Origin of the sequence: Phenylobacterium sp. (assembly GCF_030679875.1) — a bacterium.
Lineage (GTDB): Bacteria > Pseudomonadota > Alphaproteobacteria > Caulobacterales > Caulobacteraceae > Phenylobacterium.
Window position 1 is genome coordinate 1 of record NZ_JAUXSP010000015.1, and the last position, 111818, is coordinate 111818.

At 67.4% G+C, this 111818-nt stretch carries 106 protein-coding genes and 1 tRNA gene (1 of these 107 running past the window's edge); 50 read left to right on the top strand and 57 right to left on the bottom strand.

Annotated elements, in window-relative coordinates; all coding sequences use genetic code 11:
- A partial coding sequence (locus Q8K84_RS08080; protein ID WP_305282093.1) for a UDP binding domain-containing protein occupies positions 1-351 on the top strand: 351 nt, incomplete at its 5' end.
- A gap of 22 nt (positions 352-373) precedes the next feature.
- Here the strand turns inward: Q8K84_RS08080 and Q8K84_RS08085 are convergent.
- Both Q8K84_RS08085 and glmM read right to left on the bottom strand, forming a co-directional pair.
- On the bottom strand, positions 374-535 hold the full coding sequence (locus tag Q8K84_RS08085) for a hypothetical protein (protein ID WP_305282094.1): 162 nt from the start codon (positions 533-535) through the stop codon (positions 374-376).
- A 125-nt stretch (positions 536-660) separates the two neighbouring features.
- Complete coding sequence (gene glmM / locus Q8K84_RS08090) at positions 661-2013, bottom strand: phosphoglucosamine mutase (RefSeq protein ID WP_305282095.1); 1353 nt, start codon at positions 2011-2013, stop codon at positions 661-663.
- A gap of 125 nt (positions 2014-2138) precedes the next feature.
- Here glmM and glmS point away from each other — a divergent pair, with 125 nt between their 5' ends.
- Entirely contained in the window at positions 2139-3962 is a 1824-nt protein-coding gene (gene glmS, locus Q8K84_RS08095; protein ID WP_305282096.1) for a glutamine--fructose-6-phosphate transaminase (isomerizing), read from the top strand.
- A 3-nt stretch (positions 3963-3965) separates the two neighbouring features.
- Here glmS and Q8K84_RS08100 read toward each other — a convergent pair whose 3' ends face one another.
- On the bottom strand, positions 3966-4244 hold the full coding sequence (locus Q8K84_RS08100) for a hypothetical protein (RefSeq protein WP_305282097.1): 279 nt from the start codon (positions 4242-4244) through the stop codon (positions 3966-3968).
- A 182-nt stretch (positions 4245-4426) separates the two neighbouring features.
- On the opposite strand from Q8K84_RS08100, the gene Q8K84_RS08105 reads away from it, so the two are divergent.
- From Q8K84_RS08105 to Q8K84_RS08115, 3 genes are all read left to right on the top strand, one after another.
- Positions 4427-5296: a UTP--glucose-1-phosphate uridylyltransferase gene (locus Q8K84_RS08105; protein WP_305282098.1), complete on the top strand. Its 870-nt coding sequence runs from the start codon at positions 4427-4429 to the stop codon at positions 5294-5296.
- Positions 5297-5406: 110 nt separating this feature from the next.
- The gene (locus Q8K84_RS08110; RefSeq protein WP_305282099.1) at positions 5407-6615 is read left to right on the top strand and encodes an NAD-dependent epimerase/dehydratase family protein; all 1209 of its coding nucleotides are present in this window, start codon (positions 5407-5409) and stop codon (positions 6613-6615) included.
- Positions 6616-6625: 10 nt separating this feature from the next.
- Entirely contained in the window at positions 6626-7486 is an 861-nt protein-coding gene (locus tag Q8K84_RS08115) for an SDR family oxidoreductase (protein WP_305282100.1), read from the top strand.
- Here Q8K84_RS08115 and Q8K84_RS08120 read toward each other — a convergent pair.
- Positions 7471-8226, bottom strand: a complete 756-nt coding sequence (locus Q8K84_RS08120; RefSeq protein WP_305282101.1) for a carboxylesterase — start codon at positions 8224-8226, stop codon at positions 7471-7473. The genes Q8K84_RS08115 and Q8K84_RS08120 overlap by 16 nt on opposite strands.
- Before the next feature lie 81 nt (positions 8227-8307).
- On the opposite strand from Q8K84_RS08120, the gene Q8K84_RS08125 reads away from it, so the two are divergent.
- The 9 genes from Q8K84_RS08125 (at position 8308) to pheT (ending at position 18209) form a co-directional block, all read left to right on the top strand.
- Positions 8308-9471, top strand: coding sequence for a glycosyltransferase family 4 protein (locus Q8K84_RS08125; protein WP_305282102.1), 1164 nt, complete (start codon positions 8308-8310; stop codon positions 9469-9471).
- On the top strand, positions 9471-10466 hold the full coding sequence (locus Q8K84_RS08130; protein WP_305282103.1) for a glycosyltransferase family 9 protein: 996 nt from the start codon (positions 9471-9473) through the stop codon (positions 10464-10466). Before Q8K84_RS08125 ends, Q8K84_RS08130 begins: the two co-directional genes overlap by 1 nt.
- A 104-nt stretch (positions 10467-10570) precedes the next feature.
- The gene (infC, locus tag Q8K84_RS08135) at positions 10571-11092 is read left to right on the top strand and encodes a translation initiation factor IF-3 (protein ID WP_304752840.1); all 522 of its coding nucleotides are present in this window, start codon (positions 10571-10573) and stop codon (positions 11090-11092) included.
- 194 nt (positions 11093-11286) lie between these two features.
- Entirely contained in the window at positions 11287-12501 is a 1215-nt protein-coding gene (locus tag Q8K84_RS08140; protein ID WP_305282104.1) for an MFS transporter, read from the top strand.
- Positions 12498-13712 carry an MFS transporter gene (locus Q8K84_RS08145; RefSeq protein WP_305282105.1) on the top strand — a complete coding sequence of 405 codons (1215 nt, stop codon included), beginning with the start codon at positions 12498-12500 and terminating at the stop codon, positions 13710-13712. Before Q8K84_RS08140 ends, Q8K84_RS08145 begins: the two co-directional genes overlap by 4 nt.
- A gap of 146 nt (positions 13713-13858) precedes the next feature.
- Positions 13859-14059, top strand: a complete 201-nt coding sequence (rpmI, locus tag Q8K84_RS08150) for a 50S ribosomal protein L35 (protein ID WP_293321436.1) — start codon at positions 13859-13861, stop codon at positions 14057-14059.
- Positions 14060-14076: 17 nt separating this feature from the next.
- Entirely contained in the window at positions 14077-14433 is a 357-nt protein-coding gene (gene rplT, locus Q8K84_RS08155; protein WP_305282106.1) for a 50S ribosomal protein L20, read from the top strand.
- Positions 14434-14555: 122 nt separating this feature from the next.
- On the top strand, positions 14556-15665 hold the full coding sequence (gene pheS, locus Q8K84_RS08160; RefSeq protein WP_305282107.1) for a phenylalanine--tRNA ligase subunit alpha: 1110 nt from the start codon (positions 14556-14558) through the stop codon (positions 15663-15665).
- A 111-nt stretch (positions 15666-15776) separates the two neighbouring features.
- Positions 15777-18209 (top strand): phenylalanine--tRNA ligase subunit beta, encoded by a 2433-nt coding sequence (pheT, locus tag Q8K84_RS08165; RefSeq protein ID WP_305282108.1) that lies wholly within the window; start codon positions 15777-15779, stop codon positions 18207-18209.
- Positions 18210-18244: 35 nt separating this feature from the next.
- Here pheT and Q8K84_RS08170 read toward each other — a convergent pair whose 3' ends face one another.
- The 3 genes from Q8K84_RS08170 to Q8K84_RS08180 all read right to left on the bottom strand — a co-directional run bounded on the left by Q8K84_RS08170 (position 18245) and on the right by Q8K84_RS08180 (position 22016).
- Positions 18245-18883, bottom strand: a complete 639-nt coding sequence (locus Q8K84_RS08170; protein WP_305282109.1) for a DUF1134 domain-containing protein — start codon at positions 18881-18883, stop codon at positions 18245-18247.
- 100 nt (positions 18884-18983) lie between these two features.
- Positions 18984-20504 carry a CehA/McbA family metallohydrolase gene (locus Q8K84_RS08175; protein WP_305282110.1) on the bottom strand — a complete coding sequence of 507 codons (1521 nt, stop codon included), beginning with the start codon at positions 20502-20504 and terminating at the stop codon, positions 18984-18986.
- Between the two features lie 63 nt (positions 20505-20567).
- Positions 20568-22016, bottom strand: coding sequence for a methyl-accepting chemotaxis protein (locus tag Q8K84_RS08180; protein ID WP_370867855.1), 1449 nt, complete (start codon positions 22014-22016; stop codon positions 20568-20570).
- Positions 22017-22402: 386 nt separating this feature from the next.
- Between Q8K84_RS08180 and Q8K84_RS08185 the strand changes: the two genes are divergently transcribed.
- Entirely contained in the window at positions 22403-23644 is a 1242-nt protein-coding gene (locus Q8K84_RS08185; protein ID WP_305282112.1) for a hypothetical protein, read from the top strand.
- A gap of 5 nt (positions 23645-23649) precedes the next feature.
- Here the strand turns inward: Q8K84_RS08185 and Q8K84_RS08190 are convergent, their stop codons facing one another.
- Entirely contained in the window at positions 23650-24099 is a 450-nt protein-coding gene (locus Q8K84_RS08190) for a host attachment protein (RefSeq protein ID WP_305282113.1), read from the bottom strand.
- A 186-nt stretch (positions 24100-24285) separates the two neighbouring features.
- Between Q8K84_RS08190 and Q8K84_RS08195 the strand changes: the two genes are divergently transcribed.
- Positions 24286-25128 (top strand): universal stress protein, encoded by an 843-nt coding sequence (locus tag Q8K84_RS08195; protein ID WP_305282114.1) that lies wholly within the window; start codon positions 24286-24288, stop codon positions 25126-25128.
- A 124-nt stretch (positions 25129-25252) separates the two neighbouring features.
- Here Q8K84_RS08195 and Q8K84_RS08200 read toward each other — a convergent pair whose 3' ends face one another.
- Positions 25253-25729, bottom strand: a complete 477-nt coding sequence (locus Q8K84_RS08200; RefSeq protein ID WP_305282115.1) for a response regulator transcription factor — start codon at positions 25727-25729, stop codon at positions 25253-25255.
- Between the two features lie 380 nt (positions 25730-26109).
- On the opposite strand from Q8K84_RS08200, the gene Q8K84_RS08205 reads away from it, so the two are divergent.
- Entirely contained in the window at positions 26110-28182 is a 2073-nt protein-coding gene (locus Q8K84_RS08205; protein WP_305282116.1) for a PAS domain-containing hybrid sensor histidine kinase/response regulator, read from the top strand.
- Here the strand turns inward: Q8K84_RS08205 and Q8K84_RS08210 are convergent.
- The 3 genes from Q8K84_RS08210 to Q8K84_RS08220 all read right to left on the bottom strand — a co-directional run bounded on the left by Q8K84_RS08210 (position 28179) and on the right by Q8K84_RS08220 (position 31983).
- Complete coding sequence (locus Q8K84_RS08210) at positions 28179-29111, bottom strand: phytanoyl-CoA dioxygenase family protein (protein ID WP_305282117.1); 933 nt, start codon at positions 29109-29111, stop codon at positions 28179-28181. The genes Q8K84_RS08205 and Q8K84_RS08210 overlap by 4 nt on opposite strands.
- Positions 29112-29192: 81 nt before the next feature.
- Complete coding sequence (locus tag Q8K84_RS08215; RefSeq protein ID WP_305282118.1) at positions 29193-29600, bottom strand: DUF305 domain-containing protein; 408 nt, start codon at positions 29598-29600, stop codon at positions 29193-29195.
- A gap of 166 nt (positions 29601-29766) precedes the next feature.
- Positions 29767-31983, bottom strand: coding sequence for an arylsulfatase (locus Q8K84_RS08220; RefSeq protein ID WP_305282119.1), 2217 nt, complete (start codon positions 31981-31983; stop codon positions 29767-29769).
- Between the two features lie 169 nt (positions 31984-32152).
- On the opposite strand from Q8K84_RS08220, the gene Q8K84_RS08225 reads away from it, so the two are divergent.
- On the top strand, positions 32153-33805 hold the full coding sequence (locus Q8K84_RS08225) for a sulfatase-like hydrolase/transferase (protein ID WP_305282120.1): 1653 nt from the start codon (positions 32153-32155) through the stop codon (positions 33803-33805).
- A 52-nt stretch (positions 33806-33857) separates the two neighbouring features.
- Here the strand turns inward: Q8K84_RS08225 and Q8K84_RS08230 are convergent, their stop codons facing one another.
- From Q8K84_RS08230 to Q8K84_RS08250, 5 genes are all read right to left on the bottom strand, one after another.
- Positions 33858-34940, bottom strand: coding sequence for a DUF2855 family protein (locus Q8K84_RS08230; protein WP_305282121.1), 1083 nt, complete (start codon positions 34938-34940; stop codon positions 33858-33860).
- Positions 34941-35051: 111 nt separating this feature from the next.
- Positions 35052-35951, bottom strand: a complete 900-nt coding sequence (locus tag Q8K84_RS08235) for a haloalkane dehalogenase (protein ID WP_305282122.1) — start codon at positions 35949-35951, stop codon at positions 35052-35054.
- Positions 35952-35975: 24 nt separating this feature from the next.
- Positions 35976-36641, bottom strand: coding sequence for a hypothetical protein (locus tag Q8K84_RS08240; RefSeq protein ID WP_305282123.1), 666 nt, complete (start codon positions 36639-36641; stop codon positions 35976-35978).
- A 94-nt stretch (positions 36642-36735) separates the two neighbouring features.
- Positions 36736-37830: an MBL fold metallo-hydrolase gene (locus Q8K84_RS08245; RefSeq protein ID WP_305282124.1), complete on the bottom strand. Its 1095-nt coding sequence runs from the start codon at positions 37828-37830 to the stop codon at positions 36736-36738.
- 20 nt (positions 37831-37850) lie between these two features.
- On the bottom strand, positions 37851-38876 hold the full coding sequence (locus Q8K84_RS08250; protein WP_305282125.1) for a formylglycine-generating enzyme family protein: 1026 nt from the start codon (positions 38874-38876) through the stop codon (positions 37851-37853).
- Between the two features lie 119 nt (positions 38877-38995).
- Between Q8K84_RS08250 and Q8K84_RS08255 the strand changes: the two genes are divergently transcribed.
- Both Q8K84_RS08255 and Q8K84_RS08260 read left to right on the top strand, forming a co-directional pair.
- Entirely contained in the window at positions 38996-40024 is a 1029-nt protein-coding gene (locus tag Q8K84_RS08255; RefSeq protein ID WP_305282126.1) for a glutathione S-transferase N-terminal domain-containing protein, read from the top strand.
- A gap of 62 nt (positions 40025-40086) precedes the next feature.
- Positions 40087-40710: a TetR/AcrR family transcriptional regulator gene (locus Q8K84_RS08260; RefSeq protein ID WP_305282127.1), complete on the top strand. Its 624-nt coding sequence runs from the start codon at positions 40087-40089 to the stop codon at positions 40708-40710.
- A gap of 21 nt (positions 40711-40731) precedes the next feature.
- Here the strand turns inward: Q8K84_RS08260 and Q8K84_RS08265 are convergent, their stop codons facing one another.
- Positions 40732-42984, bottom strand: a complete 2253-nt coding sequence (locus Q8K84_RS08265) for a TonB-dependent receptor domain-containing protein (RefSeq protein WP_305282128.1) — start codon at positions 42982-42984, stop codon at positions 40732-40734.
- A gap of 133 nt (positions 42985-43117) precedes the next feature.
- Positions 43118-44284 (bottom strand): serine hydrolase, encoded by a 1167-nt coding sequence (locus Q8K84_RS08270; protein ID WP_305282129.1) that lies wholly within the window; start codon positions 44282-44284, stop codon positions 43118-43120.
- 186 nt (positions 44285-44470) lie between these two features.
- Between Q8K84_RS08270 and Q8K84_RS08275 the strand changes: the two genes are divergently transcribed.
- Positions 44471-45487, top strand: a complete 1017-nt coding sequence (locus Q8K84_RS08275) for an aldo/keto reductase (protein ID WP_305282130.1) — start codon at positions 44471-44473, stop codon at positions 45485-45487.
- A gap of 16 nt (positions 45488-45503) precedes the next feature.
- On the opposite strand, the gene Q8K84_RS08280 is transcribed toward Q8K84_RS08275, so the two are convergent.
- Positions 45504-45971, bottom strand: coding sequence for a hypothetical protein (locus Q8K84_RS08280; protein WP_305282131.1), 468 nt, complete (start codon positions 45969-45971; stop codon positions 45504-45506).
- 188 nt (positions 45972-46159) lie between these two features.
- Positions 46160-46558, bottom strand: a complete 399-nt coding sequence (locus Q8K84_RS08285) for a hypothetical protein (RefSeq protein ID WP_305282132.1) — start codon at positions 46556-46558, stop codon at positions 46160-46162.
- A gap of 184 nt (positions 46559-46742) precedes the next feature.
- On the opposite strand from Q8K84_RS08285, the gene Q8K84_RS08290 reads away from it, so the two are divergent.
- The gene (locus Q8K84_RS08290) at positions 46743-47132 is read left to right on the top strand and encodes a VOC family protein (RefSeq protein WP_305282133.1); all 390 of its coding nucleotides are present in this window, start codon (positions 46743-46745) and stop codon (positions 47130-47132) included.
- A gap of 28 nt (positions 47133-47160) precedes the next feature.
- Here Q8K84_RS08290 and Q8K84_RS08295 read toward each other — a convergent pair whose 3' ends face one another.
- Genes Q8K84_RS08295 through Q8K84_RS08305 form a run of 3 tightly spaced genes read right to left on the bottom strand, consistent with a single transcriptional unit; the run spans position 47161 to position 51331 of the window.
- Entirely contained in the window at positions 47161-48096 is a 936-nt protein-coding gene (locus Q8K84_RS08295) for an NAD(P)/FAD-dependent oxidoreductase (protein WP_305282134.1), read from the bottom strand.
- Positions 48097-48110: 14 nt separating this feature from the next.
- Entirely contained in the window at positions 48111-50627 is a 2517-nt protein-coding gene (locus Q8K84_RS08300) for an ABC transporter permease (RefSeq protein WP_305282135.1), read from the bottom strand.
- A complete protein-coding gene (locus tag Q8K84_RS08305; RefSeq protein ID WP_305282136.1) occupies positions 50624-51331 on the bottom strand; it encodes an ABC transporter ATP-binding protein in 708 nt (235 codons plus the stop codon). Before Q8K84_RS08305 ends, Q8K84_RS08300 begins: the two co-directional genes overlap by 4 nt.
- 67 nt (positions 51332-51398) lie before the next feature.
- On the opposite strand from Q8K84_RS08305, the gene Q8K84_RS08310 reads away from it, so the two are divergent.
- The 4 genes from Q8K84_RS08310 to Q8K84_RS08325 all read left to right on the top strand — a co-directional run bounded on the left by Q8K84_RS08310 (position 51399) and on the right by Q8K84_RS08325 (position 54727).
- Positions 51399-52103, top strand: coding sequence for an arylesterase (locus tag Q8K84_RS08310; protein WP_305282137.1), 705 nt, complete (start codon positions 51399-51401; stop codon positions 52101-52103).
- Between the two features lie 741 nt (positions 52104-52844).
- Positions 52845-53414 carry a hypothetical protein gene (locus Q8K84_RS08315; protein WP_305282138.1) on the top strand — a complete coding sequence of 190 codons (570 nt, stop codon included), beginning with the start codon at positions 52845-52847 and terminating at the stop codon, positions 53412-53414.
- Entirely contained in the window at positions 53411-53827 is a 417-nt protein-coding gene (locus tag Q8K84_RS08320; RefSeq protein WP_305282139.1) for a hypothetical protein, read from the top strand. Before Q8K84_RS08315 ends, Q8K84_RS08320 begins: the two co-directional genes overlap by 4 nt.
- Positions 53828-53884: 57 nt before the next feature.
- Positions 53885-54727, top strand: a complete 843-nt coding sequence (locus Q8K84_RS08325) for a hypothetical protein (RefSeq protein WP_305282140.1) — start codon at positions 53885-53887, stop codon at positions 54725-54727.
- A 41-nt stretch (positions 54728-54768) separates the two neighbouring features.
- On the opposite strand, the gene Q8K84_RS08330 is transcribed toward Q8K84_RS08325, so the two are convergent.
- Complete coding sequence (locus Q8K84_RS08330) at positions 54769-54996, bottom strand: hypothetical protein (RefSeq protein ID WP_305282141.1); 228 nt, start codon at positions 54994-54996, stop codon at positions 54769-54771.
- A gap of 218 nt (positions 54997-55214) precedes the next feature.
- Positions 55215-55304, bottom strand: a tRNA-Ser gene (locus tag Q8K84_RS08335).
- 138 nt (positions 55305-55442) lie between these two features.
- Between Q8K84_RS08335 and msrA the strand changes: the two genes are divergently transcribed.
- The 3 genes from msrA (at position 55443) to Q8K84_RS08350 (ending at position 56982) form a co-directional block, all read left to right on the top strand.
- On the top strand, positions 55443-56093 hold the full coding sequence (gene msrA, locus Q8K84_RS08340) for a peptide-methionine (S)-S-oxide reductase MsrA (protein ID WP_305282142.1): 651 nt from the start codon (positions 55443-55445) through the stop codon (positions 56091-56093).
- Entirely contained in the window at positions 56090-56437 is a 348-nt protein-coding gene (locus Q8K84_RS08345) for an MmcQ/YjbR family DNA-binding protein (RefSeq protein ID WP_305282143.1), read from the top strand. Before msrA ends, Q8K84_RS08345 begins: the two co-directional genes overlap by 4 nt.
- An 86-nt stretch (positions 56438-56523) precedes the next feature.
- A complete protein-coding gene (locus Q8K84_RS08350) occupies positions 56524-56982 on the top strand; it encodes a DoxX family protein (RefSeq protein WP_305282144.1) in 459 nt (152 codons plus the stop codon).
- Between the two features lie 6 nt (positions 56983-56988).
- Here Q8K84_RS08350 and Q8K84_RS08355 read toward each other — a convergent pair whose 3' ends face one another.
- The 6 genes from Q8K84_RS08355 to Q8K84_RS08380 all read right to left on the bottom strand — a co-directional run bounded on the left by Q8K84_RS08355 (position 56989) and on the right by Q8K84_RS08380 (position 60386).
- Positions 56989-57747, bottom strand: coding sequence for a DUF599 domain-containing protein (locus Q8K84_RS08355; protein ID WP_305282145.1), 759 nt, complete (start codon positions 57745-57747; stop codon positions 56989-56991).
- 10 nt (positions 57748-57757) lie between these two features.
- Positions 57758-59092, bottom strand: a complete 1335-nt coding sequence (locus tag Q8K84_RS08360; protein WP_305282146.1) for an MFS transporter — start codon at positions 59090-59092, stop codon at positions 57758-57760.
- A gap of 105 nt (positions 59093-59197) precedes the next feature.
- A complete protein-coding gene (locus Q8K84_RS08365) occupies positions 59198-59356 on the bottom strand; it encodes a DUF3309 family protein (RefSeq protein WP_305282147.1) in 159 nt (52 codons plus the stop codon).
- 132 nt (positions 59357-59488) lie between these two features.
- Positions 59489-59896, bottom strand: coding sequence for a DUF983 domain-containing protein (locus Q8K84_RS08370; protein ID WP_305282148.1), 408 nt, complete (start codon positions 59894-59896; stop codon positions 59489-59491).
- Between the two features lie 72 nt (positions 59897-59968).
- On the bottom strand, positions 59969-60106 hold the full coding sequence (locus Q8K84_RS08375) for an entericidin A/B family lipoprotein (protein ID WP_305282149.1): 138 nt from the start codon (positions 60104-60106) through the stop codon (positions 59969-59971).
- Positions 60107-60200: 94 nt separating this feature from the next.
- Positions 60201-60386, bottom strand: coding sequence for a YegP family protein (locus Q8K84_RS08380; protein ID WP_305282150.1), 186 nt, complete (start codon positions 60384-60386; stop codon positions 60201-60203).
- 169 nt (positions 60387-60555) lie between these two features.
- On the opposite strand from Q8K84_RS08380, the gene Q8K84_RS08385 reads away from it, so the two are divergent.
- Positions 60556-61449 carry a phytanoyl-CoA dioxygenase family protein gene (locus Q8K84_RS08385; protein WP_305282151.1) on the top strand — a complete coding sequence of 298 codons (894 nt, stop codon included), beginning with the start codon at positions 60556-60558 and terminating at the stop codon, positions 61447-61449.
- An 82-nt stretch (positions 61450-61531) separates the two neighbouring features.
- The gene (locus Q8K84_RS08390; RefSeq protein ID WP_305282152.1) at positions 61532-62020 is read left to right on the top strand and encodes a pyridoxamine 5'-phosphate oxidase family protein; all 489 of its coding nucleotides are present in this window, start codon (positions 61532-61534) and stop codon (positions 62018-62020) included.
- A gap of 33 nt (positions 62021-62053) precedes the next feature.
- Here Q8K84_RS08390 and Q8K84_RS08395 read toward each other — a convergent pair whose 3' ends face one another.
- A complete protein-coding gene (locus tag Q8K84_RS08395) occupies positions 62054-62593 on the bottom strand; it encodes a hypothetical protein (RefSeq protein ID WP_305282153.1) in 540 nt (179 codons plus the stop codon).
- Between the two features lie 138 nt (positions 62594-62731).
- On the opposite strand from Q8K84_RS08395, the gene Q8K84_RS08400 reads away from it, so the two are divergent.
- Positions 62732-64009: a sulfatase gene (locus Q8K84_RS08400; RefSeq protein WP_305282154.1), complete on the top strand. Its 1278-nt coding sequence runs from the start codon at positions 62732-62734 to the stop codon at positions 64007-64009.
- A 30-nt stretch (positions 64010-64039) separates the two neighbouring features.
- On the opposite strand, the gene lepA is transcribed toward Q8K84_RS08400, so the two are convergent.
- Both lepA and Q8K84_RS08410 read right to left on the bottom strand, forming a co-directional pair.
- Complete coding sequence (gene lepA / locus Q8K84_RS08405; RefSeq protein ID WP_305282155.1) at positions 64040-65845, bottom strand: translation elongation factor 4; 1806 nt, start codon at positions 65843-65845, stop codon at positions 64040-64042.
- Positions 65846-65893: 48 nt separating this feature from the next.
- Positions 65894-66541 carry a glutathione S-transferase family protein gene (locus tag Q8K84_RS08410; protein ID WP_305282156.1) on the bottom strand — a complete coding sequence of 216 codons (648 nt, stop codon included), beginning with the start codon at positions 66539-66541 and terminating at the stop codon, positions 65894-65896.
- Between the two features lie 174 nt (positions 66542-66715).
- On the opposite strand from Q8K84_RS08410, the gene Q8K84_RS08415 reads away from it, so the two are divergent.
- The 5 genes from Q8K84_RS08415 (at position 66716) to Q8K84_RS08435 (ending at position 74885) form a co-directional block, all read left to right on the top strand.
- The gene (locus Q8K84_RS08415) at positions 66716-67810 is read left to right on the top strand and encodes a sensor histidine kinase (RefSeq protein ID WP_305282158.1); all 1095 of its coding nucleotides are present in this window, start codon (positions 66716-66718) and stop codon (positions 67808-67810) included.
- A gap of 183 nt (positions 67811-67993) precedes the next feature.
- On the top strand, positions 67994-70240 hold the full coding sequence (locus Q8K84_RS08420) for an MHYT domain-containing protein (protein WP_305282159.1): 2247 nt from the start codon (positions 67994-67996) through the stop codon (positions 70238-70240).
- Between the two features lie 90 nt (positions 70241-70330).
- A complete protein-coding gene (locus Q8K84_RS08425; protein ID WP_305282161.1) occupies positions 70331-71614 on the top strand; it encodes a dicarboxylate/amino acid:cation symporter in 1284 nt (427 codons plus the stop codon).
- A 40-nt stretch (positions 71615-71654) separates the two neighbouring features.
- The gene (locus tag Q8K84_RS08430) at positions 71655-72446 is read left to right on the top strand and encodes a DUF1295 domain-containing protein (protein ID WP_305282163.1); all 792 of its coding nucleotides are present in this window, start codon (positions 71655-71657) and stop codon (positions 72444-72446) included.
- 72 nt (positions 72447-72518) lie between these two features.
- Positions 72519-74885, top strand: coding sequence for a penicillin acylase family protein (locus Q8K84_RS08435; protein WP_305282165.1), 2367 nt, complete (start codon positions 72519-72521; stop codon positions 74883-74885).
- Here the strand turns inward: Q8K84_RS08435 and Q8K84_RS08440 are convergent.
- Both Q8K84_RS08440 and Q8K84_RS08445 read right to left on the bottom strand, forming a co-directional pair.
- Positions 74882-76336, bottom strand: coding sequence for an NAD-dependent succinate-semialdehyde dehydrogenase (locus Q8K84_RS08440; protein WP_305282166.1), 1455 nt, complete (start codon positions 76334-76336; stop codon positions 74882-74884). The two genes, Q8K84_RS08435 and Q8K84_RS08440, sit on opposite strands and share 4 nt — an antisense overlap.
- Entirely contained in the window at positions 76333-77520 is a 1188-nt protein-coding gene (locus Q8K84_RS08445) for an isopenicillin N synthase family oxygenase (RefSeq protein ID WP_305282167.1), read from the bottom strand. Before Q8K84_RS08445 ends, Q8K84_RS08440 begins: the two co-directional genes overlap by 4 nt.
- Before the next feature lie 282 nt (positions 77521-77802).
- On the opposite strand from Q8K84_RS08445, the gene Q8K84_RS08450 reads away from it, so the two are divergent.
- Genes Q8K84_RS08450 through Q8K84_RS08475 form a run of 6 tightly spaced genes read left to right on the top strand, consistent with a single transcriptional unit; the run spans position 77803 to position 83035 of the window.
- Positions 77803-78921: an extracellular solute-binding protein gene (locus tag Q8K84_RS08450; RefSeq protein WP_305282169.1), complete on the top strand. Its 1119-nt coding sequence runs from the start codon at positions 77803-77805 to the stop codon at positions 78919-78921.
- Positions 78922-78930: 9 nt separating this feature from the next.
- On the top strand, positions 78931-79980 hold the full coding sequence (locus Q8K84_RS08455) for an ABC transporter ATP-binding protein (protein WP_305282170.1): 1050 nt from the start codon (positions 78931-78933) through the stop codon (positions 79978-79980).
- Entirely contained in the window at positions 79977-80873 is an 897-nt protein-coding gene (locus tag Q8K84_RS08460) for an ABC transporter permease (protein WP_305282171.1), read from the top strand. Before Q8K84_RS08455 ends, Q8K84_RS08460 begins: the two co-directional genes overlap by 4 nt.
- A complete protein-coding gene (locus Q8K84_RS08465; protein WP_305282172.1) occupies positions 80870-81682 on the top strand; it encodes an ABC transporter permease in 813 nt (270 codons plus the stop codon). The genes Q8K84_RS08460 and Q8K84_RS08465 overlap by 4 nt, the downstream gene beginning before the upstream one ends.
- Before the next feature lie 4 nt (positions 81683-81686).
- Positions 81687-82490 carry a hypothetical protein gene (locus Q8K84_RS08470; RefSeq protein ID WP_305282173.1) on the top strand — a complete coding sequence of 268 codons (804 nt, stop codon included), beginning with the start codon at positions 81687-81689 and terminating at the stop codon, positions 82488-82490.
- Positions 82487-83035, top strand: a complete 549-nt coding sequence (locus Q8K84_RS08475) for a CopG family ribbon-helix-helix protein (RefSeq protein ID WP_305282174.1) — start codon at positions 82487-82489, stop codon at positions 83033-83035. The genes Q8K84_RS08470 and Q8K84_RS08475 overlap by 4 nt, the downstream gene beginning before the upstream one ends.
- Here the strand turns inward: Q8K84_RS08475 and Q8K84_RS08480 are convergent.
- The gene (locus Q8K84_RS08480) at positions 83032-84009 is read right to left on the bottom strand and encodes an isopenicillin N synthase family oxygenase (protein WP_305282175.1); all 978 of its coding nucleotides are present in this window, start codon (positions 84007-84009) and stop codon (positions 83032-83034) included. The two genes, Q8K84_RS08475 and Q8K84_RS08480, sit on opposite strands and share 4 nt — an antisense overlap.
- 256 nt (positions 84010-84265) lie before the next feature.
- Between Q8K84_RS08480 and Q8K84_RS08485 the strand changes: the two genes are divergently transcribed.
- From Q8K84_RS08485 to Q8K84_RS08495, 3 genes are read left to right on the top strand one after another with little or no spacing between them, the layout of a single operon-like run.
- Positions 84266-85360 (top strand): putative urea ABC transporter substrate-binding protein, encoded by a 1095-nt coding sequence (locus tag Q8K84_RS08485; protein WP_305282176.1) that lies wholly within the window; start codon positions 84266-84268, stop codon positions 85358-85360.
- A gap of 42 nt (positions 85361-85402) precedes the next feature.
- Positions 85403-86227, top strand: a complete 825-nt coding sequence (locus Q8K84_RS08490) for an ABC transporter permease (RefSeq protein ID WP_305282177.1) — start codon at positions 85403-85405, stop codon at positions 86225-86227.
- Positions 86224-87003 carry an ABC transporter ATP-binding protein gene (locus Q8K84_RS08495; RefSeq protein ID WP_305282178.1) on the top strand — a complete coding sequence of 260 codons (780 nt, stop codon included), beginning with the start codon at positions 86224-86226 and terminating at the stop codon, positions 87001-87003. Before Q8K84_RS08490 ends, Q8K84_RS08495 begins: the two co-directional genes overlap by 4 nt.
- Before the next feature lies 1 nt (position 87004).
- Here the strand turns inward: Q8K84_RS08495 and atzF are convergent, their stop codons facing one another.
- The 5 genes from atzF to Q8K84_RS08520 are packed head-to-tail and all read right to left on the bottom strand — an operon-like array spanning position 87005 to position 94379.
- The gene (atzF, locus tag Q8K84_RS08500; RefSeq protein ID WP_305282179.1) at positions 87005-88783 is read right to left on the bottom strand and encodes an allophanate hydrolase; all 1779 of its coding nucleotides are present in this window, start codon (positions 88781-88783) and stop codon (positions 87005-87007) included.
- A gap of 13 nt (positions 88784-88796) precedes the next feature.
- Positions 88797-92411 carry an urea carboxylase gene (gene uca / locus Q8K84_RS08505; protein ID WP_305282180.1) on the bottom strand — a complete coding sequence of 1205 codons (3615 nt, stop codon included), beginning with the start codon at positions 92409-92411 and terminating at the stop codon, positions 88797-88799.
- 14 nt (positions 92412-92425) lie between these two features.
- Positions 92426-93058: an urea amidolyase associated protein UAAP2 gene (locus Q8K84_RS08510; protein ID WP_305282181.1), complete on the bottom strand. Its 633-nt coding sequence runs from the start codon at positions 93056-93058 to the stop codon at positions 92426-92428.
- 11 nt (positions 93059-93069) lie between these two features.
- Positions 93070-93900, bottom strand: coding sequence for an urea amidolyase associated protein UAAP1 (locus tag Q8K84_RS08515; protein ID WP_305282182.1), 831 nt, complete (start codon positions 93898-93900; stop codon positions 93070-93072).
- Entirely contained in the window at positions 93897-94379 is a 483-nt protein-coding gene (locus Q8K84_RS08520; RefSeq protein WP_305282183.1) for a CopG family ribbon-helix-helix protein, read from the bottom strand. Before Q8K84_RS08520 ends, Q8K84_RS08515 begins: the two co-directional genes overlap by 4 nt.
- 281 nt (positions 94380-94660) lie before the next feature.
- Here Q8K84_RS08520 and Q8K84_RS08525 point away from each other — a divergent pair, with 281 nt between their 5' ends.
- The 3 genes from Q8K84_RS08525 to Q8K84_RS08535 are packed head-to-tail and all read left to right on the top strand — an operon-like array spanning position 94661 to position 98033.
- Entirely contained in the window at positions 94661-95965 is a 1305-nt protein-coding gene (locus Q8K84_RS08525) for a dicarboxylate/amino acid:cation symporter (RefSeq protein ID WP_305282184.1), read from the top strand.
- A gap of 56 nt (positions 95966-96021) precedes the next feature.
- The gene (locus tag Q8K84_RS08530; RefSeq protein ID WP_305282185.1) at positions 96022-97287 is read left to right on the top strand and encodes a potassium/proton antiporter; all 1266 of its coding nucleotides are present in this window, start codon (positions 96022-96024) and stop codon (positions 97285-97287) included.
- The gene (locus tag Q8K84_RS08535; RefSeq protein WP_305282187.1) at positions 97284-98033 is read left to right on the top strand and encodes a Sir2 family NAD-dependent protein deacetylase; all 750 of its coding nucleotides are present in this window, start codon (positions 97284-97286) and stop codon (positions 98031-98033) included. The genes Q8K84_RS08530 and Q8K84_RS08535 overlap by 4 nt, the downstream gene beginning before the upstream one ends.
- A 6-nt stretch (positions 98034-98039) precedes the next feature.
- Here Q8K84_RS08535 and Q8K84_RS08540 read toward each other — a convergent pair whose 3' ends face one another.
- The 3 genes from Q8K84_RS08540 to Q8K84_RS08550 all read right to left on the bottom strand — a co-directional run bounded on the left by Q8K84_RS08540 (position 98040) and on the right by Q8K84_RS08550 (position 100599).
- Entirely contained in the window at positions 98040-98657 is a 618-nt protein-coding gene (locus tag Q8K84_RS08540; protein WP_305282188.1) for a glutathione S-transferase family protein, read from the bottom strand.
- Between the two features lie 60 nt (positions 98658-98717).
- On the bottom strand, positions 98718-99995 hold the full coding sequence (locus Q8K84_RS08545; RefSeq protein ID WP_305282190.1) for a bifunctional alpha/beta hydrolase/OsmC family protein: 1278 nt from the start codon (positions 99993-99995) through the stop codon (positions 98718-98720).
- 115 nt (positions 99996-100110) lie between these two features.
- Positions 100111-100599, bottom strand: coding sequence for a peroxiredoxin (locus Q8K84_RS08550; protein ID WP_305282191.1), 489 nt, complete (start codon positions 100597-100599; stop codon positions 100111-100113).
- 126 nt (positions 100600-100725) lie between these two features.
- Here Q8K84_RS08550 and Q8K84_RS08555 point away from each other — a divergent pair, with 126 nt between their 5' ends.
- On the top strand, positions 100726-101319 hold the full coding sequence (locus Q8K84_RS08555) for a YqgE/AlgH family protein (protein WP_305282192.1): 594 nt from the start codon (positions 100726-100728) through the stop codon (positions 101317-101319).
- A 16-nt stretch (positions 101320-101335) separates the two neighbouring features.
- On the opposite strand, the gene Q8K84_RS08560 is transcribed toward Q8K84_RS08555, so the two are convergent.
- The 11 genes from Q8K84_RS08560 to ctaD all read right to left on the bottom strand — a co-directional run.
- Positions 101336-102994, bottom strand: a complete 1659-nt coding sequence (locus Q8K84_RS08560) for a bifunctional diguanylate cyclase/phosphodiesterase (protein WP_305282193.1) — start codon at positions 102992-102994, stop codon at positions 101336-101338.
- 30 nt (positions 102995-103024) lie between these two features.
- Positions 103025-103636, bottom strand: a complete 612-nt coding sequence (locus Q8K84_RS08565) for a GNAT family N-acetyltransferase (protein ID WP_305282194.1) — start codon at positions 103634-103636, stop codon at positions 103025-103027.
- Between the two features lie 129 nt (positions 103637-103765).
- Positions 103766-105028: a pitrilysin family protein gene (locus tag Q8K84_RS08570; RefSeq protein ID WP_305282195.1), complete on the bottom strand. Its 1263-nt coding sequence runs from the start codon at positions 105026-105028 to the stop codon at positions 103766-103768.
- 3 nt (positions 105029-105031) lie between these two features.
- On the bottom strand, positions 105032-106423 hold the full coding sequence (gene thrC, locus Q8K84_RS08575) for a threonine synthase (RefSeq protein WP_305282196.1): 1392 nt from the start codon (positions 106421-106423) through the stop codon (positions 105032-105034).
- Entirely contained in the window at positions 106423-107154 is a 732-nt protein-coding gene (locus tag Q8K84_RS08580; protein WP_305282197.1) for an SURF1 family protein, read from the bottom strand. The genes thrC and Q8K84_RS08580 overlap by 1 nt, the downstream gene beginning before the upstream one ends.
- Complete coding sequence (locus Q8K84_RS08585; protein ID WP_305282198.1) at positions 107147-107506, bottom strand: DUF983 domain-containing protein; 360 nt, start codon at positions 107504-107506, stop codon at positions 107147-107149. The genes Q8K84_RS08580 and Q8K84_RS08585 overlap by 8 nt, the downstream gene beginning before the upstream one ends.
- A gap of 115 nt (positions 107507-107621) precedes the next feature.
- On the bottom strand, positions 107622-108494 hold the full coding sequence (locus Q8K84_RS08590) for a cytochrome c oxidase subunit 3 (RefSeq protein WP_305282199.1): 873 nt from the start codon (positions 108492-108494) through the stop codon (positions 107622-107624).
- 75 nt (positions 108495-108569) lie between these two features.
- Positions 108570-109217 carry a cytochrome c oxidase assembly protein gene (locus Q8K84_RS08595; RefSeq protein WP_305282200.1) on the bottom strand — a complete coding sequence of 216 codons (648 nt, stop codon included), beginning with the start codon at positions 109215-109217 and terminating at the stop codon, positions 108570-108572.
- Positions 109195-109389, bottom strand: coding sequence for a hypothetical protein (locus tag Q8K84_RS08600; protein WP_370867856.1), 195 nt, complete (start codon positions 109387-109389; stop codon positions 109195-109197). The genes Q8K84_RS08595 and Q8K84_RS08600 overlap by 23 nt, the downstream gene beginning before the upstream one ends.
- Positions 109389-110384, bottom strand: a complete 996-nt coding sequence (gene cyoE, locus Q8K84_RS08605) for a heme o synthase (RefSeq protein ID WP_305282202.1) — start codon at positions 110382-110384, stop codon at positions 109389-109391. The genes Q8K84_RS08600 and cyoE overlap by 1 nt, the downstream gene beginning before the upstream one ends.
- A gap of 87 nt (positions 110385-110471) precedes the next feature.
- Positions 110472-111818: the 3' portion of a cytochrome c oxidase subunit I gene (gene ctaD, locus Q8K84_RS08610; RefSeq protein WP_305282203.1), read on the bottom strand. 309 nt of this gene lie beyond the right edge of the window; 1347 of the gene's 1656 nt are visible here — the last part of the coding sequence; its start codon lies off the right edge, out of view — the gene reads right to left on this strand; it ends in the stop codon at positions 110472-110474.

A 111818-nucleotide genomic window follows, 5' to 3' on the forward strand; every position in this document is an offset into this window, starting at 1 on the left:
CTGGGCCTGACCTTCAAGCCCAACACTGACGACATGCGCGACGCGCCGAGCCTGGACATCATTCCGGCCCTGCAGGCCGCCGGCGCGACGATCAGCGCCTTCGATCCCGAGGGCGAGGCCGAGGCGCGGCATCTGCTGAAGAATGTGGATTTCGCCGCCGACCCCTATGCCGCGGCCAGGTCCGCCGACGCGGTGGTGATCATCACAGAGTGGGATCAGTTCCGGGCGCTCGATCTCGACCGGCTCAAGGCCGACATGAAGACCCCCGTCCTCGTCGACCTGCGCAATATCTACCGGCCTGACGATGTGCGTCGCCAGGGGTTTGACTATGTGAGCATCGGGCGGGCTTGACGGCCACCGCCCCGCGTTAGCCCTAGCTCAGGGCCATCAGGCTCAGCAAATGCTGCACGATCCAGGCCGCGCCTGCCCAGAAGGCCAGGCTCAGTAGGGCGACAAAGGCAAGGCAGGCGATCGAGGCGGGGCCCCGGTTCACATTTCCCTGCCCGCGACCCGCCAGGGCGGAGTTGCGAGACATGCGTTTCTCCCAGTCGATCTTGTGTCTTCACACCGGTCGAGCGGTGTGAACGTTACGAGACTGACATAATCCGGGGAGGCTGGATAGGGTTTCCAAAAACCCAAGGCCCGTGGGGAAAATCCCCGTCAGGCGGCGGCCTGCCGGACCACGCCGGCGAGCTCATGGACGATCTCGAAGATCAGCTTTTCGTCGTCGCCCTCGGCCATGATTCGAATCAACGGCTCAGTGCCCGAGGCCCTGACCAGCAGGCGGCCCGATCCGTTCAGACGCAGCTCCGCCTGGGCGATGGCCCCCTTGACGCTGTCGCTCTCGAGGGGGCGGCCGCCACCGAAGCGGACATTCTCCAGCAGCTGGGGCACAGGTTCGAACTGACGGGCGAGCGCGCTCATGGGCTTGTCCGCCTCCTTGAGCACGGCCAGCACCTGCAGTGCGGCCAGCAGCCCGTCGCCGGTGGTGGAGAAGTCCGACAGGATCACATGACCCGACTGCTCGCCGCCGAGGTTGAAACCCCCCTCGCGCATCCGCTTCATCACCGCACGGTCGCCCACGGCGGTGCGTTCCAGGATCAGGCCGCGCGCGCTGAGGAAGCGCTCAAGGCCGAGATTCGACATGACAGTGGCGACAACGCCGCCACCGGTCAGCTGGTCGCGCACGGCCCAGTGGCCAGCGATCAGGGCCATGATCTGGTCGCCATCAACCACGTGGCCCGTCTCGTCGCAGATCACCAGCCGGTCGGCGTCCCCGTCCAGGGCGATGCCGATGTCTGCGCGGTACTCCCGCACCATCTTGGCCATGGCCTCGGGATGGGTGGAACCGCAATCATTGTTGATGTTGAAGCCGTTGGGCTCGACGCCCAGGCGGATGACCTCGGCCCCCAGTTCGTAAAGCGCGGTCGGGGCGACCTTGTAGGCCGCACCATTGGCGCAATCGATGACGATCCGCAGGCCATTCAGGCTGAGGCGGCGGGGGAAGGCGGCCTTGGCGATTTCCACATAGCGGGCCTGGGAATCGTCGATTCGCGCCACCCGGCCCAGGGTGTCTGGCGCGGCCAGACGTTCCTGCAGCCCCTCATCCATCAGGGCCTCGATCTCCAGCTCCCGGGCGTCGGACAGCTTGTAGCCGTCAGGCCCGAACAGCTTGATGCCGTTGTCGGAATAGGCGTTGTGCGAGGCGCTGATCATCACCCCGAGATCGGCCCGCATCGAGCGGGTCATCATGGCCACCCCAGGCGTCGGCATGGGCCCCAGCAGACGGACGTCCATACCCACGCTGGTGAAGCCCGCCACCAGGGCCGGTTCGATCATGTAGCCCGACAGTCGGGTATCCTTGCCGATCACCACCAGATGACGCCGGGCGTCCTGGGACATGAAGACCTTACCCGCCGCCATGCCGACCCGCAGGGCGACCTCGGCGGTCATGGGATGGCGATTGGCCTCCCCCCGGATGCCATCGGTTCCAAAATAAGCGCGGTTGGTCATGGTCGGACTCACGAAACGATCGGAAACCCAGATTTAGTCGACGCCGCGTTTGCGAATGCTAAAGGCGGCGCGGGGCGAGACATTAGGCGCGCCGGAGCCATCCGGCAAAACGGTGAGGTAAGGCCATGTGCGGCATCATAGGCATTGTCGGCAAGAGCGACGTCCAGAACCGGCTCGTCGAGAGTCTGCTCCGCCTGGAATACCGCGGCTATGACTCGGCAGGCATTGCGGGCGTGACCGCCCCCGGCCAGGTGGACCGGCGCAGGGCCCAGGGCAAGATCCGCGCCCTGCAAGACGTCCTGATGGCCGAGCCCCTCATCGCCAGCGTCGGGATCGGCCACACCCGCTGGGCCACCCACGGGGCGCCGTCGGAGCGCAACGCCCACCCCCACACCGCGGGCCGGGTCACCCTGGTCCACAACGGCATTATCGAGAACTTCGCAGAGCTGCGGCGCGAACTTGAGACGCAGGGCAGGGTCTTTTCGAGCGATACCGACACGGAGATCATCGCCCAGCTGATGGACTCGCAGCTGGCGACGGGCCTGGCGCCCCTTGACGCCCTCAAGGCCACCCTGGACCGGCTGACCGGGGCCTTCGCCCTGGCCGTTCTGATCGCGGGGGAGGATGAGGCCATCCTGGGCGCCCGCCGGGGCAGCCCGCTGGTGGTGGGCTATGGCGAGGGCGAGATGTTCCTGGGGTCCGACGCCCTGGCCGTAGGCCCGTTCACCAGCCGCGTGGCCTATCTGGACGAGGGAGACTATGTCCGCATCGACCATGACGGAGCGCAGATCTTTGACGCCGATGGCGCGGCGGTCACCCGCGAGGTGAAGCAGCTCGCCCGGGCCGCGGCCCTGGTGGAGCGGGGCAACTACCGGCACTTCATGGAAAAGGAAATCCATGACCAGCCCGAGGGCTGCCAGCACACCATCGCGGCCTATGTGGACACCCTGACCAGCCGGGCGACGATTCCAGGCGATCTGGATTTTGCGAGCCTGGAGCGCATTCAGATCGTCGCCTGCGGCACCTCCTATATCGCCGGGATGATCGGTCGCTATCTGATCGAGCAGTTGGCGGACCTGCCGGTGGATGTGGAGATCGCCTCGGAGTTCCGCTATCGCCAGCCGGCCCTGCGGCCAGGCGCCCTGGTGATCGCCATGTCCCAGTCGGGGGAGACCGCCGACACCCTGGCGGCCCTGCGCTATTGCACGGCCCGCGGGATGCGCAGCGCGGCCATCGTCAATGCGACCGAGTCCACCATCGCCCGGGAAGTGGACGTGGTCTGGCCGATCCACTGCGGCCCGGAAATCGGCGTGGCCTCGACCAAGGCCTTCACGGCTCAGGTGAGCGTGCTGATCGCCCTGGCCATCGCCGCGGCCAAGGCGCGGGGCAAGATCGACCGCGCGGAAGAAGCCCGTCTGGTCAAGGTGCTGCTCGGCGCGCCGCGGCTGATGGCCGAGGCCATCGGTCTGGAGGACGCCATCAGCGCCATCGCCACAGAGATCGCCAAGGCCAAGGACGTGCTCTATCTCGGCCGCGGTCCGATGTCGGCGCTCGCCCTGGAAGGCGCGCTGAAACTGAAGGAAATCAGCTATATTCACGCCGAGGGCTACGCCGCCGGCGAGTTGAAACATGGGCCCATCGCCCTGGTGGACGACCTAACCCCGATCATCATCCTGGCGCCCTATGACGCCTGGTTCGAGAAGTCGGCTTCGAACATGAGTGAGGTCATGGCGAGGGGCGGCCAGGTGGTGTTCATCACCGATACCGAAGGGGCCAAGCACGCGCCGGCCGGCGCCAAGGTGGTGGTCACCGCGCCGTCGTCGGATCCGCTGGTGTCGACCCTGGTGATGTCGGCGCCCATCCAACTGCTGGCCTATCATGTGGCCGTGCAGAAGGGCGCCGACGTGGATCAGCCGCGGAACCTGGCCAAGTCCGTCACCGTGGAGTGAGGTTTAGGGCGCCGGCGGGTTCGCGGTGGCCGGCGACGTCGCCGCTGGATCCATCGCGGCCGGGTCGTTGACCGGAGGCGGCGTCATGCCATCAGCCGGCATGGCCGGGCTGGTCATGGCCGGGTCGGTCGGGGTCATCGGATCAGCCGGGGTCATGGCCCCCATGCTGCCGGTCTCCGCGGGCATGGGTTGGGTGGTCTCCACCTCGTTGTCCGAACAGGCGGCGAGGGTGAAGGCGGCGACTGCGCCGATCGTCAGGGTGGTCAGGTTACGCAGTTTCACGAGCTTGGCTCCCCTTGGGACGAATTCCCGGAACCTCCAACGTGGAGTCGGGCGCCGGCGTTCCCGATATTGTGATCAGTTCCCAAGCCGGGCGCGTAGAAGCTTGCGAATTCATCGGATGGCGGTGGATTTCCCGAGGGGCCTCGTCTAGCCCATTGGCGCGGCCACGAATGGAGGACGAAATGGACAGGCGCGTTCGCAAGGCTGTGCTGCCGGTGGCGGGACTGGGGACCCGGGTGCTGCCCGGCGCCAAGACCACGCCTAAGAACATGCTGAATGTGTTCGACCGTCCGATCCTGTCCTACATCATCGAAGAAGGTCGCGCGGCGGGCATCGAGCACTTCGTGTTCATTGTTGGCCGTGGCCAGGGCGCCATTGAAGACTATTTCGACGCCTCCCCCGAGATCGAAGGCGCCCTGGAGGCCAAGGGCAAGGCCGACATCCTGGCCGAGGTGCGCCGGGACCTGCCCGAGCCTGGCCAGATGAGCTTCGTCCGCCAGATGGCCCCGCTGGGCCTTGGTCATGCGGTCTGGTGCGCCCGCGACATTATTGGCGACGAGCCCTTCGCCGTCATGTTGCCCGACATGTTGATGGCCGCTGCGCCGGCCGCCCTGGCCCAGGTGGTCAGCGCCCATGGGCAGGTGGGCGGCAATATTATCGCGGTGGAGCCGGCGCCCGAGGGTCAGGCGCACAAGTATGGCATCGTCGATCTTGAGGGCCAGATCGGCCGGCTCAACCGGATGCGCGGCATGGTCGAGAAGCCTGCGCCTGGGACCGAGCCTTCGAACCTGTTCATCAGCGGGCGCTATGTGCTGCAGCCCGAGATATTTCCCTTGCTGGAAAAGCAGGGCAAGGGCGCCGGCGGCGAGATCCAGCTGACCGACGCCATGGCGGAGCTGATGAAGATCCAGCCGTTCCATGCCTTGGAATATGACGGCGTCACCTATGACTGCGGCGACAAGATCGGCCTGCTGCGGGCCAATGTCGCCTTCGCCCTGCGTCACCCCAGCCTTGGCCAGATGGCCAGGGAAGCCATCGACAGCCTGCTCTGATCCGACGGAAACCAGCAGATCCCCGACGCATTCCCCCGCTGAGCGCTTTCACAATGGGCTAGCGTTTGTTAGCCCTGGCGAAGGTGGAACCTGTACGGATCGGAGCGGCGATGCGCGTACTCATTCTTGGTGGAGATGGCTTTTGCGGGTGGCCTACGGCCCTCCACCTCTCGGCGCGTGGCCATGAGGTGACTATTGTCGACAACCTGTCCCGGCGCCGGATCGACGGGGAGCTCGGGGTGCAGTCCCTGACGCCCGTGCAGGACATCCAGGGGCGGATCGCCGCCTGGAAAGAGGTCTCCGGCCACGAAATCGGATTCCATGACCTCACCGTGGGCAAGGATTACGACGCCCTGCTCGACCTGCTGAAGAGCTGGCGGCCCGATTCGGTGGTCCACTTCGCCGAGCAGCGCGCTGCGCCCTATTCGATGAAGTCGGCCAAGCATAAGCGCTACACGGTCGACAATAATCTGAACGCCACCAACGACGTGCTGGCGGCCATCGTCGATTCGGGCCTCGACATCCATCTGGCCCACCTGGGCACCATGGGGGTCTATGGCTATGGCACGGCTGGCGCGGCGATCCCCGAGGGCTATCTGACGGTCAAGATCGAGACGCCGGAAGGCTGGGTCGAGCGGGAGATCCTCTATCCGGCCAATCCGGGGTCGATCTACCACATGACCAAGACCCAGGACGCCCTGCTGTTCCAGTTCTACGCCAAGAACGACCACCTGCGGATCACCGACCTGCACCAGGGCATCGTCTGGGGGACCCAGACCGAGGAGACACGCAAGGACGAGCGGCTGATCAATCGCTTCGACTATGACGGTGACTACGGCACGGTGCTGAACCGCTTCCTGATGCAGTCAGCCGTGGGCTACCCGCTGACGGTTCACGGGGCCGGCGGCCAGACCCGGGCCTTCATCCACATCCAGGACACCGTCCGCTGCGTCGAGCTCGCCCTGGCCCACCCGCCGGAGCGAGGGGACCGGGTCAAGGTGATGAACCAGATGACCGAGACCTGGCGGGTCCGGGACCTGGCCCAGATGATCGCCAAACTCACCGACGCCGAGGTCACGCACCTGCCCAATCCCCGGGCCGAAGCCGACGAGAACGATCTGGTGGTCGAGAACAAATGCCTGCTGGACTATGGCCTCAACCCCATCCGGCTGGAGGATGGCCTGTTGATGGAAGTGGCCGAGATCGCCCGGGCCTATGCCGACCGCGCCGATCTGAGCAAGATTCCCTGTCATTCGCACTGGAACGCCGAGCGGGCGGCCGCGGCCAGCGCGCCAGGCAAGGCGGTGGCGGCCGAATAGGGACAAGGCCGTGCGGCTCTTCACCTTCGGCTACGGGTTTTCGGCCGCCGCCCTGGGGGCGCGGCTGAAGGTCGAGGGCTGGAGCCTGGCGGCCTCCTATCGGCGTCCTGAGGACCGTTCGCGCCTGGCGGACCTTGGGGTCGAGCCGGTGTCGGTCCATGACCGGGAGGCTCTCGCCGCCCAGCTGAAGGCGGCCGATGCGGTGCTCGTCACCGCCGCCCCGGACGCCGAGGGGTGTCCTGGCCTCCGCGCCCTGGTCCCGGCCATGGCCCGCGCAGGCGCCTTTCCCGACTGGCTGGGCTATCTTTCCACCACCGGTGTCTATGGAGACCGGCAGGGGGGCTGGGCCTTCGAATCCAGCCGACTGGCCGCCCAGTCCATGGAGGGCGCCCGCCGCGTGGCGGCCGAACGGGACTGGCTGGACGTGGGCAAGGGCATGGGCCTGACCACCACCCTCTTCCGCCTGCCCGGCATCTATGGTCCTGGCCGCTCGACCCTCGATCGCCTCCGCACCGGTCGCGCCAAGCGCATCACCGCGCCGGGCCAGGTGTTTTCCCGCATCCATGTGGATGATCTGGCGGCAGGCCTGGCGGCCTCCATCGCCCGACCGCGGGCCGGCGGGATCTATAATCTGTGCGATGACGCCCCAGCGCCCAATAGCGAGGTGGTGGCCTATGCCGCAGGACTCCTGAGGCTTCCCGTCCCGCCGGAAATCCCGGTGGACAAGGCCGAGCTGACCGGGCCGGCGCAGCGCTTCTATGCCGAGAGCAAGCGGGTCTCCAACGCCCGGGCCAAGGCCGAGCTGGGCTGGCGGCCGGCCTATCCCACCTATCGCGAAGGCCTCGCAGCCATCCTTCAGGCCGGCGGCTGAACCAGCTCCTGCACCGCCGCGATCAGGCGGGCGAGGTCCTGGGGCCGCGACAGGCGGTGGTCGCCGTCCTTGATCAGCTCGAAGACGACATCTGGACTGTTGATCGCCTGGGCCAGCTCCAGGGCGTGGCGCCACGGGACGTCGGAATCCTCGCCGCCCTGCAGGATGCGCACCGGCCCGGTGATCGGCACGGGACCGGGCAGGATGGACCAGCGGTCGCCGTCCTCGAGCAGGGCTCGGGTGATCGGATAGGGCGCGCCATAGTCCGACGGACGCATCCAGACGCCCGTCTCCTCCAGTGATCGCCGGGCCGCCGCATCAATCTCAGGGCCCATCAACTTCTCGGTGAAGTCGGGCGCCGGCGCGACCAGGACCAGCCCCTTGATCTGGTCTGGCCGCACCATGGCCGCCAGGCAGGCGATCCAGCCCCCCATGGACGACCCGACGGGGACAACAGGCCCAGGCGCCAGCTCGTCGAGAACCGCCAGGGCGTCCTCCCGCCAGCGGGTGATCGTCCCCTGGGCGAAGTCGCCCTCGGACTCTCCATGGCCGAAATAGTCGAACCTGACATAGCCCTGGCCGCTCGACTGGGCCCATGCGGCCAGGGCTTGCGCCTTGGTTCCGGCCATATCGGAGCGGAAACCGCCCATCCAGACGACACTGGGCGAGCGGCCGACCACCCGACGCCAAGCCAGGGCGGTCCCGTCAGGTCGGCGCAGATGTCCTGTTTCTTCGCGCATGGGCCTCTATAGCCGGCTCGCAGGCCCCGTCCCAGGTGGTGCGGGGTTTACCGAGGCGTGTTCTGCGGTATGCAGGGCGCCGTGACATTGCCCCCTGACTTTACGCTTCTGCAGGTCGTGCCCGAGCTGGACACCGGCGGCGCCGAGCAGACGACGATTGATATCGCCCATGCGGTGGTGCGCCGCGGCGGCAAGGCGCTGGTGGCCACCCGCGGCGGCCGCATGGCTGCGCGGCTGGAGTCCGACGGCGGCCGCCTGGCCCAGATGCCGGTCCAGACCAAGAATCCCCTGGTCATGCTGGGTAACGCCGCCCGCCTGGTGGATCTGATCCACCGCGAGGGGGTGAGCCTGGTCCATGCCCGTTCCCGGGCGCCTGCCTTCTCGGCCCTGTGGGCGGCCCAGGTCACCAATACGCCCTTCGTGGCCACCTATCACGGGGTCTACAACGCCCGCAGCCGAGTTAAGCGCTGGTACAATGCGGTGATGACCCGGGGCGACCTGGTGATCGCCAATTCCGACTTCACCCGCGACCATGTGCTCGGCGAACATCACCTGGACCCCAGCCGCATCGTCAGCATCCCCCGAGGAATCGACCTGGAGAGGTTCAATCCCAACTGGGTAGGCCCAGAGCGGGTCGAGGCGCTGAGACAGACCTGGAACGCGCCCGTCGACCCCAGCTTGACCACCTTCCTGCTCGCCGCGCGGCTCACCCGGATCAAGGGGCACGGCACGGTCATCGCCGCCGCGGCCCGCCTGAAGGCGGAGGGACGCGGCGCATTCCGAATTCTGCTGGTGGGGGATGACCAGGGCCGTAGCGCCTACCGCGCCGAGCTCGCCGCCCAGATTGCGGAGGCCGGGCTGGGGGACCAGGTCTCCATGGTCGGGCATTGCGATGACATGCCGGCGGCCTATCTGCTGGCGGACGTCGCCATCCTGCCCTCGATCGTGCCTGAATCCTTTGGCCGAACCGCCGTGGAGCCCCAGGTGATGGGCCGGCCCGTGGTGGCCTCGGATCTGGGCGGCATGACCGAGACGGTGATCCAGGGCGAGACCGGCTGGCTGGCCGCGCCGGGTGACATTGAGGCCTGGACCAACGCCCTGGGACGGGCCATGGAGGCGGGCCCCGCTCGTCTCCAGGCCATGGGCCAAAGCGCGGCAAATCGCGCGCGGCGGCTGTATTCCGTCGACGCCATGTGCGAGGCCACATTGCAAGCCTATGAACGCGTCCTGGAGGCCAAGAGCTGATGGCGGCGTCCCGCGACATCAAGAAAATCCTGGTCATCAAGCTGTCGGCCATGGGGGACTTCATCCTCGCCCTGGCCGCCGCCAAGCAGATTCGCCAGGCCCATCCGAAGGCCAGGATCACCCTCCTGACCACACCGCCCTTTGAGGGCCTCGCCAAACTATGTCCCTATTTCAATACGGTCGAGACCGACGGCCGCCCAGCGGGAGTCAGCGAGTGGCTGGCCCTGGTGGGGCGTCTGCGCAAGGCGAAGTACGACCGGGTCTATGACCTGCAGACCTCATCGCGCTCGAACCTGATCTTCCATGGGCTGCGCCCCTTCCCGCCGGAATGGTCGGGCGTCGCCGCCGGCTGCGCCCTGCGCCACCGCAATCCCCTGCGGGAGCGTATGCACACCCTTGAGCGCCACGCCGACCAGCTCAAGGCCGCCGGCATCTGGCCAGACGCCCCCACCGAACCTGGCTCAGCCCCGGGTCCCGACGTGGCCTGGATTCTGCGCAAGGCCGAAGCGCCCCGCCCCGTCGCTGGCGGCATCGAGCCCAGACCCTATGTGCTGATGGCGCCTGGCGGCTCGGCTCACCGGCCCGAGAAACGATGGCCGGTGGAGCAGTATGGCGAACTCGCCCGCATTCTCTACGGCGTCGGCTTCGACATCGTGATCATCGGTGGGCCACAGGAAAGCGCCATGGCCAGGACGATTCAGCGCAGCGTCGGCAAGGCCCGCGACCTGACGGGACGTACAGATCTGGCGCGAATCGCCATGCTGGGCGCTCGGGCCGCCCTGGTGGTCGGCAACGACACAGGACCGGTCCATCTGGCCGCCGCCGCCGGCCCGCCGACGATCGTCCTGTTCTCCAAGGCCTCGGATCCCATTCTCTCGGCGCCGCGGGGCCATGTGGCGGTGCTGCAGGCCGACAATCTGGCCAATATGCCCGTCTCCCAGGTGCTGCAGGCGGCCCGGGCGCTGACACGCTTTCCCGACGGGTCGAATGCTTGATCGCCTCCGGACGCTTCGTCATATAGTCTAGGACGACGTCGCGCGTTTGCGCGCCTGCGATATTCACTGAAACAGACTCAGGAGCTTTGCCTATTCGCCGCCCCATGCAGGCGCCGCCCACGAAGGAAGGGCCGCGCATCAACGAGGACATCCGCGTTCCGCGCGTCCTGCTGATCGATCAGCAGGGCGAGAAGCAGGGCGTCATGCCCACGTCGTCGGCTCTCGAAGCCGCCGCGGAAGCCGGCCTCGATCTGGTTGAGATCGTCCCGAACGCGGATCCGCCCGTTTGCAAGATTCTGGACTATGGAAAGTTCAAGTTCCAGGAACAGAAAAAGAAGAACGAGGCGCGCAAGCGGCAGAAGGTGGTGGAGATCAAGGAGATCAAGCTCCGCCCCAACATCGACACCCACGACTACGAGGTGAAGTCTCGCTCGATGCACCGCTTCTTCGAAGAGGGCGACAAGGTGAAGGTCACCCTGCGCTTCCGAGGTCGCGAACTGGCTCACCCGGAACTCGGTATGAAACTTCTTCAGAAGGTGAAGGCTGACTTCGAGGAAGTGGCCAAGGTTGAGTATGAGCCCCGCATGGAGGGCCGCCAGATGATCATGATCCTGGCGCCCCGCTAACGACGGCCACATACGCAAGACAGAAGGGGCCGGCGGCGACGTCGGCCCTTTTTTGACGCCGCCGCCACGCCTGCTGAGGGGGACTGGCCGGGCCGTCAGAAAATCTCGTTATGAGAGCCCTTGCCGGACTCCTGGGCTGCGCCTAACACCGGGCTATGTCGAAGACTGCGCCTGGCGCGGCGACTCCGTCCGCTATGGCTGCGCCGTCGCTGATCGCCGTCGTCTTCATCAATATGCTGGGCTTCGGGATCATCGTCCCGTTGCTGCCCTTCTACGCCAAGTCTTTTGACGCCCCAGCCTGGCAGATCGCCCTGATCTTCTCGGCCTATTCGGCCGGCGCCTTTTTTGGCGAGCCCTTCTGGGGGAGGCTTTCCGACCGCTATGGCCGCAAGCCGATCCTGATCAGCACCATCGCCGGCAACTGCCTCTGCTACCTGGCCCTGGCCTTCGCCCCCAATGTCTGGATCGCGCTCGCCGTCCGGTTCCTGGGCGGCCTGGCCAGCGGCAACGGCTCGGTGATCCAGGGCTACATCGCCGACGTCACCCCCCCGGAGAAGCGCGCCCGACGGATGTCGCACATGGGGGCGGCCTGGAACGTCGGCCTGATCGTCGGCCCTTCGGTGGGCGGGATCTTCGCCCACCCGGAGGCCGGACCGCTAGGCTTCCGACTGCCGCTGCTGATCGCCTCGGGCCTGGCGGCGGCCTCGGCCCTGTCCATCCTGGTTTTCATCCGTGAGAGCCGCGCCCGCGAGGAGGTCTTCGAGCATCAGCCGAGCCGCTGGTCGGCCATTGGTGAGGCGGTGCGCCACCCCGTTGTGGGGCGCCTGATGCTGCTGACCTTCATGGTCGGCTTCGCCTTCACCGGCGTTGAATCCATATTCGGTCTCTGGACCCAGGCCCGGTTCGACTGGGGTCCGCGGGAGATCGGCGTCTGCTTCGCCTTTGTCGGCGTCTGTGCGGCGACCACCCAGATGTTTGTCACCGGCCGCCTGTCGGAGCGCTATGGCGAGGGACCTATGCTGGCGGTCGGCATGGCCCTGACCCTGGTCAGCGCGCTGGCCCAGCCCTTCGCGCCCAATGGGACTGTGGTCATCGCCCTGATGTGCGCCATGGCGGTGGGCCAGTCGGTGGCCTTCCCCAATGTCACCGCGCTGATCTCCCGCACCGCCGACCCCAGCCGAACCGGCCAGATCCTGGGGTTGAACAACGCCATGGGCGCTTTGGCCCGGGTGATTGGCCCCCTCTGTGCGGGCCTGGCCTTTGCGGGCGTCTCCATTCACGGGCCGTTTTTCATCGCCGCCCTGATGCTGGCCCCAGCCATATGGCTGGCCCTGGCGGCCAGCCGGCGGGCGCCGGCCCTCAAATCTCAGACTGATGATGACGCCGCCGTCGAGAGCAGTCGGCCGTGACGCCCGGGGCGCCCAAGGATGATCCCAGGGCGCTGATCGTCCTTCTGTCGGTCATCTTCCTGAACATGGCGGGCTTTGGCCTCGTCATCCCGCTGCTGCCCTTCTTTGGCCAGGCCTTCGACGCCCCGGCCTGGCAGATCACCCTGATGTTCTCGGCCTTTTCGGTGGGGCAGTTCCTGGGCGAACCCTTCTGGGGCAAGTTGTCGGACCGCATCGGTCGGCGGCCGGTGCTGATCCTCACCACCGTCGGCGGCGCGCTGGCCTATGTGGCCCTGGCGCTGGCGCCCGGCATCTGGGCGGCGCTCGCCGTGCGTCTGGTGAGCGGCTTCCTGTCTGGCAACATCTCGACCCTGCAGGGCTACCTGGCCGACATCACCCCGCCTCATCAGCGCGCCGGGCGCATGGGGATCATGGGCTCGGCCTTCTCCATGGGCTTCATGGTGGGGCCGGCCCTGGGCGGCCTGCTGGCCCGGCCTGAGCTTGGACCAGCGGGCTTCCAGATCCCGCTCTATGTCGCCGCAGCCTTCGGCCTCACCTCGGCCCTGGGCGTCGTCCTGTTCATGCGCGAGACCATCGTCCCCCGGGCCAAGGACACGCCGAGGCCGGCGGCCCAGCCGAGGGGCGCCGCCTTGCGGACCGCCCTGGCCGATCCGGTCATCCTGCGGGTCTTCCTGATCAGCTTCGTCACCATTTCGGGCTTCGCCGGCATCGAGGCCACCTATGGCCTGTGGACCGAGGCCCGGTTCGGCTGGGGGCCGCGGGAGATCGGCCTGGCCTTTGTTCTGGCCGGCGTGATCGGGGTCGTCGCGCAAGGGTCGCTGACCGGCATGCTGGTCCGCCGCTATGGAGAGGGTCGGGTCCTCCTGGCCGGGCTGTGCTTCATGTTCGTGGGCATGCTGACCCAATTCGCCGCCGTCGGCTGGCCCATGGCCGTCGTGGGCCTGGCCATCGTGGTGTTTGGCCAGTCCATCACCTTCCCCAACCTGGTGGCGCTGATCTCCATGGCCACGCCATCGGAGCGACAGGGCGAGGTGCTGGGCCTGAACATGTCCAACAGCGCGCTGGCCCGAATCGGGGGGCCCATACTGGCGGGTCAGCTATTCTCGCTGGTGGCGCCCGGCGCGCCCTTCGCCCTGACAGCCCTGCTGATCCTGCCGGCCATCTGGCTTTGCCTGCAGATCATGGCCAGGGTTCCTGATCGCCGGGCCTGATCGGCGCCCCCAAGGGGGTGGCGGACTTGCCTTTTCCTCGGGGTTGGCGTAAGCACCCGCCCCTTCGGAGCCGTCTGGCCAACAGGCATGCCAGGACGGTTCATCAATACGCCAGAGGACGGGGCGCCTGGCGCCCCGCAAGTGAAATGCCGAAACTGAAGACGAAGTCAGGCGCCAAAAAGCGCTTCAAACTGACGGCGACGGGCAAGATCAAGGCCGGCGTCGCGGGCAAGCGCCACCGGCTCATCAGCCATAACAGCAAGTACATCCGCCAGAACCGCGGCACCAAGGTCATGAGCGCGGCCGATACCCGCATCATCAAGACCTTCCTGCCCTACGGCCTGTGATCGGGAGCACATAAGATATGGCACGCGTCAAACGCGGTGTGGTCGCCCACGCCCGACACAAAAAAGTTCTCGAGCAGGCCAAGGGCTTCTATGGCCGCCGCAAGAACACCATCCGGACCGCCAAGGCCGCCGTCGACAAGGCCGGCCAGTACGCCTATCGCGACCGCAGGGTGCGCAAGCGTAACTTCCGCTCGCTGTGGATCCAGCGGATCAATGCGGCGGCGCGCCTGGAAGGCATGACCTATTCGACCTTCATCTTTGGCCTCGACAAGGCCGGGATCGAGATGGATCGCAAGGTGCTCGCCGATATCGCGGGCAACGATCCGATCGGTTTCAAGGCCATCGCCGACAAGGTTCGCGCCGCGCTGGCTTAAGGATTGCGGAGGGCTTCCGAGCCCTCCTCCGATCTCACTGAAAGCCCTCCGGCGTCACCGCCGGAGGGCTTTTTGCTGCGCGCCCTTCCCGCTGATACGACCACGCGATAGAGCACCCAGGCATGACCGATCTGAACACATTGAAGACCGACCTGATCGCCCAGGTGGACGCCGCCCCTGACGCCGCCGCCCTGGAAGCGATCCGCATTTCAGCCCTCGGCAAGAGCGGCCAGATTTCCGAGCTGTTGAAGTCGCTCGGCAAGATGAGCCCCGACGAGCGCCGGGAGCAGGGCCCGCTGATCAACGGCCTACGCGACGCCGTGGCTGCGCGCCTGGCCGAGCGCAAGGCTGCGATGGACGCCGCCGAGCTAGATCGTCGCCTGGCCGCCGAAAGCGTCGACCTCTCCCTGCCCGCACCGCCGCGCCGCCGCGGCAGCGTCCATCCGACCATGCAGGTGATGGACGAGATGGTCTCGATCTTCGCTGAGATGGGATTCTCGGTGGCCGAAGGGCCCGACATCGAGACCGACTTCAATAATTTCACCGCGCTGAACTTCCCGCCCAAACATCCGGCGCGGGAGATGCACGACACCTTCTTCATGGCCCCCGACGAGGCCGGCGAGCGCAAGGTGCTGCGCACCCATACCAGCCCCGTCCAGGTGCGGGTGATGCGCCAGATCAATGAGAAGGTCCCGGCCTGGGTCGCCACGGGCCAGGAGCCGCCGATCCGCGTGGTGGTGCCCGGCCGCACCTATCGCTGCGACTCCGACGCCACCCACACGCCGATGTTCCATCAGATGGAAGGTCTCGTGATCGACAAGGCGGTCCATATGGGCCACCTGAAATGGACGCTTGAGACCTTCATCTCGCGGTTCTTCGAGACCGAGGGCGTGGTCAGCCGCTTCCGGCCGCACCACTTCCCCTTCACCGAGCCCTCGGCCGAGATGGACGTCCAGTGCGACCGTTCGGGCGGCGACATCAAGATCGGCCAGGGGACCGACTGGCTGGAGGTGGTGGGCTGCGGGATGGTGCATCCCAATGTGCTGCGCAACTGCGGCCTGGACCCCGAGATCTGGCAGGGCTTCGCCTTCGGCTTCGGCGTCGACCGGCTGGGCATGCTGAAGTACGGCATGCCGGACCTGCGCGACATGTTCGCCGGCGACACCCGCTGGCTCGGCCACTACGGCTTCTCTCCCTTCGCCGCCCCCAACCCGGCCACGGGACTGAGCTGACCACTGTTCGAAGCGCCCCCTCTTTCGGGGCGCCCCCGGCGCAGGCGCGAGACCCCCTCGCCGCCTGCCCAGCCCCCTCGCAGGAGGGGATGGACCTGACGAGCTGACACGATGAAGTTCACCCTTTCCTGGCTCAAGGAACACCTGGAAACCCAGGCCACCGTCGATCAGGTGGTCGAGGCCATGACCATGGCCGGCCTGGAGGTCGAGCATGTGGAGAACCCGGCGGCCAAGCTGGCGGCCTTCTCCGTGGCCAAGATCGTCGAGGCCGTGCAGCACCCCAATGCGGACCGCCTGCGGGTCTGCCAGGTGGACACCAGGGACGGCCGCAAGGAGATCGTCTGCGGCGCCCCCAATGCGCGGGTCGGCCTGACCACCATCTATGCGCCGCTAGGCGCCTTTGTGCCGGGCTCGGGCATCACCCTGGAGGCGCGGCCCGTCCGCGGCGTGGTCTCCAACGGCATGCTGTGTTCGGCGTCCGAGCTTGAGACCGCCGAAGAATCCGACGGCATCCTGGAACTGCCAAGCGATCTCGCGGTGGGAACCTCGGCCGCCGAGGCGCTGGGCCTGGAAGCGGTCATTGACTTCGAAGTGACGCCGAACCGCCCCGACTGGCTGGGCGTCGTGGGCATCGCCCGTGACCTCGCCGCCGCCGGGCTCGGCACACTGAAGGACACCGCGGTCGATCCGGTGAAGGGCGCCTTTCCCTGTCCGGTCTCCGTCCGGCTGGACAGCCCTGAGGCCTGCCCGATCTTCGCCGGACGCCTGATCCGGGGCGTGAAGAACGGCCCCTCGCCGGCCTGGCTGCAGCAGAAGCTGATCTCCATCGGCCTGCGCCCGATCAATACGCTGGTCGATATCACCAACCTGATCTCCTACGACCGGGCCCGGCCCCTGCACGTCTATGACCGGGCCAAGATGGTCGGTGACGTGATCGTGGCCCGCCTGGGGGTAGGCCGGGATGCGAGCGCGCCGACCCATACCGATGAGCCGACGCCGGCCCAGCATCGCGACGAACAGCTGATCGCCCTTGACGGCAAGACCTACGACATCACCTCGGAGATGTGCGTCATCGCCGATGCGGGCGGGGAGCGGCCGGTGGGCCTGGGCGGCGTCATGGGCGGCGAGAGCACCGGTTGTTCGGAGGACACCACAGAGGTGTTCGTCGAGAGCGCCTGGTTTGATCCGATCCGCACGGCGCAGACCGGCCGCACCACCGGCATCACCTCGGACGCCCAGTACCGCTTCGCCCGGGGCGTCGATCCGGGCTTCGTGGTCGATGGGCTGGAGCTGGCCACCCGTCTGATCCTGGAGCTCTGCGGCGGCGAGGCCTCCGAGGTCGTGGTCGCTGGGGCAGCGCCCGCGGCGCCTGGACCCATCAGCTTTGACCGGAGCTATGTGCGCCAGCTCACCGGCCTCGCCCTGAGCGATGACCGCATCGACCAGATCCTGCGGGACCTGGGCTTCGCCGTGGACGGCTCAAGCGTCACCCCCCCCACCTGGCGGCGCGACGTCGAGGGCCGGGCCGACCTGGTGGAGGAGGTCGCCCGGATCGAGGGCTATGACGCCCTGCCCATCGAGCCCCTGCCCGACATGCCACGGCCAGCCGGCGGCGTGCTGAGCGTCCGCCAGGGCCGGATGCGCACCGCCCGTCGGGCCATGGCCGCCCTGGGCTATGCCGAGACGGTCAGCTGGAGCTTCCTGCCGCGCAGCGCCGCGCGCCTGTTCGGCGGCGGCGGTGACGCCCTGATGGTCGCCAATCCGATCTCAGCGGACCTGGACTGCATGCGGCCCTCGGTCCTGCCCAACCTGATCGAGGCGGCTGGACGGAACGCCCGCAAGGGTTTCGCCGATGTGGCCCTGTTCGAGATCGGGCCGATCTACCGCGGCGATGAGCCGGCCGACCAGTCTGTGGTGGTGGCGGGCCTGATCGCCCCCCATGCCCCGCGCCGCTGGGATGGCGGCGGCGATGATCCGCTGTTCGCGCTCAAGGCTGATTTGATGGCCCTGCTCGATGAACTGGGCGCGCCGGCCCTGCAGACGGCCCAAGGCTCGTCGTCGTCCTGGTGGCACCCGGGCCGCTCGGCCCGCCTGCAGCTTGGCCCCAAGACCATCGTCGCCGAGTTTGGCGAGCTGCATCCCCAGGTCTTGAAGGCCCTGGACGTGGCGGGCCCGGTGCTGGCCTTCGAGCTGAATTTCGACGCCCTGCCGGAAGGCAAGCGCAAGGCGGTGAAGACCAAGGCGGCGCTTTCGCTGTCGCCCCACATGCCGCTCAGCCGCGACTTCGCCTTTGTGGTCGATGAAGCCGTCGCCGCAGGCGATCTGATCCGGGCGGTGGCCGGCGCCGACAAGGCGCTGATCGCCCAGGCGCGAGTCTTCGACGTCTATCGTGGTCCCGGATTGGGCGAGGGCGTGAAGTCCCTGGCGGTCGAGGTCCTGGTCCAGCCGCAGGACCACACCCTGGCTGAGGCCGAGATCGAGCAGCTTTCGGCCAAGGTGGTGGCGGCCGCCGCCAAGGCCGTGGGCGCCAAGCTGCGCAGCTAAGGCCTACGGGCGCGGCATGGCCGCGCCCGTCTGACCTAGAACGGGAAGAGGTTCCGCTGGCGGCTATAGGCCAGGTAGCCGACGTTCGCCCCCAGCCGCAGGCCGGCGCCGGCGCGGATCGGCGCCAGGATGATGTCGTTGGCCCGCTGATAGTTCACGCCCATGCCGCCGACCAGATAGGCGGTGCCTTCGACGCCAGGGAAGCGCTGAAAGATCGCGTCCGGATAGTGCAGATTGTAGCAGAGGGTGAAGACGCGGCTGGCGTTGCCACCAAAATCCCAGCCGACCGAGGGGCCCTGCCAGAAGACCTCCTGGGTGGCCCGGTTCTTCATATAGAGCAGGCCGCGGCCATAGCGGGCGCCGACGGCGATGGCTGCTGAACCTTCTTCGCCAGCGATATAGCCGGTGGGGCTGCCGTTCTCCGCGAAGATTCGCTCGATCAACCCGCCCGCGGCCTCGGCTGTGACGCCCATGAAGTCGGAGACATCCCGGACGATCTCATCGCGGGAATAGGTGGCGGCCTGCTGGCCCTCGACCGGAAAGTTGGGGTCCTGCTCGGGCGGCAGCGACGCCTGGGGCCCGCCCTGGGGGGCAGGCTGGGCCGTGGCGCAGGCGGCAAGGCCAGCCGTGCCGGCCGCCGCCAGTCCGCTTACGATCAGCTTGCGACGGTCCATGTGGTTTCTCCTCGTGACGGTGGGATCGTCCCGTCTCTCGAAGGCATGAATGGGGCAGCTTGGCTTAATGCCTGATTAAGCATGTTCCACTGTCGCGACCTCAGGGGCCCGGCGCGTCCGGCCAGTTCAGATAGATGGGGTTGCTCATGGCCAGAAGCGCGCCCTCAGGATCCCGCAGATCGATCCGCACCCAGCTCCGCTCGCCGTCGCTGCGGCGGGTGAAGGTCTGAACGGCCTGCCCCCCGGGCGGTAGGGGCAGGACCTCGGCGGCCCCGTCAGGCCCGACGACGTGGATGCGGGCCTCTGACGCCCCCTCGACCATGACGCGGAAAGTGATCCTGTCGCCCGGCGCGGCGTCCAGCCGACCGCCCATCACCGCCGAACGGCCGCCCGAGCTGGCTTCCAGGTCAAAGGCTTCAAGGCCCGGGTGGGTCAGATCGACAAAGACCCTGCCGGCCCGAAGGCCCGACATCAGGTCAGGTTGCGAGAGGCTGACGGCGTGAATGACGGTGGCGGGCCGGCCGAGGGCGCCGGGCGTCTCCACCGGGCGGTCGGGATCGTGGCTGTCGCTACCCGCGATAGCCGTGAGTCTGTATCCCTGGTTCAGCAGGTCTTGCCAGAACTCGACGCCACTGAGCGGCGACTCCGCCCGTCCGCCAAACGCCGCCATGGCGCCGCCGTTCAGCACCTCGACGGCATGGATCTTTGACCAGTCGGTCGTCGCCTGCCAGCCACATCCCATGCAGACCTCACCAGACGGCATGCGAGGGTGATTGATCGAGACGGTCGCCCCCAGGCCAGCGGCCTGGCCCAGCACCCCATCCATGTCCTCCGCCCCAGCCGCGCCCAGCCGGAACTCCAGCGGCGCCGTCAGGCCGAAGAGATTGGCGTGGCCTTGGAAGGTGGTCAGCTCCCGCCCCGGGATCAGCAGGATGTCGTCGAAATAGGGCTGCAACTCCCGCAGGCCCTGGCTGTGGGAGGCGGCGTTGTGTTCGGTCAGGGCGATGAAGTCGAGCCCTCGCCCGGCGGCGGTCTCCACGACCCGGAAGAGGGGACAGGCAGCCTGCACGCCCTTGCGGCTGCGACAGGTCCCATCGCTGTGTCCGGAATGGACATGCAGGTCGCCGCGCCACCAGGCAGGTCCTGACGCCAGGGGGGCGTCCAAGAGACCGGCGAAGGGCGCGCCTTTCGGCTCCACCCAGATCTCGGCCACATAGGTCGTGGTCACCCCAGGCCGGAGGTTCGGCACGCCCAGAACGAGGGTCCAGGTCCCGGCGGGGAGGGGTCCGGCGAGGTAGGCCGGCGTGGCGTCCGTTTCAGCGAGGGTGAATCGGTCCCGCGCCCCGCCGCTCCAGCCGCGGAGGCGCTCGGGATCGCGCAGGCCAAGATCGATGGTGGTGCGGTCGGCCGCCCCGTCGTGCCGGAAGACGACACTCAGCCGGTCGGCGCCCGCGGGCACGGTGAAGGGCAGCTCCACATAGGTCTCATGATCGTCCCGGGTGAGTTGGCCCTCAAGACGGATGTCGGCCGGCCGCCCGGGGCCAGGCGCCGCGGATGCGGCCCCGACAAACGCCAGGACCAGCAACCACGCCCACATTCCAGCCGCTCGAATCATGCCCATGCCCGCCTGTTCCCGGCGCTCCGCAGGGAACGCGCCGTCTATCCTGGCAGGATCGATGCGCCCTTAGAACTCTTCCCAGGCGTCATCACGGGGTTGAGGCGCCAGCTTCAGGGCCGCGGATCCTCGGGTCTGGGGGCGGGGCATCCGCGCGAGCGGCGCCGGCGCAGGACGGCGGACAGGCTCACTTCGCGCCTGCGGCCCATCCACGGAGAACCTGCTGATCAGCCGGGTCAGTTCGCCGGCGTCCTGGGCCAAGGCTTGGCTGGCGGCGGTGGACTGCTCCACCATGGCGGCGTTCTGTTGGGTCATCTGGTCCATCTGGTTGACCGCGGTGTTGACCTCCTGCAGTCCGGTCGCCTGTTCCTGGGCGCTGGCGGCGATCTCACTCACGAGACCGGTGATGCGGCCCACCTGGGTGACAATCCGCTGGAGCGCCTCACCCGTCTTACCGACCAGGCCGACCCCTTGGGCCACCTGTTCGGTCGAGGCGCTGATCAGGGCCTTGATCTCCTTGGCGGCCTCGGCCGAGCGCTGGGCCAGGGCCCGGACCTCGGAGGCGACCACGGCGAAGCCGCGGCCGGCGTCGCCGGCCCGGGCGGCCTCGACCCCGGCGTTCAGGGCCAGCAGGTTGGTCTGGAAGGCGATCTCGTCGATCACCCCGATGATCTGGCTGATCTGCGTCGAGGACTGTTCGATCTGGCCCATGGCTGCGACGGCCTCCCCGACGACCTGACCAGAGGCTTCGGCGTCAGTGCGGGCGGCCCCGACCACGTCGCGAGCCTCCTTGGCCCCCTCGGCGGTGCGCTTGACCGTGGCGGTGAGCTCATCAAGGGCGGCGGCGGTTTCTTCGAGACTGGCGGCCTGCTGCTCGGTTCGACGTGAAAGGTCGTCGGCGGCCTGGGCGATCTCAGCGGTGGCGCCGTCAATGCTGCGTGTGGCGCCGACGATGGCGCCCATGGCGTCGGCCAGACTGGTGACGGCGGCGTTGAAGTCTGTCTGGAGGCGCACATACTCGGACGGGAAGTCCCCGTCGATGCGCACCATCAGATCGCCGGAGGCCACGGCGGCGAGGCCCGAGCCGATAGCGCCCATGGCCTGTTCCTGCCGCGCCTGAGCCGCCTGCTGCTCCTGAAGTCGGCGCTTACGGTCGACCTCGAACTCGGTGACATCGGTGGCGAACTTGACGACCTTTATCGGCTTTCCGTCCGAACCAAGAACCGGGTTATAGGTCGCCTGGATCCAGACCTCTCGCCCGCCCTTGCCCAGCCGCAGGTACTTGCTGGAGAGGAATTCACCCCGGTTCAGGGTGGCCCAGAACTCACGGTACTCAGGGCTGGCAGCCTCGTCGGCGGGAACAAACAGGCGATGGTGCCGTCCGACCACTTCGTCCGCGCCATAGCCCACAGCGTTCAGGAAATTGTCATTCGCCCGCAGAACCGTGCCGTCGAGACTGAATTCGATCACCGCCTGTGAGCGATGAAAGGCAGCGACGAGGCCCTCCAGCTCAATCACGTGCTGTTCCTTAGCCGCTTTTTTCTTCGCTGAATTTTTGAACATCTCGCCCTCGCCGACATTCCCCAGCGAGCCCCTGGCTGCACTGACCCTCGAAACGCAGAACCATGATATCGGCGACCCCGCCTTAACGAAGTATTTCGACGGCTTTGGATCGGAGTTTGAAATGTCTCTCAATGCTCCACCTAACGTGGGCGCCGACAGATAAACGTCGCACAACTCTCTGCCAGACTAGCCACTTGGCCAATTTGAAAGAATTTATACTCTACCCGTTCTGAGTAATTGATCCTTCGCCGCGTCCGGATGGGGAGCGCGGCCGTGTCGTTCCGCTAACGCGCCCTTCACCCCGCTCTGCAAGGATGTCCACCTCAGAAGGAGTAGCGTAAGTGTCGGCCCTGGCTTGTTTGCGCGTGATGGTGCGGTCTGATCAGAGCGCGCATTCGGAAGCGGCGCTCGGCCTTCTGGTGGCCAAGTTCACCACAGCCTTCCTTGAGGTCCGCTGGTCGTGGCCGCGGAAATTTTCGGCGATCAACCCCTACGCCTTTCTGCTCAACGACCCGCGGGCGAGCGAGTTGGACACCGCCGAGCTGGGGCGATTGTCGGCGGAGCTTCACGCCCACCTGTTTGGCGATGGAGAGGACGAAGGCTCGGACGTCACCGTCCTGCTGTTTGAAGGGCCCGACGCGGCCATGGCGGCCTTCGCCGATCTGAGCGAGGCCCAACTCGCCCGGGCGATGGTCGATCCGGCCGCTGCGCCCGCAGGGGGGCGGCTCAGCCGGATCACCCTTGATGGCCGTCGCCTGCCCCTGCCCCCATCGGACGATGAAGACCCGGCGGCGGCCAACAGGCCCGTCCCCAGCGCGTCATCGGCTCCTCTGCGCAATCCCAATGTGGAGGCCGTCCAGGGGGTCTATTACAGCGCCCGCCAGATTTTCGTGGCCGATGTGATCGCCAGCACCCCTGCCGACGCCCGGACGCACTTCAGCCTGGTGGACGGCAACGATCACCTTCCGGCCGATCCATCCGCCTTTGACGCTGATTGCGTCATCGCCGCCTTCAGATTCCTCGCCGAAAGTCCGTCCGACGCCCCACTCTACCTGCCCGTATCGTTCTCCACCGTCCTGCGGCCCAGCCGGCGGGCGGCCTATGCTGAACTGCTGGCCATCCTGCCGGCCTCGGAGCGACGGCGGCTGGCCGCGGCGGTGTATGACGTGCCGCGGGCGCCATCCTTCCAGGCCCTCAAGCAGTTGCATGACGCGCTCGACGATCGGTTCAGCGCCATTGACCTCCGCACCCACGACCCCGGATTCGAAATCGAGCAACTCGGCTCAGCGGCGGTGACCAGCGTCACCCTGGTCCTCCCGCAGGCTGAGCCCGAGTGGCGCTTGATCGTGCTCAGGCGGTTCATCAGCCGCATGGAGGCCTATAAGCGCCGGCGAATCTGGCCCGGCGTCACAAATATCCGCTCCCGACGGGAGTTGGACGTGGCGTTGGAGGCCCGCGTACCCTTCCTGACTGGCCCAGGGATCTGTCGACGTCAGGGCCAGCCGCTGGGGGGGCGTCCGTGGGGCCTGGACCAACTGCCCGTCATGCCAAACCTTGCCGGACAGCCGCTTCAGTTTGCCTGAGGGCCTCAAGCCTTGGCGCGAACCTTGCGGAGGCGACCGCGAATATCCTCCGCGGTTTCGCGCACGCACTCATGGTGATCGGAGCCTTCAAGCTTGGCCTGGACGGCCTTGGGCAGAGCCTGACGCAACACCCCCAGCGCCCGGGGGGGCGCCATGATCACCAGCCCCTGAAACGCCTCGCGGCGGGCGGGGTCAGCCAAGCTCTCGGCGACGCGCTCCAGAAAACGGTCCTCGGCCTCTTCGTGCGGCGCGCGCTCTCCAGCGCCATGCTGACCGTGTCCGGCCCGGTCATGCACGGTCGCCCCATGGGCTGCGGCCCTTGGATAGTCCCCACCGACCCGCCCCATGTGCAGGGTCTCAAGCTCGCGGACCTCGCCGGCCCTCTGCCGTTCCTCGAAGATCCGCGCCTGGTCGCCGTCGGCCGCCAGAATCCAGGTGGTTCCCGTCACATCCATGATCATGTTCTCCAATGCAGGCGGCATAGACGGGTCAGTCCCGTCACGGCGCCGTGACACAGATCAAACCCCTGTCGAAGTGAGCCCGGGACAACCTAAGGGATAACCCCGAGTGGCCGCGGCGACGGCCTGGACCTATCCTGGTGCCAGATGGGCCGTTGAGCCCCAATCGCTGAGGAAGTCGCCATGTCTGAGATCTCCGCCGACACCGCCGCCCTGGGCGGCATTCTTGTACATGTCGAGCCGGGGGAGGCTTCCCGCGAGCGAGTCGAGGTCGCCGCCGCTCTGGCCCGCAGCATGGGATGCCGGCTGATTGGCTTGGGCGCAGAGATGGCCCAGCCCCTGGTGGCCAGTCCCTATGGCGGCGTGAACACCGCTGAGTGGGTCGTGGCCATGAACAAGCAGATCGAGGACGACCTGACCGCTGCAGGCGAGGCCTTCGCCCGGGACGCCGGAGGGGTCGAGCACGAGTGGCGCGCCATGCGGGAAATGCCGGCCCGGGCCCTGGCTTCGGTCGCCCGCACCTGTGACATCGTGGTGGTGAGCGCCCATCCCCAGACCAACTACTACCGCGCCGCCGATCCCGCCGAAGTCGTCATGCGCAGCGGGCGCCCTGTTCTGGTCGTTCCGGACAAGGCTGTCCCCTTGAAGGGCCGCGCCGTAGTCCTGGCGTGGAAGGACACCCGAGAAGCCCGCCGCGCCCTCCAGGACGGCGTGCCCTTCCTGCAGCGCGCCGAGCAGGTGGTGGTGGTGGCGGTCTGCAGCCAGGATGAGGCCGCAGCCGTCCAGCGACAGGTCGACGATGTTCTGGCCTATCTGGCCCGGAGAGGGGTCAAGGCCAAGGCTCAGCTCAGCGTCGCGCCGGATTCCGGCGTTGTCGGAGAGCTCAACAACGCCGCCCAGGCGATCGACGCCGACCTCATCATCGCCGGCGCCTATGGCCAGAGCCGGCTGCGTGAATGGGTGTTCGGCGGCGTGACGCGCACCCTGATGGATGAGCCGACCCGCCATCTGCTGCTCAGCCACTAAGCGCGGCCTTGATGGAGCAAGCCCCAGAGCGCGCTCCGCATTCCCTTGAATCTAGAGCATGGTTCAACGATCAGACGGTGCCGTCTGATCGCATCATGCTCTAGGGACGCGCCGTCCCTGAGGCTCAGTCTTCGACCCTGACCAGCACCCCTTGGGACAGGCGCGTGACCGCCTCGGTGCGATTGCGGGCGCCCGCCGCCCCCAGCACCGCCTGAACATGCAGCTTCACCGTGGCGATGGAGATGCCAAGGGTTTTAGCAATCTCCTTGTTGGTGCGCCCCAACCGCATTTCTTCAAGCACCTCGCGCTGACGCTTCGACAGACGCTCCACCGGACCCGAAGCCGCGGCCCCCAGGGGGGGCTCGACCTCCTCGAAACACGGGAAATACTCACCGCCCGCCAGGACAAGGCGGATGGCCGCCATCATCAGCGGCGCCTCGTCGGTCCTTGGCAGAATTCCCGCGAAGCCGTGGGCGCGGGCGCGGCGCGCCACGGCCAGATCACGCTCCGGCACCATCAGGAGACGACGATCAGCAGCGACACCAGCAGACTCAATCAGAATGTCCGCCAGATCTGGCGATGAAATCGGATCTACAATCATGAGATGAATTGGCGCAGACACGTCCAGCTCTGAGAGCACCAAGGCCTCGATAACCGAGACGTCCTTGAGCTCCGCCCTTAGCAACGTGGCCAGCGCACCGCGACACACCGGCTGACGGCTGACGATGGCAACTCTAAGGTCGTTCAAAATAGTCTACCCGTTCTGCGCGAGCGCGGGGGCGCTCAACTGATCAGTGCTCACTTTGAGTACGGATATCCTTGATCTACGTCACCTGGCCGGCCGGCCAGGACCATCTGGCGCAGGCTCCGCCATCCGGAAGGGCCTTTTCAGGTCGCGAGCCGTAGGACTGGCCATAGGGCGGGATTTATCGTCGGCTCAAACTGGGAAAGGCTCAATTCCCGAGGGAATTGAGAGCCATCATGAGCCAAGCGTTGGACCCAGGCGATCGTACGCCTCAACCGGCGGACGTGCAGGACTTGCTGGTCAGCGACTTTCTGCGGTCAGACTTCACCTTCATGGTGCTGGACTTTGATGCGGGGCTGCGGTTCGTCGGCGGCGCCTGCGCCGTGCCAGGCGGCGCGGCCGGCTCGGCCCCCTGCCCCGCCGGAGCCAGCCTGCGCAATCTGTTCAGCCCCAGCGACCTGGAGCGACTTGAGCCGCTGATCGCTGAGGCCCTGAACGGACGGCCCGGGACTCTCACTTTCGCCTTCGCATCCGACGCTCATGCCCGATCCCTGAAACTCGCCATATTGCCCCGATGCCAGGGGGACGGCTCCGGGCCCGCCGGGGTGGTGCTCACCATCGAGGACGTCACCCAGCGCCTCCACAGCCGCGCCCGTCTGGTCGCCCTTGAGGATCGGCTGCGGGCCATTCTGAGCCACGCGGCGGACGCGGTTCTCGTCATCGACACCGAGGGACAGATCGAGCTGGCCAACGCCGCTGCTGAACAGCTGACCGGCTGGCCGGCCGAAGACCTTGTCGGCGGGCCGATCACCGTGTTGATGGATGAGCCCTATCGCAGCAGCCATCAGGGGCAGATCGAGCGATACCTTGAATACGGCACAAGCGGCATCCTGAATGTCGGGCCGCGCCCCTTTCCGCTGCTGCGGCGAGACGGCGAGAGACTGCCCATCGAACTGTCTGTCGGTGAGGCCTTTATCGCTGGCGAGCGCAAATTCATCGGGGTCTGCCGGGACATCAGCCAGAGGCTGGAGAAGGACGAAGCCCTGCGCGCGGCCAATGCCGCCCTGCGCCACAAGATTCACGAACTGCAGGGCCTGAGCCAGGGCCTGGAGTCCCAGAAGCTGGCTTTGGAACGCTTGGCCGCAGACAACGCCGCAGCCCGGGCCGAGGCTGAGCGGGCCAACCAGGCCAAGTCCCGTTTCCTGGCCACCATGAGCCATGAACTTCGGACACCGCTGAACGGAATCCTCGCCGTCTCAGAGGCCCTGGGGCGGCGGGACCTGGCGGCGGCGGACCAGGAGCTTGTGGAGATCATCTCCTCTTCCGGCCAAGGTCTTCTTTCAATTTTGAACGAGGTCCTTGATCTGTCGCGGGTCGAGTCCGGCCAGTTGAAGATTGAGCCAAAGGTCTTTAGGCCGCGGGCCGCCATTGGGGCGGTGGCCGAAGTCTGGCGGTTCGCTGCCGAGGCGAAGGGTCTGCAGCTGCAGCTGAACACCCGCGCCATGACCGCCCTGCGGATCGGGGATCCCGAACGCCTGCGGCAGATCCTGTCCAATCTGATCAACAACGCCATCAAGTTCAGCGACAGCGGCGCGATCACCTTGAAGGCGAGACCTGTGGGCCGCACCGACAGACTGCGGTTCGAGGTCATCGACAGCGGGCCAGGCGTCGCGCCGGAAGACCGCGAGCGGCTGTTCCAGCCCTTCGTCCAGGCCGATTCCGAACGCACACGGCGCCACGGCGGCGCAGGCCTGGGCCTGGCCATATGCCGGGAGCTGGCCATGCTCATGGGTGGAAGGATCTGGGTGGAGCCCGCAAGGTCGGGGGGCGCCTGTTTTGTGGTGGAGCTGCCCATGCCCCTGGCGCCGGCGGCGGCGGGGGCTCCTCCGCCAGCAGTCGCGCCGCTGGACGCAGAGGCCCGCGAGCGGGTTTTCGACCCGAAGATCCTCGTCGCCGAGGATCACCCTCTCAATCGCCTGGTGGCCTCGATCATCCTTGAGGAGGCGGGCCTGCGGTTCGACTGCGTAGAGGACGGGGTCGCCGCTCTGGAGGCGGTAGGGCGGGGCGGCTACGACCTGGTGCTGATGGACGTCAACATGCCGCGGATGGACGGTCTGGAAGCGACCCGCCTCATTCGCCAGCTGCCGGCGCCCCTGGGGACGGTGCCGATCGTGGCGGTGACGGCCAATGCGGCGCCTGACGAGGTCGAAGCCTGCCTGCAGGCCGGCATGACCGGCTTCGTCGCCAAGCCGATCCGGGCCGCCGAACTGCTGGAGGTCATGGCCGCCGCTCTAAATCTGGTCGCCTAAACCTGGTTGACGGTATTGCCCTTGACCACCGCCTTGCCATCAGACGCGAGGTCGAGGCGGGTCTGCGGCAGGGCGAGAGGGCCCTTAAGGGCCGCATTCACCTGATTCAGGCCCGCAGGCCCAGGGCCCCGGGCGAGCAGGTAGCGCAGGGATATCCGCTCGTGATCAGCGGCGTCAGGCTGGGTCCCGTGCAGGGTGCAGGCATGCCAGATGGCGGCAAATCCGGCCGGCCCGGTCAGCAGCCGCTGGGTGACCGCCGCCTCCCCCCCGCGCCCGTCGCGGTAAGTCCAGGATTCGGGTCCGTTGTGGGTTAGGTCATGGGGGAAGACGGTGCCGCCCAGTTGGTGCGACCCGGTGAGCAGGAAGAGCGGCGCATCCAGGCGGCTGACCGGGTGCAGATAGACGTAGAGCGTCAGGAAATCGGCCTGGCGGTCACGATAGTCGATCAGGTCCTGGTGGAAATCGATGCCGTAGAAATAGGTCACGTCCCGATATTCCGGGCGGATATAGGCGCCGAGATTGTTCACCGGGTTGCCGAGAATCCGCGCCCGCAGCCAGGCCGGAACAGAGGTCTGGGGCACGCCGCAGACCACCTTGCGATTGAGCAGCTCATAGCCCTGGCCCAGCAGAGCCTCTAGCGCCCCGGCGATGTGGGGAGCCTGTTCGACAAATCCGAGGCGATCTTCGAACCGTTCAAGAAGATTGCGGCCGGGGCGCGGATTGACCCCCACATGCTGGGGGTCGGCGTCAAACTCGACCTCGCTCAGGAACAGGCGGTGGTCGAATGGACGGGTCGCGCGGATATCCGCCAGCAGGGCGGCGGCCGCAGCGGGATCGACCAAGTCGTCGAAGACGTGGGCGCCGTCCTGGATGAAATCGGCGATGGCGGGGTGTGGAGCGACGGGCGCAGGGGCGCGGACGGCGGTCATGGGGCCTCCCCAAATAGCACAGGTGAGTCTCGCCGCCGCGCCCTGAAGATCGGGTTAACCCTATGTCTGCGCTACGCCGGTTCAGCCGCCAGCCGGTGGTCGACGCGGCGCCAGAATGGGCGCTTGGCCGGGAGGCGGGTTCTCTTCCAGGTCGTCGATCAGGGCTTTCATTTCCTCAATCTCACGCACCTGGGCGGCCAGGATTTCGTCCGCCAGGGCCCGAACCCTCGGATCGCGGATGTGGGCCCGTTCGCTGGTCATGATCGCAATGGAGTGGTGCGGCGTCATCGCCTTCATATAGGCCACATCCCCGACGCCGGTCTGGCTGCGGACCATCCATAGGGCGGCGGCGAACACGACCAGGGACCCCGCGGTTATGGCCAGGTTCATCCCCTTGTTGGGATACATGCCGAACATGAAGAGCAGCATGACGATCGCCATCGCCGCCCCCATGACCAGGGCCATGTAAGCGCGGGTCTGGCTGAACAACACGTGGTCAAAAGCGTAGGTGTTCAGTACATGAGGACGAACATGATCAGGGTCGAGGCGGCGATCATGGCGCCAAATCGCAGATAGCTCACGGCGGACCTCCTTCTGTTGCTGAAGGGCGGAACGCGCAACCTGGAAGTCCGGCGCCAATTTTTGGAAAGGCGCTCTAGCTGAGGGTTCGAGGCCGCAGGAGCCGCCAGCCGAGGAACAGGATCGCGATCAGCACCGCCTCGACCACCATGGGCGGGATCTGCTGAACCCCACCCCCAGAGGCGATCAGGCTGATGACCCGCCCGGTGAGCGCCAAGCCCAGGAGGATCAACGCCGGCGCCAGCCACCGGCGGTCAGACCTTAGCGCCGCCAGCAGGGCGAAAAGGCCGCCGGCCCCAAAGAAGCCCCCCAGATCCGCCCGCAGGCTGGCCAGCCCCAATGGCCCGTCAGCCCCGAGCCCCAGGGTGGCCGCAAAGATCAGAGGCTGGGTCCAGACTCGCAAAGCGATTGCGAGCATCAGCAGGGCCACCAGGCCGAGCAGCCCCCGGGCGATCGCGCGGCCGAGGCGCGCGGCCCGTTCAGGCTCGCCCCGGGCGTAGCGTCGCCAACCCAGCGCCGCCGCGACGACGAGCAGCACCAGGAGGCCAAGTCCGATCAGAAGCGGCGCGCGGAAGTCCGCCAGGATATGTGCGGCGAGGTTGAGCGCAATCTGCCGATCAGCGGAAAAGCCCTCGGGAATTTCAGCGGCGCCCACGGCCTTTGCATAGGCCTGATAGTCGGCCAGCATGGCCGCCACCCGCTCAGGCTGAGCCACCGCGAGATCGGTGGTCTCGCCGGGATCACGGACGATGTCATAGAGCCGCCAGGCCGGATCGCCCCAGGCGCCAGCGTTGCGCGTGAGCTTGTAGTCGCCCTTGAACAGGGCGCTGTCTCCGGCCGCTTCAAGGCCTACGGCCTCGTCGGGGCCATAGACCCGGTCGGCCGCACCGCGCAGGAGCCCCATCAGGCTGCGGCCGTGCAGGGCCGGCTGCTCGCCGCCCGCCAGGTCCAGCAGGGTCGGGGCAATATCGGAGATGATGCTGAAGGCCCGCACGGTCTGGCCTTCGGGCAGGCCAGGGCCCGCCATGATCAGGGGCACGCGTAGCCCGCCCTCCCCGGCGTAGAACTTGTAGAGCGCCCCGGGGGCGGCGCCGGCGCTCGCCCATCCCGGACCAATGGCGGCATAGGTTCCAGGTCCGCCGTTGATCTCGGCCCCATAGACATAGCCCTGTCGGCGAAGCCACAGACGGAACAGGGGTTCGGCCAGGGGGTCGCCCGCCTCCGGCCCATTGTCGGAGAGCACGACGAACAGCGTATTGTCGTACTGGCCCGTCGCCCGCAGATGATCCACCAGCCGACCCAGGTGGTGATCCATGGCCTCCAGCATGCCGGCGTTGATCGCCATGGACCGCGCGGCCAGAGCCTGATCTTGCGGAGACAGGGCGTTCCAGTCAGCGACATTGCGCGGCGGCGGACCCATGGGCGTGTCAGCCGCGATAAGACCGGTGCGCACCGCGCCTTGGCGCCGCCGCTCCCGCTGGACGGTCCAACCCTCGAGGTAGGCGGCCTCATATTTTCGGACAAAGGCCTCAGGCGCCTGAACCGGAATGTGGATCGCCAGGAAGGGCAGATAGGCGAAGAAGGGCGCGGCCTCCCGGCTCCCGTCGCCGATATAGGCGATCATCTGGTCGACCAGGAATTCCGAGGAATAGAAGTCCTTGGGCAGGGTCGCGGGCTTGCCATCCTCGAACCAGGGGGATTTGGCGTAGAGCGGGAAGTAGGACCTCTGATCCCAGTTGTCGCCGCCGGTGGCGTCCAGGGCGAAGGAGCGGTCGAACCCGTGGGCGTCGGGCAGGTCGCCCGGTCCGTGGCCCAGGTGCCACTTGCCGGCCATGTAGGTGCGATAGCCGACCTGCTTAAGGCGGGTGGCCACAGTCTCGACCCCGGGGGCCAGACGGCCCTGATAGGCCGGCAGGTCACGATGGGCGCGCGGGGTGGTCTCCGGAAGGTTGGCGACGCCGGCGGTGTGGCTGTCCAGACCAGTCATCAGCATGGCCCGCGATGGCGCACACATGGGCGTGGCGTGGAAGTTCGAGAAGCGCGCGCCCCGGGCGGCCAGGGCGTCGATGGTCGGGGTGGCGATCTCGCTTCCGTAGGCGCCGAAGTCGGTATAGCCGGCGTCGTCAACCAGGATGAGGACGATGTTGGGTTGGCCGCCGGCCCCCTGGGGGCCGGCCACCTGGGCGTTTGCGGGATGGTTGAGCAGGCCTGCGCCGAGGACCAGAAGGCCGGCCAACAGCCCAGCCATTGAGCGCCGCGGCCCCCGCCGCTCCGCATTCCTGTCGCTCGACATGGTCGGCCCCCTGAATCTGGCCAGATGTATATGCACGACAACTGCCAATTTATGCAAGGCGTGGGCGCTCGCGCGCTGGTCCCTCTGACGGTCCTGGCTCTAGGGGCTTGAGTCACAGAGACAATGGCGCGTATCGTGCCAAAACTTTAAGGCTCGGGGAGGGCCGTCCATGTCGCGCAAAATTTGGATTGGGGTGGGACTCGCCGTTCTGGTGGCCATCGGCGTCGGCCTCGCCAACTACAAGTCCATCGTCCTGTTCCTGGTGGGCAATCTGGGCAAGCAGGAGATCGCCGAGAACCAGGAGATCATCTGGGCCAGGGGACCAGACACGGCGCCAGCAGGCGCGCGGCCCCCCAATGTGATCGTCATCCTGGCTGATGATCTGGGCATCAACGACATCAGTACGTTCGGGGGCGGCATAGCTGGCGGCCTGGTGAAGACGCCACACATCGACGCCCTGGCGGCCCGGGGCGCCAATCTCAGCCAGGCCTATGCGGGCCAGGCGACCTGCGCGCCCTCCCGGGCCATGATCATGACCGGACGGTATGCGACCCGGCACGGCTTTGAGTTCACCCCAACTCCGGACGGCATGGCCCGCATCGTGGAGATGTTTTATAATGACGGCTCCCGCCCCCACCCCATGCTGCGGGACGCCAAGGCCGCGCGGGAGACCCCGCCGATGGTCGAGCAAGGCCTGCCGGGCAGCGAGATCACCCTGGCTGAGGTGCTCAAGACCCGCGGCTATCACACCGTCCACATCGGCAAGTGGCATCTGGGCGACACCGAGGAGTTCAACGCCAATGCGCAGGGTTTCGACGAAAGCCTGCTGATGGCCAGCGGCCTCTATCTGCCGGAGAACCACCCCGATGTGGTCAACGCCAAGGTCGACTTCGACCCGATCGATAAATTCCTGTGGGCCAGGATGCAGGCCGCCGCCAAGTTCAATGGCGGGCCGATGTTCGCGCCGCGCGGCTACCTCACCGACTACTACACCGAGGAATCGATCAAGGTGATCGAGGCCAATCGCAATCGGCCGTTCCTGCTCTATCTGGCCCACTGGGGCATTCATACGCCCCTGCAGGCCACCCGCGCCGACTATGACGCCCTGCCCGAGATCAAGGACCATCGGCTGCGGGTCTATGGGGCCATGATGCTGGCCCTGGATCGCAGCGTCGGCCAGATCATGGCGGCCCTGGAGGCCCAGGGCCTGGCCGACAACACCATCGTGGTCTTCACCAGCGACAATGGCGGCGCAGGCTATATCGGCCTGCCTGAGGTCAACGCCCCCTACCGCGGTTGGAAGCTGACCTTCTTCGAGGGCGGCCTTCGCGTGCCCATGTTCATGAGCTGGCCTGACCGCATCGCCCCCGGCACGGTCCTGGGCGACCCAGTGGCCCACATCGACCTGATGCCCACCCTGGCCGCGGCCGCCGGCGCCGCCGCCCCCACCGACCGGATCATCGACGGGGTCGACCTGCTGCCGTGGATCACCGGCCCACGACCCGCGCAGGCGCCTCACGAGACCCTATTCTGGCAAAGCGGCTACTACCGCGCCGTCCTGCACAAGGGCTGGAAGCTGCAGACCTCTGAGAAACCCCAGAAGGACTGGCTGTATAACCTCGGGGCTGATCCCACGGAGCAGACCAATCTGGCGCAGGCCAATCCCCAGAAGGTCGCCGAGCTGAAGGCCCTGCTGGCGGCGCACCAGGCGGCTGGCCGAGGCCCTCTATTCCCCAATGTCGGCTCAGTCCCGGTGATGGTCGACAAGACTCTCGCCGATCCCGCCACCGAGGCCGATGAGTTCGTCTACTGGCCGAATTGATCGACCGGCCGAACGCTGCGCGCCAATAGGTCTAGCCTCAGGAGGGCCAGCCTCAGCCCAGGCTGGCGATCAGGCCGACGGTGGGCGGGGTGCGGCCCGCGATCAGGTCGCCCAGGGCCGCGCGCACCGCCTCGGGGCCGGAGACATGGTGCAGGGCGAGGCGCCCCTTCAGCTCCTCAACCATTCGCAAGGTCTCCACCTGGGTGCGGCGCTGGATCACGCCCGGGCCGAGATCGCCGTCACGCTTGGCGATATGGGCGGGAATGAAGATGAAGTCGTGCGAGGGCGCGCCGTCCACCTTGCCGGTTGAGCGGGGCTGGTCCCAGTGGGTGGCCCCTACTGCGCAGCTCAGTTTCAGCTGCGGACCAAACCGCTTGTGAATGGCGCTGATCACCGCGCCGTCGCCGGCCATATCCACAAAGGCCGAGGGGATCGCGCCGTCCAGGCTGTCGATGTCCTGATAGGCGACGACCTGGTCACAGAGGCCAAGGCCCTCCACGAACGCCCTGTTGCCCGGCGAGGTCAGGCCGATCACCCGCGGCCGCGGCGCCGGATGGCGGGCCAGCATGTTGAGCAGGCCGATGGCGGTCTTTGACGAGGCGCTGCCCACCAGCACCTGCTCGGCGCCGAAGAATGCGTTGTCGAGGAGATAGTCATAGAGCAGGTAGCCGGTGCCCAGCAGGGGGAGCAGCAGGCACCGCTGGTCCTCCAGCGCCTGCATCGCCGCGGGCTCGCCGGTGGTTCGCTGGTAGTGGTTATAGAAGGCTGGCAGGTCGGCCCGATGCGGGGCCGCGTCAACGAAACCCCTGGCGCCCACGGTGTCTGGCGCCAGGACCACATGCGAGGCGGTCGGGAAGAAGCCGTAGATCCGCTCCCCCACCGGCAGGTCCGGATGGCGCGAGGCGACCACATCGGCAAAGCCCCAGACCGGCGTCAGGCCCCAGGGCTCAGGCGCCGGGAAATAGCCCCAGTAGCCGATGGTGTCGCCCGATAGGGCGTAGCTGACATTGTTGGCGGTCAGCGCGAACCGGTCGATGGCCGCCAGCACCTCCCCAACCGCCAGTTCGGGGTCGGGGAGCTGCACGAGGCGGCTTTCGGTCAGCGCGTCACGGCGCAGCTGGAGTTGGGTGATCATCGGCGCGACCTTTCCAGCAGGATGTGGACGCCGCAGGAAGACCACGGCAGAGGTGGCCAGGGCAACCATCGTCTAGGCGCGTCATCGGCGCCGCCTCGGCCCCGTCGTGGGTTAGCCGACCGCCAGAAAGGCTGTAACGGCGGCGACCAACTCATCTGCGGAGTCCTCCTGGATGAAGTGGCCAGCCTTGGGGATGATCTGGTGCTGCTGGCCCTTAGCCCCGGGAATGCTGGCCTGGGCGCGCACCTCCCAGCCCTTGGCCACCGGATCAAGTTCCCCAAACAGGGTCAGGAAGGGCTTCTCGAAGCGGCAGAGCTTTTCCCAGGCGTCCTTGTTCAGCGGCACGCCGGGATTGTCCGGCTGAACGGCGATCAGCAGGGGGAAGGAGATCAGGCCCCATTCGTAGTCCGATGAGGGGAAGGGGGCGAGATAGGCCGCGCGCTCGGCCTCGCTCAGCTTGTTCTCCATGCCCTGGTCGAGCATGGGCCAGGGAAAGGCCGTGGCCGCATTCATCATGCCGACCCACATCTTCATGAAGTCGCTCTCGCCATCGCCGATCGGCAGGCCCGTATTGGCCGCGACCACCCGGTCGAACCGCTCGGGATGCTGGGCCACCAGATAGAGGCCGATGGTGCCACCCCAGTCCTGGCAAAAGAGGGTGATGTTGCGCAGGTCCATGGCGCTCAGCCACTGGCCCATCCAGTCGTAGTGGCGGGCCAGAGTGTAGTCGGCCTTGTTGGCCGGCTTATCCGAACGTCCGCAGCCGACCAGATCCACGGCGATGACGCGGCGCCCGGTCGCCAGCAGGCCAGGGATCATCTTGCGGTACAGATAGGCCCAGGTGGGATTGCCATGCATCAGCAGGATCGGTTCGGCGTCCCGCGGGCCCTCGTCCACATAGTGGATACGGATATCCGTCCCATCGGCGTCCTGGATGGTGAGGTAGTGCGGCGCCCACGGGAAGTCGGGCAGGTCGGCGAAGCGCTCGTCAGGGGTGCGCAGGACGTTCATGGCGGTCTCCAGGAGCCGGTGGCGTCAGCCGGCGAGGATCGGGGGCGAGGCGAGTTGAGCGTGAAGTATGGCCAGGTGGCTCAGGGCCGCGGCCAGGGCGAGGGCCAGCGCGACCCAGACCTTGGGGCCGGCCAGGGTCATGATCTGGGGCTGAGCGGGAAAGGAGTAGGTCTGCGGCATGGCCGCGAACTTGAACGCGTGGGCGCCGGCGAAGCGGGGATCGACCACCAGGGCCGCCAGGTCCCGCCGGCTGCGGTAGCGCATGTAGCCGAGGATCGACCAGCCGGGATCGGCCTCCACGCCCCAGGCGTCGAAATAGCCGCCGATCTTGCGCGCGACGATGGCCGGGTGGCCGGCCCGGGCGAACAGGGCTGGCAGGAACATGCGGGTATAGCCGCCCATCACCTCACGGGCCGGTTTTGGCTGGCCGCTCACCGGGTCAGGAATTTCGCCAGGGGCGATCCGCACCAGGTTGAGCATGAAGAACTCACGGCCGTCGTCAGCCTCGAGGAAGGCTTTCAGGGTCGCAAGGTCATTGCGCCCGTCCAACGCCAGCCCGGTGGCGATCAGATCGGCCAGGGCCGACTGAACCTCAGCCTTCGACAGGGGGCCGCGCCAATTGACGTACCAGGCCAGGAACAGGTTGTAGGCCAGAAGGGCGAGGCCCCAAGGCAGCATCCAGATCGCCATCACCACACCCCCCGCCGCGCCGCTTATATTGACACGACTAGTGCCATTATATTCGCCTGCTCGGGATTGGCAACCGCCTTGCGGCGGGGCTCGTTCAGCGCTGGGCGTTCATCCGCCGGGTCCGGCGCACCTCATCGCTTCCGGCCGGCAGGGAAATGAGATCCCCGTCCCGGCCGACCCTCACCGGCCCGGAAAACTGCTGGCGGGCCTCACCCAGGAAGGGGCCTTCCAGGGCGCGGATCGGCAGGGGCGGAACGATGTGGTTCAGCAGCAGGAACTTCACGCCCGCCCGCTGCGCCAGTTGGGCGGCCTGTTCGGGGGTCGTGTGATAGTCGGTGATGTCGCTGAAGATCCGCGCGAGATTGCCGCGGCCCGCCGCCTCGGCCGCCGCGCGCTGGCGGTTGACCAGGTCGATGGACAGGGCCTCGTGAACCAACAGGTCAGCGCCCGTCGCCTGCGCCTCCACCACGGGCGAGGGCGTGGTGTCGCCGCTGAGCACGGCGCTGCGGCCCTTGTAGTCGAAGCGGTAGCCGACCGCCGGCTCGATGGGATCGTGGTTCACCCGGAAGGCGGTGATCTTCAGATCAGGCTCATCGAGGATCACCAGGCTGGTCTGCCCCTCCGGGATCTCGAAGGCGCGCGCCGTGGCGCCATAGCCAGTGGGGGGCGTGACCTCGGGGCCGTGATGGGCGATCCGGTAGCCACGGTCGAGGCTGTAGGCCTGGGCGAACCCGTCCAGCACGGTCTCGACGCCCGGGGGGCCATAGACCGGGGTCGAGGCGGCCGCCGAGCTGGAAGCCCAACGCTGCATCAGCAGCTCCCCCAGGCCGTCCATGTGGTCAGAGTGGAAGTGGCTGAGCAGGATGGCCTCCACCCGAGCCGGCGGCAGGCTCATCAGGGTCAGGTTGCGGCTGGCGCCTGAACCGACGTCGACGATAAACAGTCGCTGGCCAGCGATCACCGCCGTGCAGGGGCCGCCGCGGGTGACGTCGGGCATGGGCGAGCCTGCGCCGCACAGGGCCACATGCAAGCCGTCAGGCAGGTCGCCCAGGGGATCGCTCGCCATGTTGCGCGCCATCACCCGGTCCATGAGGGCTAGCGCCAGGGCGCCCCGGGCCATCCAAAGCCCTCCTGTGGTGACCAGAACGAGCGCGAGCAGGATCAGGATGAGCTTGGCAGGCCAGCGCATAGCGGAGCTCCGGGTGGGGGTCAGCTGGGGTCGGGGGCGGCCGGGATCCGCAGAACCGTGCGGAATCCGACATGGGAAGCGCCGCTGTCATGGGGGCCCGGCGCACGGGCGGCGGGGCGATAGCGAAAACAGAAGTTGTCGGCGCAGAGGAAGGAGCCGCCCTTGATCACATGCTTGGGTTGGCCCGGCTCGTCGGGGTCCCGGGACATGGCGCGAGACGGCCCGCCCTCTTCCAGCACCGAGGCGGGCAGCAGGCCCGGACGGTACCAGTCCGACGTCCACTCCCAGACATTGCCGGTGATGTCGTAGAGGCCATGGCCATTGGCCGGGAAGCAGCCCACGGGCGCGGCCGTGGCCTTGTGCCCGTCGTCCCCGGTGTCGGCCACGGGGAAGACACCCTGCCAGGTATTGGCGAGCGGCTGATCCTTCGGCGCCGGATCATCCCCCCAGGCATAGCGGGCGCCAGAAAGGCCGCCGCGGGCGGCGTATTCCCATTCCGCCTCGGTCGGCAGGTCGCGGCCGAGCCAACGGGCATAGGCCATGGCGTCCTCCCACCCGATGTGGACCACGGGCCAGGTCTCCTTGCCCTTGATCGAACTGCCGGGCCCCTCGGGGTGACGCCAGTCGGCGCCGGGGATGATCCGCCACCAGGCCGCGGGGTTTCCCCCGGCTGCGCCCGCCCCCACGAAGACCAGGGAGGCCGGCTGGCGGTCAGCGTCGCTGAGGCCCGGATAGTCAGACGCGGAGAGCGGCCGTTCGGCCTGGGTCACATGGCCGGTGGCTTCGACGAAGCGGGCGAAGGCTGCGTTGGTGACCTCGGTCTGATCGATCCAGAAGTCCCCCACCCGCACCTGCCGCGGCGGCCCCTCCTCCGGATGCTCGCCCGCAGCCCCCATGGCGAAGACCCCGCCGGTCAGCCGCACCATGCCGTCGGTGGGACTCGCGGGGTCAGAGAGGACGAGATCGGACTGGCAGGCCTTAGGCGCTTCGACCTTTGGGCCGCAACCGCCCAGAGCAAGGATCGTCAGGGAAAGACCTAGGGTCACAGGACGTCCGCCGACCCACCCTATCCGCCTGTCGTCCCGCCTCAAACGCGCCTCCCAGGAGCCTTGCACTCTTCGTAACTATTGGCATAGTTCGTGCTGAAATCAAGCGGAGCTGACCGATGCCCGACCGGCCGCCCATCGCCCTCTCCGGTTCGCCCGGCTCGCCCTACACCCGCAAGATGCTGGCCCTGCTGCGGTATCGGCGCATCCCCTACCTTTACCTGATGGCCAATAGCGAGGCGGTCGCCGACATGCCTCAGCCCAAGGTGCGGCTGCTGCCCACCTTCTACCTGCCCGACGAGACCGGGACCCTGCAGGCCGTGGTGGACTCCACCCCCCTGATCCGCCGCCTGGAACGGGAGCACGATGGACGTTCCGTCATTCCGACCGATCCAGCCCTCGCCTTCCTCGACGAGTTGATCGAGGACTATGCGGACGAGTGGCTGACCAAGGCCATGTTCCACTATCGCTGGGCCTATGCCGAGGACGTCGACCGGGCCGCCCGAATCCTGCCGGCCTGGTCGGGCCTTTCGATCCCCGATGACACCCTCGCCCGGCGGGGCGAGATGTTCAGCCGCAGACAGATCGACCGGCTCTTTGTGGTCGGCTCCAATCCCGTCACCGGGCCGGTGATCGAGGCCAGTTACCGTCGGTTCCTTGAGGTGTTCGAGGCCCACCTGACCCTCCAACCCTATCTGTTGGGGCGCCGGCCTGGGGCCAGCGATTTCGCGGTCTATGGTCAGCTGACCCAGCTTGCCCAGTTCGACCCCACGCCCATGGCCCTGACCCTGAAGATCGCGCCCAGGGTTTTCGCCTGGGTCAGCCTGATGGAGGACGCCTCTGGCCTGGAGCCGCAGCCCGGGGACTGGACGCCCCTGGCCGACCAGCCGGAGACCCTGGCGGCGCTGCTGGCTGAGATGGGCCGGGTCTATGCCCCGGTCATGCTGGCCAACGCGCAGGCCCTGGCGCGTGGCGCGACTGAAGTGCGCGCGGAGGTCGATGGCCTGGCCTGGACCCAGTCGCCCTTCCCCTACCAGGCTAAGTGCCTGCAGTGGCTGCGTACTTCCTATGCGAAGCTGGGCGACGACGTCCGAAGCGCCGTCGATCCGCTGCTGCGGCAGGGCGGTCTGGCGGCGATTTTCACCTGACCTCTGGCGCACATCCCCGCTGCGTTCTAATCAGCCCCCATGATTGGGCAGAGCATTCAAGCGTGAGCGCGCCCCGCGTCATCGGGGTAGAGGTTTCGACGCCCACGCCGGGCGCGCCGGAGTCGGACGGGCGGCGCCGTCGCTCCCAGGACAGCCGCGCCCGCATTGTCCAGGCCATGCTTGAGCTCGTGCATGCGGGCGAGGCCTCGCCCGCGGCCGAGTTGGTGGCGGACCGCGCCAAGGTCGGCCTGCGCACCGTCTTCCGGCACTTCAACGACATGGACAGCCTCTATCGCGAGATGTCCGCGGTCATCGAGATTGAACTGCAAGCGGTCATCAGCCAGCCGTTCAAGAGCGCGGACTGGCGGGGCCGGATGGCTGAACTCGTGCAGCGCCGGGCGGCGGTCTACGAACGGATCGCCCCGTTCCGCCGGGCGGGCGACATCCACCGCCAGCGATCGCAGGTTCTGGCCGCTGACCATGCCCGGTTCACCGCCATGGCCCGGGACATCCTGCGCCGGGAAGCCCCGCCGGAGCTTATCCAGGACAGGGCCCGGTTCGAAGCTCTGGACATGCTGCTCAGCTTCGAGGCCTGGAACCGCCTGAGGCGGGACCAGGGCCTCTCCCCGCGGCGCGTGGTGGAGACCCTGGAAACCGCGGTGGCCAGTCTGATCGAACCGATTTGAGCTGAGGTCCTTTCGCGGCCGTCAGAAGCTCGCGCGGACCCCGGCCATGACCAGGCGCGGCGCCCCTGGCCGCGCGCCGGCCGGCGAGAACGAGACGTTGTAGGTCTCATCGGCCAGATTCTGCACAGTGGCGAACAGGGCGAAGTTCGAGGTCAGGGCGTATTCAGCCGCAAGGTCGATCACCAGACGCTCATCGATCTTCTCACCGGCGGCGATCGGGCCTGAGCCGGCGCTCTCCCGAGCCTCAGACACCCAGTTGAAGCCGCTGGTCAGCTTGAGCTGCGCCAGTTCCAGACCCACCGACAGGTTCAGCTGGTGCTCCGGCAGATAGGGCAGTTCGTCCCCGGCGGCGACGGCGCCCCAGGGCCCATAGGCGCTGGCGAAGCTCGATTTGAACTCCGCGTCGGTCAGGGTGTAGGCCAGCGAGACCGGCACGGCGAAGCCACGGGTCGCCAGGTCGGCGAAGGTATGGGAGGCGGTGACCTCCAGTCCCCGCACTTCGACGGCGCCGCCATCGAACTGGTCGCCGATATTGCAGCCGCCGCCGGTGGAGGCGGTGCAGGTCCCCACCAGATTGTCATAGTCGTTGAGGAAGGCGATGGCCTCGGCCTGCCAGCCGCCGCGGCTCCAGCGGGCGCCGGCCTCATAGGACCAGCTGGTCTCGGCCTCAGCGGTGGAGCCGGGGCCAGGATTGGCGAAGCCCCGGTGGGCGCCGGCCAGCAGCAGAACCTCGGGGCTCAGCCGCCAGGTGGCCGAGACGCCGGGAATCCAGACGTCGGCCTCTGTATGGGTGACGCGGGTCAGGGTGGTGCGCGCCGGATCGGTCAGGGCCCAGTCGGTGCGCTTCAGGCGGATGGTCTCGTAGCGCAGGCCCGGGGTCAGGGTGAAGGCGCCAAATTCCATTTCGTCACGCAGGAAGAAGGACCAGGCCTTGGCCTCCCCCAGCCGGTTTTCCTGGCTGCCCGGCGCGCCGGCCGAGGCCAGCACCATCCGGCCGTTCACCATGGTGTAGCGGTCGTCCTGCTGGAAGCGGTCTTCCTCGTCGCGGTGGTGGCGGACGGAGAATTCGAGGCCGTGGTCGACGGCGCCGGTCTGGAAATCCACCGCGACGACGCTCTGCACGCCGCTGGCGGCGTACTGCCGGTTGTTGTTACGCACCCGCAGCGCCCCGGCCCGGCTCGTATAGCCCGGCGCGCCGATCAGGTCGGCCATCTGCAGAGGATTGGCGGCGGGGTTGGCGACCACGGCGCTGATGCCCACCCAGCCGGTGTTGGCCGTGTTGCGCACGTCATTGAGCTTGTACCAGGCCCGGGCCGTCTCGTGATGGTAGGCGAGCGTCGTCAGGCTGACATTGGGCGAGATCTGGAAGCGGTGGGTCAGTTGGAAGGTCTCGTGGTCGACATTCATCACGTCGGCCCCGCCGCCATTGTAACGGCGATAGGGACTGGGGGCGAAGTCGCTGAGCGTGAGGCCGAGATAGGTCTCGTGGCTGGTCTCGTCATAGCGCTGATACTTGGCCTCCAACTGGTGGCGGCGGTCGGCGGAGCGGAGACCGAGCTTGACCAGGCCATCGGTGATCTCGAAGCCCGTGTCGCCGCCACTGTCGATGACCTTGAAGCCGTCTGAGGACTCGTAGAGCCCCTCGATCAGGCCGCCGATCTCCCAGCCGCCGCCCAGGGCCGCCCAGCCGCCGACCGAGCCCAGGGCCCGGCGTCCGCCATAGTCGCCGCCCAGCAGATCGAGGCGACCCGACAGGTCGCCCGTCTCCACATCCGGGATCGGGGTCGAGAACAGGTTCAGCGCGCCGCCCACGGTCAGCGGCCCGTACTTGATCGCCGCGGGCCCCTTGCTGACCTCCACGGCGTGGATGCGGGTCATCCGCGGGAAGTAATAGGCCGCCGGCGCCGCATAGGGGGCCGGGGCGATCAGCACCCCGTCCTCCATCACCGCGATGCGGCTGTTGCGGTCGGAGCCCGAACCCCGGATGCCGATATTGGGCCGCAGGCCGAAGCCCTCCTCCTCCTGCAGATAGACCCCCGGCGCCTGGCGTAGCACCCGGCTCACATCGCTATAGGCGAAGGTCGAGAGCGTCTCGGCGTCGATCACCTGCACCGAGCCGCCGATTTCCCGCACGTCGGTGGTCGAGCCCGTCACCAGCACCGCGTCCAGCAGCGGCGCGCCCGCATCGTCCAGAACCTCCGCCCAGGCCGGCGCCGCGCACAGGGCCGAGACGGCGGCGCCGCAGAACATGGCGGTCAGTCGGTGAGCAGGCATGGATCCCCCAGGGGCGAATAAGAACGCTTCGCATTCGCCCTAGCGCCGCCGTCTCGTGATTGCAAGTCAATCGCATGACGGCGGGCGCTGAAATTTCAGAGTCAGTATCGGGGGTTGATGTCCTCAGACACCTCTACCTGGCCGCCCCATGCACGGCGGTGAGAAAGGCCGAGCGGGCCGCCGAGAGGTCCTGGCCCGTGGCCCGGGGCCAGGCGGAGTTGATGACGATGACGAGGCCGTCGTCGCGGTAGGTGGTGATTGACTGGCCGAAGATGCCCGAGGCCTGATAGGCGCCGTCCTGGTTCATCCACCAGAAATAGCCGTAGCCGGCCTCGCCATTGTCGATCTGGGCGCTGGTGGCCTCAGCCACCCAGCCTTCGGGCAGGACCGCCTTGCCGCCCGCCATGCCGCCCTCCAGCATGAACTGGCCCATGCGGCCATAGTCCCGCAGCGTCATGGAGATGCAGCAGCCCCCCCGCTCCAGGCCCGAGGGATCGAGCATCCAGATGGCGTCGCGCTCCATCCCATAGGGCTTCCAGATCTTCTCCGAGGCATAGGCCGACAGGCTCTTGCCGGTGGCCTTGGCCACCAGCACGCCGGCCAGGTCGGTTTCGCCGGTGTTGTAGTTGAACACCTCGCCCGGCGGATGGGCCCTGGGCAGGCGGCGCATATAGCTGACCATGGCGTTCATGCCGGGCTCGGCGGGCGTGGCGCCGGCGCTGGCCACGTCGGACTTCGGGTCGGTGTAGTCCTCGTTCCACTTCACGCCCGAGCTCATCATCAGGAGCTGGCGCACGGTGACCCCGTCATAGCCGGAGCCTTTCAGCTCGGGGATGTAGTCGGTGACCGGCGCGTTCAGGCCCGCGATCTTGCCGTCCTGGATGGCCGCGCCCACCAGGGTCGAGGTGAGCGACTTGGCCACCGAGAACGAGGTCCAGCGGTCGGCCGGCTGGCGGCCCAGGCCATAGCGCTCCAGCAGGATCTCGCCATCCTTGAGCACCAGGACGCCGGAGACGTTGAACGCCGCCATATAGGAGTCCACCGTCCAGCTCTGGCCGTCATGTTCGAAGGTCGGCGCGATCTGGCGATCAGCCATGGAGAGCGGCCGGACCGCCTCGCCGCGTTCGATGGTGTTGACCTGGAAGATGTCCTCGATGGTCCGGTAGCCTCGGCTCTGCAGCTCCGGCGACCACATCAGGAAGTTGGGCGTGGCCGGGTCGAGGGGAACCTGGGCCAGGGTGGGCGCGGCGGCCAGGCCAGCAGCGGCCACTGCGGCGGCGAGGGCGAGTTTCCGAGTCATGGGGCGAGTCATGCGAGCGTTTCCTGATGTTGTTTTGCAGCCAAGCTAGCCCATTGCGCGCGGGCCGCCAGCCACCGCGGCGCATGACGTTGCGGCGCCCTGGCCGTGCGGGTGGCGGGACGTCGCAAAGCGGTGCTATCCCGGGGGCCAATCAGAAACCTGACCACACCACTGGGGAGAAACGTCATGGGCAACAAGCGACTGGGCCGCAGCGCCATCGCCGTTTCCGACATCTGCATGGGCACCATGACCTTCGGCGGCCAGGCCGACGAGGCCATGGCTCACCGCATCCTCGACAAGTCCTTTGAGGCCGGCATCAACTTCTATGACACCGCCGAGAACTATCCCGTGCCCCCCAGCCCCGAATGGGCCGGCCGCACCGAGGAGATCTTCGGCCGCTGGCTGAAGACCAAGAACCGCGACGCCGTCATCGTCGCCACCAAGGTCTGCGGACCGAGCCACGGCTGGATCAAGGGCTCCATGCGGGCCGGCATGACCGCGCTCGACCGCCACAACATCACCCGCGCCATCGAGGGCAGCCTGACCCGCATGGATGTGGACTATGTCGACCTCTACCAGACCCACTGGCCCGACCACGGCACCGGCTATGAGGAGACCCTGCGCACCCTCGATGACCTGGTCCAGGCCGGCAAGGTGCGTGTCATCGGCTGCTCCAACGAAACCAGCTGGGGCCTGACCAAATCAGTCGCGGTCGCCGAGCGCGAGGGCACGGTGCGCTATGAGACCATCCAGAACAATTTCAGCCTGAACAACCGCCGCTTCGAAGACGAACTGGCCCAGGCCTGCCGCCAGGAGGGCGTCAGCCTGATCCCCTATTCGCCCCTGGCCGGCGGGGTGCTGTCAGGCAAGTACAAGGACGGAGCCCGGCCCGAAGGCGCGCGCTTCTCCAACTATCTGAACCTGGGCGGACGTCAGGCGGCCATGGCCAAGCGCTTCGTCAATGACAGGAGCCTGGAGGCCACCGACCGCTTCGCCGCCATCGCCGCCGAGGCCGGCATCTCGCTGGTCACCCTGGCGACCGCCTGGAGCAAGCAGCACGACTTCGTCGCCTCCACCATCGTCGGCGCGACCCACGAAGACCAACTCCCCGACATCCTGGCGGCCATGGACCTGACCCTGAGCGACGAGGTGATGAAGGCCATCGACAAGGTGTCGAAGGAGATCCTGTACCCGATGGGGTGACGGGCGAAGCCGGCGCTCAGCCTCGGCGGAGCGCCGCGCCCCAGATGGCCAGGTTGCAGGCGAACTGGCCGGGCTCCGTGGCCTCCAGCCGGATGGAGATCGGCACCATGCAGGGGCCGACATGCTCAGGCGTGGCGGTGTACTGGGTGGCCATCCCGTCCATGATCAGGGGGCGGATGATGTTCATGTCGGTGCGATACTTCATCTCCTCCACGAAGGGCGGAACATAGACGACGTTCTCCGGCACGCGGGGTCCGCCGAACTCTTCGGGCAGCAACAGGAGCTCGACCAGCACGCCCTCCTCCACCAGGGCCTTGGCCTTCTGCGGTGAGTCCACATACGACCAGTCAGGGCCGAGGGGCTCCCCCTGATTAGGCTCGTAGCCCGCCTCTCGGAGAAGCTGGTCAGCAAACGCCTTGGCGTCGTGGTCCCCTGATGCGGCCGGGCTGAACCATCGGCGGAGTCGTTGAAAGAGATCGTTCACGGCCAAACCCTCTATGCCGCTGAAGTCAGGCCAAGCGGCTGTAAATCAGGGACACACACCAATTTCACAGCTTAGCTTACGCCAGGAGATATGGGCGCAAGAAGGACTGGAGAGACCAACGCCGAGCGGGAAAATTTTGTACGGGTCCCCAGTTCCCAGTTTCAGCCCATCCTCTTCCGCCATTGACCTCAGGGCATCAGGCGGGCGACATCCTTGCACGATACCTCAAAGAGGTCTGACCCGGCATGCAACATCAGGCGACCACTGATCTTGTTGAATATGCCCGAGGAATCTTTGCTACCAAGTTCACTGATAATAATCTGATCTCCGAGATCATCAAGGTCTGAGTAGTATTGCGCGTAGGGTTCGGTCAGCCGGAATTCGCCGTAAGACTTGCTCCATGCTGTCACGTAGAAGGGGTGCTTGGTCACGCTGGCTGCAAGGGCATCAACGGGAACAAGCGTCTCAGGTTTTCCGACCTCCTGCACCGTTCCTTTGCATAGGAGTGAAGTCGTGCTCCTAGAGCACGCGGACAGCAGCAAAGCCGCAGCAGCAGCACCTACAGGCAGCACAATCCGAAGTCTCATTGCCCCAACTCCGCAGCTCCAGCCTGACCATAGGCGAAACGATTGCGATCTGAAATCAACGTGCTGACGCAAGGCCCCTAGGAGCGGACGCGCGGTTTTCACCCGCTAGACGCCTCCCCCGCCTTGCCCCTAACGTCCGCGCCGAACCGCGGCATCATCTGCGGGCGCGCGACTGGGGAAACACATGTTTAATCACATCATGGTCGGGACCAACGATATCGAGCGGTCCAAGGCGTTTTATGACGCCGTGCTGGCGACGCTGGGGGCCGGGCAGCCGGTGGCCAATGCGGCGCCCACCGGGCACAAGCGGCTGTTCTATATCCACAACGGCTCGGTCTTCTGCGTCAGCGAGCCGATCAATGGTGAGAAGGCCAGCTTCGGCAATGGCGGCACCATCGGCTTCAAGTGCGACAGCCCTGAACAGGTGAAGACCTTCCACGACGTGGCCGTGGCCCATGGCGGGGTCTCCATCGAGGACCCGCCGGGCCTGCGCGAAGGCGGCATGGGGGCGCTGCACCTGTCCTATGTGCGCGATCCCGACGGCAACAAGCTGTGCGCCCTCTACCGGCCGTAAGCCACTAGACGCCCCTGGCCGCGTCGCTTCAGGATGCGGCCAGCATCAGCCCGGCGAGGTCGTGGCCTGAGCGCCAGGCGGCCTCGACCCGGGCGCGGGCCAACCAGTCGCCGCAGGCGCCGATCCACATCTCCGCCGACCACAGGGGCGCGCCGCCCTGCGCTGTGGTGCGGGCATAGCGCCAGCGGTGGGCCTGGAGGCTGAGGCGCGCCGGCAGGGGTTGGCCCTCGGCCTTGGCCAGGAGGTCCAGCAGGGCCTCGGCGACCGTGTCGGCGGCGTCTTCCAGATGATCACGGGACCAGTCGGGCGAGGCCTGCAGCACCCAGGCCTCAGGCCCGGTGCGGCCGGGCTTGGCGCTGTTGCGGGCGGCCCAGGCCAGCGGCCCGGCCTCGCGCACCACATCGGGCAAGGTCAGGGGCGCGGCGAAGGCGGCCATCACGGTCCAGCAGGGCTCGGAGATCACGGCGGCGGCCTGGGCGGCCATGTCGGGCGCCACCTCGGCCAGCAGCGCGGCGGCCTGTTCGCTGGGGGTGGCGACCACCACGGCGTCAGCGCTCAAGGGCGCAAACCCCTCCCCGCCCAGGCGCCAGGCCTCGCCGGCCCGCGCGATCTCGTCCACGCGGGCCTGCCAGGTGACGTCGAGCCCCTGGGCCATGGCGCGGATCGGCGCGTTCATGCCGGGAACCCCCACCATCGCCTCGGGTCCGGCCGCAGGCCAGGGCGCGGCGACGCCGGCCTCGACCCAGGCGGCGGCGCGCTCGGCGAAGGCGGGATCACGGACGGTGAAGAACTGGGCCCCGTGGTCGAAGCTGACCTCGCCGGCCTCAAGTGCGGTGCGCCGGGTGGACATGCGCCCGCCGGGACCCCGGCCCTTGTCGAGCACCTGGACGGCGTGGCCCGCCGCGCTGAGCGCCTGGGCGCAGGAGAGGCCGGCCATGCCGGCGCCGATGACGGCGATCTTCATCTGTCTCTTATCCTTCAGCCGGCTTCGCGCAGCACGGCGGCCGGCCTGCGCGACAGGGCCGCAAAGGCCGCGAGCGCCCCGCCGATGACGCCCAGCGCCGTCGTGCCGCCGAGAATGCCTAAGATCACCGGCCAGTCGACGCTCCAGGCGGCGTTGAAGACCTGGGTCACCACCGGCCAGGCGCCGGCCGCGCCGAGCGCTGCGCCGGCGATCCCGGCGATCACGCCCACCAGGCCGTACTCCACCAGATAGGCGGTGACGATCTGGCCCCGGGTTCCGCCCAGCACCTTGAGCGTCGCGGCCTCCCGGGCGCGGAAGCGGGCGCCAGCCGCAATGGCGCCGATCAGCACCAGGACGCCGGCGGCGCCGGCCACGGCGGCAGCGCCGCGGATGGCGAGCGCCAGGCGGTCGAACAGGGTGGCGGCCTGTTCCAGCTGGTCGCGGATGCTGATGACATTGACGCTGGCGAAATCGGCGGCCAGGCCCTGGGTGACGGCGGCCTCCTCGTCGCGGCTCGCCATGGCGATGGCCACGTGCCGGGGGCTAGCACCTGCGATGGCGCCGGTGTTCAGAATGACGCCGAAATTGGCCCCAAAGCCGCCCCAGTCCACCTCTCGAAGCACCGCGATGCGGGCGTCGATCTCCCGGCCCAGGACCTGCAGGGTGATCATGTCGCCGACCTTCAGTCCTGCGCCCTTGGCGGCGTCCTGCTCGAAGGCCACCAGGGGCGGGCCGGCATAGTCGGGCGTCCACCAGGCGCCGGCGGTGACCTTTGAGGCCTCTGGCGCCCCGTCCAGGGCCGACAGGGTCAGGTCCTCGTCAAAGGCCCAACGTTCGCCCCGGTCAATGGACTCGATGTCCACCGGCTGTCCCTTCAGGCGGGTGATGCGGCCGGTGAGCAGCGGCAGGCGGTTATAGCGGTCTATCCCCGGCTCATTGAGGGCCTCGACGATCACCGCGTCGAAGGCCGCCGTGCGCTCGCCGGGGATCTCGGTGAAGACCAGCGAGGGCGCGGTGGCCGGCGCCACCACGCTGACCTGGGCCAGCAGGCTCGACTGGATCAGGACGATGGCGCTGAGCAGGGCGACGCCGAGGCCGATGGCGGGCGTGGCTGTGCGGGCGGCCGAGCGCGGACCGGCGAGGTTGGCGAGACCCAGGCGCACCGCGCCCCGGGCGAAGCGGCGCACGCGGCCCGCCCCCCAGGCGGCCGCCAGGCCCAACAGGCTGAGCGCGAGGAAGGCGCCGGCCGCCCCGCCGATCAGACCTGCGGCCGCCCAACGGCTAGGCGCGGTGAGGATGGCCAGACCCGCGAGGCCGAGCGCCGCGGCCACCGCCAGGGCGGTCTCCAGGCTGAGGCTCGGGCGCCCCGACATCTCCTTGCGGAACAGGGACGAGGGCGGCGTGGTCCGGGCCCGGGCCAGAGGCCACAGGGAAAAGGCCGCCGCCGCCAGCAGCCCGAAGGCCGCGGCGCGGAACAGGGGTTCGGGATAGACGGCGAACAGGGCCGGAATGGGCAGCTGCTCGGCGGCCAGGGCGCCGATCACCAGGGGCGTCGCAGCCCCTATGGCCAGACCGATGGCGACGCCCAGCAGGGCCAGGACGCCGATCTGGATCAGATAGATGTCGCGGATCAGGACGCCTTGCGCGCCCAGCGCCTTGAGGGTGGCGATGGAGGCCTTGCGCCCCTCCAGATAGGCCGAGACCGCCCCGCCGACGCCCAGGCCGCCGGCCACCAGGGAGGCCAGGCCGATGAAGCCCAGAAAGTATTCCAGCTGGTCGATCAGCCGGCCGGCGCCGGCGGCGGCCTCGGACCGGTCGCGGGCCTCGAACACGGCGTCGGGAAAGGCCTCGCGCACCTCTTCGATCACCACCTTGGGGTCGGCGTCTGCGGGCAGCAGGACCCGCACCGCCTCGCCAAACAGGCCGCCGGCGCCCAGCAGGCCCGCGGCCTCCACCGTCGTCACATCGGTGAGCACCCGGGGACCCAGCGCAAAGCCCCGGCCGATCCGGTCAGGCTCGGAGATCAGCACGGCGCCAACCCGCAAGGTACGCCCGCCGACGGCGAAGGTGTCGCCGGGCTTCAGGTCCAGCCGGTCGAGCAAGGCCTGCTCCACCGCCGCGCCGGGTACGCCGCCTGCCGGCGCCAGGGCCGCGGCCAGACTTTCAGCGCCCTCCAGCTGGACGACGCCGACCAGGGGATAGCCGTCGGCCACCCCGCGCACATCCACCAGCCGTCGCTGACCCGCCGGGGTCTCCGCCATGGCGTTGGCCCGGACGGAATAGACGCTGGGACCAAGGCCCGCGAAGGCGGTCCGCTCGTCGTCGGTGAAGCGCCGCTGGTCGACGCTGAACACCACATCGCCCCCGAGGATCTCCCGGGACTGGCTGGCCAGACCCTGGCGAAAGGCCTCGGCCGTGGAGCCGGCCGCGGCGATGGCCGCCACGCCTAGCGCCAGGCAGGCGAGGAAGATGCGGAACCCCGCGACCCCGCTCCTCAGCTCCCGCCCGGCGAACCGCAGGGCGAGCCTCATGCGTGAGCCTCGGCAGGTGTTGGGACAATCAGGCCGTCGGCCATGCGCACGATACGGTCGGCGCGGGCGGCCAGGGTCTCGTCGTGGGTGACCAGGACCAGGGCTGCGCCGGCCTGAGCCAGCAGATCGAACATCAGATCAGCCACCATGGCGCCGTTGGCGGCGTCGAGATTTCCGGTCGGCTCGTCGGCGAACAGCAGCTCGGGCCGAACCGTCAGCGCGCGGGCGAGCGCCACCCGCTGCTGCTCGCCCCCCGACAGCTGGTGCGGATAGTGGGTGAGCCGGGCGCCCAGCCCGACCTTGTCCAGCCAGTCCTCGGCCTCGGACATGGCGTCGGCCCGCCCCGCCAGCTCCAGGGGGGCGGCGACATTTTCGCGGGCGGTCATGTTGGGCAGCAGATGGAAGCTCTGGAAGACCAGCCCCACCCGGCCACGGCGCAGGCGGGCGCGGCCGTCCTCGTCCAGGGCGCCGAGATCCTGGCCAAACAGGCGCACGTTCCCGCTGGTCGGCGTCTCCAGCCCGGCGGCCACCGAGATCAGCGATGACTTGCCCGAGCCCGACGGGCCGATCACCGCCACCGTCTCCCCGGCCGAGACGGTCAGATCGACCCCGCGAAGGATGTTCACCGGACCGGCCACGGAGGGCAGGCTGAGCGTCAGGGACTGGACGGCCAGAGGCGGGGATGGGGGCAGGTTTTCGGTCATGGGGCTCCCGATGGCGGGCTTAAGCGTTCCATGCCCGCCCGGTCGCCCTATATGGGGAAGCACAGCCATGATCGCACCCCGAACCTTGCTCTCCCGTCGAACTGTTCTGCTGGGCGCCCTGGCGCTGGGCGCGGCGGCCTGTGGACGCGAGACTGAACAGCCCGCGCCGCCGGCCAAACCGGGCGCGGCGCCGCCATCGCCTGAGCCGGACGCCAGCGCCGACCTGCCGGTGGTCGCCCTGTTGGGAGACTCCATCACCGCCGGCTACGGGCTGCCCGCCCGTGAGGCCCTGCCCGCCCAACTGGAGGCGGCGCTCACGGCCGCGGGAACGCCCGTGCGGGTGCGGGCGGCCGGCGTTTCCGGCGACACCACTGCGGGCGCCCTGGCCCGGGTCGACTTCAGCATCCAGGACGACACCGATCTCTGCATCGTGGCGCTGGGCGGCAACGACCTGCTGCAGGGGATCGAGCCGGCCCGCATGCGCGCCAGTCTGGAGGCGATCATCACCCGACTGCAGGCCCGCGGCGTGCCCGTTCTGCTCGCCGGCATGCAGGCGCCCCCCAGCTACGGCGCCTACGCCGCCGATTTCGCCGCGGTGTTCGAAGACCTCGCCCGCGCCTATGAGGTCCCGCTCTACCCCTTCCTGCTCGACGGCGTCGCCCTGGACCCCGACCTAAACCAGCCTGACGGCATCCATCCCAATGCGGCCGGGGTGAAGATCATCGCCCAGCGCCTCGCCCCGGCGGTCACGGCGGCGTTAGCGGGGGACTAGGAGGCGTCCTACCCGATTGGTCAGGACTGGCCGAAGGATGAAAGACGCAAGGCCAATTGTTCTCTTTTTGTTCTTTACTTTAATTGCCGCTCGTGAGAACGTCGTGCGGTGGTGGCGACCTTAAAGGCGCGCCCCTCGCGTTCAACAACTTGGTGGGGCGACATGGTCAGATTTCAGCTGGCGCGCGGTGGCGTGCTCGGGACAATCGACGCGTTCAGCGATCAAGCCAGACAGGAGCTCGCCCGCAGGGGTGGAGAGGCTCAGGCTGCCGCTGAGCGAGCGTTTCGTCGCGCTCAAGAGGCCGCGAACGACGCGGCCGTTCGGCTGCAAGAGAAGGTTGCCCGCGCCCAGGCGCAACTCGATCTGGCACCTAAGCCGGCTGTAAGGCGACAGCCATCCGGCGGGTCGCCACGACCAACCGGCCAATCTTTTGCATCCCGGGTGGAGTCTAATCTGGATGGTAGCGCGGCCGCGAAAGCCGTAGCGGGCCACCTGGTGCAACAAGGCGCCATTCCGGTCGGCCTTTTGAGAAGTGGCGCTCTTGCAGTCGAAGGATTGGCCAACGCCGCCGTGTTTGCGGTCCGAGTTCGGCACCCTGTACTAGATAGATTGTTGAGCCCTCCCGGTGGGACTGCGGGCGAGCAATTTGGGAACGCCGCAGGTCGAGGGCTCGAATACGTTGCCCGGGGAGTCAATGACCCTAGGATAGTTATCAAGGACGCGCGGGGTCTCGGCCATAAAATGTGGCTCGATCTGGCCCCCAGTGCGACGCCGGTGGCGCCGACGTTGAGGGAAGAACTGCAGCGCCGACTCGACATCGGGCTGAACCAGGGCGGGCTAGTCTTTGATGTGGGTTCTCTCGCTTTTGGCGGTCCACTCGCCAAGAGCACAAAGATCCTTGGGGCGGTTAAAGCCTCCCCTGTCGAGAAGTATCTCGCACAGGGATTCGCGCCGGCCCAGGCCGCCCACTTGGCAAAGCCTTACCCGCAGCGAAACAAGGGTCACCACGCTGTCGCACGACGGTGGAAGCTTCCGGCAGTCTTTTCCGAGAGCGAATTCAATATTTTAAGGCCACCCGGCATTACACGGGGCGACTTCTACGAACGCCATTTCGAGGTTGACCCTCATTTCCATGGGACGAAAGTACTCAACGGCGGCTGGAGCGGAAAGAAGCTTGGCTTGAAACGGCATGGCCAACTTGGCCGCATCTGGTACGGGACACCCGAGCCTCTGAAGGCTCGGGTGGGCGGGCTTGGCGCGGCGACGGGATCGACCATACAGTCAGCGGAAGGCGAGGAGGACGCACGGTGAAGATCAGGCCGTTTGCAGAGTTCGAAACTGAACTGCCCTATGACGGCGTCGAGGGCGACGAGTCTGTTGATTTCGAAGAGATTGTGCCTGCCGGCCAGAACATTGCCGAAGCCTGGGCCACAATCCTGAGGCCGCTTGGATATGAGGTCTCGGGGCCTATTCAGGACGATCATGGTTGGCGGCTCAACGTCAGGGACGGCCGATACACCTATGAGCTATTCATCGCCCGTGTGTTTGAGAATGAATGCCATCTCCACGCCAAGGAAGCGTTCGGACTCTGGAGAAGCAAGAATTTCCCGACATTCTTGGCCCAGCTGAATTCAGCGTTGAACGCCGATCCTCGCTTCAGGAACATAGGCTGGTCCGGCTCCCTCAATGACCGGACCACGACGCCTACGCCCGTCGTAGAATGAGTGCGTGACCCGCCGGCCCCGCTTGCAAAGGCGGGGATCGGCCGCCCTACTGTCTCCATGAGCGAAGACAGCATCCGAGACCGTTCCCGCCGCACCCTTGAGCGCGCCCAGGCCCGATACGAGGCCGATCCCTCCCTGGCCAACACCGTCTGGTACGGGCGAGTGCTGGGATTCCGGTATCGGATCGAGGAAGCCATCGCGGTGTTCAGTGAAGGCCTGGAGCGGTTTCCAGACTCCTTCGAACTGCTGCGTCAGCGGGGGCATCGCTATTTGTCCACGAGGCGCTTCGTTGAGGGCAAGGCTGACCTCGCCCGCGCTGCGGACCTGATCGAGGGCATGGCCGAATGGATCGAGCCCGACGGCCCAGACAATGAACTGCCCGTGCCGCCCACCAGCATCCAGTTCAACACCTGGTACCATCTGGCGCTGGCCCACTACCTGCTTCGCGAGTGGGATGGGGCCGAAGCGGCCTATCGCCAGTGCCTCACGTGGGTACGCGAGGATGACTATGACGGGCTGACCGCCTGCCACGACTGGCTCTACATGACCCTGCGCCGTAAGGGCGACGAGGCGGCGGCGGCGCTCGTGCTGGAGACCGTTCCCGAGGGCCTGGCCGACGAGGCCTTCGTCGAGGGGCCGTCCTATTACCGTCGCCTGCGGATGTACCGGGGCGAGCTGGCGCCGGAGGACCTGCTGAGCCCCGACAAGGGCTCCCAGGTGATCCATGATCTAGAGACCATCTACGCCACCCAGGGCTACGGGGTGGGCAACTGGTATCTCTACAATGGGGAGGTCGACCGGGCCCGCGAGGTCTTCGAACAGATCCTGCAAGGCCGCAGCCGCTTCGCCTTCGGCTACATCGCCGCCGAGCTTGACCTGCGCGAAATGGCGGAGGGTTGAATCTCAGTCTGGCTGGGGTTCGCCCCGCATGCGATCTGGCGCTATGCCAGAGGGATCAGCTTGGTCCGACTGAAGTCGACGCGGCCGAGAAGGTTTTCCGCGAGTTCAGGGGTCTGAGCGACCGGAATGGGGTAGCTTTCCGACAGATCGCGACCGGCGACAACGTTGTCGGCCCAGTCCTGCGCGATCGCGCAGTAGAGCCGCAGCGCAAGAGCCGGCGTCGGCGTGTCATCCGTCTCGAAATGCATCGACGGCAGATTGCCGACCACAACCCAACGCTCGGCGTCTTCGAGCCTCGCACCGGGTTCGCGCCGGGCGAGGAAGAGGTCGTAGGGAACCTGGGGGAAAGGAAACGAGGACCCACAGAGCGGCCATCGCTCGAATCACGGTGGCGATTCCCCGCCAGCGCTCAAACAGGAAGCGGGAAAGGCCCCGCCTCATGGGCCGTTTCTGCGTCTCGGGAGAGATTGACGACGCTCTGGGCCGGTGGCGGTGAGAGAGGGATTCGAACCCTCGATAGAGTTTCCCCTATACACGCTTTCCAGGCGTGCGCCTTCAACCACTCGGCCACCTCACCACACCGGTCGGGGGCGGCCCCCCGGCGGAAGGGCGTCTATATAGCGAGGTGGGCGCTCGGGGCAAGCGGCCCTGTTCGTCTGACCTGTGGCGTCCTATCTGTAGGAACAAGAGCCATCCCTATCCGCCCGAGGTCGCCATGTTGTTCCGCAAGCCCGCTGAGATGCCCACGGCGCAGACCGCCCTGCCCGGCCGAGGCCAGCCGATCCCCACCGCCGAGACCCATTTCGTCAACGGCCAGCCCCTGCAGGGACCCTATCCTGAGGGCTCAGAGGCCGCCGTCTTCGCCATGGGCTGTTTCTGGGGGGTCGAGCGCCTGTTCTGGCAGATCCCCGGCGTGCATGTGACCGCCGCTGGCTATGTGAACGGCTTCACCCCCAATCCCACCTATGAGGAAGTGTGCAGCGGGCGCACCGGCCACACCGAGGCGGTGCTGGTGATCTTCGATCCCCGCATTGTGACCTATGAGCAACTGCTGAAGGTGTTCTGGGAAGGTCACGATCCGACACAAGGCATGCGCCAGGGGGGCGATGTAGGCACCCAGTACCGGTCGGGCGTCTATGTGGCCAACGAGGCTCAGGGCGCTGCCGCGGCCGCCAGTAAGGGCGTCTATCAGCAGGCCCTGTCGGCCAAGGGTCTGGGGCCGATCACCAGCGAGATCGTCGAGACCGGCCCCTTCTATTTCGCCGAGGACTATCATCAGCAGTATCTGGCGAAGAATCCGGGGGGCTATTGCGGCATCGGCGGCACAGGCGTGACCTGCCCCATCGGGACCGGCGTCGAGGCGTGAGCCCCCAGGCCATGGAAGCCGTGGCTCTCGCCCTGCCGGGCGCTACCCTCAGCATCCAGTGGGGCGAGGCCCATGTGATCAAGGTGGGCGGCAAGATCTTCGCGATCATCGCCGCCGATGGGGGTCTATCGTTCAAGGCCTCTGACATCGCCTTCCAAGCGCTTGTGGAGGGCGGTCAGGCCCGGCCGGCGCCCTATCTGGCCCGGGCCCGGTGGGTTCGGTTTGATGATCCCTCAGTTCTTGAGCCACAGGACATCGCTGACTGGCTGGCCCAGGCCCATGCCCTGGTCGTCAAAGGTCTGACACGCGCGCAGCGCCAAGCGCTGAGCCCTACCCAAAGCTGAGATCACGGCCCCTCCCCAGGCGCCGGGGAACATGCTTTGCTCAGCATGGAATATTGAAAACCACAATCTCAGGGTGCAAGGCGGCCTTGTCTGACCCCCCTGACTCCGCCCCCTGGACACCCCCCTGGCCGCGGTGGCTCAACCTGTCCTGGTTGCGCTGGATCGAACCCTGGGCTCGGCTCGTGACCCGACTGGTGGTGGGCGCCTATCTGGTGTGGAACGTCTGGTCGGCCCTGACCACCCCTGGGGCCATCTGGGCCCTCGCCGGGGCCCAGTCTGCACAAGGGGTCCTCTGGTCAGAGCTCGCGGTTCGGATCGCCGTCTACGTCCAGATGGCCTGTGGCCTGGCCTTCATCGCCGGCCTGCTCACCCGTTGGGCCGGCCTGGTCTGCGCCATAATGTTCACCATCACCGCGGTCTTCGCGCTGCGGAGCGACGGACTGGACGCAGCCATACCGGCTGTGCTGCTGGCCCTGATCGGTCTGGGCATGCTGGCGCGGGGGCCCGGCCCCTTCAACCTGCGCGCCTTGCTGGTGGGCCGGTGAACCACGTCAGGCTGACGGGGTCTCCTCGATAGGCTTGGCTGAGGTGCGGCTGGCCTCGACCACGGGGGCGGTTTCCAGAATCTGCCGGATCTCGGCGATGGCGTGGGCGGCGGCTGACGCTCGCTGGCGCCAGACCAGCACCGCGACCGCGCCCAGGGTCGCGACGATGAAGGCCGTCGGGCCGAAAATCCAGCTGGCCGCCGCCAGGGCGAAGTAATAGCCGCGCACCCCAGCATTGAAGGCTGAGAGGGCTGGGTTAAGCAGCCGCCCCGCCGCATCCCCGTAAACCTTCGACACCCCCGCAACCTCGTCCGGCGCCGCCCCGACCACCGCGATGGTGTAGTTGAGCTGGCGGATCGCCCAGATGAAGTCGAGCAGTCCCCGGGCGAGGGTCACCAGGACCAGGGCGATCTGCACCTCGAACAGCAGCCGGGTCGAGGTCTCGATCACCACCAGGCTGGACGCGCTGCGGAAGGCTGACTCACCGCCGAACAGCACCCCGGAGGCGCCGGCGATCAGGATCAGGTTTGACGAGGCGAAGAAGGAGGCGGAATTGATGGTGTGCCCCAGGAGCTGGCTGTCCATCAGCCGACTTTCCCGCCGCGCCATGGCGCCCATCCAGGCCGTCCGGACCACCGCCATATCGAGGTTGATCATGTGCCGTCGTCCGAGCGCGGCCTTGACCAGGGGCTCATAGGCCAGCCACGCCACCGCGAAGACGACGAGCGCGACAGTGTCCAGGGTCGAGAGCTGCAGGCCGAGCATGGGTGGGGTCCTAGTCCTCCAGGATACGGCTATGGCGACGGCTGTCGCGGAGCAGGAGCGAGGTGATCAGCCCCACCCCCATGATGGCCGAGACATAGATGTAGAAGGCGCTTTCCATCCCCTCGCCCTTGAACCCCAGAGCCACGGCCTCGGCGGTGCCGCCGAATACGGCGTTGGCCATGGCGTAGGGGAGCGCGACACCGAGCGCCCGCACATGGGCGGGAAACAGCTCGGCCTTGGTCACGGCGCTGACCGATGTATAGCCGGCGATGATGACGATCAGGACCACCATGAGGGCGAAGGCCATCAGCGGCTCTGTGACGCCGGCCATGGCGGTCATGATCGGATAGGTCAACAGCATCCCGGCGCCGAAGGTGAAGGCCAGGTTGGTCCGCCGGCCCCACTTGTCCGACAGCCAGCCAAACAGGGGCAGGATAAACAGATAGACCACCAGGGCGGCGGCCGTGATGTTGGTCGCCGTCTCCTTGGTGAAGCCAGTGGTGTTGACCAGGAACTTCTGCATGTAGGTCGTGTACGCATAGAAGGCGAGCGAGCCGCCGGCGGTCAGCAGGAAGATGGCGGTGGTCTCCCAAGGATGATGGGTGAACAGCATCATGGTCCGCGCCCGCTCCGCGCCAGAGGCCTGAGCGTTCTTGAACGAGGCGCTTTCCTCCAGGCCTCGACGGATCCAGAACACCACCACGGCCAGCAGGGCCCCGATGACGAACGGAATGCGCCAGCCCCAGGACTCCAGGTCCTCGGTGGGCATCACCCGCTGCAGGAGCATCAGGATGCCCAGGGCGAGGAGCTGGCCGGAAATCAGGGTCACGAACTGGAAGCTGGACCAGAAGCCGCGGCGCGTCTTGCCCGCCATCTCAGACAGGTAGGTGGCGCTGGCGCCATATTCTCCGCCCACCGAGAGGCCCTGCAGCAGGCGAGCCATCAGGAGAATGGCCGGGGCGGCGACGCCAATCATCGCATAGTCGGGGATGATGGCGATGATCCCTGAGCCCGCGCACATCATGGCCACCGACAGGCTGAGCGCGGCCTTGCGGCCGGCCCGGTCGGCATAGAGCCCCATCAGCCACGCGCCCAGGGGCCTGGCGAGGAAGCCGATGGCGAACACCGCCGCGGCCTGCAGAAGTTGCGAGGTCGGATCGCCTGAGGGGAAGAAGTGCGGTGCGAAATAGAGGGCGAACGACGAATAGGCGAACCAGTCGTACCATTCGACAAGATTGCCAGCCGAGCCGCCGGCGATCGCCTTCAGCCTCTGAAGGGGCGTGAGCCCCGGCACAAGCAGGCCAGGCGGGGCCTGTGAGTCCGCGCCTGTTTCCGTCGCGCTCATGCCGTCCCCCCCAGCCCCGTCGTGAGGAGCGGGATGCTAGGGAGGTGCGGCCGCCAGCGGAAGCCCTCTTGAGGCCTGACGCTGGCGGCGGCTAGCGGCTTGACGCTAGATTCGACCCATCAGGACCAGGATCAGCACGACCACCAGGACAAGGCCCAGGCCGCCAGAAGGGAAATAACCCCAGCTACGGCTGTGGCCCCAGGTCGGCAGCGAGCCAACCAGCGCGATGATCAAAATGATCAGGAGAATTGTGCCAAGCGACATGTTCAGTGTTCCCGCCTCAAGAGCGCACCCCAGCGGGCGCTCGCGGCAGAAGGAACGGTGGCGCGCAGTCAAGGTTCCGCTTGCCGCCGCCAAGGTTCAGTAACGCGGGGCTCGACCGCTCCGGATTGGCGCCTAGTCGGCGGCGTCAGCCGTGTGCATGGCCGAGTCCTTCTCCTTGACCCCCAGGGCGTAGAGTCCGCCGATGAAGGCCCCCTTGATGCGGGGCAGCAGGATCAGGGTGGCCGCGGTCAGGGGCGCAAGGGTTGCGACCAGCACAAGCGCGACGGGCGCCTGCCAGATGAAGGGAAACAAAAGCAGCGGCGCGACAATGAGATGACCGACGATCAGGATCGTAAAATAGGCCGGGCCGTCATCGGCCGGATACTGGGCCAGATCATGCCCACAGGCGGGACAGGCGGCCTCCACCTTGAGATAGCGCCAGAATAGCTTGCCTTCGCCGCAGGCAGGGCATCGGCCCTTGAGGCCCCGGTTCAAGGCGGTCAGGAGGCCGGGGCGCTGGGGCGTGTTCATGGGCTCCATATGCGACCGCCCCGCCGCGGATGGAAGGGCGACCAAGCCGCACACGGCGGCTTTTTCATCCCCTGGTCTGCTCTAGCGGCTGACCTCTTCGGCGGTGTTCTTCACCGCAGTTCCAGCCGCCTGCATGTCGCGGCCGACCCCGGCCACCGTGTTGCAGGCCGAGACCAGCAGCGCCGCCGCCATCGCAGCCATGATCAACACCTTGCTCATGTAAGGTCGCGCTCCGTTCAGACTTGGCCCCATGGCCAGGCTTTGCGTCGATCTAAGCCGGGCCATGGCCGGCGATCAACGGAATTGAGCCTTCTCAGCCCGCGCTTTCGTCCACCACATCGGCGTCAGGCGCGTTTTTCTTGATCGATTCGATCATGTTCTTCGCGCTGGCCTTGGCGGCATAGCCCTCGGACGAAAACATGATCTCGCCGTTGGAGGCCCGGAAGCGGACCCGGAACTCGCCAGCCTTGTCTTTGAAGATCTCGAACTTGTAGGCCATGTCGCCCTCCCAGCGGCGCTTGATGCGCGCTGCGGCCAAGCTTGCCCCGCAAAGACCCCGCGGGCAACTGCTCTGGACGCTCGGCTCAATGGCGCCATTGTGAGGCTCAGCGGACGCCCATCAGGGGGCGAGGCCTCCGCAGCTCAGACCAGCCCCCGGGGAGACGCCCGTGCCCGAGCTTGTCCACCTGCCGGCCGATGCGCCGGCCGAAGCCATGACCGAGGTTCTCGACCGCGATGGGGCCCTCATCCTGGACGAGGCCCTCAGCCCGAAGGCCGTGGCTGAGATGGCGGCCGAGCTTTCCCCCTATGTGATGGCGACGCCAGAGGGGCGCGACGGCTTCACCGGTGTCCGGACGACCCGCACCGGCGCCCTGGTGGCCCGGTCTCCGGCGGTCCGGCAGGCGGTGGTCGATCCACGAATTGCCAGCCTGTGCGCGCACCTTCTCAAGGCCAATTGCGAACGCTGGCAGCTCCATCTGACCCAATTGATCCGGATCATGCCCGGACAGGGCGCCCAGCCCATCCATCGCGACCGCTGGGCCTGGGGCGCGCACCTGAAGGGGATTGAACCGCAGCTCAACACCATCTGGGCCCTGACCGACTTCACGGCGGAAAACGGGGCGACCCGGGTGGTCCCCGGCTCGTCGGCCTGGCCCGACGAGCGCAAGGCGCAGCCCCATGAGATCACCCAGGCGGTGATGAAGGCCGGCTCAGTCCTGGTCTATACGGGCAGTGTCTTCCACGGCGGCGGCGCGAACCACAGCGATCAGGACCGCTGGGGCCTCAACCTGACCTACGCCCTGGGCTGGCTGCGGCAGGAGGAGAACCAGTACCTGGCCTGCCCGCCGGAGATCGCCCGCACCTTGTCGCCGGAGTTGCAGGACCTCCTGGGCTACACTCTGGGCGGCTATGCCCTGGGCTACTACACCCCGCCCCTGCCGGCCGGAGAAGGCCCGGAACTCGTGCCGCCGACCTTCGCCCTGCGCGGCGGGGCCGAGGGCGCGGTGTTCGGCTCGGCGGAGGATCTGGCGGCCCTCGGCGCACAGGTGCGGGGCGGCTGAACGGCTGGGGAACGCCTGGGGAACGTCTGCGGCTCCGGCGCCGTTCGGCTGGGATCAACGTCACATCCCAAGGAGCCCGCCCATGGCCGACCTCGCCAAACTCGAAGCCAAGTTCTGGAAAGCCCTCAAATCCGACCGCACCCTGATGCTCGGCCTGACCGAGGTCGAAGAGGGCCATAGCCAACCGATGACCGCCCAGATCGAAGGCGACGAAGGCGGTCCGATCTGGATCTTCAGCGCCAAGGGGGTGGACCTGGTCCAGGCCGCGGGCGCCGGCCACCGGGCGACGGCGCACTTTGCCTCGAAGGATCACGAGCTGTTCGCGACGATCCACGGCCGGCTCGTTCCCGACAACGACCGCGACGCCATCGAGCGACTTTGGAACCCGTTCGTGGCGGCCTGGTACGAGGGCGGCAAGGATGATCCGAAGCTTCAGCTTCTTCGGTTCGAGCCCGAACGCGCTCAGATCTGGCTCAACGAACACAGCCTGTTCGCCGGGATCAAGGTCATGATGGGCAGGGACCCCAAGCAGGACTATGCCGACAAGGTCGGTGAAGTTCGCCTGAGCTAGACCTCCGTCAGAACCGGGCGGCCCCTGGCCTTGTCAGGGGCCGCAGGTCCACAAACCGTCAAAGACCCGGCTGGCGCCATCGGCGCGCTGATAGGTCAAGGTGGCCGGGCGTGGCGGCGATTCGCCGCCGCCCGTGGCCTGACCGGTGACCTCGACCGCGACCGTCTTGCCCTGGCCCGCGAAGCTCGCGCCCTCCAGCATGGCGTCAAAGCCCCCAGGGGCGGCGACCCGCTCCACATAGCCTGAGACCTTGACCACACCGACGGCGGCTTCGCCCGAGGCGACATCTCCCCTGACCAGCAGCAGAACCCCGTCGTCCGCGCGCGCGAAACTGCAGGCCAGTTCGCCCGGCAGGGTCTCGGCGTTCAGGTCCTCAGCGGTGAGGACCTGAAGCTCAATGGCCGAGCCATCGCCGCCGACCGTGCCGCCGATGGGGTCCGGGGATGGAGCGGTCGCCTCAGACGCAGGCGGAGGGGTCGGCGCGGGCTGCTCTTCCGCGCCCCGCGAGCAGGCGGCCAGCACGAGGGCGGCCAGAAGGGGCGAGAGTCGGCGGGTGCGGCTGGACTTGGTCATCCCGGCACAAGGACGGGCGCGGTGATTGGTTCCCATGAGGCGGAGGCTCCAGCCCCGAGATTGCGTCCAGCGCCCGTTTGCGGGCAACCTTCACCAGGCGACGGCGCAAGACCGTCCCGATCCCGGGAGGACACTTCGATGCCGCGCAAGCCCAACTTCATCGTCATCCTGGCCGACGACCTAGGCTATGGGGACATCGGCTGCGATGGCGGGACCCTGATCCGCACCCCAGAGTTGGACCGGATGGCCGCTGAGGGGGCGCGGCTCACCGACTTCTACGCCTCGGCCAATGTCTGCACGCCGTCCCGCGCAGGCCTGCTGACCGGCGGCTACGCCATCCGCCATGGCCTGGCCCGCGAAGTGATCCAGCCGGCTGACACCAATGGCCTGCCGCCTGAGGCCCCGACCATTCCGCGGCTGCTGAAGCCCGACTACGCCACCGCCCTGATCGGCAAGTGGCACCTGGGGCACGTCTCGCCCCACTGGCCGCCGCAGCGGTTCGGCTTCGACCGCTTCATGGGCCTGCCCTACAGCCACGATATGCGGCCCCTCACCCTGTTCGACGGTGTGGGGGAGGCGGCGATGAGCGAGTCCAAGGCCGACTTCGCCAAGCTGACCCAGCACTTCTTCGAAGCGACCACCGCCTTCGTCGAGGCCCATCGGGACGAGCCCTTCTTCATCCTGCTGGCCCTGACCGCGCCGCACGTGCCCCTGCGGCCCAATCCCGACGACCCGCAGGGCTCCCCGGCCGGCGACTACGGCGAGGTCGTGGAGGAGGTGGACGCCCAGGTGGGCCGTCTGCTGCGCAGGCTGGAAGCCATGGGGTTGGCCGAAGACACCCTGGTGGTCTTCACCTCCGACAACGGCCCCTGGTTCGAGGGCTCGTCTGGCCCCTTCCGCGACCGCAAGGGCGGGGCGGCCTGGGAGGGCGGCTATCGCGTTCCCTTCATCGCCTGGCGGCCAGGAACGATTCCCGCCGGGACGGTCACCGACGCCTTGGCCAGCAATCTCGACCTGCTGCCAACCTTGACGGCCATGGCCGGTGTGCAGACGCCAGCCGCGGGGATCGACGGCGCCGACCTCTCAGGAGTGCTGATGCGCGGGGAGCCCTCGCCCCACGACCAGGTGATCCTGTTCGACAACCTGCATGTGGCCGCTGTGCGCACGCCGCGCTGGAAATATGTGGTGCGGTCCTACTACCGGACCATGGACATCCCGCTGGACCAGCACCGTTACCCGCTGCTGTTCGACCTCAGCGTCGATCCAGGCGAGACCTACTCCCTGCTGTCGCGCCACCCCGACGTCGCCAAAGACATGGCCCGCCGGGTCACTGAAGCCCGCGCCAAATACGCCCCCTTTGCAGAAGCTAAGCCGCCGGCCAAGGCGCCGGAGAGCGCGGAGACGTGGAGAGACTGAGGAAGCGGCCGCGACCGGGCTCGCTCAGCCCTAGTCGGCGTCCATCTTCAGGGCGGCGATGAAGGCTTCCTGCGGGATTTCCACCTTGCCGAACTGACGCATGCGCTTCTTGCCGGCCTTCTGCTTGTCCAGCAGCTTGCGCTTGCGGCTGGCGTCGCCGCCGTAGCACTTGGCCGTCACGTCCTTGCGCAGGGCGCGGATGGTCTCACGGGCGACGATGCGGCCCCCGATGGCCGCCTGGATCGGGATCTGGAACTGGTGCGGCGGGATCAGGTCCTTCATCCGCTCGACCATGGCCCGGCCGCGCATCTCGGCGCGGTTGCGGTGGACCAGCATGGAGAGCGCGTCCACCGGCTCGGCGTTGACCAGGATCGACATCTTCACCAGGTCGCCCACCCTGTATCCCTCGATCGCGTAGTCGAAGGAGGCGTAGCCCTTGGAGATCGATTTCAGGCGGTCATAGAAGTCGAACACCACCTCGTTCAGGGGCAAATCGTAGACCACCAGCGCCCGGGAGCCGACATAGGACAGTTCCCGCTGCTCGCCGCGGCGGTCCTGGCAGAGCTTGATAATCGAGCCGAGATGCTCGTCGGGCGTCAGGATGGTGGCCTTGATCCAGGGCTCGGCGATGGTGTCGATGCGCACGGGATCAGGCAGGTCAGCGGGGTTATGGAGCTCCATCTCCTCGCCGTTGTTCAGTTGCACGCGGTAGACCACGCTGGGGGCCGTGGCGATCAGGTCGAGGTCGAACTCGCGGGAGAGCCGCTCCTGAATGATCTCCAGGTGCAACAGGCCCAAGAACCCGCAACGGAAGCCGAAGCCGAGAGCCGCACTGGTCTCCATCTCGTAGGAGAAGCTGGCGTCGTTCAGGCGCAGGCGGCCGATGGCGGCCCGCAGGTCCTCGAAGTCGTTGGCGTCCACCGGGAATAGGCCGCAGAACACCACCGGCTGGGCTTCGCGGAAGCCGGTCAGGGCCTGGGTGGTGGGACGCTTCTCGTCGGTGATGGTGTCGCCGACGGCGGCGTCGGCCACTTCCTTGATCTGGGCGGTGATGAAGCCGATCTCGCCGGGGCCCAGCTCCTCGGTCTCGGTCTGTTTCGGCAGGAAGACGCCCAGCCGGTCCACCTGATAGGTGGAGCCGTTCTGCATCATCTTCACCTTCTGGCCGGCCTTCAGCGTGCCGTCGATGACCCGCACCAGAACGATGACCCCGAGATAGGCGTCGTACCAGGCATCGACCAGCAAGGCCTTCAGCGGCGCGTCCCGGTCGCCCTTGGGCGCCGGCAGGCGGGTGACGATGGCCTCCAGCAGGTCGGCGATGCCAACCCCGGTCTTGGCCGAGCAGAGAATGGCCTCGCTGGCGTCGATGCCGATGACATCCTCGATCTGCTCGCGCACCCGTTCGGGCTCGGCGGCCGGCAGGTCGATCTTGTTCAGGACCGGCACGATCTCGTGGTTGTTGTCGATGGCCTGATAGACATTGGCCAGGGTCTGAGCCTCGACGCCCTGACTGGAATCCACCACCAGGATCGAACCCTCGCAGGCCGCCAGCGACCGGCTGACCTCATAGGCGAAGTCCACATGGCCAGGGGTGTCCATCAGGTTCAGGACATAGGTCTCCCCGTCCTTGGCCTTGTAGTTCAGGCGGACGGTCTGGGCCTTGATGGTGATGCCGCGCTCGCGCTCGATCTCCATGGAGTCGAGCACCTGCTCCTTCATCTCACGCTGGGTGAGGCCGCCGGTCTCCTGGATGAGCCGGTCGGACAGGGTGGATTTTCCGTGGTCGATGTGAGCCACGATGGAGAAGTTGCGGATGCGCGAGAGCGGGGTCGACATGGCCCGCCTCTAGCACACCTGTGAAAATCCGCGAGGGGTCGAAGGGCCTCAGGCGACCATGCCGACGTTCTGGGCCCGCACGCTGACCGCGCCCACCACATGCTGGACGTAGGCCGGACGGGCGCACAGGCGGCCGTACCACGCCGCGAGATCGGGCAAAGCCGGGCGCTCCAGGGTGTCTGGAATGCGAAACCAGCGATGAACGATCACCCCCAGGGCCAGGTCGGCGATACTGAGCTGATCGCCGATGACGAAGGTCTGGTCGCGAAGCTGGACGTCGAGGACGCCCAGGGTCTCCGTCGCCGCCGCAATGGTCTGACGCATCTCGGCGGGCTCGGGGGTCTGGCGACGATAGGCCGTGCGCACCGCGCCGACCGCACGGCCAGGCGCCGCAGCCCAATCCATCCAAGCCTCGGCCTGCCAGCGCGCGCCCGCCTCGGCGGGCAGGAGGTGAGCCTCAGGGCAGGCCGCGGCGAGCCAACGGATGATGGTGTTTGACTCCCAGAGCGCAAAGCCATCGTCGTCGGTAACCGCCGGGATGCGCCCGTGGGGACTGATCTTGCGATAGTCGGGGTCGTCTCCGCCGCCATACGCCCCGCCCCAGTCCCGCCTCTGGTGCGCCAGGCCTGTCTCTCCCAGCGCCCACATCACCCGCGCCGTCGCCGATGAATCAGCGCGCCCCCAGACCGTCAGCATGCTCCGCTCCCCTCATTGATGGCGGTAGCTAGGGCCGATCCTGCGACAGGCCTTTGTTGGGTTCGCCACCAGGCCACGAACAAGAGGACCGCCTGTCCCCGCGCAGGGCGAAGACACTGGACGCAACCCGCGAAGCCCACGACCGTGATCCTGCGCGACAGAGAGGCTTGGAAAATGAGCGGCTTGCGGGACTCGATCGCCTACTTCTTCAACTCGAACGCCCTGAATCCCCACGGCATCTGTCTGATGTGGCGGCCGGAGCTGATCTGGACCCACGCCATCTCCGACATCCTGATCGGGATCGCCTATTTCTCGATCCCCTTGGCGCTGGGAGTCTTCCTCTGGCATCGGCGGGACGTGAAGTTCAGCTGGGCGATCTGGATGTTCGTCGGCTTCATCATGCTGTGCGGCGTCACACATTTCATGATGGTCTGGACCCTCTGGAACCCGGACTACGGGATCGAGGCGCTGATCAAGGCCCTAACGGCGACGGTCTCGGTGGTCACCGCCTTCGCGCTTTGGCCCCTGTTGCCCCGGGTCATCGCGCTGCCCTCCCCCACCGAACTTGAGCGCCGCATTGCGGAACGGGACGCCGCCCTGACCGAGCTTCGGGCGGCCATGGACACCATGGTGGAGATGCGCGAGCACGAGGCCCGCCAGAAGCTGCTGCTGGACGAATTGAACCACCGGGTGAAGAACACCCTGGCCTCGGTCCAGTCCATCGCCGTCCAGACCCTGAGCCGCGAAGCCGAGCCCCAAGCGGTGAAGGCAACCTTTGTCGAGCGCCTGATGGCCCTGTCATCGACCCACAACCTGCTGGTCAAGCGCAGCTGGGAGGGGGCCTCCTTCGCCGATCTGGTTCGGGCGAGCCTGGCCCACTATGGCCAGCCCTTCCGCCTGGACGGCCCGGACCTGACCCTGTCGCCGAACACAGCCGTCAGCCTGGGCATGGCCTTGCATGAGCTAGCCACCAACGCCCTGAAATACGGCGCATGGTCACAAGGTGGCGAGGTCCGCATCGAGACCACAATCGACGTTGTGGCCGAGACGATCGCCATATCCTGGCGAGAAACCGGCGGGCCGCAGGTTGATCCGCCCCGCCAGAGGGGCTTCGGATCGCGGCTGCTGGAACAGGGGATCGCCGGCGAGCTCGGCGGAAAGGTTGGGCTGCAGTTCGAGACTGAAGGTCTGGTATGCGCCATTCGCGCGCCGATCACCCCGGCCTTCTATCCTGCAGGCTGGACCTTCCCGACCGCCGCCCTGGCCTGACGCGTTCGCTCAAACAGACCCGCTTCTACGGTCACCACGCGATCAAATTTCTGGATCCCGCGAAAGTTTCAATGGCGCCGTGCGGGCTGCGGCATATCGCACCGCTGCGCCGTTCGTCGAACGCAATTAAGGATTGCCTGTGAGCCAGTTGGCTAAGCCAAACTCAGGAGGCCTAGCCGAATTATGTATGCCGTCATCACTTGCCTGCGCGACGAGCACGACCCGTGGCTCGTCCTGATCGCAGCGGCGATCTGTATCGCATCGGCCATGGCGAGCTTTGGCAGCTATCACCGCGCCGTTTCGTCCCGCCGCCCGTCGATCTGGATGATCGGCCCTGGATTCATCGCCGGGATGGGCGTCTGGGCCACGCACTTCATGGCGATGCTCGCCTATCAGCCGATGCTGGACATCGGCTATCGCTTGGACCTGACCCTGGCCTCAATGGTCGCGCCTGTGTTGGGCATGACAGCCGCCTTCACCATTGTCCGCGGCAGAGGCGCCCCGGCCCTCGCCCTGACGGGCGGCCTCGTCGCCGGCGGCTCCGTGGCGGTCATGCACTATATGGGGGTGGCTGCGGTCCGCCTGCCGGCCGAGGTCACCTGGAACCTCAATCTGGCGGCCGTCGCCTGCGTCATCGGGATCGCCGGCGCGAGCCTCGCCTTCATGTTGGACCAGGGACGGGCCCGGTCGCTGCGGGCTGGACCGATCCTGATGGCCGCCACCATCTGCAGCCTGCACTTCTCAGCCATGGGCGCGGTCATACTGCGGCCAGACCCGGGTCTGGCCCTGGACGGCGACCTGATCAGCCGGCAGGTCCTGGCCTTCGCCACGGGGTCTGCGGTCGTCCTGATCCTGGGGGCGGCGATCGCCATTCAGCTCATTGAGCGCCTGACCCAGCGAGCGACCCTGGACGCCCTGGGCGGCGCCCTCGACAGCGCCCCTTCGGCGCTCGCCTTTTTTGACTCCACCCGGCGGCTCACCTTCTGGAACGCCCCCTTTGCGCAGATACTCGCCCTGTACGGGGTTGAGCCCTACGAGGGGATGCCCATCAACAGCATGGGCGAGCGCCTGTCAGACTCCGAGGCTCTCCGCCCGGTCCTGAAGGGGGAACGCCTGTCGCGGTCGGCTCTTGACGCCATCGTCGCCCAGGGCGCCTTCCCCACCCCCGATGAACGGGTGCTTCGTATCGAGATGGGCGACACCACTGACGGGGGTTTTGTGGTGGTGATGCATGACGTCACGGCCCAGACATTGGCCACCGAGGCCCTGGGTCGGGCCCGGGACGCTGCTGAAGCCGCCAGCCGCGCCAAGAGCGACTTCCTGTCCAATATGAGCCACGAGATCCGAACGCCGCTGAACGGCATGCTGGGCATGGCCCAGGTCATGGCGCAACACCCGCTTGGTGAAGACCAGCGCGAGCGGCTGACGATCATCCGCGAGTCGGGGGCCACCCTGCTGACCCTGCTGAACGACGTCCTCGACATCGCCAAGATTGAGGCGGGACGCCTGGAACTTGAGACTGAGGACTTCGATCTCGCCGCACGCATCCGCGCCGTCTGTGCGCCGTTGGCGGCCGAGGCGGCGCCCAGATCGGTGAACTTCGTGGTCGACATCTCCCCGGCGCTGAACGGTCTCTGGCGCGGGGACGGCGCACGGATCGCGCAGGTGGTCGGCGCCCTGGCGTCCAATGGTCTGAAGTTCACCGAGCATGGCGAGGTCAGGGTCCAGGCCGGGCTTTCCGTGGATGAGGCCGAGGTGGTCATCTCCGTGCAGGACACCGGCATTGGCATGGCCGAGGGACAGGTTGAGCATCTCTTCAAGATCTTCGCCCAGATGGACGCTTCGCCCACGCGACGCCACGGGGGCGCGGGCCTCGGCCTGGCCATGGCGCACCACCTCACTGGATTGATGGGTGGCGCGTTGCGGGTGGTGAGCCACAAGGGCGAAGGCTCGACCTTCACCCTGGCCCTGCCCTTGGCGCGCAGCGTCTCGACACCCCCGGCCCTGGTTCAGGCGCCGCGCCCCCTGCGGATTCTCGCGGCGGAGGACAATCCGACCAACCAGCAGGTGTTGAGCGCCCTCCTGGCGCCCTTGGGGGCCGAGCTGGTCCTGACCGAGAATGGCCGCGCAGCCGTTGACGCCTTCACCCAGGGCGGCTTCGACCTGGTGCTGATGGACATTCAAATGCCGGGGATGAATGGGGTCGAAGCCACCTGCGCCATTCGTGGACTCGAGCGTGAGCAGCATCTGGCGCGCACGCCGATTCTGGCGGTGACCGCCAATGTCATGACCCATCAGTTGCAGGAGTATGGGGCCGCCGGCATGGATGGCGCCGTCGCCAAACCCCTGCGCGCCGGAGAGCTTCTTGCGGCGATCATGGGCGTCCTGGAGCCAGGAGAACCCGAAGAGAGCGTCGCTTCGGCGATTTGACCTTGCGGATCCGGCCACCGGTGTCGCGTGTTTCCGACGGGCCTTCCCGGGGTCGTCGTGACAACATCGCCCACCAGCCGGAGATTCGTGATGTTCAGATCGCTTAGTGTGCTCGTGCTCGCCGCCCTGGCTGGCGGTCTGGTGCTGGGCGCGGCGATCCATGCGGCGGAGTCGCCGGCGCTGACCGCCGGCGCGGAGACTTTCGAGGCGGTCGGCGCCCTGTGGCTCAACGCCCTGCGCATGACCATCGTCCCCCTGGTATTCTCGCTGTTGGTGACGGGCGTCGCCTCGGCGGCCGATGCGGCGGCCACCGGCCGGCTGGCGGCCCGGGCCTTCATGATCTTCGCCGCCGTCCTGGTCGTCGCCGCCCTGTATGGCGCGGGCGCCATGAACGGACTTCTGGCGCTCTGGCCCATTGATCCGGCCGGCGCCGCCGCCCTGACCAGCGCCGCCCAGGCGGGCGAGGTCGCCGCGACACCCACCGGCTTCCGCGAATGGCTGCCAACGCTGGCGCCCTCCAACCCCATCCGCGCGGCGGCCGAGGACGCCATCCTGCAGATCGTGGTCTTTGGCCTGGTCTTCGGCTTCGCCGTCACCCGCCTGCGCCACGACCTCCGCGCCCCGCTGATCGCCTTTTTCAGGGCCATCTCGGAGACCATGATCATCATCGTGCGCTGGGTGCTGGTAGCCGCGCCGCTCGGCGTGTTCGCGCTGGCCCTGGGCATTGGTCTGCGCACGGGCATGGATGCGGCCGGCGTCCTGACCCAGTACGTCGTCATGGTCTCAGCGGTGACCATCGGGGTGCTGATCATCCCCTATACCCTTGTGGCCGTGCTGCGCGGTCGCGACCTCGCCCGCTTCGCCCGGGCCTGCGCCCCTGTGCAGGTCCTGGCCTTCAGCACCCAGAGTTCGCTCGCCTGCCTGCCGGCCATGGTCGAGCGCGCCCGTGACGAGATGGGCGCCTCGGCCAGGGTCACCGGGGTGGTCCTGCCGCTGGCCGTGGCGGTGTTCCGCATGACCAGCCCGGTGGCCAACCTGGCCGTGGCCTTCTTCATCGTCCGCCTCTACGGGCTCGAGCCCGGGGGCGGCCAGATCGCCGCAGCCATCGCCGTCTCCCTGGCGGTCAGCGTCGGCGCGGTCGGCCTGCCGGGCCAGATCTCCTTCTTCGCCAGCATGGCCCCCATCTGCCTGGCGCTCGGCGCCCCGCTCGAGATCTTGGCCATCCTCCTGGCGGTCGAGGTGATTCCCGACATCTTCCGCACGGTGGGCAATATCACCGCCGACATGGCCGTCGCCGCGGTGGTCCCCGAGCCCGCCGAGGCGGCCGAGACTGAAGACCCCCGCATCCCTTCGCAGCCATCGGGCGTAGTCTAAGGCGAGAGGGCGGTTCTGACGCCCCATGACGGAGACGCCCGTGCCCCTCTGGCAATTGCTCGCCTTGAACGCCCTGATCCTGAGCGGCGCCTATCTGGTGCTCTGGGGGATCGCCATCCGGCTGCGCGATGTCAGCTTCATCGACGCCTGGTGGCCCACGGGGATGGCCCTGCTGGCCTGGACGAGCCTGATCTTCAGCGGCGGGTCAGGCCTGCATGGCTGGATCCTCGCCCTGCTGGTGAGCGCCTGGGCCCTGCGGCTCGGCCCTCACCTGCTGCGCCGCTGGCGGGCCCATGGGGCCGATCGCCGCTATGAAGAGATGCTGGCCGACGGCAAGGCCCGCGGCTGGAGCTTTGCGGTTTCAGCCCTGATCTTCGTCTTCGCCCCACAGCTGCCCCTGCAACTGCTGGTCGCCCTGCCGGTGCAGATGGGTCAGGTGGAGACGCCCCTGGGCTTTGGCCCCTTGGCCGTGGTCGGCACGACCCTGGCCCTCTTTGGCCTGGTGTTCGAGGCGATCGGCGACGCCCAGCTCGACCGGTTCAAGGCCGATCCTGGCAACAAGGGCAAGGTGCTGGACACCGGCCTTTGGCGCTTTACCCGCCACCCCAACTATTTCGGCGACGCCTGCCTGTGGTGGGGCCTCTATCTGGTGGCCGCCGAGACTGGCCTGGGGCTTTGGTCGTTCCTTGGGCCCATCCTCATCACCCTGTTGCTCACCAAGGGCAGCGGCGCGCCGACGGTGGAGAAGGGGATGGAGAACCGCCGGCCGGAGTACGCCGCCTATATCCGCCGGACCTCCGGCTTCATCCCGTGGCCGCCGCGCAAGGACTGACCACCCCGCATTGCCACAACCTCCCCCAGCCGCTTAGCTGGCTGGCAAGAACAAGATCAGGGAGCGGCGGCCATGGGACGGCATCTGGGACGATGGGCGGGGCGGGGTCTGCTGGGCCTGGTTCTGACGGGCTTTGCTCTGGAAGCGGCGGTCGCAGAACCGGCGCGCAGCACCCATCAGGTGGCCGGCCTCGGGGCGCCGGCCGAGATCCTGGTCGACCGATGGGGCATCTCGCACATCTATGCGGGGAGCGTCCGCGACGCCTTCTTCCTGCAGGGCTACAACGTCGCCCGCGACCGGCTCTGGCAGATCGACCTGTGGCGCAAACGCGGACTGGGCCTGCTGGCCGAGGACTTCGGCCCGGACTTCGCCGCCCAGGACCGGGCCTCGCGCCTGTTCCTCTATCGGGGCGACATGACCGCCGAATGGGCCGCCTATGGGCCACAGGCCAAGGGCTATGCGGAAGCCTTCACCGCCGGGATCAACGCCTATGTGGCTGAGATCCAGGCCGGCGCTCGGCCCCTGCCCGAGGAATTCCAGATCGCCCGGACGACGCCCGACATCTGGGCGCCCGAAGATGTGGTGCGCATCCGTAGCCACGGCCTGACCCGCAACGCCGCGGCCGAGGTGGAGCGGGCGCGCATCACCTGCGCGGCTGGACTTGACGCCAACGCCTTGAACCGTCGCCTGGAGCCCGACCACGCCCTAAGCCTCCCAGAGGGGCTGGATCCCTGCGCCATACCCGCCGATGTGCTGGGCGACTATCGGCTGGCCACCCAAGGGGTAACCTTCAAGGCCGGCCAGGTGGTGGCGCTCGCCGAGGACATCCCCGCCGACGCCATTGGGTCAAACAACTGGACCGTGGCGCCGTCACGGACCGCCACCGGGCGGCCGATCCTGGCCAACGACCCGCACCGGGCGCACGGCGTGCCCTCCCTGCGCTACATCGTTCATATGGAGGCGCCGGGCTTCTCGGCCATCGGCGCGGGCGAGCCCGCCCTGCCCGGGATCTCCATCGGTCACAATGGGACCATCGCGTTTGGCCTGACCATCTTCCCGGCCGACCAGGAAGACCTCTATGTCTATGAGACCGACCCCGCCCATCCCAGCCGCTACCGCTATGGCGAGGGTTGGGCGGCCATGGAGGTGGTCACCGAGACCCTCGAGGTCGAGGGCCAGGCGCCGCGGACGGTGGAGCTGAAATTCACCCGCCACGGCCCGGTCGTTTTTGAGGACCCGGAGAACCGTCGCGCCTATGCGGTCCGCAGCGTCTGGAGCGACCCGGGCACCTCGGCCTATTTCGGCTCTGCGGACTACATGACCGCGCAGAACTGGGATGAGTTTTCCACCGCCATGGGCCGGTTCGGGACCCCCAGCGAAAACCAGGTCTATGCCGACACCACAGGCAATATCGGCTGGATCGCCGCGGGCCGCGTGCCCGTCCGCCAGGGCTGGGACGGCCTGATGCCTGTGCCAGGCGACGGCCGCTATGAGTGGCGGGGCTTCATGGACTCAGCCGACCTCCCCAGCCGCTACAATCCCGACCAGGGCTGGCTGGCCACCGCCAACCAGTTCAACCTGCCTGAGGATTATCCGGCTGATCGCGTGATCAGCTTCGAATGGTCGAACCCGTCACGGATGGCCCGGATCGCCCAGGTCCTGGACGGCGACGCCTCAGTGACCCTCGCCGACGCCATGGCCCTGCAGACCGACTCCACCAATGTCACCGCCGCCGCCCTTGTCCCGCTTTTGGGCGACATCGCAGGCCCGGAGCCTCGGCTGGCCCAGGCCATCGCCCTGCTGCAGGCCTGGGACGGGCGCACGGACGCCGACAGCGCTGCGGCCGCCCTCTATGAGGTCTGGCTCCTCAAGCATCTGGGTCAGGCCACCGTTCAGGCTGTCGCGCCCGCCCAGGCCCGAGCTCTGATCGGCGGCGGCGACCAACCCGCGATCAGCGCCTATCTGGTCGCCGCCTCCCCCAACGAGCGCGGGCCGATCCTGGCTGCGAGCCTGACGGCGGCCTGGAACGAGGTCACCCAGAAGCTCGGCCCCGATCCCGCGGACTGGACCTGGGGCGCCCTGCATCAGGCCAGGTTCGACCACGCCCTGGCGCCGCTGGTGTCTTCGGACGCCGCCGAGCGTCTGGCGGTCGGTCCCGCCCCCATGGCCGGAACCATGCTGAGTCCGCTCGCGGCCACCTGGCGGCCCAGCGACTATCGGGTGGTGTCCGGCGCCTCGTTCCGCATGGTTCTCGACGTGGGCGCCTGGGACAACAGCATGGCGATCAATACGCCTGGCCAGTCTGGCGACCCGGCCAGCCCGCACTATCGCGACCTCTTCCCCCTGTGGGTGAAGGGCGAGTATGTGCCGCTGCTCTACAGCCGGCCGGCCATCGAGGCGGCGACGGAGACCGTGCTGACCCTGACGCCGGCCCCCTAAAGCGGCAGGTGGGCGATGACCTTCGGCGTCAGATAGGCGTCGATGCCCTCCATGCCGCCCTCACGGCCATAGCCGCTCTCCTTGACGCCTCCGAACGGCGCCTCGGGGCCGCCGACGGCGAAGGTGTTGAGGCCGACCATGCCGGCCTCAAGGCTGCGCCCCAGCCAGGCGGCGGTCTCCTGCGAGCCGGTGAAGGCATAGGCGGCCAGGCCATAGGCGGTGCCGTTAGCCCGGGCCATCGCCTCGTCTCGGTCGGTGAAGGGGGCGAGGATGGCGATGGGACCAAAGGGCTCCTCATGAAGGATCGCGGCGCTCTCGGGCACGTCCGTCAGCACGGTGGGGCGATAGAAGTAGCCGCGATTACCCAGCCGTTCGCCGCCGGTCCGCACCTGGGCCCCGGCTGCCACCGCGCCAGCGACCGCCGCCTCCACCGCCGCCAGTCGGCGGTCGTGGGCGAGCGGCCCCATCTCGGTCCGCGGGTCCAGGCCATCGCCCACCACCAGCGACTCGGCGCCCGCCACGAAGGCCTGGACAACCTGGTCGTAGATCGGCGCCTCCACATAGAAGCGAGTCGGCGAGATACAGACCTGGCCGGCGTTGCGAAACTTGCCCTGGACCAGGGCCTGGGCGACGGCGATGGGATCCATGTCGGCGAACACCATCACGGGCGCATGGCCGCCCAATTCCATGGTGCAGGGCTTCATGTGGCGCGCGGCCTGCTCGGCGAGCAGCTTGCCCACGGGAACTGAGCCCGTGAACGACACCTTGCGGATGATCGGCGAGGCGATCAGGTGAGCTGAAATCTCAGCCGGGCGGCCGAACACCAGATTCAATACGCCGGCGGGCAGGCCTGCGTCGGTGAGGGCCTGAACCAGGGCGACACAGCCGCCCGGCGCGTCCTCAGGCCCCTTCAGGATCATCGAGCAACCGGCGGCCAGGGCGCTGCCGATCTTGCCCGCCGCCTGGGAGGCCGGAAAGTTCCACGGGGTGAAGGCGGCCACAGGCCCGACCGGATGACGGGTCACCGTCCACATCAGGCCCGGCTGGTTGGCGGGGATCACCCGGCCATAGGCCCGACGCCCCTCCTCGGCGGCCCATTCAAAGTGCCGGGCGCAACCCTCGATCTCCATCTGCGCCTGGGCCAGCGGCTTGCCCTGCTCGAGGGTCAGATCCCGGGCGATCGTCTCAGCCCGCATGCGGATCAGCGCCGCGGCGCCCCGCAGCACGTCGGAGCGCTGCAGCGGCGTCGTCTGCCTCCAGGCCGCAAAGCCCGCCTCGGCCGCGGCCAGGGCGTCATCGAGATCTGCTGGAGTCGCCACCGCGTGGCGGCCTACGACCCGCTCATCGGCCGGGTTCAGGACGTCAAGCCACTCCCCATCGCCGCCGGCCCGCCACACGCCACCGATGAACAGGGGGCGGTCCCTGAGCTTGGCTTCGGACTCCGAAGTCAACGGGCGGGCCCCCTGGATTTCGGATCCGCCTCTGCGGCCTGACCAGCCTGGTACTCGTTCACCGCCTTGCGCTTGAACGGATTTTCCCTGTGGATCGGGAAGTCGATCTTCAGCTCGCCCCGGACGATCTTCTTGCGCAGGTGCTTGGCGCCGTGGACGCTGAAGCCAGCCAGATGGTCCCCGGCCACGATCCGTGTGTAGCGCGAAGGATTTTCCGCCGACACGAACTGCGGCAGCGGCTCGACCACCACGTCGTAGTCGACGGCGAAGAACAGCGGCATGGAGAAGCGCTCCTTGCCGGTGTTCACTACTCGGTGCTGGGTGGCCTTGAACCGACCATTGGTCCAGCCCTCCAGCAGGTCGCCGATATTGACGATGAAGCCGCCCTCGATCGGCGGCGCCGAGACCCATTCGTCAGCAGCGCTCATCACCTGCAGGCCCGGTCCGCCGGTGTGGAGAATGGTGAAGCACTCGAAGTCCGAATGCGCCCCGATTCCCAGATGGTCATTGTCCATGGGCCGGTCATTGGGCGGGTAGTGCAGCAGCCGCAGCTGGGACGGGGTCTTCCTGGTCCGTTCAAGGAAGAATTGAGGATCCAGGGCGAGGCGCAAAGCGAAGGCTTCGAAAAGCCGATCGCCCACATCGCGCACCGCGGCATAGTAGGCCATCACCTCTTCGCGGAATCCGGGGATCCAGTCCGGCCACTGGTTGGGCACCAGCATCAGGTTTCCGGCCTTGAAGTCGGGATCTTCGTCGTCGATCTCGATGGCCACATCGAAGGCCGCATGCAGCCGCGGCTTGGTCAGATAGTCATGCTCCGGGCTGGGCTCCACCAGCCGGTAAAGCTCAGGATCGCCGTCATCATCCTCGTCGGATATCGGGACCCAGCCGCGGGTGCCCGGCGAGTGGCGGATGTGCACCTGCTGGCGCTGCTCGCGCGGTGAATAGTGGAACTGACGTGAAAGCTCGTAGGTCCGATCGATCAGCGCCTGCGGCACCCCGTGGTTCTTGATGTAGAAGAAGCCCACCGTTTCGCAGGCCCGGCCGATCTCGGCCACAGCCGCGGCCTTGGCCTCGGGATCTCCGCCGGTCAGGGCCGCGATATCGATCACGGGAATTTCCGAGAAGGCGAGAAGCTTGGCTCCCATCTCGCCGACGGCTTGGGTCTGATCGCCGGTGCTCATCGTGAACGCTCCATGGCAGAGCGCGCGGGCTTCGGCGCCCGCGCCGCCAGACTGAAGCCTGTCGAAGAATCCGAGCCCGCGCGCGGCGGTGGCGGCGGAACGGGCCAGATTCCCAGCTTGGTAATACGAATTGTTCAAATCGTAGTCGCGGCGCCCAGGGCCGGCGCCCATCGTCCAAGCATTTGGCGCCGCCGCACGAGCGGCCTGCGCCATCGCTTGCCACGACCGGGCCGAAGGTATCGCCTCAACAAACCCCGCGGGGCGGCGAGTACGGAGGCGACCATGGGCACGACGGATCGACGAGGCGGGAAAGCCCCGTCTGGCCAGGGACTTATCGGCCGCCGGGGGCTGCTCCTGGGGGCCAGCGCCGCAGGCCTGGCCCTGGCGGCCGGATGCTCTGGCTCCGGTGACGCCGGCGGCGGGCGCAGCCTGCGGGTCTCATCCTACGGCGGCAATTTCGAACAGGCCCTGCGGGACCACATCTATCCCCTGTTCACCGAGGCGACGGGCATCCGGGTGGAGTCCATGCCTCAGCCCGCTGGCCTGCAGTTCCTCTTGCAGCTGATCGAAGCCAACAAGGCTGGCCAGACCCCCATGGACCTCTGCATCAGCGCCCCGGTGGACGTGATGCGCGGCAATGCGGCGGGTCTCTGGCGAACCTATGATGCGGATCGCATTCCCAATCTCGCCAACCTGCCCGACAGCTACCTGACGCGCCGGCCGGACGGGCTGGCCGCCGTGGGCGCCGTGGGCTGGTACTTCACCATGGTCACCAATCCGCAGGCCATCAGCCCGACGCCCGCCAGCTGGACGGAGCTGTGGGCGCCTGGCCGACGCAACGCCTGGGGCCTGGCCGGCACGGGCGCGGGGCCGATGTACGAGGTCACCGCCGCCACCTATTTCGACGGTCCTGAAATGCTCAACACCGAGGCGGGCATCCGCGCCTGCGTCGCCAAGATGGCCGGGTTGAAGCCCAACACCCGACTCTGGTGGGAGAGCGAAGGGACCATGCAGACCGCCCTCGAGAACGGCGAGGTTCAGGGCGGGGTCTATTTCGCCGACGTCGCCGAGACCCTGATCCAGAGCGGCGCGAACCTGGAGGTGGTCTTCCCCCGGGAGGGCCCGGTGATCGACTTCGGCAGCTGGTGCCACCCCTCGGCCTCGACCAAGACCGAAGAGGCCCACGAATTCATCAACTTCATGCTGACCCCGCAGGCTCAGAACCTGATCGCTTCGCGCATGAACGCGCCCCCCCTGATCCGCCCCGAACTGCTGACCCTGGACGATACGGTCCGAGCCAAGGTGACCAGCCCGACCACCCCCATAGCCACCAATCTGGAGGCCCGGCGGCTGCACATGGACCTCATGGTCCAGGAATTCAGCCAGATGCTGGCGAGCTAGGGGGCGGCGATGTTCGGGCTGGAGCTGCGCGACCTCACCAAGGCCTACGGCGACCAGTTGGCCGCCGACCATGTCAGCCTCTCCATTCCCCATGGCGCCTTCGTCTGCTTTCTCGGGCCTTCGGGCTGCGGCAAGACCACCGTCCTGCGCATGATCGCTGGCCTGGAGACCCCGACATCGGGCGCCATCCTGCTGAACGGCAAGGACATCACCGGACAACCCGCGAACAGCCGCCAGTTCGGGATGGTCTTCCAGTCCCTGGCTCTGTTTCCCCATCTCAGCGTGGGCGAGAATATCGCCTTCGCCCTGCGCCTCCGCGGCGAAGATCCGCGCCGGCGCAAGGCGCGGGTCGCCGAACTCCTGGAGCTGGTCCGGCTGCCAGGCCTGCAGGGGCGCGCCATCAGCCAGCTGTCCGGGGGGCAGCGCCAACGGGTGGCCATCGCCCGGGCGCTGGCCCAGGAGCCCCCTGTCTTCCTGCTGGACGAGCCCTTTTCGGCCTTGGACGCCAAACTTCGCGAGGAGATGCAAGGCGAGCTCCGCGCCCTTCAGCGGCGGCTAAAGATCACCACGATCCTGGTGACGCACGACCAGCGCGAAGCCATGACCATGGCCGACACCATTGTGGTGATGGGCGAAGGTCGGATTCAGCAGCACGGTCCGCCTGTCGCCATCTACAGGCGCCCAGCCAATCGTTTCGTCGCCGACTTCATTGGGGCGAGCAACCTGCTGCCGGTGGAGATTCTCGACGGCCACACTGTTCGATACGGCGTCACGGCTTTGCGGGTCGGCGCGACCTGCGGTGTGGGCGGCGCCCAGGCGACCCTCGCCATCCGGCCCGAAGACCTCATCCTCACCCGCGCCGCCCGGGGCGAGGACAACGAGATGGCCGGGGTCATCAGCCTGGTGCGGGATATGGGCGCCTATGTGGAGTATCGAATTGACTGTCAGGGACAGGACATTCTCGGCGTCGCCACCCCACGGGACTGGATCGGCGCAAACCCAGGCGAGATCGCCCATGTCCGCCTGCCCGTCGAGAGCTGCCAGGTCCTGGCGCGATGACCACCGCTGACGTCGCGATTACGTCGCAAGCTTCGGGAACCCGTCGCATCGGCGAGCCGTGGGTGCTGGCGGGCCTGCTCACCGCCCCCGGCCTCTACATCATCATCATGGCCGTCGTACCGGCTTTCCTGATGGTGCAGCTAAGTCTGGCCCACCGGGAGGTTGGCGGACTCTGGTCCCCGGGCTTTGAGCTCACCCAGTACCGCCAACTGGCGACGCCGCTATTCGCGCGGGTGATGGGGTTTTCGCTGCTGCTGGCCGTGGCCGGCGCGGCGATCTGCGTCAGCCTGGCCTTCCCCGCAGCCTATTTTATCACCCGCATGAAGCGTCGGGCTCAGGTCGCGTGGCTGGTCTTCCTGCTCGGGTCATTGTCACTCTCCGAAGTGCTGATCGTCTTCGCCTTCCAGGTCCTGCTGTCCACGAGCGGGACCCTGGCGGGCGCTCTCTCAGCGGTGGGCTTGCTGGCGCCCGGCGCCTCCCTTTATCCCAACTTCCCCGCGGTCTTGAGCTGCCTCGTCTATCTGCTGCTGCCCTATGTGATCCTGTACTTCTATCCGGCGCTGTCGCAGCTGGACCCGGAGGTGGAACAGGCCGCGGCCACCATGGGCGCCTCCCGGTTCTCGACCTTCACCAGCGTCGTCCTGCCCATGATGCGCGGACAGATCCTGACCGGCGTCCTGCTGGTGGTGATCTTCACATTCGGGGCCTATCTGACCCCCCTGGTCCTGGGCCGGCCGCCCCAGTGGACCGTCGCCATCCACATCAGCAACGCGGCCATGGGCGCCGGCAATGTGCCCCTGGCTGCGGCCTACGCCGTGGCGGTGGTGGTCTTCATGGTCGCCTTGCTGGCCCTGACACGGCTTCTGTCGCGCCGTAGGGGGGCCGAGGCATGAGGCTGGCGGCGGGCGTCCTTCTGCGCCGAGGCTTCCTTAGTCTCCTGGCCCTCTTTCTGGCTGCGCCGCTGATCGTGGTGCTGTCGGTCTCATTCAACGCCACCCGGCGAATGAGCTTCCCACCGACCGAATTCAGCCTGCGCTGGTATGGGGCCTTCTTCGCCGACCATGCCTGGATGGCGTCCCTGGAGCGGTCGCTGACCATCGCCGGTCTGGCGGCCCTGGTGTCGGTCATGGTCGCCCTGCCGATCACCTACGCCATCTGGCGCTATCAGGCGAAGGCCGCGGTCTTCCTGGCCGGGATCGGCGCAGCCCTGTTCCTGATCCCGGGCGTGGTCGCAGCCCTGATGCTGTCAGCCTTCTGGGGAGTCACCGGCCATGTGGGCCGGCTGGAGAATGTGGTGCTCAGCCACGCCATCGTCCTGCTGGGCATTCCCCTGTCCCTGCTGATGGTCGGCTTCCGCACCATCGACCAGGCCCAGGTGGAGGCCGCCTACACCATGGGCGCCCGAGATTCCGACGCATTCCGCATGGTCGTGCGGCCGGCCATGACCCCCTACCTCCTCTGCGCCTTTGTCTTCGTCTTTGTGCTGAGCATTAACGAGTATCTGATCGCCTATATGGTCGCCGGCTTCACGGTGCAGACCCTCCCGATCAAGATTTTCGCCAGTATGCGGCAGGGCTACGAGCCCACCATGTGCGTGGCTGCGGTGATCTTCATGGTCATGGGCTTCTCCGCCTTCGGCCTGATGTCCAAGGTCGCTGATCTGCCCCGGCTGATGGGCCGAACCCGCCCGTTGGAGGCCTGAAACCATGAGCGCCAAGGTCCCTCCGCAGGTCACCGGCGTCTGGCGGCGCGAGCAGATCACCACACCAGGCGGCTACCGCGACGACACGACCCGGGTCTTCTGGGTGCAGGCTGACAGCTGGTACGGCGACATCCGGCTGAGGATCGACATTCCCCGCAAGCCAGCCGCCACGCGTTTCGCCGATTTCAGCGACGCCGAACTGATCGAACTGGCCAAGGCGCAGGGCTTTGCTGGCCAGCTGGCCGTGACACCGGAAATGTGCGCCTGGCGCCGCGACCTGGACTATCAGCCCCCCGGTCCAATTCCCGACGAGGGAACCTGGAGGATCGAGGGCGACATCCTGATCGAAGGCGGCATCCACGCCGAGTACGAAGAGATCTGGCGCCAGGAGCCCCAGAGCCAGGGGTTGCGGGCCGCCTTCGGTCTCGGCGGCGGCCAGGGGCTGTTGGTCATCGCAGGCGACCACTTCCTGATGATCCGGACGCGACAGGCCCCATTGCCGCCAGGGGACTCCCTGCCAGCCTTGGTGGAGGCGGCGATCGCCGAAGGCGCACGTGGCAAGGCCGAAGCCCTGCTAGATATGCCTATCTGCTATGGCGCCATCGACCAGGGGTGGAGGGTGATCCATTCGACCTTGCCTTGGCTTGAGGGTCGTCCCCTCTGGCCACAGCCCCCGCTGTTCGATAGCGCGGCCGGCCAGCTTCTCGATGGCGGACCGGCGCCATGGACCCTGCTGGAGGTCCATGATCCCAAGGGCGAGTTGCCGAGGCTGTTCACCCTGGCCACGGTCGCGGGTTCATCGCTATGAAGAGCGCCCCGTCCGCCCGCCAGGTCCGCCTCGTGTCCAACGCCCCTCGAAAGGTCGTCAACGCCGCGGCTGGCTCGCAGCTCGCCCGCATCGGGGTGAGCCTGCCTGGCTCGCTGCTGGCCCAGGTGGACGACATGGTGGCCGAGCGCGGCCTGCCGGGACGCTCCCAACTGATCGCCGAGCTGATCCGCCACGAGGTGGCCGATGTGGACCGCGAAAGTGGCGAAGAGGTGCGCGCCGGCACCATCACCCTGATCTATCGCGCTGACAGCGGCCGGGTGCGCCATGCCCTGGCCCGGGTCCAGAGCGACTTCGTCAAGGAGGTCATCTCGTCCCAGCACGTCTTCCTGGAGGACGATCAGTCCCTGGAGGTCCTGTTGGTCCAGGGCTCAGGCGAGCGCCTGCAGCAGCTCTGCGATCGCCTCCGCGGGATCCGGGCGGTCCAGCAGTTGAAGCTGGTCACCACCACCTCGCTCCTGCCTCCCCTGCACGCCCATGGCGGCAGTGACACCGCCGAGCCGACCACGCGCCGAGCCGTTCGCTAGACGTCCTCGGGCAGGACCAGTTCACCCCGCGCCCGGCGGGCCTTCAGATAGGCGAAGGTGCGCGCGGTCTGGGCGAACAGATGCTCGCCAGAGACCAGCCGCCTGTAGCGGGCCTGACGCTCTGCGGTGACCAGCCGCGGATCGGGCTCGACCACCGTGTCGAAGTCGCAGGTGGCGAAGAAGGGGAAGCTGTAGCGCTCCTCGGCGACCTTGCGGACCCGATGGCTGGTGGCGGTGAACACCCCGTTGGTCCAGGCCTCCAGCATGTCGCCGATATTGATGACGTAGCAGCCGGGACGCGGTGCGGCGTCAATCCACTGACCCGCGCCGTTGCGCACCTCCAGCCCCGGCGCCGTGCCTCGGAGGATGGTGAAGAACTCGTAGTCGGTATGGGCCCCGATGCCCTCGCGGTCCTCGGCCGTGGGATCGTACGGATAGTGGATCATCCGCAGCTGGCTGGGCGGGCGCTGGCGGTGGGGCTCGAAGTGATCCTCCGGCAGATCAAGCGCCAGGGCGAAGCCGCGAAAGAGCCGCTGGGCCAGTTCGGAGACCGCCGCATAGTAGGCGCTGGTCGCCTCGCGAAAGCCAGGCTGGTCGGGCCAGAGATTGGCCCCCAGCATCGGCGCCTCGGCGCTGGCCCCTGGGAGGTCGAGATTGAGGTCATAGGCCTCCTTGCGGTCGATGGTCCCGCCGGGAAACACCTCCTCGCCTTCCGGTACATAGCCGCTGTGGTTTTCCGACTGGCCGATATAGCTGGCCATCTTGGCGTGCATGGGCTGGGCGAAGAAGGCCTTGGCCGCATCCAGGACGTTCTGAAAGAGCTGTTCGTCGAGGCCATGGCCCGACACATAGAGAAAGCCCACCTCCCGGGCGGCGGCGCCCATCCGCCCAGCCACGGCGCGGCGGACCGCCACGTCTGAAGAACTCAGCCCGGCGATATCGACCACTGGAATGCTGTCGAAGTCCACGGCCACGCCGCACTCCATCCTCAGATACGATTACGAGATATGAATTTCGTAATACTCACGATGATGCAAGCCTGGCCCGGAGGTCGCTGGACAGCTGCATGAGAAAGTGGCGCCGGAGGCATTTGGCGCCCGGGATTCAGGCGTCATTCGCCCCACCAATTCCCGCCGGCCCAAGGCCCTTGGAATGTTACGAACTCTTCTGAATGTAATACTGGAAGGGGCGCGCCGAGGCGGCGTGGCCACGGATGGAAGGGGAGTCCGAATGAAGTGGGTCAACGGATTACGCGCCTTGGCGATTGCTGCGGTGGGCAGCCTGGCTTTGACGGCGTGCGGTCAGAACGCCGAGGAGACGGCCAAGGGGCCGGACGCGGTCGAGGAGTTCACCATCGGCTGGACCATCTATGCCGGCTGGATGCCGTGGCCCTACGCCGAACAGGCGGGCATCGTTAAAAAGTGGTCGGACAAGTACGGCGTCAACATCAAGCTCGTACAGGTCAATGACTATGTGGAGTCCCTGAACCAGTACACGGCCGGCACCCTGGACGGCGTGACCTCGACCAATATGGACGCCCTGACCATTCCCGCCGCCGCCGGCAAGGACACCACGGTGGTGATCGTCGGCGACTATTCCAACGGCAATGACGGCATCATTCTGAAGAACGGATCGACCCTGGCCGACATCAAGGGCCGCTCGGTCAACCTCGTCGAGAATTCGGTCTCGCACTATCTCCTGGCCCGCGGGCTGGAGAGCGCCGGCCTGGCCATGAGCGACGTCTCGGTGGTGAATACGTCAGATGCTGACATGGTCGCCGCCTTCACCGCCCCCCAGACCACGGCTGTCGTGCCCTGGAACCCGCAGCTGGCCGAGATCAAGAAGCAGCCCGGCGCGGTGGAGGTGTTCAACTCCACCCAGATTCCCGGCGAAATCCTCGACATGATGATCGTGTCCACCGAGGTGCTGGCCGCCAATCCAAACCTGGGCAAGGCCCTGGCCGGCATCTGGTACGAGACCATGGCCCTGATGAGCGCCGACACCCCTGAGGGCCAGGCCGCCCGCGAAGCCATGGCGCAGATCTCGGGTACGGACCTGGCCGGCTATGAAGGCCAGCTCGAAACGACCTTCATGTACTACACCCCCCAGGACGCTCTGGCCGCGATGATGGGGTCAGACATCGTCGCAGCCAATGACAAGGTCCGGCAGTTCAGCTTCCAGGCCGGGCTGTTTGGTCAGGGCGCCCGATCGGTGGACGATATCGGCATCAGCTTCCCGGGCGACCGTATCCTGGGCAACGGCGAGAACGTCATGCTGCGCTTCGATCCGACCTATACCCAGATGGCGGTGGACGGCGCCCTCTAGCGCCCCGCTCGCTCGCGTACCCCTGATCGAGGTGACCGCCCCATGCGCCGATTGCTGAACGCCAGGCCGCGTGGCGGCGGTCGCCTCCTTCTGGGCCTATTGCCGATCGCCATCCTGGTTCTGCTCTACCTGGTGGCGTCCCAGGCCCGCCATGCGGAAAATCCCCGCGACAAGATCCTGCCGACACCCGCGGCCATGGCCGAGTCGATGCAGATCATGGCCCTACAAAGAGACCCCAGGACGGGCGAAATCCCCCTGGTGGCCGACACCAAGGCCAGCCTCACCCGGCTGGGAATCGCCGTCGGCGCCGCAGCGGCCACCACCCTTGTGCTAGGGCTCTCCATCGGCCTGCTGCCCTATGCCCGGGCAGGTCTTGGCCCCCTGGTGGCCACCATCTCTGTCATCCCGCCCATTGCGGTCCTGCCCATATTGTTCATCGTCTTTGGCTTGGGCGAGACGTCCAAGATCGTGCTGATCTTCGTCGGCATCGCCCCCTTCATGGTCCGCGACCTGGCCTCCCATGTGGCGGCCATACCCGAGGAGCAGATCGTCAAGGCCCAGACGCTGGGGGCGTCCACCTGGCTGGTGGCCCTGCAGGTCGCCCTGCCCCAGGCCATGCCGCGGCTGATCGACAGCGTGCGCTTCTCGCTCGGTCCCGCCTGGGTGTTCCTGATCTCGGCTGAAGCCATCGCCTCGGATGTGGGCCTCGGCTACCGCATCTTCCTCGTTCGCCGCTACCTGGCCATGGACATCATCCTGCCCTACGTCGCCTGGATCTCGCTGCTGGCGGTGATCATCGACCTTGCGCTGCTGACCTGGAGCCGCACCGCCTTCCGCTGGGCCCATGCGCCGGGAGGCCGTCGATGACCCCGGTTCTGTCGTTTCGTAACGTCTGGGTCGAATACGGCGACCACGTGGTCCTGGAAAAGGTTAGCCTGGACGTGGCGCCTGGCGCCTTCGTCTCAATTGTCGGACCGTCAGGCGCCGGCAAGAGCACCTTCCTGCGCCTGGCGCTCGGTCAGGAGGCGCCCAGCCGCGGGGAGATCCTGCTGGACGGCGCCCCCATTCCAGCTGAGCCCGGTCCGGACCGCGGTGTGGTCTTCCAGCGCTACTCGGTCTTCCCGCACATGACCGTGCTGCAGAATGTGATGTTCGGCGCCCGCTGCGACCAGGCGCCGCTGACGGGCCTACTGATCGGATCGGCGCGACGGAAAGCCAAGGCCGAGGCCATGGCCATCCTGGATCAGGTCGGTCTGGCGGCGTCGGTAAAGGTCTTCCCCCGGGCGCTGTCGGGCGGCATGCAACAGCGCCTGGCCATCGCCCAGGCCCTGATCACCCGGCCACGCATCCTGCTGCTGGACGAGCCCTTCGGCGCCCTCGATCCCGGCGTGCGGCTGGACATGCACGAGTTGATCACCGGCCTGTGGCGCGAGCATGGGCTCACCATCCTGATGGTCACCCACGACATCAAGGAAGCCTTCAAGCTGGGCACCCGGGTGATCGCCGTGGACAAGCGCCGCCACGATCCTCATGCGCCACACCGCTATGGCTCCACGGCGGTTTATGACTTCCCGCTGGACGATAAGATGAAGACCGCGATCCCCAAGGAGATCGCGGCTCTGACCGGTGCAACTGAAGCCTGATTCAGGCCAGGCTGGCGATATAGGCGCGCCAGCCACCCAGATGGGTGATGTCCGTGGCGCCGGCGAGCGCCCGGGGCTCGGCGACGAAGCCCTTGACCGTGGTTCCGTCCTCCAGGCTCACCGTGCCAATGGCAAGCGGCGCCGGCACCTCGGCGGTGAAGCTGCCGAAGCCCGCCAGGTCCAGCTCGTAGACCTCGACTTCGATGGCGGCGCCCTCGTCATCACCCACATGGATCAAGGCGGGTTTGGGCGGCGTGGTCTCGGCCATGGCGTAGAGCCTGTAGGCGCTGGCCGTCCTGGTGCGAGCCACCAGCCGTGCGTCGCGCGAGGTCAGCTGCCAGTGGAGCGGCATGCCGGCCAGGTGGGCGCCGACGACGCTCAGTTTGACAGTCTGGGGCTTGCCGGTGGTGTCGAGCTCAGGGGCGGCGGGCATGGGATGGATCTCCTCATAGCGACGGGCGAGGTCCAGCAGGGCGGCGTCAGCCCAGGCCGGACCGATCAGGGTGACGCCAAAGCCCGTACCGTTGTCCCGATAGCCGGCGGGCACGGCGATGGCGCTCATGTCGAGCAGGTTCACGAAGTTGGTGTAGAGGCCAAGATTGGCGTTGAGCGCGAAGGGCTCGGCCAGCACTTCGCTGATCCGGTAGATGGTCGGCGCTGTCGGCAGCAGCAGGACGTCGATGCTCTCCCAGAGCGCCTGCGCGTCGCGCGCGTGATCCTGCAAGGCGTAGAGACCCTTGAAAGTCTCGACCCCTGAGACTCCAAAACCCGTCTGGACGATGGCCCGCACCACCGGATGGACGGCGCTGGGCCGGGTCCGCAACAAGTCCTCGAGGGCGGCGGTGCGTTCGGCGACCCAGGGGCCGGCATAGAGCAGCTGGGCGGCCTCCAGCAGGGGGGCGATGTCCACCTCCACCAGGGTCGCGCCAGTGGCCGCCAGCCGGGCGATAGCCTGGTCGTAGAGGCGCTCCGAGGCCCCGTCGCCCATATAGTTGAGCTGATCCAGTCGTGGCACGCCCATGCGGAAGGCTGGTCCCAGGGCCGGCGCGGCCGGGCCCTGCTCTCGGGAATAGGGATCAGCTCCGTCGAAGCCTGCGGCGACGGAGTCCACCAGGGCCGCGTCGGTCGCTGTTGCGGTGAAGACCGTGATGCAGTCCAGCGACCGGCAGGCCGGCACCAGGCCGGAGGTGCTCCAACTTCCCTTGGTGGGTTTGAGGCCGACCAGGCCGTTGAAGGCGGCCGGCACCCGGCCAGACCCCGCCGTGTCAGTGCCCAGGGCGAAGGCCACCAGGCCCGCGCCGACCGCGACGGCGCTGCCCGAGCTGGATCCGCCGCTCACATAGTCGCGGTTGAACACGCAGCCGGGAACGCCATAGGGCGTGCGGCTGCCCACCAGGCCCGTAGCGAACTGATCGAGATTGGTCTTGCCCATCAACACGGCCCCGGCCGCCTGCAGCCGGGCCACGACTGTGGCGGTCTCGTCCGGGACATAGGCGTAGGCGGGGCAGGCCGCGGTGGTCGGCAGGCCAGCCACATCGATATTGTCCTTCACCGCGAACGGGACGCCGGCCAGGGGCAGGTCTTCTCCAGCCGCGACCCTGGCGTCGACCCTTTGGGCGGCGTCCAGCACGTCAGAGGCTTTTGACTTTTCAATCCAGGCTTGAGGCTGGACCTCGTCATAGGCGCCGATCCGCGTCAGGCTTTCCTGAGCCACGTCTTCTGCGGTTCGGCGGCCCGACCGGACCTCGGCGGCGATGGCGGCGACGGACAGGCGTTCCATGGGCGTCCTCGGGTCAAGCCGGTTCGACAGCGATCATCGGCGCGCCGGGCGCGATAGCCTGGCGTTCCTGGGCATAGACCTGGCGGACAATGCCGGCGCTGGGGCTCGTCACATCGCACTCGGTCTTCATGGCCTCGATGATGGCGATGACGGCGCCCTTCTCGACCCGGTCGCCGGGCTGGACCAGCATCTTCCAGACGCTGCCGCCCAGGGGCGCCTCGACGAGCTCGGCGCCCTCGGGCACGACGATCTCCTCGGCCTCGGCCACATCGTCGGCGGCGCTGGCCAGGGCCTCCACCCGGGCGAACTCGCCGCGGCGCTCCCACTCGGCGCGTTCGGCGTCGAAGGCGGCCTCGCGGGTGGTCTGGAAGTCCTCGATGCTGGCGGCGTTCTCGGCCAGGAAGCGGCGATAGTCCGACAGGCGGAAGGTCTCATGGTCGATCCGGATCTCCCGCCGACCCAGGGGGAAGTCGCGCCGCCACTCGGTCAGCGCCTCGTGACTGACGGGGAAGAACCTAATCTGGTCGAAGAAGCGCAGTAGCCAGGGCTTGCCCTCGGTGAAGGCGTTCGTCTGACGATAGGTGTTCCACACCTGGATGGTGCGGCCAAAGAGCTGGTAGCCGCCCGGCCCCTCCATCCCATAGACGCACATATAGGCGCCGCCGATGCCGACGACGTTAGGCGGCGTCCAGGTGCGGGCGGGATTGTACTTGGTGGTCACCAGCCGGTGGCGCGGGTCGATCGGCGTGGCCACAGGCGCGCCCAGATAGACGTCCCCCAGGCCCATCACCAGATAGCGGGCGTCGAAGACGATGCGGTGGACATCATCTTCGCTGGCCAGGCCGTTGATCCGCCGGATGAACTCGATGTTGTCCGGGCACCAGGGGGCGTCGTCCCGGACCGAGGCCATGTACTTGTCGATGGTCTCGTAGATCGCCGGGTCCTTCCACGAGAGCGGCAGATGAACCACGCGGGACGGAATCTCGAAGTCATCAAGCCCGCCCAGGCGATCTTCGGCGTCATTCAGCGCACGCAGCAACTCGACCTGCGACAGGACCCGGCTGTCGTAGTGGACCTGCAGCGACCGGATGCCAGGGGTGATGTCGATGACGCCGGGCAGCGCCATGGTCTTCAGTTCCAGCATCAGCGCGTGGATGCGCAGACGCAGTTCCAGGTCGAGCACGATGGGGCCGTATTCCACCAGCAGGTGGCGATCCCCCTGGCGGCGATAGACTACGCGGGGCCGATGGCCTTCGGCCTCGATGACACCGAGGATCGGGCTGTCGCTGGACAGGACGGCGGGCGCGGGGACCGGCTGGGGCGCGGGCAAGGCGGCCCCGGCGATCAGGACGTCTTGCGCCTTCTCCGCCGCCACGGCCTCCTCATCGCTGACCACCTGGAAGGTCACGGTGTCGCCGGGCGCGAGCTGGCCGATCTTCCAGAGATCGGCCTGGATGGTCACGAAGGGGCAGACAAAGCCGCCCAGGGACGGCCCATCCGGCCCCAGAATGATCGGCATGTCGCCGGTGAAGTCCACCGCGCCGATGGCGTAGGCGTTGTCGTGGATGTTGGAGGGGTGAAGTCCCGCCTCGCCGCCATCGCGGCGGGCCCATTGCGGCTTCGGTCCGATCAGCCGCACGCCGGTGCGATTGGAGTTGTAATGCGCCTTCCACGGGGCGCTGGCGATCATCGCCACATCATCCTCGGTGAAGAAGTCTGGCGCGCCATGGGGGCCTGCCAGCACGCGGACCGTCCAGGCCTTGGAAAGCGACGGCTGCTGGTCCGGCGCCAACACCGCCCGCGGCGGGCCGACCAGGCCATCGCCAACCCGCAGGACATCGCCGGCGGCCAGGGTGCGGCCGGCATGACCGCCGAAGCCGCCCAGGGTGAAGCTCGCCCTGCTGCCCAGATAGGCCGGCACGTCCAGTCCGCCGCGGACCAGAAGATAGGCCCGCAAACCCGCCCCCTTCACCCGCCCGAGTTTCAGGGTCTGGCCGGCGAAGACCTGGAACGGGACATAAGGCTCGATCGGCGCGCCATCCAGGCTCGCCTCCAGCGCCGCGCCGGCCAGGCAGACCGAGGCGGTGCGGTTGAACAACAGGGTGGGGCCAAGGGCGGTGATTTCCAGCCCCGCGGCGGTCTCCATATTGCCCAGCAGGGCGTTGCCCAGCCGGAAGGCGAGCGCATCCATCGGGCCGGACGGCGGCACGCCCACGTCCCAGTAGCCCTGGCGGCCAGGATAGTCCTGCACGGTGGTCGCCGGGCCGCCACTCAGTACACGGATTGTCTGAGGTTCGAAGGTGATGTCGGCCAGGGCGCGGGTCGAGACCTGGCCGGTGACGAAGGCCTCGCTGCGGGCGACCTGGCGCAGCCATTCCAGATTGGTCTCCAACCCCGCCAGGCGCGTGTCATCCAACGCCTTCTGGAGCGCCGCAACAGCCTGCGCCCGGTCAGGGGCGGTGACGATCAGCTTGGCCAGCAGCGGGTCGTAGAAGGCGCTGACCTCGGTCCCGTCCACCACCCAGGAGTCTGCGCGGACGCCCTCGGGGAAATGCACCTGCGTCAGAACCCCGGAGCTTGGCCGATAGTCCTGGCCCGGGTCCTCGGCATAGAGGCGGGCCTGGATCGAGGCGCCGCGAGGGGCGGCCTCGAAGCCATCGAGGAACCCGTAGTCGCTGGCCGCGCCGCGGATCATCCAGGCCACCAGATCGACGCCGGTGACCTGTTCGGTCACCCCATGCTCCACCTGCAGGCGGGTATTGACCTCCAGGAAGAAGAAATCGTCGCGCTCGGCGTCGTAAAGGAACTCCACAGTACCGGCCGAGCGGTAGCGGGCCGCGGAGGTCAGGCGCACGGCGGCCTCAATCAGCGCTGCGCGGGTGGCGGATGGCAGATGCGGGGCCGGTGTCTCCTCAATGACCTTCTGGTTGCGCCGCTGAAGGGAGCAATCCCGCTCGCCCAGAGCGACCACATGACCCTGGCCATCACCGAAGACCTGCACCTCGATGTGTCGAGCCTGGCGGACGTAGCGCTCGAGGAAGACCCCCCCGTCGGAGAAGTTGCTGCCGGCCAGCCGGGTCACGGCGGCGAAGGCCTCGGCCACGGCGGCCTCGTCCTCGCAAACCCGCATGCCGATACCGCCGCCGCCAGCGGTCGCCTTCAGGATCACCGGGAAGCCGATTGTTCTGGCCGCCTCTAGCGCCACCGTCGCGTCGGTCAACAGGTCTGTGCCGGGCGCCAGCGGCACGCCCTGGGCCTGGGCCAGGTCGCGGGCCGTATGCTTGAGGCCAAAGGCGCGGATATTGTCCGGCGTCGGACCGATGAAGGCGATCCCGGCCGCCTCGCAAGCCTCGGCGAAGGCCACGTTCTCGCTCAGGAAGCCATATCCGGGGTGAATGGCCTGCGCCCCCGTAGCCCGGGCGGCGGCCAGTATGGCCTCGACGTCCAGATAGGACTGAGCGGCGGGCGCCGGCCCGATCCGCACCGCCTCATCGGCTTGGCTGACATGCAGGGAGCCGGCGTCGGCGTCGGAGAACACCGCCACCGAGGCCACGCCCATATCCTTGAGCGTGCGCAGGATGCGGCAGGCGATGGCGCCGCGATTAGCGACGAGAACCTTGGTGAACACTGAACTGCCCCTGCTCAGGCGGCGATAATCATGCGCACCGGCGTCGGATTGAAGCCGTTGCAGGGATTGTTGATCTGCGGACAGTTGGAGACCACCGCCACCAGATCCATCTCGGCGCGGATATCCACGAACAGACCCGGCGCCGAAATGCCGTCCACGATGCCGAGCGCGCCATCAGCCTCCACCGGCACGTTCATGAACCAGTTGATGTTGGAGACCATGTCGCGCTTGCCCCGCCCATGCCGGGCGTTGGCCTGCAGGAAGTTCTCGACACAGGCATGCTGGCCCTTGGTGTGGTGGCCATAGCGCAGGGTGTTGCTCTCGCAGGAGCAGGCCCCGCCGATGGTGTCGTGATAGGCCACCGAAGTGCCCAACACCGTGGCCATCGGATTTCCCTCGTTCGACAGCAGCACCGAACCCGTGCGCAGGAAGATGTTGCCCTGGGCGGCGATGGTGTCCTGGGCGCTGTAGCGCTCGGCGTCGTCGGCGAGCGCATACATCAAAAAATCCACGGCCTGGTTACCCTCCAGGTCAATGATCCGCAGCACCTCGCCCTTGCGCACCACATGATCCCAGGGGGCGAGGGCGGGCACGATCTCGTCATGCAGGACGGGGCCAGGCAGTCCTTCCAGGGCTTTATCGGTCATGGCGGCGCCCTCTAGCGACGGAAGTAGTTTTCGACGTTCAGGAAGGCGCGTAGGCCCTCCGGCGTCGCGTTGCGGATCAGATCATCGTGCGGCGTCACCGGCCCGCGCCAGGCGCTGACCCGTAGTGGCGTGACGCTGTAGTCGGACCGGGGGTCGCGGACGTGGGGGCAGTTGGCCAGAACCACGATCACGTCCATCTCGGCCCGCAGGGTCAGGCTGCGACCAGGGGGATAGGGACCGACGTGGGTCTCCACCGCGCCGTCGGGACCGATCTTCGCGCCCTTGAACCAGTTGATGCAGGGGTGGATGTCCTTGCGGCCGAGACCGAACTTGGCCAGCGCCAGGGAGAAGCGGTCGCGCGCGTTGGGATGCGGCCCCCAATTGTCCCCGGTCCCGTAGAGGCGGGCGTTGGAGGCGGCGTTGGACGCCCCACAGAAGGCGTCATGAGTTTCCGCGCCGTCCTCCAGAAGGCTCATCATCGCCCGCCCCATGTCGGAGAGCAGCAGGCGGCCTTGGCCCAGATAGGCGTTCCACTGCACCTTGACCGTGTCGGCGACATTCAGCCGCTCCACTGGATTTTCGGCGTTGAACACCAGCATGGAGGCGCAGGCGTCGCCCTGAAGGTCGGTCAGGCGCAGCCGTGCGCCGCGGTTCAGGCGCTTGGCGCCGTAGCCCCCTGCGCCGATCGTCTCCTCCCAGAGCATGTCGTCGGCCGCCACCCCTGTCGGCAGGTCACGAGCCTCGCTTGGCGGCAAGATCGGCATGGTCTCGATGCGGGTCGCGCCTTGGGCGCGGGCATGGGCCTGGGCGCTCTTGGGATCGGCGGTGGACGCGGCGCTCATGCCGCGCCTCCGGCCTGGGCGGCCTTGCCCCCACGCCCATGGGCGTGCAGCGGCGGCAACAGGGCGCGCGTGGTCACCAGGCGGATTTGATGCACGCCACGGATCCGGCGCAGCTCGTCGCACAGCATGTGCAGGCGCTCCGAAGGGCCCTGCACCAGCAGGACCTCCAGGGACTGGTCATCCTCCAGGAAGACGTGCTGCGAGGAGATGACCTCTTTCAGGAACGACCCTTGCGCCTGGGCGAGCGCCTGTCGAACCCGCCCGCTCTCGGCCCGGTAGATCAGGGTGATGGTGCCGGCCAGGATGGCGCCGTCCCGGCCCTCGCTATGCTCGGCCAGTTCGTGGCGAATCAATTCAGCGATCATCTGCGAGCGGCTGGGCAGATCACGCTCGGCCACCATCGCATCGAGCTGGGCCAGGAGCTCGGCGGGCAGGCTGACGCTGAGGCGGGCGAGCTGGGAAATCGGTTCCACGGTCATGAGGTGATCTTGGCTCCGTTATTACGTTCGTCAATTTTCGTAATACCGATTGCGCGGGCGGTCCAGGCCCCGCCTGCGACATGGGCGCCCCGGCCGCAGCGGCGCCTAGCCGTTGGGCGCCGACCTTCCCCCTAGCCGGTCGCCCAAGGCGTCGGCGTCGTTGGCCTTGTTCGACGGCTTCGCCAGGATCAGTGGGGCGAGAGTGATTGGCGCAGGCCGATAACCTCCCTACCCTGCGCTGAACCGCCGCCGTAGCGCGGCATAGTGATCAAGAGAGTCGCATGACCGATTCGCCGCCGACGAGCCCCGCCGCCGCCGAGGCGCCCGCCAGACGCACGTTTGTCCAGCGCTGGTGGTTTGACGTCGTCCTGTGGAAGCGCATCCTGTTGGCCCTCGTCCTGGGGGTGATCGCTGGGCTGCTGCTGGGCGAACAGGCCAACGCCATCAAATGGATTGGCGACCTCTTCGTTCGCCTGATCCGCATGATCGTCGTGCCCCTGGTCTTCGTCTCCATTGTCGCGGGCGTGGCCGGCATGGGTGACCCCAAACGGCTGGGATCCATCGGCGGAAAGACCATCTTCCTCTACCTGCTGACGACCGCCATCGCCGTCGGCGTCGGCATGGCCATGGGACTCCTCTTTGGACCAGGCCAGGGCGTTAACTTCCAGGGCGTCATTCCAGAGGCCGTCGGCACAGCGCCGCCGGTCCGTGATCAGCTGCTGGGCATCGTCCCGCTCAATCCGATCCAGGCCCTCGCCAGCGGCGATATCCTGGCGGTGATCTTCTTCTCATTCCTGGTGGGGGCGGCGATCCTGGCCCTAGGGGAGAAGGCCGACCCGATACGCAAGCTGTTCGACGCCGGCGTGGACGTGATCCTCTACATCACCCGCCTGGTGATGGAGGTGGCGCCTTTCGGCGTGTTCGCTCTGATGGCCTGGGTCATGGGAACAGCGGGCCTTAGCGTCTTCTACAATATCTTCCTGATGGCTGCGGCCCTCCTGCTCGGCTGCATCCTGCATATCCTGCTGGTGCACGGCGGCATGCTTCGCCTGCTGGCCGGCCTGCCCATCTGGCCGTTTTTCCGCGACATTCCCGACGCGGTGATGGTCGCCTTCTCGACCTCTTCCAGCGCGGCGACCCTCCCGGTCTCCATGCGCGTAGCTGAAAAGAACCTTGGGGTCAGCCACACCGTGGCCTCGACCGCCCTGCCCCTGGGGACCACCGTCTCTATGGACGGCACAGCCCTCTATATCGGCCTTCTCGCCATGTTCACCGCTCAGGCCTTCGGCATTGAGCTGACTCTCTCCCAGTACTTTCTGGTCGGCCTGACCACGATCCTGGTCTCTGTGGGCACCGCCCCCATCCCGTCGGCCTCGCTGTTCATGCTGGCCGCCGTGCTGACCACCATGGGCGTCTCGCCCGAGCAGACCGCCCTGGTGGTCGGCTTCGTCCTGCCATTTGACCGCCTGCTCGACATGACCCGAACCGTCGCCAATGTCACATCTGACCTCGCAGTGGCCGTGACCGTCGCCAAGTGGGAAGGCGAGTTGGATGAGGAGTCCTATCGCGCCAAGCCTGTCGAGTGAGGGTTCAATGTCTTAGGGCCTTGCGACCGCGCGGTTCATGAACGAACTAGGGTCCCATGCCTGCTGTCACGCCTGAACTCTTCCTGCTCGTCACGGGCCTCCTGCTTCTGACGACGGTTCTGGCCGGCACACTCTCCAGCCGCTTCGGGGTGCCCGCCCTGATCGGCTTCCTGGCCCTGGGCATGCTGGCCGGCTCCGATGGGCCTGGCGGCATCGGGTTCGCCGACTATCAGGTCGCCCAGACCATCGGCGTGGCCTGCCTGATCTTCATTCTGTTTTCCGGGGGGCTCGACACCCCCTGGAAGGCGGTGCGGCCTGTCCTGACCCCGGCCCTCTGTCTGGCTACGATCGGCGTGGTGATCAGCGCTGGCATCGTCAGCCTGACCGCCATCCTGCTGTTGGATTTCAGCCTGCTGCAGGGGTTCCTGCTGGGCAGCGTCGTGGCCTCCACCGACGCGGCGGCCGTGTTCGCAGTGCTACGGAACCAGGAAACCAAGCTTCGCGACGACGTCCTGGCCCTGATCGAACTGGAGAGCGGCTCCAACGATCCCATGGCCATCTTTCTCGTCGGGGTCGCCCTGGCGATGATCGCGGTTCCCACCACTCCCCTGCTAAGCTTCGTTCCGGACTTCCTGCTGCAGATGATCCTGGGGGCCATGATTGGCCTCGCCATAGGCTACGCCTTCACCGTGGTCCTCGCCCGCGCCAAGCTCCGGCAGGGCGGCCTCTTTCTGGTGGTGTCGGTGGCCGCCGCCCTGCTGGCCTTCGGCCTGGCTGGGGTCCTGACCGGAAGCGGATTCCTGGCGGCCTATGTGGCGGGCGTTCTGGCGGGCAATCGCGACTATCCGGGGCGCCGGGCGGTGTCCCAGTTCCAGGATGGCCTGGCCTGGCTCGCCCAGGTGGTGATGTTCCTGACCCTTGGACTGGTGGTCTTCCCCCATCAGTTGCCGGGCGTCGCCTTCGAGGGCCTGGCCATCACCGCGGTCCTCATGCTGGTCGCCCGCCCAGCCAGCGTCTTCATCAGCCTCGCCCCGTTCCGTCAGTTCGACTGGCGGGCTAAGCTGTTCATCTCCTGGGCTGGCCTGCGCGGGGCGGTGCCCATCGTGCTGGCCACCTTTGGCATCGTGGCGGGGGTGGAGGACGCCCAGGCGATGTTCAACATCGTCTTCTTCGTCGTGCTGGCTTCCAGCGTCATCCAGGGACCCACCATCGGCTTGCTGGCCAAGCGGCTGGGCCTGGATCGTAAGACCACGGCCAAGGCGGGGAGCTCAGTCCCGCCCGGGGTTCCTCCCCCCGTGAGGATCGAGGAGACTTCCCTATGAGCCCTCGCCAGGCGCTCTCCCGGCTGATCGAGACGTCCCGCAAGATCGTCGTCTTCACCGGGGCGGGCATCTCCACGGAATCGGGCATCCCCGACTTCCGCAGCCCTGGCGGCGTGTGGAGCAAGATGAAGCCCATCTACTTCCAGGACTTCGTCGCCAGCGAGGCGCAGCGTCGGGAGGCATGGACCCGCGCCTTTACGGGCCGCGCAGGCTGGACGGGGCGTGAGCCCAATGCCGGCCATCACGCCGTCGCTCGACTGGTGAAACAGGGCCAGGTTGAGGCGGTCATCACCCAGAACGTGGACAATCTGCATCAGGCTTCCGGTGTTCCCGATGAGCGGATTATCGAACTGCACGGCAACGCCAGCTACGCCACCTGCCTGGCCTGCGGCCTTCGCCATGAACTGCCTCAACTGAAGCACGAGTTCGAGGCGACGGGCGACATTCCCACCTGCCGCGAATGCGGCGAACTGGTGAAGACCGCCACCATATCGTTTGGCCAGCCCATGCCAGAGGCGGAGATGAGACGCGCGACGGCCGCGACGCTGGCCTGCGACCTCTTCCTGGTGCTGGGCTCGTCTCTGGTGGTCTATCCGGCGGCGGAGTTTCCGCTGCTGGCCAAGCGGCGGGGCGCAGCCCTGGCCATCGTCAACCGTGAGCCGACGGACCAGGACGAAGCCGCCGACCTCGTCGTCCATGACGAGATCGGGCCCACGCTCAGCGAGATTGTCCCGAGCGACAGCTGAGAGCGGTCAAGCCTTCGCGCTCGGCCGGGCCTTGACCCGCTCGAACCAGGCCGGGAGATGCTGGGCTTCAGCTGGCAGGGGCTGGCCCACCTGGGCCCCAAAGGCCAGGAAGCAGAACAACAGAATGTCGGCCAGGGTGAAGCGGTCCCCGCAGACATAGTCGCGGTCGACCATCAGTCCGTCGAGCCAGAGAACCTTGTCCCGGGCGATGGCCTTGAGGTCATCGGCCGCCTCAGGCCGCACCAGGCGGAAGCGCGGCTCGAACAGCGGCCGACCCTCGGCGGCGCGGAAGCCGCCCGTCAGGGGCTCGACGATGTTCAGGTCGATCCGGCGGGTCCACATGCGGGTCTCCGCCCTTTCCTCCGCCGTGGTCCCGATCAAGGCCGGCTCAGGCACCATCTCCTCTAGGTACTCGCAGATGGCGGTGATCTCGCAGACGACCGTCCCGTCATCCAGTTCCAGCGCCGGCATCTGACCTGCCACATTGACCTTGTGGGCATAGGGCGGCTGGCGGTTTTCCCCCTTCATCAGGTCAACCTGCTGCTGCGGAATATCCAGGCCCTTCTCGGCCATGAACATGCGCACCACATGCGGATTGGGTCCGACGGAATTGTAGAACTTCATGGCGGCCTCCCGGCTTTTTCTCGTCCGGAGACGAGTTGACGGGATTCCCCTCGCGTCAGGTCAAGCCTCTTGCGGACAGGAGGCCGATGGATCGTCCTCGGCGCAGGCCTCATTCATGCGGGCGAAGTGATCACCGGGGTCCAGGCGCGCAAGCGTCGGCGCAGGGGCGGGCCTGGACCTCGTCGTCACCTCGGCGCCCTCGGTCAGGGTCCGATGGACGGGGCACTTCTCGGCGATCTCAATGATCCGCGCGGTCTGGTCAGCGTCGAGGTCGCCCTCCAGGCCGATCTCACGGACGAACCGGTCCTTGGTGGTGGCTGTGCGCGCCTCATGGGTCACCTCGACACTGACCTTGTCCAGAGACCAGCCTTTGCGGTCGGCATAGAGGCGGCAGGTCATGGCGGTGCAGGCGCCCAGCGCTGCGCCCAGCAGATCGTAGGGGCTTGGGCCTGAGTCGAGGCCGCCCACATCGATGGGCTCGTCGGCCAGGAAGCGCGAAGGGCCCGCCCGCACAGAGACCTGGAACTTGCCGACGCCGGTCTCCTCGACCCTGACGGCCTCGCTGGAGGCCTCAGCCGTGGCCTCTGGCGCTGTCAGATAGCGCGCCGCCCAGGCGGCGATGACGGCGGCGGCATAGTCGGAATCGGCCTTGCCGGTCAGCAAGTGGTCGGCGTCGTCCAGGGAGATGAAGCTCTTGGGATGGCGGGCGGCGACAAATATCTCGGTCGCATTGTCGATGCCCACCACCTCGTCCCGGGGCGCGTGCAGGATCAGCAGGGCGCGCTTGAGCTGAGCGATCCGCTTGGCCTGGTCCTGCTCAGCCAGGTCGGCGATGAAGCCGGCGCCCAGTTCGAACCGGCGGCCGGCGATCTCCACCGGAACCGGACCCTCGGCCGTGGCGAGCGCGCCTTCGACATGGCGCAGCACATGCTCTGCCGAGGCTGGCGCATTGATCACCGCCACGGCGCGCACCGTCGGGCACTGGCCCACGGCGGCCAGGACCGCGGCGCCGCCGAAGCTGTGCCCGACAAGCACCTGCACCTCGTGGCCGGCGGCGTTCATCGCCTCGACGGCGCTGACCACATCGGCCACGTCGCTGGACAGACCCGCGCCGAAGTCCCCCTCGCTTTCCCCCAGCCCGGTGAAATCAAAGCGCAGGACCCCGAACCCCTTGTCGGCCAGGGCGCGGCTGATCCGGACCGCCGCCAGCGCCCGCTTGTCGCACGTGAAGCAGTGGGCGAAGACCACATAGGCGCGCGCCGGGCTCGCCCCCGTTTCAAGCACGCCAGAAAGACGTCGCCCGGCCGCATTCTCGAAATCGAAATCCATGCTGGCCATGGGAGTCTCCATTCATGCAGGCCCCGGAAGTCTGGGCCACTGGGGCGACGGCTCCAGCCTGTGAGCCCAGCAAACGGCCAGGATCAGACCGGCGTTCCGCCGCCCCTGGCGCCCATCAGGCGCCGAGCTGGTCCATCAGATATTCAGCCGACGACACCCGGAATTCGCCCGGCTCTTCGATGTTCAGGGATTTTACGACCCCGTCCTCAATGACCATGGAATAGCGTTGCGAGCGTTCGCCCATGCCGAATTTGGTCGCATCCATGGTCAGACCCACGGCGCGGGTGAAGTCGCCGCTGCCATCGGCCAGCATCACGATGTCGTCGCCGACGGCTTGGGACTCGCCCCAGGCCTTCATGACAAAGGCGTCGTTGACTGAGAGACAGGCGATCATGTCGACGCCCTGGGCCTTCATAGACTCAGCCTTGTCCACATAGCCCGGCAGGTGGCGCGCCGAGCAGGTCGGGGTGAAGGCGCCGGGAACGGCGAACAGGGCGACCTTCTTGCCCTTGAAGAGGTCATCGGTTGTGACGGGCTTGGGGCCGTCGAGGGTCGCCTGGGTGAGGGTGACGCTGGGCAGCTTGTCGCCGGTTTTGATGGTCATGGCCGTGCTCCGCAATGGGTCGCCAGGATGGGCGCAAGGCCAGCAAATAGCGCATTGCTCACCCCCTTCAACCTTCCTGCGTCGACTGTGTCTTGAAAGCGCCGCGTTCAGTCTCAAACTAGGGGGATGGGCGCCATTGATCAGACCAAGCCGACCGGGACCTATCTCTCAGGAAAATTGCTGATCGCCATGCCAGGCATCGGCGATCCCCGGTTTGAGCGCGCGGTCGTGCTGGTCTGCGCCCACGATGAAGAGCACGCCATGGGGCTGACCGTGAACCGGCCGGTGGACGGGCTCATGCTCGCCGATCTGCTTGAGCGGCTGGACATCGCGGCCGCGTCTGAGACCGCCTCGGGTCTCGACGACCCGATACTGATCGGCGGGCCGGTGGAGCGTGAGCGCGGATTTGTGCTGCACACCGCCGACTATCGCAGCGAGAACAGCCTGCCCGTGGGCGAGGACCTGGCCCTGACCGCCACCCGTGAGGTGCTGGAGATCCTGGCCCATGGCGAGGGCCCCCGTCGCAGCGTGATGGCCCTGGGCTATGCCGGCTGGGGCGCCGGCCAGCTGGAGCAGGAGCTTCGCGACAATGTCTGGCTGACCTGTGCGGCTGACGAGGCCCTGTTGTTCGGCGACGACCATGACCACAAGTGGTCCCAGGCCCTGGCCAAGCTGGGGATCGATCCTGGCCTGCTCTCGGCGGTGGCCGGACAGGCCTGAGCGCCCCGCGCGGGGCTCAGCCCCGGGCCTTCACCGGAGCCGCGCCGTCCACATAGCTTTCGTTCAGATAGACCTCGGCCTCCTGCGGCGACAGGGCCGGCGCATAGCCGAACCCCTGCCCATAGTCGCAGCCCAGGGCCAGGAGCTGGCGGGCCATGCCGGCGTTCTCGACACCTTCGGCGACCACTTCGAGGTCAAGATCCTGACCCAGCTTGACCACCGAGGAGACAATCTTGGCCGAGCCCGCATCGGTGGCCATGGTTCGGACGAAGTAGCGGTCGATCTTGAGCGTGTCGAAGGGCAGTCGCGTCAGATAGGACAAGGACGAAAATCCCGTGCCGAAGTCGTCCAGGGCCAGCGCCGCCCCGGCTTGGCGCAGATCGCGCAGGATGATGGCCGCCCGGTCCGGGTCACGCATGACGTCGCCCTCGGTCACCTCCAGCTTCAGGGCGCCAGCGGGCAGGCCGGTCTCGCGCAGGATACGGACCACATTGGCGATCAGGTCAGGATGATCGATTTCACCTGTCGACAGATTGACCGCGACGGTCAGTTCGCCAGCCGCCCGGTGATTGCGCCGCCACACCGCCAGCTGACTGGCGGCCTCGCGCATCATCAGCGAACCCAGGGCGCTCATCAGGCCCATTTCCTCGCAGAGCGGCAGGAACTGGTCGGGCATCAGCAGGCCGCGTCTCGGGTGACGCCAGCGCACCAGGGCCTCAAAGCCCGACAGGGCGCCCGTCGATAGCCGCACGATCGGCTGATAGAAGGCGGTCAGCTCGCCTCGGCCAATGGCGCCGCGCAGATCGCCCTCGAGGGCCAGACGCGAGAGTCCGTCACTTTCCAGGGCCCGGCCATAGGCCGCCGCCCCGCCACGGCCGCCGGTCTTGGCCGCCTCGACGGCCAGTTCAGCCCGCCGCAACAGTTCAGCCGCCTCCGGCGCCTCATCCCCGCCCCGGGCGCGGACCGCGCCGACCGAAAGGGTGGGGTGGATGTCGAAGCCCGCGACCCTCAGAGGCCGCTCCAAGGCGCTGCGCAGCACCTCGCTGGCGGGTATCTCGCCCACTCTGGCCAGCACGCTGAATTCGTCTTCTCCGACCCGCGATAGCAGGGCGCCCGGGGGGAAGGCCGCCGCAAGACGTGACCCCAGGGCCGCGAGCACCAGATCGGCGCGCTCATGGCCCAAGGCCTCATTCAGGCGGCGCAGGCGGTCGAGATCGGCGACCACCAGCTCGTAGTCGCCGGCGATCTGAAGGCGCTCGCGGGCCCGGAGGATAAAGCTCTTCCGGTCGAGCAGGCCGGTGAGGTTGTCCAGGTCGGAGGCGGCGAATTTGGTTTCGGCGGCGACGACGCCGGCGGCGCGGACACCATCCTCGAGCCATACGCCTCGCCAGATGCAAACCCCACCGCCGCGCATGCGCAGGCGAACGGCGATCTCGGTTCCGGGCTCCTGAACCCGCAAGACCTCTTCAGCCCTGGCCCGGTCCTGCGGAAGGGCGAGGGCGCGGATGGCGGCCGACGAGCACTCTGGCGCGAGGGGTCCGAGGCCCAGGGCCCGCGAGGCGCCCGTCAGACGCAGACAGTCGCGCTCAGGCTCCCAGTGCCAGAGAGCCACGTCGGCCGCGCCCAGCGCTTCCAGCGTGCTCGTGGCGTCCCATATCCAACGATCGCTCGCCATGGCCTCTCGGGGGCCGGCGCAGGCCGCCGGCTAAACAGAAACAGTCACCTCCGGCCCCTCGTCCCGAGAACGGGGCGTGGTCATGCCGAACAGGACATGATCTCGCCAAACGCCGTTAATTTTCAGATAAGCCTTGGCGAACCCTTCCTCCTCGAACCCCGCCTTGGCCAACAAACTGCGGGACGCAGCGTTATGCGGCAGGCAGGCTGCCTCCAGCCTGTGGAGGCCCAAGGTGTTGAAGGCGAAGGTGTTCAGAGCCCGCGCGGCCGCCAGGGTGAGGCCGCGCCGGGTGAAGGGCTGACCGCACCAGTAGCCCACCGTCCCCATCTGGGCGACGCCCCGTCGGATATTGGACAGGGTGATGCCGCCGGTCAGGGCGCCATCGGACTCCTGAAACACCAGGAAGCTGTAGGCCACGCCCGCCTCGCGGTCGCGGGCATAGGCCGCCAGTCGGCGACGGAAGGCCACTCGGGTAAGGTCATCCGCGGGCCAGGTTGGCTCCCAGGGCTGCAGGAAGGCCCGCGAAGCGGCCCGCAGGTCGCGCCATTCCCCATAGTCGGCGGCGCGGGGCGGGCGAAGGAAGACCCCCGCTCCATCCACGCGCAAGCCCCCCTCCAGGGCGATCCAGTCCAGTAAGGCCATGATGCGATTGCGGCTCCGATTGCCCCGTCCGTCAAGTCGAAGGACCGCGAAGACGCCGTAAAACCCCCTCAAGCCCGCGGACTATCCCCTAACTCGCCAGGGTGGGCTGGTGGTTCCTGCCGCGGCCGGTCAGCCGAACATCGTCTCGGTAAAGGCCCTCGCCGCGCCGGTCGCCTGCCGGGGCCCGAGCACCGAGATGGCGGCCCTTCGGCTGTTGCAAAGGTCCGCCCCCAGGCGGGCCAGATCATCAAGGCTTACCGCCTCGATCCCCGCAGCGATTTCCGCCGGCGGCAGGGGGCGGTCAAACAGAAGGAGCTGTGCGGCGGTCTGCTCGGCCCGGGCCAGCGGCGATTCCCGCATCATGAACATCGCCCCCTTGATCTGGGCCTTGGCGCGGGCGAGTTCAGCGGCGGTTACAGATCCCCCCAGCCCCGCGATCTGCTCGGCGGCCACCTTGGCCAGCTCCACTGCATCCTTGGCCGCGCAGCCCGCGAAAACCCCGAGCACGCCCTGGTCGGCATAGGTCTCGCTGTAGGCGTCGACGGCGTAGGCCAGGCCGCGCTTCTCGCGCGCCTCCTGGAAGAGGCGCGAGGCCATGCCACCTCCCAGGATCTCGGCGAACAGGCGCAGGACGAAATAGTCGGGATGGCTGACCCCCACCGTGGGCAACAGGAAGACCAGGTTGGCCTGCTCCAGGCGCTTGGTCTCTACGGCCTGTCCTCCGGTGAACTGCGCGTCCGGGGCGCAGGCGGCCTCGACCGGCGCTGTGGCCCCGCCGAAGTCCCGCTCCGCCAGGTCCAGCAGTTCGGCCTCATCGACCGCGCCGGCCGCGCTCACCACCAGGGTTGTCGGGTCATAGAGCTGACGGCGCCAATCGGCCAGGCTGTCAGGCGCGGCGGTCGCGATCGACTCTACCGTCCCGAGGATCGAGCGGCCCAGCGGCTGCCCCCCATAGGCGGCGGCCTGGGCCATTTCGAACACCAGGTCATCGGGGGTGTCAGCAGCCTCGGCGATCTCCTGGCCCACAACCTGCTTCTCGCGGGCGAGGTCGTGGGGATCGAGACGAGGGGCCAGGACCAGATCGGCCAGGACCGCCGAACCAAGCCGAAGGCCGCCGGCGAGGCAACGGACCTGGAAGCTGGTCCGCTCATAGCCCGTGGCCGCGTTGATCTGACCGCCCTGCGCTTCGATCGCCTCGACGATCTCCATGGCTGAGCGGTCGCCGGCGCCCTTGAAGACCATGTGCTCAAGCAGATGAGACCAGCCAGACCTGCCTTGATCCTCAAACCGCGCGCCGCGGCCGGCCACCACGCACAGGGCCGTGGTCTCGAGGCCGGGAATGGGGTCGCAGACGACCCGTACGCCATTGGCCAGGCGATGAACCGAGGCCAAGCCCTAGCTCTCGGCGAAGGCGCGGACGCAGGCCTTGATGGCCTCCGCGTCGGCCGGCAGCCGGTCAAAACGTTCCGGTCGATCCGCCAGGCTCTGGGTCCAGCGCGGGAGATCCGGCGTCACCGAGGTCGCCGCGGCCACAGCTTCAGGGAACTTGGCGGCGTGGGCGGTGGACAGAACAATCACCGGCCCAGCCAGATCACCGGCCCGGCGCAGGGCGGCGACGCCGACGGCGGTGTGGGGATCGATCAGCTCGCCGGTTTCATTCAGCGTCGCCAGCATGGTGCGGCGGGTCTCATCCTCACTGACCGCCACCCCGGTGAACAGCTCGGCCATATAGGCCTGGGCCTGCGGTGGGATGTCGATATGGCCGGCCTCGCCAAAGGCGGTGAAGGCGCGGGCGGTCTCGACCGATTCACGGCGGACCGCCTCGAAGTAGAGCCGCTCGAAGTTGGACGCCGACTGAATATCCATGGCCGGACTCTGGGTCGCGGTCACCTCGCCCCGGGCGTAGCGGCCATCCTGGAAGGCGCGGGCCAGGATGTCGTTGGAATTGGTCGCCACCACGATGCGCGCGATGGGCAGCCCCATCTTGTGGGCGACATAGCCGGCGAAGGCGTCACCGAAATTGCCCGACGGGACGCAGTAGGACACCGGACGTTCAGGGGCCCCGACAGCCACGGCGGTGGTGAAGTAGTAGACGCTTTGGGCCACGATCCGCGCGAAGTTGATCGAGTTGACCCCGGTGAGATCCACGGCCTGACGCAGGCTCTTGTCCTGGAAGGCCGCCTTCACGATGGCCTGACAGTCGTCGAAGGTGCCCTGGACCGCCACGCAACGGATATTGTCCTCCGTCGCGGTGGTCATGAAGCGGCGCTGAACCTCTGAAATCCGACCTTCAGGAAACAGGGCGCAGACCCGCACATGGGCTCGCCCGCGGAAGGCCTCGACGGCCGCGCCGCCGGTGTCGCCGGAGGTCGCGCACAGAATGGTCTGGGTGCGGTTCTGGCCGGTCAGCACATGCTCATAGAGGCGGGCCAGCAACTGCATGGCCACGTCCTTGAACGCCAGGCTCGGCCCATGGAACAGTTCGGCCACAAAGGCGTCAGGGCTGATCTGCACCAGGGGGACGACAGCGGCGTGGGCGAAGGTGGCGTAGGCTTCCTCGCACATGGCGTTCACCGCCTCGCGGGGGATTTCCTCCCCGGCGAAGCGGGCGAGAACCTCGGCCGCCACATGCGCATAAGGCTTGCCGCGAAACGCCGCGATCTCGGCCGTCGTGAAGCTGGGCCAGGAGTCCGGCACATAGAGCCCGCCGTCGGGGGCGAGCCCGGCCAGCACCGCGTCCACAAAGCCAACCGCCGGGGCCTGGCCCCGGGTGGAGACATACCGCATCAACTTTTCCATCTGCGCCTGAGAACGGCGACATAGACGGCGATCAGGGCGCCGGCAAGGCCGAACCAGGTGAGGGCATATTCCAGATGGCGGTTGGCGATCTCGCCCGGCAGCGGGGTCGGCTCAAGGGCTGGGAAGGCTGGATTGCTCGCGGTTTCCGCCAGAAGGAACACCGGCGCCGGAGCCACAACGCCGAGCGTCTCGGCCATGGCGCCCACATCGCGGGAGTACCAGACATTGGTGTCAGGGCGATTGTCCGGGGTGACGAAGTTGGCCGGATCAGGATTGCGCAACAGGCCGATGACCTCCACCGGACCGGTCCCATCGGCGACCACCGGCGGTCGCTCAGTGACCGTATCGGGGACAAAGCCGCGGTCGACCAGCAGGGTCTGGTAGTCGCCCCCAGCGACGGGGCACGCTGAGATCAGCCTTTGCCCCGCCTGCCCGTCCTTGATGGCGTAGAGCTGGAGGAAGGGCGCGGTGTCGAGCCCAGGACAGGTCAGGTTCACCCGATAGAAGCCCAGGTCCTCCCCGCCCGCGGCCAGGGCCAGGATCTCGCCTGCGGGCCGCGGCGCAGCCTCAGCCCGGGTCTCAATCTGCGCCAGAAGCTCGGACTTCCACGCCATGCGCTGCATCTGCCAGACCCCGAGCGCGATCAGGATGGCGAGCGAGATCAGAGTCGCGAGCGTGAGACCGAGGGGAATATTGCGAGGCCGGGCAGGTTCAGTCATCGGATCTGGCCTCGCCCGCTCGATTGATGAACTGGGCGGCGAGCATGACGCCTTTCAGGGGACGCAGCAGGCCGACAGACACGATCACCGTCAGCGGCAACCAGAGCATCAAGTGGAGCCAGATCGGCGGGGTGAAGGCCAGTTCCACATAGAGGGCGGCGAAGGCCACCATGAAGCCGGCGATGAGGATCACGAACACCGCGGGCCCGTCCCCGGAATCGGCCTTTCCGAGATCATAGCCGCAGGCGGCGCACTGGGGCGCGACCTTCAGGAAACCCGCGAAGAGCGGGCCTTCACCACAGTGGGGGCACTGGCCGATCAGGCCCCGCACCAGAGGATTTTCGACCCGCACCGGCTAGGGCCTTCCCGGCTGAACGATCAGCGTCGGAACGAGCGTAGCGGACGGATGGGAGAGCCCGGCGCGGCAGGAGCGTGACACCCCGTGACGGACCGGGCCCATAGCCGGCCTAATGCCCCGCGCCGCCGAACACCACGTAGATGAAGGCGAACAGGAACAGCCACACCACATCGACGAAGTGCCAGTACCAGGCGGCCGCTTCGAAGCCGAAGTGGCGCTCCGGCGTGAAGCCGCCGCGCATCAGGCGCATCAGGCAGATGGCCAGGAAGATGGTGCCCACAAGGACGTGGAAACCGTGGAAGCCGGTGGCCATGAAGAAGGACGATCCATAGAGGCCCGAGCTGATCGCCGCGTCATTGTAGAAATAGTTGTGCGACAGGATGTGGTGGTACTCGTAGGCCTGGATGGCGCTGAAGATGACGCCGAGGATCACGGTCAGGATCAGGGCGAACTGGGCGCCCTTGCGGTCGCCCTGCTGCAGGGCGTGGTGGGCCCAGGTCACCGTGGTGCCTGAAAGCAGCAGCGTCAGGGTGTTGACCAGGGGGAGGTTCCAGGCCGGCACGGTCTCGATGCCCTGCGGCGGCCAGGTGGCCCAGGCCTGACGGACTTCCTCGATGCTGGAAAGCGTGCGGGCCTCATGGAAGAGGGCCATTTCGAAGAAGATCCAGAACCAGGCCACGAAGAACATCACTTCGGAGGCGATGAACAGGATCATGCCGTAGCGCAGGCCGAGATTGACGACCGGCGTATGGTCGCCGGCGTTGGCCTCCTTGGTCACGTCGATCCACCAGGCGGCCATGGTGATCAGGACCAGGGTCAGGCCGGCGGCGAACAGCCACCAGGTCCCGGCCGGGACGCCGAACAGGCCCTTGAGCCACATGACCAGGCCCACGGCCATGGCGGTGGCGCCCACCGAGGCCACCAGGGGCCACGGGCTGGGATTGACCAGGTGGTAGTCGTGCTTGACGCCTGCTTGGGCCATTTCGGTCCTAACCCCTCATGATATAGTCCCGCCGGCGTGGCTTGGGCTCGCCGCCGGCAGGTGGTCTTGATGGTGCTATAGCCCCGCCCCTTGCGATCCGCCAAGAGGGGAAGCCGCGGATGTCGTCGGCGCATGCGCGACCGGTTGAACCGTGGCGTCCTCGTCGGACGGATAGAAGGTGTAGGACAGGGTGATCTCGGCCTTGTTCCGGGTCTCGAAGTCCTCGGCGTATTCGGGATCGACGAAATAGACCATCGGGAACTTGATGGTCTCACCCGGACCAATGGTCTGGTCGGAAAAACAGAAGCATTCGAGTTTGCGGAAATAGGCGCCCGCCGCCTCGGGAACCACATTGTAGACCGCCCGCCCGGTCATGGCGGTCGGGCCGTTATTGGTCACCTCGAAGAAGGCCAGGCCCGTCTCGCCGATCTTCAAGCGCTGGGACACATCCTCTGAGCGGAACGCCCAGGGCAGGCTGCGGACATTGGTGTCAAAGCGCACATTGAGGCTGCGGTTCAGGATCTGGGTCGGCGCCGCTTCGGCCTGGCTGACGGTGCCGCCAAAGCCGGTGACCTGGCAGAAGGCGCGGTAGAGCGGCACTGAGGCGTAGGCCAGGCCGATCATGCCGACGAAGACGCCGGCGCAGATCAAGCCAAGGCGCACATTGCGCTGCGCCCCTTCGGGGCCAGGGCGCAGAGGTTCAGAGAGGTCTGTCGAGGACATTGGCTCCCAATCGAACAACGGTGACGAGGAAAACAAGCACGGCGAAGGCGATCAGACCCAGGGCCAGGGCGATGTTGCGGCCACGCCGCGCCTGGAGCCTGGGATCAGGCTGGCCGCTCCGGTTCGGCGCAGCTTGCATCGGCGCATCCTGAGGCGCTTCAGGCTCGCTCATCAGAGGCCTCCGGGGATCAGGTTGAGGAAGGTCGGCAGACCCAGGACGGCTTCGACCAGCAGGGTGGCGAAGATCAGGGTCAGATAGAGGATGGAAAAGGCGAACAGATTTCGGGCGTCCCGGGCGCCGGCCCGAACGTCATAGAGCCGCCCGTCGAGGCGGGGGTCGGCGCTGTCGCCAGCCCGGCTGCGCATGACCCGCCAGGCAAGGATGAGGAAGACCAGCCCGCCGGCGCCGGCGACAGCCAGATAGGGCAGACCGCCGAGCCCCGTGAAGGCCGGAACCAAGCAGATCGGAACGAACAGCAGGCTGTAGATGAAGATCTGTCGGCGGGTGGAGGCTGGGCCGGCCACAACGGGCATCATCGGCACGCCAGCCTTCTCGTAGTCCTCGCTGGAATAGAGGGCCAGGGCCCAGAAGTGGGCCGGGGTCCACATGAAGATGATGGCGCAGAGCAGCCAGGCGTTCAGCGGAACCTCGCCTGCGGCGGCCGCCCAGCCGATCACCGGCGGCAAGGCCCCGGCCAACCCGCCAATGACGATGTTCTGGGCGGTCCAGCGCTTGAGCCACATGGTGTAGACGACGGCGTAGAAGAAGATGGTGAAGGCCAGCAGGCCAGCGGCCAGCCAGTTGACGGCCACCCCCATGAACATGACCGACAGCATGGAGAGAATGACGCCCATGGAGAGGGCCTCGGCCCCCTGGATGCGGCCGGCTGGCACAGGCCGGCCCCGGGTGCGGCGCATCTTGGCGTCGATATCGGCGTCGTACCACATGTTGAGCGCGCCCGAGGCGCCCGCGCCGACCGCGATGCACAGGACGGCGACGGCGCCGATCAGCGGGTGGATCGGCGCCTTGGCGCAGACCAGGCCCGTGGCGCCTGTAAACACCACCAGCGACATGACCCGCGGCTTGAGCAGCTGCAGATAGTCCTGCCAGCGGGCGGGGGTGTCGGACGTGGTGGTGATGGCGCTCGTCATGGTCGCCAAAGACATACTCCTAAACATACCCGTCGCAACGGCGAAGGGGCGCGGCTCGGGTGTGACCGAACCGCGCCCCAGGGTCCTGGCCGGGCCGGCCGATCAGTGGTGGCCGTCAGCCTTGATGACCGGCGGCTCGTTGAACTGGTGGAACGGCGGCGGCGAAGGCAGGGTCCATTCCAGGGTGGTGGCGCCTTCGCCCCACGGATTGGCCTCGGCCTTGCGGCGCACGATGGCGGCTTCCAGCAGGATCAGCAGGAAGACGACCACGCCGACCGCGGTGATCAAATAGCCCACCGTCGAGACGTAGTTCCAGTAGGTGTAGGCCTCCGGATAGTCCACGTACCGGCGCGGCATGCCCTGCAGACCCAGGAAGTGCTGCGGGAAGAAGATGATGTTCACGCCGACGAAGGTGATCCAGAAGTGGAGCGCGCCGGCCCACTCGCGGTATTTCACGCCGAAGATCTTCTCGAACCAGTAGTAGAAGCCCGCGAAGATCGCGAACACCGCGCCGAGGCTCAGCACGTAGTGGAAGTGCGCCACCACATAATAGGTGTCGTGCAGGCTGTAATCGATCCCGGCATTGGCCAGGACCACGCCGGTGACGCCGCCCACGGTGAACAGGAAGATGAAGCCGATCGCCCACAGCATGGGCGTCTTGAAGCTGATCGACCCGCCCCACATGGTGGCGATCCAGGAGAAGATCTTCACGCCTGTGGGCACGGCGATGACCATGGTCGCGGCCACGAAATAGGCGCGCAGATTGATGTTCATGCCGACGGTGTACATGTGGTGCGCCCACACGATGAAGCCGACGAAGCCGATGGCCACCATGGCGTAGGCCATGGCCAGATAGCCGAAGATCGGCTTGCGCGAGAAGGTCGACACGATGTGGCTGATGATGCCGAAGCCCGGCAGGATCAGGATGTAGACCTCAGGGTGACCAAAGAACCAGAACAGGTGCTGGAACATCACCGGATCGCCGCCGCCGGCGGGGTCGAAGAAGCTGGTGCCGAAATTGCGGTCGGTCAGCAGCATGGTGATGGCGCCCGCCAGAACCGGCAGGGACAGCAGCAGCAGGAAGGCGGTGATCAGCACCGACCAGGCGAACAGCGGCATCCGGTGCAGGGTCATGCCCGGCGCACGCATGTTGAAGATGGTGGTGATGAAGTTGATCGCGCCCAGGATCGAGCTGGCGCCGGCCACGTGCAGAGACAGGATGGCCAGGTCCATGGACGGGCCTGTGTGGCCCAGCGTCGAGAGCGGCGGATAGATGGTCCAGCCGCCGCCGAAGCCGCGGCCAGGGCCGCCGTCGACGAACATCGACATCAAGAGCAGCACCCAGGCGGCCACCAGCAGCCAGAACGAAATGTTGTTCAGGCGGGGGAAGGCCATGTCTGGCGCGCCGATCATGATCGGGACGAACCAGTTGCCAAAGCCGCCGATCAT

Bases quoted from the DNA above. Each gene is read 5' to 3' on its own strand.
- Q8K84_RS08085 (WP_305282094.1), bottom strand. From the start codon at position 535: ATGTCTCGCAACTCCGCCCTGGCGGGTCGCGGGCAGGGAAATGTGAAC.
- glmM (WP_305282095.1), bottom strand. From the start codon at position 2,013: ATGACCAACCGCGCTTATTTTGGAACCGATGGCATCCGGGGGGAGGCC.
- glmS (WP_305282096.1), top strand. From the start codon at position 2,139: ATGTGCGGCATCATAGGCATTGTCGGCAAGAGCGACGTCCAGAACCGG.
- Q8K84_RS08105 (WP_305282098.1), top strand. From the start codon at position 4,427: ATGGACAGGCGCGTTCGCAAGGCTGTGCTGCCGGTGGCGGGACTGGGG.
- Q8K84_RS08110 (WP_305282099.1), top strand. From the start codon at position 5,407: ATGCGCGTACTCATTCTTGGTGGAGATGGCTTTTGCGGGTGGCCTACG.
- Q8K84_RS08120 (WP_305282101.1), bottom strand. From the start codon at position 8,226: ATGCGCGAAGAAACAGGACATCTGCGCCGACCTGACGGGACCGCCCTG.
- Q8K84_RS08130 (WP_305282103.1), top strand. From the start codon at position 9,471: ATGGCGGCGTCCCGCGACATCAAGAAAATCCTGGTCATCAAGCTGTCG.
- infC (WP_304752840.1), top strand. From the start codon at position 10,571: ATGCAGGCGCCGCCCACGAAGGAAGGGCCGCGCATCAACGAGGACATC.
- Q8K84_RS08140 (WP_305282104.1), top strand. From the start codon at position 11,287: ATGGCTGCGCCGTCGCTGATCGCCGTCGTCTTCATCAATATGCTGGGC.
- rpmI (WP_293321436.1), top strand. From the start codon at position 13,859: ATGCCGAAACTGAAGACGAAGTCAGGCGCCAAAAAGCGCTTCAAACTG.
- rplT (WP_305282106.1), top strand. From the start codon at position 14,077: ATGGCACGCGTCAAACGCGGTGTGGTCGCCCACGCCCGACACAAAAAA.
- pheS (WP_305282107.1), top strand. From the start codon at position 14,556: ATGACCGATCTGAACACATTGAAGACCGACCTGATCGCCCAGGTGGAC.
- pheT (WP_305282108.1), top strand. From the start codon at position 15,777: ATGAAGTTCACCCTTTCCTGGCTCAAGGAACACCTGGAAACCCAGGCC.
- Q8K84_RS08170 (WP_305282109.1), bottom strand. From the start codon at position 18,883: ATGGACCGTCGCAAGCTGATCGTAAGCGGACTGGCGGCGGCCGGCACG.
- Q8K84_RS08175 (WP_305282110.1), bottom strand. From the start codon at position 20,504: ATGGGCATGATTCGAGCGGCTGGAATGTGGGCGTGGTTGCTGGTCCTG.
- Q8K84_RS08190 (WP_305282113.1), bottom strand. From the start codon at position 24,099: ATGGATGTGACGGGAACCACCTGGATTCTGGCGGCCGACGGCGACCAG.
- Q8K84_RS08195 (WP_305282114.1), top strand. From the start codon at position 24,286: ATGTCTGAGATCTCCGCCGACACCGCCGCCCTGGGCGGCATTCTTGTA.
- Q8K84_RS08200 (WP_305282115.1), bottom strand. From the start codon at position 25,729: ATGATTGTAGATCCGATTTCATCGCCAGATCTGGCGGACATTCTGATT.
- Q8K84_RS08205 (WP_305282116.1), top strand. From the start codon at position 26,110: ATGAGCCAAGCGTTGGACCCAGGCGATCGTACGCCTCAACCGGCGGAC.
- Q8K84_RS08210 (WP_305282117.1), bottom strand. From the start codon at position 29,111: ATGACCGCCGTCCGCGCCCCTGCGCCCGTCGCTCCACACCCCGCCATC.
- Q8K84_RS08220 (WP_305282119.1), bottom strand. From the start codon at position 31,983: ATGTCGAGCGACAGGAATGCGGAGCGGCGGGGGCCGCGGCGCTCAATG.
- Q8K84_RS08225 (WP_305282120.1), top strand. From the start codon at position 32,153: ATGTCGCGCAAAATTTGGATTGGGGTGGGACTCGCCGTTCTGGTGGCC.
- Q8K84_RS08230 (WP_305282121.1), bottom strand. From the start codon at position 34,940: ATGATCACCCAACTCCAGCTGCGCCGTGACGCGCTGACCGAAAGCCGC.
- Q8K84_RS08235 (WP_305282122.1), bottom strand. From the start codon at position 35,951: ATGAACGTCCTGCGCACCCCTGACGAGCGCTTCGCCGACCTGCCCGAC.
- Q8K84_RS08240 (WP_305282123.1), bottom strand. From the start codon at position 36,641: ATGGCGATCTGGATGCTGCCTTGGGGCCTCGCCCTTCTGGCCTACAAC.
- Q8K84_RS08245 (WP_305282124.1), bottom strand. From the start codon at position 37,830: ATGCGCTGGCCTGCCAAGCTCATCCTGATCCTGCTCGCGCTCGTTCTG.
- Q8K84_RS08255 (WP_305282126.1), top strand. From the start codon at position 38,996: ATGCCCGACCGGCCGCCCATCGCCCTCTCCGGTTCGCCCGGCTCGCCC.
- Q8K84_RS08265 (WP_305282128.1), bottom strand. From the start codon at position 42,984: ATGCCTGCTCACCGACTGACCGCCATGTTCTGCGGCGCCGCCGTCTCG.
- Q8K84_RS08270 (WP_305282129.1), bottom strand. From the start codon at position 44,284: ATGACTCGGAAACTCGCCCTCGCCGCCGCAGTGGCCGCTGCTGGCCTG.
- Q8K84_RS08275 (WP_305282130.1), top strand. From the start codon at position 44,471: ATGGGCAACAAGCGACTGGGCCGCAGCGCCATCGCCGTTTCCGACATC.
- Q8K84_RS08285 (WP_305282132.1), bottom strand. From the start codon at position 46,558: ATGAGACTTCGGATTGTGCTGCCTGTAGGTGCTGCTGCTGCGGCTTTG.
- Q8K84_RS08290 (WP_305282133.1), top strand. From the start codon at position 46,743: ATGTTTAATCACATCATGGTCGGGACCAACGATATCGAGCGGTCCAAG.
- Q8K84_RS08295 (WP_305282134.1), bottom strand. From the start codon at position 48,096: ATGAAGATCGCCGTCATCGGCGCCGGCATGGCCGGCCTCTCCTGCGCC.
- Q8K84_RS08300 (WP_305282135.1), bottom strand. From the start codon at position 50,627: ATGAGGCTCGCCCTGCGGTTCGCCGGGCGGGAGCTGAGGAGCGGGGTC.
- Q8K84_RS08305 (WP_305282136.1), bottom strand. From the start codon at position 51,331: ATGACCGAAAACCTGCCCCCATCCCCGCCTCTGGCCGTCCAGTCCCTG.
- Q8K84_RS08310 (WP_305282137.1), top strand. From the start codon at position 51,399: ATGATCGCACCCCGAACCTTGCTCTCCCGTCGAACTGTTCTGCTGGGC.
- Q8K84_RS08315 (WP_305282138.1), top strand. From the start codon at position 52,845: ATGTGGCTCGATCTGGCCCCCAGTGCGACGCCGGTGGCGCCGACGTTG.
- Q8K84_RS08325 (WP_305282140.1), top strand. From the start codon at position 53,885: ATGAGCGAAGACAGCATCCGAGACCGTTCCCGCCGCACCCTTGAGCGC.
- msrA (WP_305282142.1), top strand. From the start codon at position 55,443: ATGTTGTTCCGCAAGCCCGCTGAGATGCCCACGGCGCAGACCGCCCTG.
- Q8K84_RS08355 (WP_305282145.1), bottom strand. From the start codon at position 57,747: ATGCTCGGCCTGCAGCTCTCGACCCTGGACACTGTCGCGCTCGTCGTC.
- Q8K84_RS08360 (WP_305282146.1), bottom strand. From the start codon at position 59,092: ATGAGCGCGACGGAAACAGGCGCGGACTCACAGGCCCCGCCTGGCCTG.
- Q8K84_RS08365 (WP_305282147.1), bottom strand. From the start codon at position 59,356: ATGTCGCTTGGCACAATTCTCCTGATCATTTTGATCATCGCGCTGGTT.
- Q8K84_RS08370 (WP_305282148.1), bottom strand. From the start codon at position 59,896: ATGGAGCCCATGAACACGCCCCAGCGCCCCGGCCTCCTGACCGCCTTG.
- Q8K84_RS08375 (WP_305282149.1), bottom strand. From the start codon at position 60,106: ATGAGCAAGGTGTTGATCATGGCTGCGATGGCGGCGGCGCTGCTGGTC.
- Q8K84_RS08380 (WP_305282150.1), bottom strand. From the start codon at position 60,386: ATGGCCTACAAGTTCGAGATCTTCAAAGACAAGGCTGGCGAGTTCCGG.
- Q8K84_RS08390 (WP_305282152.1), top strand. From the start codon at position 61,532: ATGGCCGACCTCGCCAAACTCGAAGCCAAGTTCTGGAAAGCCCTCAAA.
- Q8K84_RS08395 (WP_305282153.1), bottom strand. From the start codon at position 62,593: ATGACCAAGTCCAGCCGCACCCGCCGACTCTCGCCCCTTCTGGCCGCC.
- Q8K84_RS08400 (WP_305282154.1), top strand. From the start codon at position 62,732: ATGCCGCGCAAGCCCAACTTCATCGTCATCCTGGCCGACGACCTAGGC.
- lepA (WP_305282155.1), bottom strand. From the start codon at position 65,845: ATGTCGACCCCGCTCTCGCGCATCCGCAACTTCTCCATCGTGGCTCAC.
- Q8K84_RS08410 (WP_305282156.1), bottom strand. From the start codon at position 66,541: ATGCTGACGGTCTGGGGGCGCGCTGATTCATCGGCGACGGCGCGGGTG.
- Q8K84_RS08415 (WP_305282158.1), top strand. From the start codon at position 66,716: ATGAGCGGCTTGCGGGACTCGATCGCCTACTTCTTCAACTCGAACGCC.
- Q8K84_RS08420 (WP_305282159.1), top strand. From the start codon at position 67,994: ATGTATGCCGTCATCACTTGCCTGCGCGACGAGCACGACCCGTGGCTC.
- Q8K84_RS08425 (WP_305282161.1), top strand. From the start codon at position 70,331: ATGTTCAGATCGCTTAGTGTGCTCGTGCTCGCCGCCCTGGCTGGCGGT.
- Q8K84_RS08435 (WP_305282165.1), top strand. From the start codon at position 72,519: ATGGGACGGCATCTGGGACGATGGGCGGGGCGGGGTCTGCTGGGCCTG.
- Q8K84_RS08445 (WP_305282167.1), bottom strand. From the start codon at position 77,520: ATGAGCACCGGCGATCAGACCCAAGCCGTCGGCGAGATGGGAGCCAAG.
- Q8K84_RS08450 (WP_305282169.1), top strand. From the start codon at position 77,803: ATGGGCACGACGGATCGACGAGGCGGGAAAGCCCCGTCTGGCCAGGGA.
- Q8K84_RS08455 (WP_305282170.1), top strand. From the start codon at position 78,931: ATGTTCGGGCTGGAGCTGCGCGACCTCACCAAGGCCTACGGCGACCAG.
- Q8K84_RS08460 (WP_305282171.1), top strand. From the start codon at position 79,977: ATGACCACCGCTGACGTCGCGATTACGTCGCAAGCTTCGGGAACCCGT.
- Q8K84_RS08465 (WP_305282172.1), top strand. From the start codon at position 80,870: ATGAGGCTGGCGGCGGGCGTCCTTCTGCGCCGAGGCTTCCTTAGTCTC.
- Q8K84_RS08470 (WP_305282173.1), top strand. From the start codon at position 81,687: ATGAGCGCCAAGGTCCCTCCGCAGGTCACCGGCGTCTGGCGGCGCGAG.
- Q8K84_RS08475 (WP_305282174.1), top strand. From the start codon at position 82,487: ATGAAGAGCGCCCCGTCCGCCCGCCAGGTCCGCCTCGTGTCCAACGCC.
- Q8K84_RS08485 (WP_305282176.1), top strand. From the start codon at position 84,266: ATGAAGTGGGTCAACGGATTACGCGCCTTGGCGATTGCTGCGGTGGGC.
- Q8K84_RS08490 (WP_305282177.1), top strand. From the start codon at position 85,403: ATGCGCCGATTGCTGAACGCCAGGCCGCGTGGCGGCGGTCGCCTCCTT.
- Q8K84_RS08495 (WP_305282178.1), top strand. From the start codon at position 86,224: ATGACCCCGGTTCTGTCGTTTCGTAACGTCTGGGTCGAATACGGCGAC.
- atzF (WP_305282179.1), bottom strand. From the start codon at position 88,783: ATGGAACGCCTGTCCGTCGCCGCCATCGCCGCCGAGGTCCGGTCGGGC.
- Q8K84_RS08510 (WP_305282181.1), bottom strand. From the start codon at position 93,058: ATGACCGATAAAGCCCTGGAAGGACTGCCTGGCCCCGTCCTGCATGAC.
- Q8K84_RS08515 (WP_305282182.1), bottom strand. From the start codon at position 93,900: ATGAGCGCCGCGTCCACCGCCGATCCCAAGAGCGCCCAGGCCCATGCC.
- Q8K84_RS08520 (WP_305282183.1), bottom strand. From the start codon at position 94,379: ATGACCGTGGAACCGATTTCCCAGCTCGCCCGCCTCAGCGTCAGCCTG.
- Q8K84_RS08525 (WP_305282184.1), top strand. From the start codon at position 94,661: ATGACCGATTCGCCGCCGACGAGCCCCGCCGCCGCCGAGGCGCCCGCC.
- Q8K84_RS08530 (WP_305282185.1), top strand. From the start codon at position 96,022: ATGCCTGCTGTCACGCCTGAACTCTTCCTGCTCGTCACGGGCCTCCTG.
- Q8K84_RS08535 (WP_305282187.1), top strand. From the start codon at position 97,284: ATGAGCCCTCGCCAGGCGCTCTCCCGGCTGATCGAGACGTCCCGCAAG.
- Q8K84_RS08540 (WP_305282188.1), bottom strand. From the start codon at position 98,657: ATGAAGTTCTACAATTCCGTCGGACCCAATCCGCATGTGGTGCGCATG.
- Q8K84_RS08545 (WP_305282190.1), bottom strand. From the start codon at position 99,995: ATGGCCAGCATGGATTTCGATTTCGAGAATGCGGCCGGGCGACGTCTT.
- Q8K84_RS08550 (WP_305282191.1), bottom strand. From the start codon at position 100,599: ATGACCATCAAAACCGGCGACAAGCTGCCCAGCGTCACCCTCACCCAG.
- Q8K84_RS08555 (WP_305282192.1), top strand. From the start codon at position 100,726: ATGGGCGCCATTGATCAGACCAAGCCGACCGGGACCTATCTCTCAGGA.
- Q8K84_RS08560 (WP_305282193.1), bottom strand. From the start codon at position 102,994: ATGGCGAGCGATCGTTGGATATGGGACGCCACGAGCACGCTGGAAGCG.
- Q8K84_RS08565 (WP_305282194.1), bottom strand. From the start codon at position 103,636: ATGGCCTTACTGGACTGGATCGCCCTGGAGGGGGGCTTGCGCGTGGAT.
- thrC (WP_305282196.1), bottom strand. From the start codon at position 106,423: ATGCGGTATGTCTCCACCCGGGGCCAGGCCCCGGCGGTTGGCTTTGTG.
- Q8K84_RS08580 (WP_305282197.1), bottom strand. From the start codon at position 107,154: ATGACTGAACCTGCCCGGCCTCGCAATATTCCCCTCGGTCTCACGCTC.
- Q8K84_RS08590 (WP_305282199.1), bottom strand. From the start codon at position 108,494: ATGGCCCAAGCAGGCGTCAAGCACGACTACCACCTGGTCAATCCCAGC.
- Q8K84_RS08595 (WP_305282200.1), bottom strand. From the start codon at position 109,217: ATGTCCTCGACAGACCTCTCTGAACCTCTGCGCCCTGGCCCCGAAGGG.
- Q8K84_RS08600 (WP_370867856.1), bottom strand. From the start codon at position 109,389: ATGAGCGAGCCTGAAGCGCCTCAGGATGCGCCGATGCAAGCTGCGCCG.
- cyoE (WP_305282202.1), bottom strand. From the start codon at position 110,384: ATGTCTTTGGCGACCATGACGAGCGCCATCACCACCACGTCCGACACC.